Origin of the sequence: Saccharothrix mutabilis subsp. mutabilis (genome assembly GCF_039521145.1) — a bacterium.
Classification (GTDB): domain Bacteria; phylum Actinomycetota; class Actinomycetes; order Mycobacteriales; family Pseudonocardiaceae; genus Actinosynnema; species Actinosynnema mutabilis.
In genome coordinates this window covers 1-89,693 of sequence record NZ_BAAABU010000032.1, presented here as the reverse complement: position 1 = coordinate 89,693, position 89,693 = coordinate 1, and the positions used below count along the sequence as shown (strand labels likewise).

Genomic DNA, 89,693 nt, shown 5'->3' with positions numbered 1-89,693 from the left:
CCGCAGTGGCTGCACACCTACAATCACCACCGCAGCCACACCGCGCTCAAGGGCCTACCACCCGCCAGTCGCGTCCCCAACCTCACGGGGCAGTACAACTAGAGCGTCGGGTACCCGGGGCCGGGGGTTTTCACAACGGCAGGAGCATCCGCCCGCCCAGCAGCAGGCAGCCGATCGTGACCACGGCGAACAGCGCCACCCACACCAGGCCGGGCACCCGCGTGATCCGCGCCAGCATGTCCGCGTCGGAGTTGGGAGCGCGCCCGCGCAGCCGACGACCCTGCAACTCCCCCACCGGCCGCACGCCGCCCAGCAGCAGGAACCAGGTCACGAACAGCGCGAAGGCGGCCTGCCACTGCGCGGTCGCGTACCAGGAGACGACGAACATGATCGTCCCGGTGGCGACCACGGACAGCACGCCGAACAGGTTCCGGATCATGATCAGCATCGCGGCCAGGAGCACGACGGTGGCCCACAGCAGCGGCCGGACGTTGTCGGTGGTCACCAGCAGCGCCGCGCCCAGCCCGAGCAGCGACGGGGTGACGTACCCGGCGAAGTACATGAGCACGACCGCGATCCCGGTCGGCTTGCCCCGGGAGACGGTGACGCCGGAGGTGTCGGCGTTGAGCTTGATGCCTTCCAGACGGCGGCCGGTGAGCAGGGCCACCAGGGCGTGCCCGCCCTCGTGCGCGATGGTGATGGTGTTCCGGCTGATCCGCCACACACCGGGGCCGGCCACCAGGACCAGGGCCAGCACGGCGGGCGCCCACTTCGCGAGTGTCGACATCGCCGTCCAGCATGCCAGGCGGGGGCGCTCCGCGGACCGGGGGTTGACCTGGAGCGCGCTCCAGCACCCAGGCTGTGCGGCATGAAGCGAGTGCGCATCGGATCCCTTGAGGTCAGCGCCCTGTGCCTGGGCACGCTGCCGTTCGGCAAGTACGTCGACGAAGAGACCTCGTTCGCCATCCTCGACCGGTACGTGGAGGCCGGGGGCACGTTCCTGGACACGGCCGACAACTACGTGTTCTGGGACGGCGGCACGGGGGACGAGAGCGAGGAGACCATCGGGCGGTGGCTGGCCGCCCGGGGCAACCGGGACGACCTGGTCGTCGCGACGAAGACGGGCGCCCGGCCCCGGACGCCCGGGGCGGGGCTGGAGGACGCGGAGGGGTTGGCCGGCGAGACCGTGCTCGCCGCCGCCGAGGGCAGCCTGAAGCGGCTGGGCACCGACCGGATCGACCTGTACTACAGCCACGTCGAGGACCGGTCGGTTCCGCTGGAGGACACGCTCGGGGCGTTCGCCTCGCTGGTCGAGCGCGGAGTCGTGCGGGAGATCGGGGCGAGCAACCACGCCACGTGGCGGTTGGAGCGGGCGCGGGCGGTGTCGCGGCGGGAGGGCTGGCCGCTCTACACCGCCGTGCAGCAGCGGCACAGCTACCTCCTGCCGCGGCCCGGGGTGAGGCTGCCCGAGTCGGGGCACGTGCACATGACCGAGGAGTTGTTCGACTACGCGCGGGCCGAAGGGGACGTCGGGCTGGTGGCGTACTCGACGCTGTTGTCCGGGGCTTACCGGGACAAGCCGCTGGGTGAGGCGTACGACCACGTGGGCAACGCCCGGCGGTTGGCCGTTGTCCGGGAGGTCGCCGCCGAGTCGGGGGCGACGGTGAACCAGGTCGTGCTGACCTGGTTGCTGCGCAAGGGGATCGTGCCGCTGGTGGGGGTGTCCTCGGTCGCCCAGCTGGAGGAGTCGTTGGGCGGGGTGGCGTTGGAGCTGGCCGACGAGCAGGTGGGCCGGCTGGATTCGGCGGCGTGACGCGAAACGGGGCACTGTCCGATGTGGACAGTGCCCCGTTCGCCCGAGGTGTGTGCTAGCGGTAGTGCCGCGCCTTGTGCTGCTCGGCCACCGCCGGGTCGATCGGTTGGACCGGCCGCGGGGACACGGTCGGGTCCACGGACTCGATGCGCTTGTCGTGGGGACGGTCGCGCGGTTCTTCGTCGTGGGTCAGGTCGCGGTCGCGCTGGGTCGGCATGTCCCGGTCGCGGACGCTGTCGTCGCGGATGCTGTGGTCGCGCACGGTGGTGTCCACCGGCTCGACCTCCTGCTCCGGCACGACCACCTTGCGCCGCGCCGGCATGACCGCGATCAGCAGGCCGACCAGGGCCAGGCCGAGGTGCAGCCAGTTGTCGTTGGTGTTGAGCGCCAAGGGGTTGCCCAGCCGCTCGACCGGGTTCACCACCAGGCCGGCCAGCATCAGGCCCCAGACCAGCACCACGCCGTAGACCAGGAACACGATCCAGCCGTACAACCGCGCCAGGCCGGAACCCGTGGCCATCAGCAGGCCCAGCACGCCGAACGCCAGGTGGACGACGTTGTGCAGGGGGTTGACCGCGAAGCCGAACAGCATCGCGTGCTGGTCGCCCGCGAAGTCACCGAACCCGGTGCGCACGAACCCCGCCACACCTGCGACGAGGAAGAACAGGCCGAGCAGACCTGCCAGCACCTGGGCGGGCTGGAGGCCCGCGACCTTGACACGACCGACGGTCGAGTGGGTCATCACGCCCTCCCGTGAGGGTCCGCGAGAGCCCGCCTTCCGGGCTCCGGACGATCCCACGGCTACCCCCCGGTCACCCACCGCAAACCCGGGGCCGGGTCGGGAGCGGGCACACGGACCCGCTCCCCGCCGGACAGGAGTCCACCCCGCCGTGTCGGGGTTGTCGTGGAACCCGGCCCACCCCATTGGGACCGGGGCGCCGCACCGCGCGGATGCCGCGCGGCCCACCTCGACAAGAACGACTATGACAAGCCGAAGGGCTTGCGGTCAAAGGAATTAGTGCTGGTGGGAGGTGGTCCCGGCGGCGGGTTTGCGCCACACCAGGGAGTAGCGCCAGTACAGGTGGCGGCGGACGCGCGCGCCGGGAAGGAGGTCCGCCACGCCGGCTTTGACCTCGTCCACGGACATGTGCCAGTCGCGGACCGGAGCGGTGTCTACGGGGTCGTCCTTGACGACCCTGCGGGCGAGGTTGGCGGGGACGGAGGACAGGCTGACCACCCAGTCCCACGCGGTCTTCTCCTTGGCCAGGCCGAGGACGGCCAGCACACCGCCGGGCGCGACGGCGTCCCGCAGGCGGGTGACGGCCGTGGTGAACGGCATGTGGTGCAGGGCGGCGATGCACGAGACGAAGTCGTACGGCCCGCCCAGGTCGTCCACGACGGCGTCGGCCCGGCGGACCTCGACCCCGGGCACGACCGCCTCGACCGCTTTGTCCACCCCGGTCACGCGGAGGCCGCGGGCGGCGAGCGCGCGGGCGAACCCGCCGTTGCCGCAGCCGACGTCGAGGGCGGTGCGCGCGCCCGGCGGGACGTGGGCGAGCAGCAGCGGGTGGTAGTGCGCGTTGTGGTCGAAGTTCCCCATGTGATCGAGGACGCGCGGGGGTGCGCGGAGGTTGACCTCTAGATAACTGGAACTTCTACGGTGGTCGAACCAGACCGAAGAGGGGGACCACCCACATGCGCGCCATCCGCCAGTACGAGTTCGGCTCGCCGGACGTGTTGCGGTACGAGCGAGTCGCCGATCCGACGCCCGGCGAGGGGCAGGTGCTCATCGACGTGGCCGCCGCGGGCGTGCACCTGCTGGACACGTCGATCCGGCGCGGCGAGGCGGGCGGGCCGTGGCCGGTGCCCGAGCTGCCCATGACGCCGGGGCGGGAGGTCGCGGGCACGATCACCCGGATCGGCGCGGAGGTCGACCCGGCGTGGGTGGGCAAGCGGGTCGTCGCGCACCTCGGGCAGACCAGCGGCGGGTACGCGGAGCTGGCCGTGGCGAACGCGGCCTCGCTGCACGAGCTGCCCGAGCACGCGCGGTACGAGGACGTCGTCGCGATGATCGGCACCGGGCGCACGGCGGTCGGCGTGCTGCGGATCGCGGCACTGGAGAAGGACGACGTCGTGCTGGTCACGGCGGCGGCCGGCGGCTTGGGGGCGTTGTTCGTGCAGGAGGCCAAGGCGGTCGGCGCGACCGTCGTGGGGCTCGCGAGCACGGCCAAGCTCGACCTGGTCCGACAGCTGGGGGCGGACCACGTCGTGGACTACACGCAGCCGGACTGGCCGGACGCGGTGCGGGCGGAGGTCGGGGAGGCCACGGTCGCGCTGGACGGCGTCGGCGGTGCGCCGGGGCGGCAGGCGTTGGAGCTGCTCGGGATCGGCGGGCGGACGATCCTGTTCGGCTGGTCGGCGGGCGAGCCGACCCGGATCGAGACGCTCGACCTGTACCAGCGGGGGCTGACGGCGTCGGTCGCGGTCGGGCCGCGGCTGATGAAGGGCACGAACCTGCGCGAGCTGGAGACGCTGTCGTTGCGGGCGTTGGCCGAGGGCCGGTGGACGCCGTTGACCACGGTGTTCCGGTTGGCGGACGCCGCCGACGCGCACGCGGCGCTGGAAGGGCGGCGGACCACGGGCAAGGTCGTGCTCACGCCGTGATCCGGCGGGCCCCGCCCGCGCCCGGGCGGGGCCCGCTCCCCCTTCTCACAGCGGCACGGTGACGAGCTGCTCCCCCTCGAAGGTGCGGACCTCGACGGCCGCCACGTCGTCCGGCGCGATCAGGGCCGACCCGTCGAGGTTCGTGCCCTCCTTCTCGCCCAGCGCCGACACCAGCCAGCTCCCGGCCTCCTGGCGGGACCCGTCCTTGGCGACGACGACCAGCTTGCACCTCTGGTTCTTCGCGATGCCCGCGACGGAGGCGTTCACCCGCACCCAGCCGGCGGCCGGCTTGACCTTGACGGTCATCCGCGCGCCGGTGCCCGGGTCCGTCGCCGTGGCGACCCTGGCGCCCGTGTCGGGGGTGGGCGTCGTGGTCTGGATGGCCTGGTCGGTGGGCGCGGTGCCGCGACCGACCGCGAACCCGCCACCCAGCACGACCGCGACGACCGCCGCGGCGGCCAGTCCGACTCCGACGCGCCGACGCCGGGCGCGCGAGTCCCGCTCGCTGCGGACCTGCCGCAGGGTGCGTTGCAACAGCAGGTCGCCACCGTCGGGGGGACCGTCCAGCAGGGCCTCGGGCGGCACGTCGCCCAGCGCCTCCTCCACCTCGCGCAGTTCGGCCAACTCGGCGCGGCACGTCGGGCAGGCCGCCAGGTGCTCCTCCACCGCGCGCGCCTCCCGCTCTTCCAGGACACCCAGCACGTAGGCGCCCAGCAGGTGTGGGTCGTGGTTCGTGGTCATCCGGCCACCCCCTTCAGCGCGACCTGTTGTCCGGTGAACGTTTCCCTGAGCGCTTTGAGCGCGTAGTGCGATCTCGATTTGACCGTGCCCGGCGGGATGTTGAGGGCTTCCGCCGCCTCGGTCACGCTCCGGCCGCGGAAGTAGATCTCCAGCAGCACGTCGCGGTGGTCCGAGGAGAGTCGGTCCAGGGCCTCCAGCACCACGACCGAGTCCACCACGGAGTCGGCGTGGTCGCGCTGGACGGGTGGCGCGGCGGGTGTCTCCGCCACCTCCTGGGGCCGGGCGGCGCGGGCGCGGATCCGGTCGGTGACGATGTTGCGGGCGACGGTGAGCAGCCAGCCGCGCACCGAGCCCTTGCCGTTGACCAGGGCGTCGGGGTGGCGCCAGGCGCGGACCAGCGTCTCCTGCACGACGTCCTCGGCGGCGGCCCGGTCCCCGGTGAGGCGCGTGGCGTAGGCCAACAACGCCCGCCCGTGCTCCTCGTAGAGGGCGCGGACCAGCGCCTCGTCGGCCGCGGTCTCCCGTCTCCGGGACCACAAAGCCGCCATCCACCCGCTCCTCTCGTCCCCCCGGTCCCGCGGCCGAGTCCCGACGGTCCTCCAGTCCCCAGGGACACGGCCCCGGACCCGGTCCGGTTCAACGAGCCGCCCAACTTCTTTCCCCCACTTCCACCCCTCTCCCCCGCTCGGCACCAAAACTGCTGGTAGACTGCGTTGTAGCGGGCTCCGGCAAGATCACCCGATCGTGTCAGGTCAGAACGGGCCGGTTTTCGCCACCTCGCGCGTCCCGTAGTTGGGAAGGGGTGCGCGGGACGGCGGCCCCAGGTTCCGGTTCCCCGGTCCGCGGTCGTCGGCGCTCCGCTCCTCGGTCGGTGCCCCGCTCCTCAGTCGGCGCCCCGGTCCCCGGTGCTCAGGTCCCCCGGCCCTCAGGGACACTGACGCCCGGCGTTGAGACACCCGGCGACCTCGGCCATCACGTGATCGGGCATGACGTTGATGCCCATGGCGTGATCCGTGCGGGGGTCGCGCTCCTGCTCGGGAAACGAGTCGATCGCATAGGGCCGCCCGGCAGGCACGTCGTAAAACACGTGGATTCGCAGGCGAGGCACCGGAAACGTGCCAGCCGCACACACCCCGTTGGACGCGGGAAACTGCACATGCGCCCGATGAGACGCACTGTCGACGTTCCGCCCATCCCAACAACTGGGAAACTCAAACCCCCGAACCACCCGCCGCCCCTCGCACAACGGATACCGGTCAACCCACCCGGCCACCCCTTCACACCCCCACCGAACCACCCCGGTGACACCCGCCCCCTGCGCGACTCCACCCGCCCCCGCGCCGCCCATCCCGCCAGCGCCCGACCTCCCAACGCCAGCCGCGCCGCCATCCCCCGCGCCGCCATCCCCCGCACCGCCATCCCCCGCACCGCCATCCCCCGCACCGCCGCGCCACCATCGGCCGCCGCCCGGGTCTTCGCTATCCGCCGCGCTGCCGGCCGGGCCGCTGCCAGCCGGGCCGCCGTCCGCCGGGCCACTGCCAGCTGGAGCACTGCTGACCGAGCCGCTGCCAGCCGGGTCGCCGCCGGCCGGGGCGCTGCCAGCCGGGTCGCCACCGGCCGGGCCGCCGTCCGCCGGGTCGCCGCCGGCTGGGGTGGGGGCGGCTGGAGTGGGGGCGGCCGGTGTCGGGGTGGCTGGGGTGGGAGTGGCCGGGGTTGGGGTGGCCGGGGTGGGGGCGGCTGGATCTTTGTCCGCGGGGGTGGCGTCGGCTGGGGGGCCTGCGCCTGAGCCGCCTGGGGCCGCGGTTCGGGCCGTGGCGTCGCCGGTGATCAGGCGGGTGAATCTTGGCAGGGGGACGACTTTGGAGACTGGGCTGCCCGTGTACTGCACCACGACCCTGGCGGGCGGGAGGATTTCGCCGGTGTTGCCGTGCGCTCCGCCGCCCGGTGCGTGGGCGTCGTGGCCTGGACGGTCCAGTAGGCGTAGGGCCGGCCAGTAGTAGGTGGACAGGTCGCCGTTCGTGCAGGTCGTGGTGCCGGCGGCCAGGGTTTCGTTGGTGCTGGTGTGGGTGGTGGTTCGGTTGCCTATGTATTCGTGGGTGTGGTGGGCGCCGTTCGGCTGCCCGGGGGCTATTACGACGTTGTCGGCGTTGAGGTGGCGGCCCTCGTTCCGGCCGCAGTCGACGGTGTAGGTGCCCGGGGACGCGTCTTGCGTTTGCGCGGGTGCGGCGCTGGGTGACGGGATGTCGTCCAGGGCCGCGTAGCGGCCGTCGGTACCGCATGCCGAGAGCACGGTCACCGCGATGGCCAGGGTTGGGAGCAACCGCCTCACCCGCTCAGCTTCCCATCTGGGAGTCGAGTGAGGAATCCGGTGAGCCGGTTAGAGGTGGGCGGTCAGCAAGGGGTGGCCGGATCGGGTGGTGATGGTGATGGTGGCCAGGTCGGTGTGGGTCAGCGAGGCCGCGCCGGTGAGGGTGGTGTGGGAGTCGGTGGCCACCCAACCGCCTGCCTGGTAGGTCTGGCCGGCTCGGTCGGTCAGCAGTAGCAGGCAGGGTTGGGCCGGGGGTAGGCCGGTCACCGTCACCTCGATGCGGATCCACCCGGGTGCCGGGGTGATCTTGGCGTTCAGGTGGACGTTGTTGTCGGTGGCCGCCAGGTGGACGGGCGTGGGAGCGCTTTCTTGGCCTCGGTGGTGGCCGTAGAGGACTGCCGCGGACAGGGCCAGGGCTGTCGCCGTCGCGGTCATGGCGTTGCGACGGTTGCGGGTCTTGGACCGTTCGGCGCGGATCTTGCGCAGGGTGCCTTCGAGTACTGGGTCTTGCATGGCTTGCCTGTTCGGGTTGGGTGTCGGAAGCCGAGCGGGGACGGGTTGCGGTGGATCGGGGTGAGCGGCATCGGGGCTCCTGGCGGCGGCGGGATTCGGCAGAGGTGACACGTAAGGAGGGTTTGGAGGGTTCAAAGGTGTGCGAGCGTCGCCTAGTATCTGAGATATGATGTATGACGGTGGGCCGCCTCGGTCGCGGACCGAATTCGTGGTGAACGCCATCCGGGCCGGGATCGTCAGTGGGGAGTTCGAACCTGGGCGTCCGCTGGTCGAGGCCGAGTTGGCCGCCGGGTTCGGGGTGTCCAAGACTCCGGTTCGGGAAGCGTTGAAGTTGCTGGGCGGGTCCGGGCTGGTGACCATCAGCGACTACAAGGGCGTCTCCGTGCGGGAAGTGGACGTCGAGCTGGTTCGCTCCGTCTACGACGTTCGGGCGCTGCTGGAGCCGGAAGCGCTTCGTCGGGTGGTCGAGAGGGCCGCGAACGAAGACGAAGGGGCGCGACGGGGGCTGGAGCGGGCGCGGCTTGCGTTGGACGAGGCGGCGTCGGCCGACGGGGGTGGCGCGCGGAGCCTGGCCAACCGGGAGTTCCACCGCGCGCTGTACGTGGGGTGCGGGAACCCGCTGCTGGTGGAGGTCCTCGACGGGCTCAGCGACCGCACGGCCCTGATCTCGCGGGTCGGGTGGGACCAGGAGGACACGTGGGCGGCGGAAGCCGAAGAGCACCGGGCGATCCTGGACGCCGCCGAACGCGGACTCGCCATGAGCGCCGCCGGCCTGCTCAAAGAGCACATCGAACGGTTCGCACGGACATTCGAGGAGCGCTGTGGTGGCAGGTGAGGGACTGGCGGGCGTCGTCGCGATCACCGTGACGCCGTTCGGCGAGGACGGGTCGGTCGACGTTCCCGCCTACGAACGGGTGGTCGAACGGCTCGCCGGGGTGCACGCGGTCACCGTCAACGGCAACACCAGCGAGTTCTACACCCTGACGCAGGAAGAGTGCCGGCTTGCCGTCGACGTCGTGGCGGGCGTCCGGCAGATGACGTTGTGCGGGGTCGGGCACGACCTCGACACGGCGGTCGGGTTGGCGAAACACGCTGCGGCGCAAGGACTCGACGGGGTCATGGTGCACCAGCCGGCGCATCCCTACCTCTCGCTGGACGGCTGGGTCGAGTACCACCGGGTGATCGCGGACGCGGTCCCGTCGCTCGCCGTCGTGCCCTACGTGCGGGACCCGCGCGTCGGTGGCGCGCAGATCGGCGCGCTGGCCGGGGCCTGCGACAACGTGGTGGGCGTCAAGTACGCGGTCGCCGACCCGGTCCGGTTCGCCCTGACCGCCCGCGACGCCGGGATCGACCGCCTGGTGTGGGTGGCGGGCCTGGCCGAACTCTCCGCGCCCGGCTACTACGCCTACGGGGCCAGGGGGTTCACCTCCGGCCTGGCCAACGTCGCGCCCGAACTCTCGCTCACCCTGGCCGCGGCACTGGGAGCAGGCGAGGACACCGCCGAGATCTGGGGCGCCGTCCGCAGGTTCGAGGAACTGCGGACCGTCGACGGCGGGGCCAACAACGTCGCCGTGGTCAAGGAAGCCCTCGCCCAGCTCGGCGTCTGCCGCCGGGACGTCCGACCGCCCGGCCACGTCCTGGGCGAGGTCGACCGGGCCGCCGTGCGGGAGGTCCTCGCGTCGTGGGGCTGAGGCCGGAAGACCTGCGCAGCCACCGCTGGTTCGGCGGCGAGGGGCTGCGGGCGTTCAGCCACCGCGCCCGGACCCGCCAGCTGGGCATCGGCGCCGAGGAACACCTGGGCAAGCCGGTCATCGGCGTCCTCAACACGTGGAGCGGCATCAACCCGTGCCACATGCACCTGCGGGAACGGGCGCAGGAGGTCGCGCGCGGCGTGTGGCAGGCCGGCGGGTACCCCGTCGAGTTCCCGGTCTCCACACTGTCGGAGACGTTCCAGAAGCCGACCCCGATGCTGTACCGGAACATGCTGGCGATGGAGGTGGAGGAGATCGTCCGCTCCTACCCCGTCGACGGCGTGGTCCTGATGGGCGGCTGCGACAAGACCACCCCCGCCCTAGTCATGGGAGCGCTCTCCGCCGACGTGCCCGCCGTGTTCGTGCCCGCCGGACCGATGCTGCGCGGCAACTGGCGCGGCCGGACCCTGGGCAGCGGCACGGACATGTGGCGCTACTGGGACGACAAGCGCGCCGGCGTCCTCGGCGACCACGAGTGGGCCGAGTTGGAGAACGGGCTCGCGCGCTCCCCCGGCACCTGCATGACCATGGGCACCGCGTCCACCATGACCGCCGCCGTCGAAGTGCTGGGCCTGTCCCTGCCCGGCGCGTCCTCGGTGCCCGCCGTGGACTCCGCGCACCACCGCATGGCGGCGGCCTCCGGACGACGGGCCGTGGAACTGGTGTGGGAGGACACGTCGGTCCGCCAGATCGCCACCGCCGAGGCCTTCCAGGACGCCGTCACGGTCGTCCTGGCCCTGGGCGGCTCCACCAACGCCGTCATCCACCTGATCGCGATGGCCCGCCGGGCCGGCGTCCCGCTGTCCCTGGACGACTTCGACCGCCTCGCCCGGGACACCCCGGTGCTGGCCGACGTCCAACCCGGCGGTCGGTTCCTGATGGAGGACTTCCACCACGCGGGCGGCCTGCGCGCCCTCACCGCGCGCCTCGCCGACCGCCTGCACCCCGACCGGACCACGGTGGCCGGTCGGTTCGGCGACGGCCTCGGCGAGGTGCACGACCCCGAGGTCATCCGCCCGCTGGACCGCCCGGTCGCCACCGAGGGCGGGCTGGCCGTGCTGCGCGGCAACCTCGCCCCCGCCGGCGCGGTGATCAAGCACGTGGCCGCGGCACCGGAACTGTTGCGGCACACCGGTCCCGCGCTGGTCTTCCACGGCTACCAGGACCTGATGCACCGCATCGACACCGTGGACGCCACACCGGACAGCGTGATCGTCCTCGCCGGCGCCGGCCCCAAGGGCGGCCCCGGGATGCCCGAGTACGGCATGTTGCCGATTCCGAAGAAGCTGCTGGAGCAAGGCGTCCGCGACATGGTGCGCATCTCCGACGCCCGGATGAGCGGCACGTCGTACGGCGCGTGCGTGCTGCACGTCGCGCCGGAGGCCCACGTCGGCGGGCCCCTGGCGCTGGTGCGCGACGGCGACCTGATCACCCTGGACGTCCCCGCGCGCGTGCTGCGGCTGGAGGTGTCCGACGGCGAACTGGCCCGGCGGCGGGCGGAGTGGGTACCGCCCGCGCCGGTGTTCGAACGGGGTTACGGCGCGCTCTACCAGGAGCACGTGACGCAGGCCGACCAGGGCTGCGATTTCGAGTTCCTCGCCCGCGACGGGCGCAACCCCGTGGCCGATCCCGGCTAGTCCTCGTACAGCGCTTCGTACGCCCTGGCGTGGGTGGCGTGCACGACGTTGCGCTTGACCTTCAGCGTCGGCGTCAGCTCGCCGGTGTCCTGGGTCAGGTCGCGGTCCAGGATGGCGAAGCGCTTGATCTGGGACACCCGCGCGAAGTGCGTGTTGGCCTCGTCCACCACGCCCTGGATCAGCTCGCGCACCTCGGGCGCGGTGGCCAACGACGGGATGTCGGTGGGCAGGCCGCGTTCCGCCGCCCACGGCACGATCTCGTCCTGGTCCAACGTGATCAGCGCGACCAGGTACGGCCGCCGGTCGCCGTGGACCACCGCGTGCGACACCCAGCGGGACTGGCGCAGCTGGTTCTCCACGTTGGCGGGCGCGATGTTCTTGCCGCCGGCGGTGATGATGATGTCCTTCTTCCGCCCGGTGATCTTCACGAACCCGTCCTCGTCCACCTCGCCCAGGTCCCCGGTGTGCAGCCAGCCGTCGGTGAGCACGGCGGCCGTCGCGGCGGGGTTGTTCCAGTAGCCCGCGAACACGTGCGGCCCGCGCATCAGGATCTCGCCGTCGTCGGCGATGCGCAGCTCCAGGCCCGAGATGCCGAACGCGCCGACCGTGCCCAGGCGGTGGCGGCCCAGGGTGTTGACCGTGCCGACGCCGGTCGACTCGCTCATCCCGTACCCCTCCAGCACCGGCACGCCCGCCGCGCTGAAGAACTCCAGCACCTCCACCGAGATCGGGGCCGCGCCGGACAGCGCCTGCCGCAGCCGCCCGCCGAAGATCGCCCGCACGCGCGCGAACACGGCGTCCACCTGGTCGAACGCCGCCTGGAGGTCCGCCGGGACCGGTTGCCCGGCCGCGCGCAGCCGACGCACGGTCAGCCCGACGTGGACGGCCTGCTTCAGCTTGTCCTCCGGGATGCCGGCGGTGGCGGCGGTGTAGATCTTCTCGAAGATCCGCGGCACGGACGGCAGGAACGTGGGCCGCACCCGCGCCAGCTCGGGCACGATCCGCGACGCGTCACCGCCGAAGAACGCCAGCGTCGCGCCGACGTACAGGGCGGACAGCTGCACGATCTGCGCGTACACGTGCGCCAGCGGCAGGAACAGGTACACCACGTCGTCGGGCACCACGTACGACAGCTCTTCGGTGAGCCGGCACATGGTGAGCCAGTTGGTGTGCGTCAGCACGCAGCCCTTGGGCGGACCGGTCGTGCCGGACGTGTAGATGATCACCGACGGCGAGTCGGGGTCGATCGCGGCGCGGCGCGCGTCCAGTTCGGCGGGCAGCGGGGCGGTCCGGCCCTCGGAGGCCACGTCCGCCAGGTCCTCGTCGATGACGACGATCTCGCGCAGCGACGGCACTTCCGCCCGGATCGACTCGACCTTCGCGCGCTGCGCGGCGTTCTCGGCGATGAGCAGGACCGAGCCGGAGTCGGAGAGGATCCAGGCGCACTCCTCGGGCGCGCTGGACGGGTAGATCGGCACCACGACCCCGCCGGCGGCCAGCACGGCGAGCCCCGCCGCCGACCACTCGGGCCGCGTCTCGGACAGCACGGCCACCCGGTCGCCGGGCGCGACGCCCCGGTGCACGAGCCCGGAGGCGAGGTCCATCACCCACTCGGCGACCTCGGTGAAGGACCGGTCCACGAACCCGTCCGCGCCCGGACTGCGCCACGCGGTGCGGCCGTCGTGCAGTTGGGCGGCGAGGAACGGCAGGTCGGCGACGACCCGCGCGGAAGCGGCCGTGGTCACAGACATAAAGGCTCCTTGTTGGATGGCCGCGACTCCGTCGCGGCGGCTCGGCCGCCGGGAAGTCGGCTCGTCGGGTCGTGTTTCCCGCCGATCGGAGAAGCTGATCGGCGGGAAACACGACCCGACAAGCCGACGCGGCCTCGCATCAGCTTGCTGGGTGGACGCGGACGTGGGTGCCGTTCAGAACAGCCGTGCCGGACAGCGGGTCGAGGCGGAGGTCGTCGGTCAGCAGGTTGACGTTCACGCCGGCGTGCCGAGAAGCCACGGAGAGCCGGGTTCCCGGCCGGTCGTGGCCCCAGCCGTGGGGCATGGAGACCACGCCCTGGGCCATGTCGGGCGTCACCTCCACCGTCACCGCGACCTTCCCGACCCGGGACGACACCTCCGCCGTGCCGCCGTCGGCCAGCCCGAGCCGGGTGGCGTCGGACGGGTTGACCAGGAGCGTGCACAGCCGGCCCTTCACCAGCGCGGGCACGTTGTGCATCCAGGAGTTGTTGGTGCGCAGGTGCCGCCGCCCGACCAGCACGAGGTCGTCCGACACCTCTCCCAGCGCCGCCCGCACGCGCGGCAGGTCCGCCGCGATCGGGTCCGGGCACAGCTCGATGCGGCCGGACGGCGTGCGCAGGATCTCCGGTATGCGGCTCTGCAACGCCCCGAGGTCCATGCCGTGCGGGTTCGCCAGCAGGTCCTGAATGGACAGTCCGTACGGCCCGGACCGCAGCTTGGCGTCCAGCAGCCGTTCCTCGCGGGTCAGGTCCGAAGGACCGGACAGGCCGACCAACGCGTCGAGGTCGGCGTCCGGACCCAGGCCTGCGAAGATCGCGGTCAGGCGCAGGAAGATCTCGCACTCGTCCAGCAGACCGGGTGAAAGCGGCACGGCGGGTCGCGAGTACTTGACCACGTTCCGCACGGTGAACGACAGGAACGCCAGGTCGTAGTGCGCCCGCTGGCTCGGTGGCGGCGGCGGCAGGATGACGTCGGCGTGCCGGGTCGTCTCGTTCAGGTAGGGGTCGACCGACACCATGAAGTCCAAAGTGGACAGGGCGGCGTCCAGCCGGGCCGAGTTGGGCACGGACAGCGCCGGGTTGCCCGCCACCGTCACCAGCGCCCGCACCTGCCCGGGGCCGGGCGTCTCGATCTCGTCCGCCAGCGTCACCGCCGGGAACTCCCCCGCCACCTCCGGCAGCCCGCGCACCCGGCTGTGCCACCGCCCGGTGGTGAACCCCTTGCCGCGCCCGGAACCGCGCCGGGTGTGCGCGGGCAGCGGGAACATCGCGCCGCCCGGCCGGTCGAGGTTGCCGGTGAGGATGTTGAGCACGTCCACCAGCCAGCTCGCGACCGTGCCGAACTCGACCGTCGTCGTCCCGATCCGCCCGTACACCACGGCCCGCCGCGCGCCGGCGAACCGGTGCGCCAGGTCGCGGATGTCGTCGGCCGCGATCCCGCACCGGGCGGCCACCGCCTCCGGCGCGAACGGCTCGACCAGTGCCCGAACCTCTCCGACGCCGACCACGTGCTCGGCCAGCGACCCGAGGTCCACCAGCCCGGCCGCGAACAGCTCGTGCGCCAGCGCCAGCAGCAGGAACACGTCCGCGCCGGGCCGGATCGCCAGGTGGGTGTCGGCGATCGCGGCGGTCCGGCTGCGCCGCGGATCGACCACGACGAGCGTCCCGCCGCGGGCCCGCAGGTCCTTGAGCCGGGTCGGCACGTCCGGCACGGTCCACAGGCTGCCGTTGGAGGACAACGGGTCCGCGCCCAGCAGCACCAGGAAGTCGGTGCGGTCCACGTCCGGCACGGGGATGGAGAACATGCCGCCGTACAGGTGTCCGGACGACACGTGCTTGGGCATCTGGTCGATGGTGGACGCGGTGAAGATGTTGCGCGACCCCAACGCCTTGCGCAGCGCGCCCGCGTACAGGCCGCCCGCCAGGGAGTGCACGTTGGGGTTGCCCAGGTAGGCCGCGACGGCGTCGCGCCCGTGCTCGGCGACCACGGCGGTGAACCGCTCGTGCACCACGGCGAACGCCTCGTCCCACGACACGGGGACGAACTGCCCGTCCCGTTTGACCAGCGGCGTGCGCAGCCGGTCCGGGTCGGCGTCGAGCGCGCCCAGCGAAGCGCCCTTGGGGCACAGGAACCCGCGGCTGAACGTGTCCTGCCGGTCGCCGCGCACCCGCGTGACCCGGTCGCCCTCGACGGTCAGCTCCAACCCGCACGTGGCCTCGCACAACGGGCAGGTCGTGTACGCGGTGCGCATGGTGCTCCCCTATCGACTCGACTCGCAGGGCCTGAGCCGCCCGGCCGCGGTCAGCCCCATCAGCTCGCTCAACGCCCGCGCGACCATGCCCGGCCGGTCGGCGCAGTCGGCCAGGCGGAACCCGACCACCGCGCGGGACCCGCCGAGCAGCCGCACCGGGTCCACCGCCGGCGGCTCGCCGTAGCAGACGATCCGCCCGAACGGGGCCAGCGCCGCCAGCGACCGCTCGAACACCTCGCCGCCCCGCGCGTCGAGCACGACGTCCACGGGCCCGTGCTCGACCAGCCGCTCGGTCAGCCCGGCCGGTTCGGGCGACACGGCCACGTCCGCGCCGAGCCGCAGCGCCGCCCGCCGCTGCGCCTGGGTGCCGGCGGTGGCCACCACGCGACCGGCCCCGAAGCTCACCGCGAGCTGCACGGCCAGCGCCCCGACCGGGCCGGCGGCGTCGTGGACGACCACCGACTCGCCCGGTTCGAGGTGCGCGCAGGTGCGCAGCAGGTGCCACGCCGTGACCCCGGGCCCGCCCAGGACCACGGCGGCCTCGTCGGAGACCCCGGCGGGCACCGGGAAGACGGCGCCGTCGAACGACAGCGCCCGACGCCCGTCCACCGTGACGACCCGCATGTGAACCACACAACACACCGCGGTCGCGGGTCGGTTAGTGGGGACTCCACGACAACTAAGCGCGCAGCCCCCGGAAGAACGCCCGGACGTCGCCGACCAGCAGGTCGGGGGCTTCCATGGCGGCGAAGTGGCCGCCGCGGTCGAACTCCGACCAGTGCACGATCGTGTGCTCGCGGTCGAGGGTGTGCCGGATGGAGACGTCCAGCGGGAACACCGCGACCCCGGTCGGCACCGGCGACCTCTCCCCCGCCGCCCAGGCGCCCGCGTGGGCGGTCTCGTAGTAGCTGTTCGCGGACGACCCGGCGGTGCCGGTGAGCCAGTACAGGGTGACGTTGGTCAGCAGCAGGTCCCGGTCCACGGCGTCCTCGGGCAGGTCGGCGGCCGGGTCGGTCCACTCCTTGAACTTCTCCGCGATCCACGCCAGTTGGCCCACCGGGGAGTCGTGCAGGCCGTGCGCGAGGGTCTGCGGGCGGCTGATCTGGATCATGGCGTACCCGGACTGCTCGGTGTTCAGGTAGTCCAGGCGCGCCAGGCGCTCGCGCTCGGCGTCGGTCAGCTCGACCGCCGGGTCCACCGGGGTGAACGCGGACAGGCCGTTCGCGTGGACGCCGACGACCTTGTCCGGGTTGAGCCGCCCCAGCCCCGGTGAGATGACCGCGCCCGTGTCGCCGCCCTGCGCGCCGTAGCGGTCGTAGCCGAGGCGGTCCATCAGTTCGGCGAACGCCCGGGTCACGCGGTGGGTGTCCCAGCCGGGTTCGGTGGTGGGGCCGGAGAACCCGCTGCCCGGGATGGACGGGACGACCAGGTGGAAGGCGTCGGCGGGGTCGCCGCCGTGCGCGGCCGGGTCGCTGAGCGGACCGAGGACGTTCAGGAATTCCACGATCGAGCCGGGCCAGCCGTGGGTGAGCAGGAGCGGCAGGGCGTCCGGTTCGGGCGAGCGGACGTGCAGGAAGTGGACGTTCTGGCCGTCGATCTCGGTGGTGAACTGCGGGTGCCGGTTCAGCTCGCGCTCGTGGACGCGCCAGTCGTAGCCGTCGCGCCAGTACTCGGCCAGGCCCTTGAGGTAGCTCGCCGGGACGCCCCGGCTCCAGCCGACGCCGGGCAGGTCGGTGGTCCAGCGGGTGCGGGCGAGGCGTTCGCGCAGGTCGTCCAGGTCAGCTTGGGGGATGTCGATCGTGAAGGGCTTCATGACGACAACGCTAGGAGCGTGTTAGGTCAGCTTCGGTCCTAAGCTGGCGCCCGTGTTGGAAACCTCCGCGCGACTGCTGCGCCTGCTGTCGTTGCTCCAGAACCCGCGTGACTGGTCGGGCGCGGAACTGGCCGAACGGCTGGAGGTCACCCCGCGCACCGTGCGCCGCGACATCGACCGGTTGCGGACCCTCGGCTACCCCGTCCTGGCCACGGCCGGGACGGCGGGCTACCGGTTGGGCGCGGGCGCGGACGTGCCGCCGCTGCTGCTGGACGACGACGAGGCCGTGGCGGTCGCGCTGGGCCTGCGCACCGCCGCCGGCGGGTCGATCACGGGCATCGAGGAGACCTCGGTGCGGGCGTTGGCCAAGCTGGAGCAGGTGCTGCCGTCGCGGCTGCGGCACCGGGTCAACGCGCTGCACGCGGCGACGGTGCCGATGGGCGGCGCGGGCCCCACCGCCGACCCGGGCACGCTCACGGCGATCGCCGCCGCCATCCGCGACTCGCTGAGCCTGCGCTTCGACTACCGCGCCCACGACGGGACCGCGAGCGTGCGCACCGCCGAGCCGCACCGCCTGGTGCACACCGGACGCCGCTGGTACCTGGTCGGCTGGGACGTCGACCGCGGGGACTGGCGCACCTACCGCGTGGACCGCCTCACGCCCCGCACCCCCACCGGTCCCCGCTTCGCGCCGCGCACCCCGCCGGACGCGGACCTCGGCGGCTACACGTCCCGCGCGATCTCCACGTCCGCCTACCGCTACCAGGCCCGGTTCACCCTGCACGTCGACGCCGCGACCGCCGCCGAGCGCATCGCGCCCACCACCGGCGCGCTGGAGCCGGTCGACGAGCACTCGTGCACCCTGCGGGCCGGGTCGAACTCGTTGGACGAACTGGCGATCTACGTGACGACCACCGGTTTCGACTTCCGGGTGCACGAGCCGCCGGAACTGGTCGAGCACGTCAGGATCCTCGCGGCCCGCCTGTCCGCCGCCGCGGGCCGGTCATAGCGTTCGCTGACATCTCATTGCAACGAGCAAGCCTCATGTTGCGTTAACCCCGAGGATCGTTGCAACAATGTTCAAGCTCTTACCTGCGTTAATGCTCCATTGCCGCAACGTGCTTGTTGCTCGACCCGGAAACGCAACGTAGCTTTTGCCTCGTCGGAAACAACGAGAGCAGGAGCGAACGATGCAGACCTTCACCACCCCGGCCCCGATCACCGCCCTCCTCGACATCCCCGCCGGCACCGTCCGCTTCATCGCCGCCGACCGCGCCGACACCCTGGTCGAGGTCTCCCCCGCCGACGCGGCCAAGAGCCGCGACGTGAAGGTGGCCCAGCGGACCACGGTCGAGTTCGCCGACGGCGTCCTGAAGATCGAGGCCACCGCCGCGAACCAGTTCCTCGGGGCGTCCGGCTCGATCGACGTGACGGTCCAACTGCCCGCCGGTTCCCGCGTCGAGGCCAAGGCCGCCGGCGCCGAGGTGCGCGGCGTCGGCCGGTTCGGCGAGGTCGCCTTCGAGGGCGCGCACGGCTCGGTGAAGCTGGACGAGGCCTCCGGCGTGCGCCTGACCACGCAGGCGGGCGACGTCACGATCGGCCGCCTCACCGGCTCCGCCGAGATCAAGACCGGCAAGGGCGACATCACGATCACCGAAGCCGTCCGCGGCACGCTCGTCCTGCGCACCTCCGCCGGGAACGTGTCGGTCGACGCCGCCCCCGGCGTCTCCGCCTCCCTGGACGCCGGCACCTCCCACGGCCGCGTCCACAACTCGCTCAAGAACGCCGACGGCACGCCCGCGCTGGCCATCCACGCCACCACCGACCACGGCGACATCACCGCCCGCGGCCTCTGACCACCCCGATCACCAGAAGTGAGGACGAAGGACATGACGACCACCGAGGACTACCAGGCCGCGGAACTGCTCCTCCGCCGACCCGCCGCCCCCGGCGAACTCGTCGTCGGCGACAAGGTCCGGCCGCGGTGGATCGACGGCGGCGCCCGCTTCTGGTACGCCGTGAACACCGGCGCCGGCAAGGAGTTCGTGCTGGTCGACCCGGCCGCGGGCACCCGTTCCCCCACCGTCGAACCGACCGCGGCCACCCCGCCGGGCAACCCGCTGGAGGTCGTCTCGCCGGACGGGAAGCTCGCGGTGTCCCGGCGCGGCCACGACCTGTGGGCCCGATCGCTGTCCGACGGCCGCGAGTGGGCGCTGACCACCGACGGCGCGCCGCACCACGAGTACGGCACCGGCCCGGACTGCACCGCCAACACCACGCTGCTGAACAAGATCGGCCTGCCGCACCTGCCGCCCGCGGTGGCCTGGTCGCCCGACTCGACCAGGGTGCTGGCGCACCGGACCGACCAGCGCCGGGTCCGCGAGGCCCACCTGGTGCAGGCCCGCCCCGCCGACGGCGGCGCGCCGGTCACCCGCACCCAGCGCTACGCGCACCCCGGCGACGAGCACCTGCCGACGGCCGAACTGGTCGTGCTGGACGTCGCCGCGGGCGCGGTGGTCCGGGCGCAGGCCGACCCGCTGCCCATGCCGCAGATGTCGCCGATCACGACGAAGTGGGCGTGGTGGGCGCAGGACGGTTCGGCGGTGTACTACCTGGACCGCCCGCGCGACCCGCGCACGCTGAGCCTGCGCCGGCTCGACCCGGCGACCGGCGCGGTCACCACCGTGCTCAGCGAGTCCGGGCCCACCCGGGTCGAGCCGAACCAGTGGCTGTACGAGCCGCCGATCGTGCGGGTCCTGGCCGACGAGGTGCTGTGGTACTCGCAGCGCGACGGCTGGGGCCACCTGTACCGGTACGACCTGCGCACGGGCGACCTGCTCGGTCAGGTCACCTCCGGCGAGTGGGCGGTGCGGCAGGTCCTGCACGTCGACGAGGCCGCCCGGGTCGTGTACTTCACCGCCTCCGGCCTGGTCGCCGACGACCCGTACCGGCGCACGGTGTGCCGGGCGAACCTGGACGGCACCGGTTTCGCCAAGCTCACCGACGACGACCTCGACCACGTCGTGACGCTGCCCCCGACCACCGGGTACTTCATCGACTCCGCGTCCACTGTGGACACGCCGCCGGTGACGACGGTGCGCGACTGGTCCGGCCGGGTGCTGGTCGAGCTGGAGCGCGCCGACATCACCAAGCTGCTCGACACCGGCTGGACGCCGCCGGAGCGCTTCCGCGTCAAGGCCGCCGACGGGGTGACCGACGTCTACGGCGTGCTCTACAAGCCGCGCGGGTTCGACCCCGCCCACCGCTACCCCGTGGTGGACAACGTCTACCCCGGCCCGCAGGTCACCCGCGTCGCGCCGAGCTTCGACCCGGGCGGCATGGGCCTGGACGCCGAACCGCTGGCCGCGCTGGGTTTCGCGGTGGTGGCGCTGGACGGGCGCGGCACGCCCGGCCGGAGCAAGGCGTTCCACGACGCCGGCGCGCTGGCCGACGCCGGCGGCCTGGCCGACCACGTGGCGGCGCTGCGGCAGCTCGCCGAGACGCGGCCGTGGCTGGACCCGGACCGGGTGGGCGTGCTCGGCCACTCCGGCGGCGGCTACGCGGCGGCCCGCGCGGTGCTGGACTTCCCCGAGGTCTACCGGGTCGGCGTCGCCCTGTCCGGCTCGCACGACGCGCGCCACTTCAACGCGGGCTTCGTGGAGACCTACGACGGCGCGGACAACCCCGAGGCGTGGGCGCGGGCGTCCAACGTGGAGCTCGCGGACCGCCTGGTGGGCAAGCTGATGCTCGTGCACGGCGAGATGGACGACCAGGTCCACCCGACCCACACGCTGCGCCTGGCCGACCGGCTCGTCGCCGCCGACAAGGACTTCGAGCTGGTGGTCGTGCCGGGGGCGGAGCACACGTTCCTCGACTGCCTGGCCTACGTCCGCAAGCGCTGCTGGGACTTCCTGGTGCGCGAGCTGGCCGGCACGACGCCGCCCGCCCACCGCCCCGCAACCATCGCGATCAACCCGGAGGTGCTCGCCGAGATGTTCGCCTGACCCCTCGACCGCCGGTGGCGTGCCCCCGCACGCCACCGGCGTCACGCGCGTCCGGAGGCTTCCAACAGCACCTCGCCGGCCGCGGTCCGCACGTACAGCACCGACCGCCCGGCCCGCTGCCGCTCCACCAGCCCGGCCTCCCGCAGCACCTTCAGGTGCCGCCCCACCGACCCCAACGCCTGCCCGGTCACCGCGACCAGCTGCGTCGTGCTCATCGGCGTCCCGAGCAGCGCCAGCAACGCCGCCCGCGCGGCCCCGACCAGCGCTGCCAGCCCGGTGGGGACGGCTTCCCGCCCCTCGGCGAGCACCCCGAGGCACGGGTAGACGACGGCGTACCGCTCCCGCCCCTCCCACGACACCCAGCTGGTGCGCGGCGTCACCGGCATGAACAGCAGGTCGGCTCCGGGCGCGATCTCGCGCGGCGGGTACGCGTTCCGGTTGACCTGGAACCGGCTCTCCCCCAGCCACCGGGTGCCGGGCTTGAGCGAGTCCAGCACCGCCGCCCAGCCGCCGCGGTGCACGCGGGCGGTCCGCGCGACCACGTCCGCCTCCAGCACCCGCCGCCGACGCTCCCAGTACGGCTCGACGGTCTCCCGCCACACGAACGTCAACAGCGCGGTGGCCCGTTCGGGCAGGTCGTCCCGATCCAGCACGGCCGGCAGCGGCCCGCGCAGGGACACGCGGAGGTCGTCCCGCGCCTGCTCGGCCCCGGTCGCCCGCACCCGCGCCACGGTCCCCTCGAACCCCTCCCCCACCGACGACGTGGGGCAGAAGAAGTCCGCGATCCACGACGTCCCGATCGCCGCCTCGACCAGCGGCCCGGCCACCGGGTCGGCCTCGCGGTAGGCCCGGTAGGCGGGCAGGTGCGCGCGCAACCAGTCCGCCTCACCCGGGTGGGCGCCGGTCCCCGCCTGCAACAACCGCAGGCTCGCGAAGGTCTCCGCGAACGGCGACAGGACGAACCGGCTGCGCGCGAGCGTGTTCGCGTCGATCTGCCACAACCCCATCCGCACGACCTTTCGCGTGTCGGCGAAACAGTGAACACGGCCCCGGCCCGATCCCGAGAATCCGGTCCATGCGCAGCTACCAGACCCTGTTCGCGACCCCGGAGTACACCCCGTTCCTGGCCGGTTTCGCCGCGTTCGCCGCCGCCCAGACCATCGGCGCGCTGGCCCTGGGCACCCTGGTCTTCCGCGCCACCGGCTCACCGCTGCTGGCCGCGCTCAGCATGTTCGGCCCCCAGCTCGCCCAACTCGTGGGCGGCGCGCTGCTGCTCTCCGCCGCCGACCGCGTGCCGCCGCGCGCGATCCTGTCCGCCCTGTCCCTCGCCTTCGCGGCGGGCGCCGCCGTCCTGGCGCTGCCCGGTCTCCCGATCTGGGCCGTCTTCGCCGTGCTCCTGGGCCAGGGCCTGGTCGCGTCCCTGGGCGGCGGGGTGCGCGGCGGGCTGCTCAACGAGATCCTGACCAAGGACGGCTACGTCCTGGGCCGGTCGGTCTACAACATGACCTGGGGCCTGGTCCAGGTGACGGGCTTCGCCGCCGGCGGCCTGCTCCTGACGGTCCTGACCCCGCGGAACTGCCTGCTCCTGGCGGCAGCCGCGTACGCGCTGTCGGCCGTGATCACCCGACTGGGCCTGACCCGCCGCCCGCCGCGCGCGACCGGCCGCCCGTCGGTGCGGGCGACGTGGCGCACCAACGCCGAGCTGTGGTCCTCCCGCCCCCGCCGCCTGGCCTACCTGGGCCTGTGGATCCCGAACGGCCTGGTCGTGGGCGGCGACTCGCTGTACGTCTCCTACGCGCCGGAAGCCGCCGGGCTCCTGTACGCCTGCGGCGCGCTGGGCATGTTCGCGGGCGACCTCGCGGTGGGCCGCCTGGTTCCCCCGGCGCTGCGGCCCCGCCTGGCCACCCCGCTGCGCCTGCTGCTCGCGGCGCCCTACCTGTTCTTCTTCCTGCACCCGGGAGTCGCGCTGTCGGCCGTGGCGGTGACCGTGGCGTCCGTCGGCTTCGCCGCGAGCCTGGTCCTCCAGGAGCGCCTGATGGCGGTCACCCCGGACCACCTGGCGGGTCAAGCCCTGGGCCTGCACGGCACCGGCATGGTCGCCATGCAGGGCATCGCCGCCGTCCTCGCGGGCACCCTGGCCCAGCTGACCAGCCCGGCCACGGCGATCACGGTCATGGCGGCCGCGTCGGTCACGGTGACCCTGGCGCTGGCCAAGGGGTCAGGACGAGCGGCCGTCCAGGACTCGGGCCAGCTCCAGGCGTGAGGACACGTGCAGCTTGGCGTAGACCCGGGACAGGTACACCTCGACCGTGCGCGGGCTGTAGTGCAGGGCCGCCGCGATGTCCCGGTTGCGCATCCCCTGCTGGACCAGCCGGGCCACGTTCTGCTCGGCCTGGGTCAACAACCCCTGCGTCTTGGCGCGGGCGCGCGGCACCTTGGCCCCCAGCTCCCGCAACCGCGCCCCGGCCTGCCGCCGCAGCCCGTGCGCGCCCAACCGCTGGAACGTCGTGTACGCGTCGAGCAGCTCGGCGACCGCACCGGGGTCCACCAGTCCCAGGGCCAACTGCCCGCGCGCCTTCTCGAACACCAACCCGCCCGCCTCGGCCTCCACCACGGCGGCCCGCAACACCGAGGCGTCCCCCGCCACGACACCCTCGACCCGGCGCACGGCGGTCCGCGTCCACGGCGCCACCCGGTCCGCCGCGAGCACCGCCAACCGCTTCACGGTCTGCCGGGCCTCCTCGACCCGCCCGTGCTCCAGGTCCAACTCCACCAACCGCGCCAACAGCACACAGCTGTAAGCCGTGCTGCCGGAGGCGTCCACGGCCTCCACCAGGGTCGTGCGAGCGCCCTCGACGTCCCCGCGCGCGGCCAGGTAACCCGACATCGCGTACGCGTGCAGCCGCGCCATGTTCGGGGTGGTCGGCGGTTCCAGGGCGGCCAGCCGCGCGGCCACGTCCAGCTCGCCGCGCCAGGTCCGGATCTCCAGCTCGATCGCGCGCAGCCCGTGCAGCATCATCAGCTCCTGCCGCGACTCCAGCTCGGCCGTGGCCCGCCCCAACCGGTCCAGCGACGCGTCCCACCGCCCGCCGAGCCAGTCCAGCGCGACCCGCGTCAACTCCAGCTCGCCCTGGAATGCGAACCCCGCCAACCGCTCCGCCCGCCGCAACCGCCACGTGGCGTCGTGCACCAGCCCCGCCAGCGCGCCGGTCGACGCGGCCACCGCAAGCGCTTGCCGTTCCAGCACCTCCGACCCCCGCGCGGCGGCCAGGGCCCGGTTCGCGTAGTCCACGGTCTTGTCGTGGCGGAACAGCATCGACGCCAGCACCACCAGCCGGTCGAACACCACGACCGCCTCCGCCGACGAGGAGAACTCCATCGCCTCGACCCGCGCCGCCTCCGCCAGGGCCTCGCCGTACCGGCCGGTGAACACCAGCAGCACCGCCCGGGTCGCGTGCAGCGCCGGGGTCGTGTCGCCGGCCGCCACCTCCGCGTCGGCCAGCCGCAGCGCCTCCGCCATCCGCCCCACCAGGAACAGGCTGCTCAGCACCACCACCGCCGCCCGGCTGCGCAGCGGACCCGATGGCAGGTCGGCCAACGCCGCCAAGCCGGGCGGGATCGCGGCGGCCGGCCGGGACGCGTGGGCCAGCGCCCGGCACTGCAACGCCAGCAGCTCGGCCCGTTCCGGCGCGGCCACCGGCAGCAGCTCCAACGCCCGGCCGCACAGCGCCGCCGCCGTCTCCGGCGCGGACGTCCGCGCGGACGTGGCCGCCTCCGCCATCACCCGCACCGCGCGCAGGTCGCCCGGCGCGGCCGACTCGGCCAGGTGCCAGGCCAGCTCCAGCAGGTCCACCGGCAGCCCGCGGTCCCGGTCGTCCAGCAGCCGCGCGCTGATCAGGCTGTGCAGGTGGCGGCGCTGCGCGGGACCGATCTCCTGGTACAGCGCCTCGCCGACCAGGGCGTGCGCGAACCGGTAGCCGCGCTCGTCGTTGCGCACCACGTGCAGCCGCAGCAGCTCGTCGAACGCGGCCACCACGGTCTCCTCCGGCAGCGACGACACCCGCGCCAGCAGCCCGATCTGGTCCAGCCGCACCCGCCGGAAGATCGACACCGCCCGCGCGACGGCCCGGGTGTCCCGGTCCAGCGGCGCGACCCGGCGCAGCACGGCCTCCCGCCGGGTCAACCGGATCGCGTCCGGCCGCACCGCCAGCCGCGCCTGCCCGCCGTCCACCGCGACCAGGTCCAGCTCGCGCAGCGACCGGGCGATCTCCACGGCGAAGAACGGGTTGCCGTCGGCCCGCTGGTGCACCTCGCGCGCCAACTCGTCGTGCACGGCCGTGCCCAGCACGGTCTCCACGATCCGCTTGACCTCGCCGCCCGACAGCGGCGCGAGGTCGAGCCGCACCACCTCGGCGTGCCGCTCCAGCCGGTCCAGCAGCTCGTCCGCCGCCGGGTTGTCGTGCACCGGGCGCACCGCCGTGACCAGCACCAACGGCGCGGCCGACACCCGGCGCAGCACCACGCCGAGCATGGCCAGCGAGTCGTCGTCCACCTGCTCCAGGTCGTCCAGGACCAGCGCGGCGCGGCCGGCCAGCACCCGGGCCACCAGTTCGCACGCCCGGTCGAACCACGACGCGTCCGGCGCGGCCCGCAACGCCTCCAACGCGGCCGTCACGTCCGGTGAGCGCGGCACCGACCGCAACGCGGTGGCGACCGCCGCGTAGGGGATGCGCCGGGCCACGTCGTCGGACTCGGCGGCGGGCACCTCCGGCCCGAGCCGCCGGCGGACCTCGCCGAGCAGGCTGGACTTGCCGATCCCGGGCTCGCCGGACACCACCACGGCGACCAGCCCGGCGGCGGGCGCGCGGTCGAGGGCGTCGGACACCAGCGCCAGTTCCGGTTCGCGACCGAAGAACGGCGACACGGCGGCGGCCTCCCGGGGTGCACGGGCTGGGCTTGCCACCCTACCTATCGCGGAACCCCTACTCACGTGTCGCGGCTCACCCGTGGTCGCATGGTCGCCACCCACCGCCACCACGGGAGGATCAGTGACGGTCCAAGGCTTCTGCGGCCCCGGCTTCGAGGACGTCCGGGCCGAGTTCGAGCGCAACTTCGCCGAGCGCGGCGAGGTCGGCGCGAGCGTGCACGTGACGGTCGACGGCGAATCCGTCGTCGACCTTTGGGGCGGTGACGCGGGTGGCCGCCCCTGGACCGAGGAGACGGTCACGCACGTCTGGTCGTGCACCAAGGGCGCGACCGCGTTGTGCGCCCACATCCTCGCGTCGCGCGGCGAACTCGACCTCGACGCCCCGGTCACCCGGTACTGGCCGGAGTTCGGTCAGAACGGCAAGGAGCACACGCTCGTCCGGCACCTGCTCGGCCACCAGGCCGGGCTCGCCGCCGTCAGGGAGCCGCTCCCGCGCGACGCCATGTACGACTGGGCGCTGATGACCGACGTCCTCGCGCGGCAGGAGCCGTTCTGGGAGCCGGGCACCGCGCACGGCTACCACGCGCTGACGTTCGGCCACCTGGTCGACGAGGTGGTCCGCCGGGTCACCGGCCTCACGCTGGCCGAGTTCTTCGAGAAGGAGGTGTCCGGGCCGCTGGGCCTGGACTTCTGGCTCACCCTGCCGGAGGACCTCGAACCGCTGGTCGCGCCGACCGTCCCGCCCACGCCCGGCGGCACCGCCTCGCCGTTCTCCGTCGCCGCGACGACCCAGCCGCAGTCCATGCAGGCGTTGATGCTCATGAACAACGGCGGCTACCTCATCGCGTCGAACAGCCGCGAAGCGCACGCCGCGCAGTTCGGCGCGGTCGGCGGCATGAGCAACGCGCGCGGCTTGGCGCAGATGTACCGGCCGTTGGCGCTGGGCGGTTCGTACAACGGCGTGGACCTGGTCTCCGAAGAGCAGATCGCCGTCATGTCCGCCGTGACCTCCGCCGGGCACGACCGGATGCTGCTCGCGCCCACCCGGTTCTCCCTGGGCTTCCTCAAGGCCAACAACAGCCCGGCGCAGGAGGGCGACTCCGTGGGCCTGTCCGAGGACGCGTTCGGCCACTCCGGCATGGGCGGGTCCATCGGCTTCGCCGCGCCGGCCGCGCGGATGTCGTTCGGGTACGCCATGAACCGGCAGGGCGCCGGAGTGGGGTTGAACGGGCGCGGACAGTCCCTTGTGGACGCCGTGTACCGGGCGCTGGGATATCGGCGCGCGGGTGGCGGCTGGTTCCGGTAGACCGGCGCACCCGGCACGGCAGCTGGGGCGAGCGGCGCTCGGGGACCGACGTCGAGGTCGTCGAGCACCGCCCTCCGGCATGATCGGGGGATGAGGACCGCCCGGCACCACCAAGTCGCCGCCGCACTCGGCTCCCGCTCCGACGACGACCTGCTCGCCCTGCTGGACTCCGCCACGCCCGGCAGCGTCGGGGTGGGCGGAGGCGCGACCACGGTCGAGGTGGCCGGCGTCCCGGTGTTCGCCAAGCGCGTCCCGCTGACCGACCTCGAACTGGCGCACCCGCACAACACCGCGAACCTGTTCGACCTGCCGGTGCACTGCCAGTACGGCGTCGGCGGCCCGTCCTTCAACGCCTGGCGCGAACTGGCCGCGAACACCGCCGTCACCGAAGCCGTGCTCGACGGCGAGACGACGTCCTTCGCCCTGCTGCACCACTGGCGCGTACTACCCGGCCGCCCGCCCGTGGCCGACGAGCACGCCGACGTGGACCGGGTCGTCGCCCTGATGGGTGGCCACGAGTCCGTGCGGACCCGACTGGAGGCCCTGGCCGCCGCCACCCACAGCCTCGTCCTGTTCAGCGAGTACCTCCCGCACCCGATCGAGACCTGGCTGGCCGAGGACCCGCTCGGCCGCGCGCGGGCCGTGGAGCACCAACTACTGGGAACCGCGGAATTCCTGCGGCGTGGCGAACTCCTCCACATGGACGCTCACTTCGGCAACATGCGCGTCAACGACGACACCATCCACCTGACCGACTTCGGCCTGGTCACGTCACCGTCGTTCGACCTGTCGCCCGCCGAACGCGACTTCGTCCGGCGCAACACCGGCCACGACCTCGACTACGCCAGGATGCGCCTGGTCAACTGGCTGGTGGTCGCGGTGTGCGGGGTGGCGGTCGTCGGGCCTCCCGCGGCCCGCAACGAGTACGTGCGCCGCTGCGCCTCGGGCGACGTCCCGGCCGACGTTCCCCCGGTCGTCGCGGACATCCTGACCCGGCACGCCCCCGCCGCCGCCCGCATGAACGACTTCCTCTGGGCCCTGTTCGACGGCGACGTGACCGCCGAGTACCCCGCCGCCTAACCCGCCCCGTACACCGAGCGCAGCCAGACGAACGCCAGCGTGTCCACCAGCTCACCGTCCCGCTTGGCGGACCTGCGCGCCGGCGAGCGGTTCACGAACGCTTGCTCGTTCATCGACACCAGCACCGCCGCCAACGACCGCGCGTCGGGCCCGTCCGGCGCCACACCCGCCGCGCGTTCCAACGTGATCTGCTCGGCGGTGGCGTCGATGAACCGGCGCGCGACCCCCGTCCAGAACTCCCGCATCCGCTCGTCGGTGTCCCGCGCCCGAACCGCCGCCCGCAGCACCGGTCCGTGCTTGCGCCACAACGCGAGCGTGCTGCCCAGCGCGCGGCGGATCGCGGCCTCCGGCGGCTCGCTGCCCCGGCGCAGCCACGACGAAGCCGCGTCGTAGAGGGCGTCCAGCACGCGCGCGGACAGGGCGTGCAGCACCGCTTCCCGCGAGGAGAAGTGGAAGTAGAAGGTGGACCGCGAGATGCCCGCGCCGGAGGCGAGTTCGTCCACCGCGATGTCCTCCAGCGACCGGTGCTGGAGCAGGCGTTCCGCGGTGTCCAGGATGGCCTGCGAGGTGAGGTCGCCCTTGCTCGGGCGACGCCGGGACCCGACCGAACCGGCCGTCGACCGTGGGGGCATGGCCGACATGCTGTCCCTCCGGGGCACCCGCCCGCAACCCTTCGTGACGACACCGTGGCCGACGCGCACCGAACGTCCCAACGGGGTACACAGGACGGGTGGATCCGTTGTGGGCGTTGCGGCAGGTGGCCTTCCAACTGGAACGGGCCGGCGAACCGACCTACCGGGTGCGCGCGTTCCGCCGCGCGGCCGAGGTCGTGGCGGGCCTGCCACCGGGCGACCTGGAACGCAGGGTGGCGAACGGGACCCTGACCGACTTGAACGGCATCGGCAAGGCCACCGCCGGCGTGATCACCGACGCCGTGCAGGGCCGGGAGCCTGCGTACCTGTCCAAGTTCCGGGACCAGCCGGTGACCGGCGGCCAGGCCCTGCGAGCGAAGCTCAAAGGCGACTGCCACACCCACTCGGACTGGTCCGACGGGGGCAGCCCCATCCGCGAGATGGCCGAGGCGGCAAGGGACCTGGGCCACGAGTGGATGGTCCTCACCGACCACTCCCCGAGGCTGACGGTCGCCAACGGCCTGTCCGCCGACCGCCTGCGCCGGCAGCTGGAGGTCGTGGCGGACCTGAACACGGAGTTGGCCCCGTTCATGGTCCTCACGGGCATCGAGGTGGACATCCTCGACGACGGCTCCCTGGACCAGGACCCGGACCTGTTGGCACAACTGGACATCGTGGTGGCCAGCGTCCACTCGAAGCTGCGCATGGCCGAGCCGGAGATGACCAAGCGGATGATCAAGGCGGTGAGCAACCCGAACGTGGACGTCCTGGGCCACTGCACCGGCCGCCTGGTGGTCGGCAAGGGCAGGCCGGAGTCGACGTTCAACGCGAAGGCGGTCTTCGAGGCCTGCCGGGACAGCGGAACGGCCGTGGAGATCAACTCCCGACCCGAACGCCGAGACCCACCGGGCAGGCTGCTGCGCCTGGCGGTGGACGTGGGCTGCACCTTCTCCATCGACAGCGACGCCCACGCCCCGGGACAACTCGACTGGCTGGGCTTCGGCTGCGAACGCGCCGAGGAACACGGCATAGAACCAGACCGCATCATCAACACCCAAACAGCCAAAACCCTCCTGTCCAACCGCTAGCCACGCAACCTACGGGGGGCGCGCAGCGCCTCACTGGGCCTCGTGAGGTCACACCCCAACCCGGGCTTCTTGCTTGTGTCATCTCCGTATGGCCTGCCCGAAGGGCTACCACACTTTCCCGGGGTTGGGCCAAAAAGTTTTGCGAGGAACGAGCAAAAGTTTTTCGACCAACCCCGGGAAAGTGTGGTCGGCTCCGCCAGGCCATACGGAGATGACACAAGCAAGAAGCCCCCTCTCTTTCTTTTTGTCATCTTTGGCGGCCTGCCCGCCGGCGAGGCTCTTTTGATCTTTTCAAGCTTTTCAAGAACGCGCTGGCGCGCTCTCAAGATCAAAAGCTCAAAAGCAAAAGCGGCTGGGGAGGCCTCCAGTGGGGGGAAGGGCCTGCGTGTTCCCCACCGCATGACCTGGCGGAGCCGACCACAGATTGCCGGGGTCGGTCGAAAAACTTTGCTCGTTCCTCGCAAACTTTTTCGACCGACCCCGGCAATCTGTGGTAGCCCTTCGGGCAGGTCATACGGTGGGGAACACGAAGGCCCCTTGTGGCTGGGAGCCCAGCCGAAAAGCACGCCGCTGCGCGGCGAAAAGCGTGCCGCTGCGCGACGGGGCCGCGCAGCGCGGCGGGAAGGTTCCGGGTCAGCGGCCGGCGGTGGCGGATCTGGGGGTTCGGGAAGCGCGTACCAGGTGGCCGTACCAAGCGATCAGCGGCCCGGTCCGTCCCTCCACCAACCGCTGCCAGGTCGCCCGGCACAATTCCAGCAACGGCCGCCGATCCCACCTCGCCGCCAGTTCCGCCAACGACCTCTCGTACACGTTCCCCAGCCAATACCGCCGATCGAAACCGTACGCCACCGGCACCGCCGCGCCGTTCGACTCGATCACCAACGGCGTCAGCCAACTCCCCAACGGCGCGTCCTCCCCCACCGGAGCCGCCATGAACGCCTCCGGCTTCCGGGTCAACAACGTTCGGGGCACCGCGTCCAACTGCACCGCCAGCCCGTGTTCCTCGGCGATCCGCCCCAACTCCACCGCCGCGTACGCCAACTCCACCGCGTCCGGCCGCTCGCCCGTCATCAACAACCCGGCCGCACCCTCCGGCTCCAACGGGTGCACTTGCAGCAGCAGCGCGCCCGACTGCGCAGCCGCCACCGCCACGTCGCCCAACTGGGTGGCGTTGCCCTGGGTCAAGGTCGTCACCACGCCCACCGGGATGCCGGCCTCCGTCAAGCGCCGGATGCCGGCCAACGCCTTCGTGAAACACCCCTGCTGGTCACGGATCCGGTCATGGGTTGGCTGGTCGCCGTCCAACGACACCGCGACCAGGTCCACCAAGCCCCGCACCAAGCCGATCCGCCGCTGGTTCAGGGCCACCGCGTTCGTGGTCACCGTCGTGCGCATCCCGGCGTCCCGGGCCGCCCGCAGCAAGCCGGGCAGTTCCGGGTACAGGAACGGCTCGCCGCCGGTCACGTTCAGCACGTCGTAGCCCAGGGCCGCCGCGTCCCGGACGACCCGGGACAGCAGCCCGATCGGCACGGACTCCGCCACGTCGGGCCCCGAACTGGAGTAGCAGTGCCGGCACCGGAGGTTGCACAGCCTCGTCGGGTGCACCTGTAGGACCGCCCTGCCGCCAGCAGCCTGCCGCATTTCCACCCTCCTGTGGTGCCTCCTCTCCGTATGGAGCAGACAAGTGCCGCCGTGATACGTCGTTCAGTCACTAATGAGACGGACGGTTCCCTCGAACGTGGGAACCTGGCCGGTTGCTTGAAACGACGCCCGTTAACCGGACGACTTCACGGTCGAGGCGGCGAAGCCCGAGCGGTGAGCACCGGGGGAGGGGACATGCGTCGCGAGTTCGCGTGGTCCACCGACGCGGCCGACGAGGCCCGCCGCCGGGTGCTGCGCGACCTGCACGACGGCTTGGGGCCCTCGCTCGCGGCGATCGCGCTCGGGTTGCGCGCCGCTCGGCAGCTCGTCGGGCAGGACCCCGCTTCGGCCGGGTCGCTGCTCGCGCGGCTGGAAGAGGAGATGTACCACGCCGTGGGCGAGATCCGGCGGCTCGCCGCCGGCGCGTACCCCGTCGAGCTGGCCCGGTTGGGCCTGGTGGGCGCGGTGCGGGCGCATGTGGCGACGTTGGCGGGCCGGCACCCGGTGCGGATGGACGTGCAGGTCCCCGGAACGCTGCCGGAGTTGCCGGTGGCGGTGCAGGTCGCGGCTTACCGGATCGTGTGCGAGGCGGTGACCAACGTCGTGCGGCACGCGGGTGCGCGGCACTGCGTGGTGCGGCTGTGGTGCGCGGGCGGGTTGCACGTCGAGGTCGTGGACGACGGGGTGGGCGCGGGTCCGCGCGGCGGGGGCGGGATCGGGTTGAGTTCCATGCGGGAGCGCGCCCACGAGGTGGGCGGCACCTGGAACATGGAGCACGCCGCCGCCGGGGGCACGCGCGTGGCGGCGGACCTGCCGGTCGCGGGTGGGGTGTGAGCGGGACATGCTGCGGGCGCTGGTCGCGGACGACCACCCGCTGTTCCGCTACGGGCTCGCCGCCGCGCTGACCGCCGCAACCGACGTGGAACTGGTCGGCGAGGCGTCCGGCGGTGAGATGGCCGTCGAACTGGCGTCCACCCTCAAGCCGGACGTGGTGGTGATGGACCTCAACATGCCCGACCTGGGCGGGGTGGAGGCCATCCGGCGGATCGTGGCGCGCGACCCGGGCGTGCGGGTGCTGGTGCTGACGATGTTCGACGACGACGAGTCGGTGTTCGCCGCGATGCGCGCGGGCGCGCTGGGCTACCTGCTCAAGGCCGCGAAGCCGCAGCAGATCGTCCGCGCGGTGCGGGCGGTGGCCGAGGGCGAGGCGATCTTCAGCCCCGGCATCGCGGTGCGGCTGCTCGCCTACTTCGGCACCGACCGCAGGGCCAAGCCGGAGGCGTTCCCGGAGCTGACCACGCGGGAGCGCGAGGTGCTGCGGCTGATGGCCGACGGCCGGGGCAACGCGGCCATCGCGCGGGTCCTGGTGCTCAGCCCGAAGACCGTGCGCAACCACGTGTCGAACATCCTGCGCAAGCTGCACGTGGCCGACCGCGCGCAGGCGGTGTCCCGGGCGAAGGAGGCCGGTCTGGGCGACGACCCGGGACACATCGGGACAACCGGCCCATAGTGCCGGGACGCACCGGGTGGCGACCATGGTCAAGGGACTCGACGCACGAGGCTGGGGAGCCGGGCATGAACGGTGAGCAGATCGCGGTGGTGCTGCACGCGGCGGATTCGATCACGCGGGCCGGGGTGACCGCGGCCCTGCGGTCGCGCCCGGAGATCAGGCTGGTCGAACCCGACGAGCCCGCGCCGGTCGCGTTGGTGGTGCTGGAGAAGCTGGACGGGCCGGCGCAGCAACTCCTGCGCCGGCTCCAGGTGCAGGGCAGTCCGAACATCGTGCTGGTGGCGGGCGACATCGCCGACCCGGAGCTGCTCAACATCGTCAGCTCCGGGGTCTCGGCGGTGATCCGCCGCTCGGACGCCACCCCGGACACGCTGGTGCGCCTGGTGAAGGCCACCGCGGCGGGTCAGGGCGCGCTGCCCGCGGACCTGCTGGGCCGGTTGCTGGACCGGGTGTCCCGGTTGCAGCGCAACGTGCTGAACCCGAACGGCTGGACGATGGCCGGCATGTCCGACCGGGAGACCGAGGTGCTGCGGCTGATCGCGGACGGCTTCGAGACCCGCGAGATCGCCGAGAAGCTGTGCTATTCGCAGCGGACCGTCAAGAGCATCCTGCACGACATCACCAACCGCTTCCAGTTGCGCAACCGCGCCCACGCCGTGGCGTTCGCGTTGCGCGAGGGCTTGATCTGACGACGCCGGAGGCGGCGCGATCCGGCACCGCTCACTCCACCCGGCCGGAGAAGGACACCGAGGGCTTGCAGTTGCCCTTCTCGGCCGGGTTCTGGCAGCTCACGGCGACCACGATCGTCTCGCCCGGCTTGAACCGCAGCGGCTCGACGTAGTGGCGGTCCAGGTCGCGGAAGTTGGCCAGGCCGACCTCCAGGATGCCGCTGCGCGTGCCGCCCGCGTCGCGCAGGACGCGGATGGTGCCGGTGTCGCCGCGCGGGTTCTGCAGCACGATGTCGCTGACCCGCAGGGTCTTGCCGTCCGGCGGGGTGAACACGAATTCGGTGAACTGGTCGGCGTCCGCCACGATCGCCGCGTCCGCCGCGACCCGGAAGTCCGTGGGCTCACCGGCCTGCGCCCCCACGCGCGGGGTGCCGGTGGGCTGCGACCCGGGCGGCGCGCCGGGGTCCAGGCCCACGGCCTCCATCGCCCGGTTGGAGTTGCCCTTGGCCTGCTCGGCCTCCTGCTTGGCCGCGCCGGCGCTCTCCTCGGCGCGTTCGGCGGCGGCCTTGACCTCGGCGGCCTGCTGGGTCGCGGCCTCGCGCGCGGCGGACTTCACGGCGGGCTGGAGCACGGTGAACCACAGGGTGGCCAGCACGAGTGCCAGCGCCAGCAACGCGAGCAGCGCCGGCAGCAACCACTTGGGCAGCAACGACCGCTGCACGAACATGCCGTCCGCGACCAGCGGGCCGCCCGCGTCGGGCAGCACCTCCACCCGGAACGGCTTGGACTGCGGCTGGCCGCGCAGGAACGTGTCGTGCGGCTTCACGAGCAGCTTGACGAACGCGGCCGTGCCGGGCGCGAGCAGCACCTCGCTCCGGTCGAGCTTGAAGTCCAGCTCGCCGTCCTGGTCGCTGGGCGTGAACCGCACGCCGACCGGGTGGTTGCCGACGTTGTCCACGGCCAGCTCGAACTTGCCGCGCCTCCCGGCCTCGACCTTGCCGGGCACCAGTTCCGCGCTCAGGTCGGTGAACGCGCCGACCTCGACCACGCCCTCCTCCACCACGGACCCGTACGGGTCCTCGCGGGAGGTGACGCGGACGCCGAACGGCACCGCCCCGGCCGGCACGCTCGCCGCCCGGGGTGGCGCGAACCGCACGGTCACCGCCTCGGAGGCCTGCGGCACCAGGTTCACCGCCGGCGGTTCGGCCACGGCCCAGCCCGCGGCGTCGCCGACGACGTCGACGGTGAACTGGTCGACCAGCTGGCCGGTGTTGCGCACGACGACCGTGCACGTGACCTCGGAGCCCGGTTCCACGGACAGACCCGTGGCGGACAGCGTCGCGGTAGCGCCCATGTCGCAATCCTGTTCGAGAGGCGGTCGGGGAGGACGAGTCGGAAGGGTGGGGGCCGGTGCTCCGCGCACTGCCCCAAGGGGCAGCCGTTCAGCCGCGGCCCACGAAGTCGGGCGGTTGCAGCGATTTCGGCACGACCAGGAACGGGTTCGACCGCACGAGGGCGAACCCGGGTCCGGCCTCGGCGGTCGCGGCCAGCTCGCGCGGGCCGACCAGGTCGTTGTCGAACACCAGCACCTGGGCCTCGAACGTGCCGTCGTCCCGCACCACCACTGTGCCCGGGGTGGCGGAGATGCCGACGGTCCAGGCCAGCCGCACCGTGCCGCCGGGCGGGAACCCGCTGCCCACCGCGCGCGGCACGAACCCGCCGGGCCCGACGAGCGGGTCCACGGTCACCTTCGGTTGGCGCACCAGGACCCTCGCGACCGCCGTGTTGTCGGCGGCGTTGTTGTCGGGTCCGACGCCCAGCACCGAGCCGCCCGCGATGGTGTCCACGGCGGCCTTGGCGGGCAACGTGATCCGCACGTCGGCTTCCTGGAGTGGTTGCAGGACACCGATCGTGCACACCGACCCGTCGGCGGCACAGCCCGGTGCGACGGTTTTGACCGGGGTCAGTTGCGGCGGCAGGGAAGTCACCACGCGGACGTCCGTCATCGGCTCGCCCGCGCCGTTGCGCACCTTGTAGGACAGCACGATGTCGTCACCGCCGACGAAACCCTCCTGTGGCAGCACGGCGACGGCCATCGACAGCGACCCGGGGTTGGCGGGCGGCTTGATCGGGTCGGCGACGCGGATGATCACCTGCGCCCGGTTGTCGCCGGGGTTGACGTCCTGGCCGGCGTCGGCGGCGACGACCTGGCTGCCCGCCGCCGTCCCGGTCACGGTGACCCGGATCTCGACCCGGCCGCGGGGCGGCACCCGGCCGGGAGTGCAGGTGGTCCCGGCGCACGTGCCCGCGGTGGTGGTGACGGTGTCGACGCGCAGCCCCGGCGGGACGGTCAGGGTCACGGTCGGCGAGGTCGGCGCGAGACCGGTGTTGGTGACGGTGAACCGGGCGGTCGTGGTGCCCTCGAACGGGATCGCCGCGGGCGCGACCGCCGCCGCCACCGCGAGGTCGGGCAGCGGTTGGAACGCGGCGACCCCGACCTGCGCGGCCGGGTCGGCCACCAGCACGGTCGCCGGCCCGCCGGAGGGCGCGACCCGCCAGATGCGGGTGGCGCCGAACTCCCCCGCGCACTGGTCGAACGCGATCAGCGCGCCGTCGGGCGACCACGCGGGCGAGTCCAGGCACAGCTCGGCGGTGAAGATCGGCCGGGCGTTGGCCCCCGACGCGTCGGCCACGCACAGCGCCCGCCCCGCGTGCGCGAACACCAACCGGGCGCCGTCCGGCGACCAGGCGGGTGACGTGTCGTCGCGCGCGCAGTCCTGGGCGAACAGCCGGGACAGGTTGGCCTGCCGGAGCGGTCCGGAGACGTCGGCGAGCCAGATGTCCTCGCTGGGCCGGGTTTCCGGGACGACCACGGCGACCGGCGCACCGGCTCGGTTGCCGCGTCCGTTCTCGCTCGCGGCGCAGGTGACCGTGGTGACGCCGACGGGGAACAGGTCGGTCGGCTCGGCGTCGCAGGTCGGGGTGAGCGGTTCGCCGGTCACCGAGGTGGCGGAGGCGGTGAACGGCACCGCGACCGGGGTCCCGCCGGGGCTGACCGCGGTGTCGCCGTTGACCACGACGGTCGGCAGGCCGGCGGCGGCCTCCGTGACGCGGATGGTCTGCACGTGCGGCTGGCCGGGCTGGACGCCGTTGAACAGGAAGTCCACGGTGCAGGCGTGCCGGTCCCCCACGGCGGCGAGGCGCGGTCCGAGCGGCTCCAGCCGCACGGTCTCCTGGAACCGCACGTCCGTGTTGCCGGGCACGGTCACCGAGGGCGGGGTGAACTCGATCGACACGCCGTCCGGGCAGTTGGCGCGCGGGGTCACGGTGACGGGGATGCGCTCGATGCCCGCCTGGATGCCCGCCACGACCTGGTCGGGCAGGTGGCCTTCGGTGAGCACGCCGCCGGTGGCCGCGGTGAGCCGGCTCGCCTGCTCCCGGCTGTTCAGCTGCTCCGGGTACGGCGGGGTCTCCGGGTCGCCGTCGTCGGGGATCACCACGGGCACGGCGACCAGGTGGATGCCCAGGTCCTTCAACTCCCGCTCGATCCTGGACTCCTCCCAGTACGGGTAGGCGGTCGCGCAGCTGTTGGGGCCGTCGTAGTCGCCGCACTGGTCGGGGTGGTTGTGGCTGGCCGCGTCACCGGCGACGACCGCGATCCGGCTCGTGCCCGGCTCGGTGAAGATCCGGTCCTGCGTGACCCGGTGCAGCGCGTTGAACCAGTCCTCGGGCCCGTCGCCGCCCCAGCCGATCTTGAGCTTCTCCGGGTCGTCAAGGACCTTCTTGACCTCTTCCCGGGTGGTCAGCGCCGTGGCCGGCTGGTAGCGCAGGCTCTCGCCGTCGGAGGCGTCCTGGTAGGCGGCGATGCCGAAGCGCGCCAGCGGTTCCTTCTCGGTGATCCGCCGCATGGCCTCGCCGAGGTTGGTGCGCACGGCGCTGATGGCCGGGCCCATCGAGCCCGTGGTGTCCAGCAGGAACATGATCTCCGGCCGGGCGGGGACGTTCGGGGTGCGCAGCGAGGCGGTGGTGGTGAACGAGCCGCCCAGCGGGGTGGAGCCGCTCACCGAGCGCGGGTGGACCTGCGAGATCTCCACGGCGTCGGTGTCGCGGCTGAACGCGATGGTGCGGCCGTCCGGGGACCACGCGGGGCTGTGGTCCCGGCCGTCGAGGTGGTCGGGGAACGGGATCCGCGCCAGCTCCACCCCGTCGGCCACGCGCAGCACGACGATCTCGCCCCCGTCGGTGACGGCGAGCCGGGTGCCGTCGGGCGACCACGTCGGGTCCTCGCCGCGCAGGGTGCGCTGGTCGGAGCCGTCGGCGTTGGCGACCTTGACCACCCCGCCGTCGGCCTGCTGGGTCCACGCCAGGCGCGTGCCGTCCGGCGAGTACGCGGGGTCGGTGTCGTGCGGCACGCCGCTCGCCGTGGTCGCCCGCGGGTTGCCGCCGCGCGAGTCGGTGCTCCACAGGTCGCCCGCCTCGTCGCCCGCCGCGACCCGGCTGAACCCGATCCGGTAGGGCTTGAGCGGTTCGGGCTGGGCCTGGGCGGCGGGGCGGTCGGCGAGCAGCGCACCGCCGAGCAGCACGCCGGCCAGGGCCACCGCGGTCGTCCTGTTCACCTCTGCCTCATTCCACCGTGAAGAGCTCGATCTCGGAGATGGCGACCTCGGTGCCCTGCAACGACCGGTGCACCGACTCGACGTGCACCTCGACCCACTCGACGCCCTGCGCGCCCTCCAGCTTCACGGCCTTGGGCTCGGGCAGGTCGACCAGGTTGAGGTCCTGGGTCTTGCCGTTCGAATAGACCAGGTGCACCTTGTCCGGGCGGTGCGCGGTCTGGAAGGCGTCCGGGATGCCGACCAGGAACATCGCCTGCGCCAGGTCCACCTTGCGGTCGAACTTCAGCACCAGCGCGGGGGGCGTGGGTTCGAGGGGCGCGGACCAGTAGGTGGCCTTGTTGTTGTCGGCGGCCAGGCCCGCGCCGTGGTCGGGGCTCGCGACGTTGGCGGTGACGTCGTTGGGGCGCACCGGCTTGGCCTCGTTGCTGAACCAGTCCTTGACCGTGTTCACGAGGCCGGTGGCCTGGCTGTTGACCGCGCCGCGGAACTGGCTGTGCAGGCCGTAGAGGCCGAGGCCGGCGAGCAGGGCGACGACGACCGACCAGCGCAGCACGCGGCCGACCGTGCGGCCGACCGACGTCCGGCGACGGCGGCGGGTGCCGGCGGCGGCGGGTTCGCGCCGGGGCAGCAACCGCCGCCACCACTTCTCGGGGACCACCTGGGCGTCGGCGAGCTTCTCGCCGCAGCGGGCGCAGAACCTCCGGGACGGCGGGTTTGCCTCGCCGCACTGGCCGCAGATGAGGTCACCGGGCTGCGGTTGGCGGCGCTCGGTGAACTGCGGGGGCGGGGGCGGCGGGGTGCGGCGCTCGTCGGTGGGTTGCATGGCCCCCGGCTGCCGCGGCTGGGGCTGCGGTGGCTGCCAGTCCGGTCCCGGTTGCGGCGGTCGCGGTGGCTGCCAGTCCGGTCCCGGTTGCGGCGCCGGTCCCGCCTGCGGCTGGTTCGGCACCTGCTGGGCCCCCGCGGGCGCGCGTTCCCACTCCAGGTAGGTGCCGCACGACCCGCAGAACTCCGCACCCCGGGCGTTGCGCTCCCCGCACTGCGCACAGACGATCACAGTCCCCCGACCTCCAATTCCACCACCACGTGCGCGGGCACCGCGGCGGCGATCGCGGCCGACAGGCGGACCCGGTCCACCGCGCCCGGGTCGGCCACCCGCACCCGCACCACCACCCGCGCCGGACCGGTGTCCGGCAGCGGCGCGCCCGGACGGTCCGACGACGTGCACCCGCCGCTGTCCACGACCTCCACCTGGCCGCCGGTCAGCAGCCGCACGTGCGCGATCAGCCCGCGCCGCGTGCCGCGCCACCGGTGCAGCTGCACGGCGTTGGCCACCAGCGCCCGGCGTTGCAGCACCGACCAGCCCTCGCCGACGTCCAGCGCCACCCAGTGCGCGAGCCAGTCCAGGAAGTCCTCCGGCGCGACCTTCGGGTCCAGGTAGCCCGCGAACCCGTCCAGCGCCGTGAACACCGGGGCCAGCACCTCGTCCAGCGCGGCCAGGAAGCGCTGGGTGAACTCGTCCTCCAGGTACACCGCGGGCAGCCGGTCGGCCAGCGGGTGCGGTGTGGGCAGGGTCGGGCCGCCGGTCCTCATCGCGTCACCCGCACCTGGTGCCCGTAGGAGAACGCCAACCCGTTGGGCGGCAGGTCCAGCCTCGGCACGGCGTTGCCGCGCTCGCCGGTGACCGGGTTCGCGCCGAACAGCTTCACGTCCTCGACCAGCTCGACGCCCGGCGCCCGTTGCAGCACCGCGTACACCTCGCCGGACTGCACCGGTCGCCCGAACGGCCAGCCGTCGCCGTCCGGGCCGCCGCTGATCGGGTTGAAGTAGTCGTACAACGCCTGCACCGCGCGGGTGCGCAGGACGTCCTCGGGGGTGCCGGCCCGCGAGCGCAGCTGCGCCACGACCGTGACGCCCTGGTAGTACGGGGGTTCCACGGAGATCCTCGCGCCGATGCAGCGGCGTTCGTCCAGGAACCGCTCGATGCGCTGTCGGACCTCCACGCCCGGTTGCAGCGCGCCGAAGTCGGACTCCTCGTTCGACCCGACGGCGGGCACCACGAGCACCCGCACCGCCGCCGACCCCTGCCCGGCCGGGACGCACCGCACCCGCGCGATCTCCGGCGCGGCCTCGCGGGTCAGCAGCTCGTAGTCCTCGGCGGTCACCGCGCGGTCGCGGGTGCGCAGCACCAGCGGGCCGCGCAGGGCCGCGTCCCGCACGGACTCCCCCGCCACGCCGCCGCTCGCGGGCTCGCGGTTGGTGACCGAGCTGACGAACGGCACCGGGTCGCGCTGCACCTGCAACAACCCGCGCGCCACGTTGCCGCGCAGCCCGCCGCCGGTGCGGTACTCGGGCACCCGGATCGCGGCCGACTTCGCCGGCACCGCGCCGAACAGCCGGACGCTGCCGTCGGGTTGCCGGATGGCCGGACCGAAGATCACCTCGCCGCCGACGCGGTCGAGCACGACGTGCTTGTCACGCGGCCCGGACTCGGCGAAGGACCGGACCTCGGTCCACCGCTCCCAGCCCTCCGCCGTGGCGACCTCGACCACCAGCGCGCCCTCGTCCACCACGACCGGCGTGCGGGTGAGCGCGAACCGTTGCCCCGCGACGCCTTCGGACACGCCGATGGTCTCGTTGCGCACGATGTCGGCGTGCGTGGCGTCGGTGGTGCCGCCGATGGTGGCGGCGGTGACGGCCAGCAGCCTGGGCGGCTTCTGGTAGAACGGCAGCTCCGGCGGCGGTTCCACGGCCCGGCACCGCAGCCAGCCCGCCCGTTGGCGCGCGATGACCGACGCGGTGTGCGTGCGCGGCACGTGCAGGACGACGTCGCCGGGCTTGTTGAACCCGCCCGTGGAGTCGCGGTCGATCTCGCAGGCGGTCCAGCCGGTGCCGTTCCACGCCTCCCACACCCACGGCGGGCGGCGCGGGTCCACGCCCCGGCCCTCGGCGTGCGCCTCGACCCGCAGCAGCACCGCGCAGCCCGGCACGGCGTCGGACAGTCCGAACAGGACGGAGTCGCCGGGCGCGGGCGGGTCGCCGAAGCACTCGGGGGACTTGCCGTCGCGCAGCTCGTCGGTGCGGTCGGCGGGCGGGACGTTCGGGTCGGCGGACGCCGTGACCAGGTGGTTCAGCTCGCACGGCACGATCGACAGCTCGCGGTCGACGGTGAACACGACCGGGTCCTCGATCTCGCTGCGCTCGGTGGCGACCTGCGCGCCCGACGGCACCACCACCGGCACCTCGCGCGGCGCGGACAGCCAGAAGGTCACCTCGGCGCGGGCGGCGGTGGGCGGGAACAGCTTGACCCCGATGAGGTCGAGGAACCTCAGGTAGTGCAGCGCGGGCACGCGGTTGAGCCGGTAGAGCAGCTCGTCCACCATGTGCGCGAACGCCTCGATGAGCGTGACCCCGGGGTCGGAGACGTTGTGGTCCGTCCACTCCGGACAGTGCTGCTGGACGCGGCGCTTGGCTTCGTCCACCAGGTCCTGGAAGCGGCGGTCGTCCAGGTTCGGCGCGGGGATCGACATCAGGCGCCCTCCTCGTCGGCCTCGTGCGGCGGGATGACGTAGAAGGGGAACACCAGGTTGCGCGGGTCGTTGGTGCCGCGCAGGGAGTACCGGATGTCGATGAGCAGCGTCCCCTGGTCGACCTCGTCGAAGCCGACCGACACGTCCGCGAGCGTGATGCGCGGCTCCCAGCGCTCCAGGGAGATCCGGACCTCGTAGGCGATCCGGCCCGCGGTGGCGGCGTCGGCGGGCGCGAACACCAGGTCGTGGATGGCGCAGCCGAACTCCGGGCGCATCGGCCGCTCGCCCGGCGCGGTGGCCAGGATCAGCCGGATGCTCTCGACGACCTCGCGCTCGCCGCCGACCAGCGCGACCGAGCCGGTGGCGTCGGTGTGCACCGGGAAGGCCAGGCCCCGTCCGACGAAGTCCACGTCACCCTCCGATCATGACGGTCGGGCAGCCCACGACGATCGGCGCGCCGCAGGCGGACATGTCGCCCATGCGCGCCGCGGGCCGGCCGCCGATGAGCACGGTCGGGCAGCCCGGTGGGACCAGCACGCTCGGCGGGTGCGGCGGCACGCCGGGGAACGAGCAGATGTGCGGGTTGCCGACGACCGCCGCCGGCATCCCGCCGATGAGCACGGTCGGCACGCCCGGCGGCCCGACGGTCCCCGGGTGCCCGGTGGGGTCGCCCACGCGCGCCGCTGGTGGCATGTCCGCCTCCCCTCTAGTTGATCTTCACGAGACTGCCGCGCACGGTGAGCACGCCGCTGGCCGTGACCTCGGTCTGTCCTTGTCCGGCGACGGAGACGGTCGCGCCCTCGACCTTCGCGCCGGCGGTGCCGTTGAGCTTGAGCTGGGCGCCGGCCTTGACCTCGACGTCGGTCTGGGCCTGCGCGGTGATCTTCTGGCCCTTCAGTTCCAGGGGGCCGGCGCCGGAGTCGATGGTGATCCCGTTGCGCGCCTTGACCGTCACGGCCTTGCCGCTGGTCACCTCGATGACCTGGGCCTTCTGGTCGAGCTTGACGACGAACTTCCCGTCGCCGCTGGAGATGACGATCCCCTCGTCCTCCACGAACTCGACCTTGTGGCCCTTGCGGGACACGAAACCGCGGGTGGTGACCTCGCCGGTGCCGCCGTCCACGGGGTCCTTGGTCAGCTTGGGCGGGGCGTCCTTGCCGTTGTAGAGGCCGCCGAGGACGTAAGGCGCGTCGAAGTCGCCGTGCTCGAAGCCGACCAGGACCTCGTCGTCGACCTCGGGCAGCACCAGCGATCCCCGGTCCGCGCCCGCCCCGGTGTGCACGGTCCGGGCCCACCCGCTGGTGAAGTCCTCGGCCAGCCACGGGAACTTGACCTTGACCCGGCCGAGTTTCGCGGGGTCGCGGATGTCGGTGACCACCGCCGGGACCAGCCCGCCGGGCTTCTGCCCGGCCGGGCCGCTGTTGGCCAGCCCGTACAGGGAGCGCTCCTGGCGGCCGGACACGGTGAACTCCGTGGTGTAGCCGACCTGTTCGGCGAACAGGTGCCGGGTGCTGGTGAGCGTGTACTTGCCGGCGAACGGGTCGCCGATGTTGGTCAGCGCGACCGCCGTGCCGGCCTTGAGCTTGGGGTTGCCGCGCGCGACGCCGGCCAGTTCCGCGCACGCCCCGCCGAGCTGGGTGCCCAGCGCGGCGGCGACCGCGTCCACCTCGCCCTGCCCCCGGTACGGGCCGGTGGCCAGGAACGGGGGCGCGCCGAACTTCCCGGCCAGGTCCTTGGGGTTGACGCCGGTGATCTCCGTGCCGGTCATGTCCGGCGGTCTGGTGGCGGTGACGGCTTTCTTGCTCTCCGGGTCCCAGCCGCGGACGTTGACCTCGGGGACCTGCTCGGCGGCGGTGACCGCGGCCCGCAGGGACAGCAGGTTGCGGTGCATCTCCAGCACCAGCGGGTTGCTCTTGGCCTTGGCGTTGCGCTCCGGCGCGCCGGTGGGCTTGTCGGGCAGCTGGAAGTTCAGCCTGCCCTCCACGATGGCCAGCTGCGCGCCGACCGCGCCGGCGAGCCGGGACAGGAACTCCCAGTCGCTGAGGTTGTCCTGGCTGACCTGGGTGTGGGGCTTGCCGCTGAACCCCTTGACGTCGTCGACCTCGCCGGTCGGGATCTTGGCGCGCTGCGCCACCTTGCGGACGATGTCGGCGACGGTCATGTTCGGGTAGGCGGCGGTGCGGCGGCCCCGGAACAGCCGGTGCGCCAGGTCGTACCCGCGCACCTCGGTGAACGTGCCGCCGCTGTCCAGCTCGACGCCGACGGCCGTGATCTCGCCGCTCATCAGCAGCTGCGGGCCGCCCGGGTCGGAGGTCTGCACCTTCAGCGCGATCTTCGCGCCGATCTTGAACTTCCCCTTCTCCAGCACCACGTGGCCGGGGTCGCGGAAGCGCAGCACGAACACGTCCGGCAGGTTGCGGCTGTCGTCCACGAAGGCGTGCGTCAGCAGCGGTTTGACGTCCTCGGGCAGCGGCGCGGACTCGACCTCGACCACGAGGGAGTTGGCGAAGCTCTCACCGGCCATCGCGGACCTCCTCCAACGCGGGCACCAGCAGCCGGGTGCCCGGCCGCAGCCGCATCGGGTCGTCGATGTCGTTGGCCTCCGCGATCTCCCGCCACAGCTCGGCGTTGCCGTAGGCCTTGTAGGCGAGGGACTGGAGGGTGTCGCTGGCGACCAGGACGTGCGAGTCGCGGGCGGCCAGCGCGCCCGAGGTCGGGTTCTGGCCGCCGTGCTCGCCGGAGATCTCCTCCAGGTTGACCGTGCACACCGCGCGGACGGGCGTGCCGGCCGGGGTGAACAGGGTGTACTTGGCGGTGACGCTCGCGACGTAGGACGGGAAGCCCGTCATGCCGCCCCACTTGAAGATCACCCACGGCGGCGAGCCCTTGCCGTGCTGGCGGCTGTCCTGGGTGGGGACGCAGCACGAGAAGAGCTGCTCGACCTTGCGGACCACGCTGTCGTCCATGCGCTCGGTGGCGTCGAGGAACAGTTCGAGGGCGAGTTTCGACGGGTCGGGACCCTTGAACTCCGGCGGGCCGGACTTGGCGTTGTTGGGTTGGCGGCTGCGCTCCCACTTGGCGTTCTTGGTGAGCGTGAGTTCCTTGGGGTTGAACTGGAAGGTGATGTCGTAGAGGAACCCGCCGGGCTTGGCCGCGCCGCCGGCCTTGGGTGGTTCGTGGACGGCCAGGGTGGCTTTCTGGAGGTTGGTGGGGGCGGCGTAGGAGGTCGCCGTGGTGGTGCCGGCGGAGGTGAACGTGATCGGGGAGGCCATGTCCGGGTCACCTCGCCGAGGTCAGGAAGCCGTGGTGGGCGAGTTCGAGGGTCTCGGTGGCGACCTTCGGCGAGTCGGCGGACAGCTGCGGGCCACTCCACCGCACCGGGACCACGCCGGACAGCGCCCAACTGGCGATCACCGTGCCTTCGAGCGTGCGGGCCTCGATCACGGCGGTCTTGCGCGCGATCCCGGCCGCCATGCCCGCGATCCACTTGATGATCTTGGCGCTGTCCCTGGTGACCGGGCGGGACAGCTTGACGTTGGAGTACTTGATGCGGGTGGGCAGCTGCCAGACCATCCCGTTGTTGCCGCCTTCTTCGCGCTGCTCGACGGTGAACTCGACCCCGAGCCCGTCACAGCTGTTGAACGACCCGAGGCTCTCGTCGTCGATGCGCACGACGAAGCACACGGCAACCGCTTCTTCCACGCCAGCCATCGCGTCTTCCTCTCAGTGCCACCGGTCGGTCAGCAGTCCTCGGCGTTCGCGGTCGAGCCACAGCTCGGCCTTGAGGCGGCGGAGGAGTGGGTCGTAGAGCTTCTTGAGCAACTCCTCCGGCTCCTCCGGCTCCACCGGCGCTTGCTGCGCCGGGGCGGCGGGGGTCGACGTCTGGGTGGCGGAGGTTGACGTCTGCTCGGCGGGGGTTGACGTCTGCTCGACCGGCACCTCGGCCGGCGGCGCCACTTCCTCCGTCCGCTGCACCACGTGTTGTCCGAGGGCGGTCACCGGGCTTCCGGCGACCGGTTGGGGCAACACGCGCAAGGCCGATGCCATCCCCAGCACCGGCCCACCCGCCTCACCGCCGGAGAACGGGGCGCGCTGCACACGCGCCACCGGCGGCGACCCGCTCGACCCCCCGACCCGAGGCAACCCCAACCCCACCCGCGGCCTGGCCCCGCTGACGGGCTCGGCTGCACGGGACGCCGACGCCACCACCAGCAACCCGCCGCCAAGCGTCGGCACGGCCGAAGCCTCCACCGCCCCCGTCCGCTGGACAACCGGCGAGCCGACCACACCCGACGCCCTGACCGCACTGCCCGCGCTGACTGCACTGCCCGCGCTGACTGCACTGCCCGCACTAATCACACTGGCCGCTCTGGCCACGACGGGTGCCGCGGTGGGGGCGGATGCGGTGGGAACGGATGCGGTGGGAACGGATGTGGTGGGGGCGGGGGTGGCAGGGGCGGTTGCGGTGCGCGGGCTGGTGGGGACTGGCGGATCGGCGAGGACTGGCGGGCTGGCGAGGGCGGGTGAGCGAGCGAGCGTGGGCGCGCTGGCCGGCTTCGCCGATGTGGCCGGGTTGGCGGGCGCGGGCGCGGGCGCGCGGGGCGGATCGGCGGGCGCGCTGGCCAGGTTGGGCGAGTTGGGCTGGTTGGGCGGGTTGGGCGGGTTGGCGAGGGTGGGCGCGCTGGCCAGGTCGGGCGGAGTCGGTGCAGGGAGCGGGTCTGCCGCTGTCGGCGCACTCACCGGGGCAGCCAGGGTCGGTGCGCTGAACGGAGCGGGCATGGTCTGCGCGGTGACCGGGGCGGCCAGGGTTGCGGCGTTGGTCGGGGTGACCGGAGTGGGTGCGCTGGGCTGGTCGGCAGGAGTGGGCGGGGTGGTTTGGGCGGGTGCGGATGTCGGGGTGGTCGGGCTCGTCGGGGCTGGGGCGGGTGTGGGCAGCGGGAAGTCCCGGTGGCCGGTGGTGGGCGCGGTGTCGGCTTCCTCCGCCGGTGTCCGTTGGATCGTCGAGGAGTTCTGTGCCGGGACGTCGGTGGGGGTCGGTTTCGGCAGCGGTGAGCCGATTCGGGGTGATCCGATGCGCGACGACCTGGTCCGGGGTGGGTTGGGCGGTGGGGGGACAACCAGCCGGGAGACGGTCGGCGGCGGGTCGGCCGGCAGCGGGGCGGCCGGCAGCGGGGCGGTCGGCGGTGGGGCGGTCGGTGGCGACTTCGGCCGTGGCGCCTCAGCGAGCACCGGGTCCACAGGCACCGAACCGACCAGCGGCGCATCGGCGAGCGGTACTTCGGCTGGCTGCGACCCGATCAGCGGTGCCTCAACGGGTGGAGAGTCGGCGGTGACCGAGGCGACCGGCGGCGGGTCGGCGACGGTCAAGGTGACCGGCGGCGGGTCGGCGGGTGGTGGGTCGGGCGGGCGCATTTCGGGTGGCGGCGGGCCGGCCTTGGGCGGGGTGGCCGGTGTCGCGGTCGGTCGTGGTGGGGTGGCCGTCGACGACTCTGCCCGTTGAGCGGTGATCGCGGGCGCGGCCGGCTGGGATGTGGTCAGCGTGAAATTGGCTGGTGCGGAACTGGCTGGTGCCGGATTGGCTGGTGCGGTTGGTGGTTCGGGTTCGGGTTGCTCGGCGGTTTCGGGCATGGCTGCCGGACCGGTGGGTGCGGGCGGTGTGGTTGGGAGGAAGTTCAGGAGGCGTTGCAGTACCGGGCCGCGGGGTTTGCGCGGCCGTGCGGGGACCAGGGGCATGGGTGGGCCCGCGGTGGGGGTTGCCAAGCCCTCCACGACGCCGGACGGTTCGGTGGGGGCCACGTCGTGCACCAGAGGCGCCAGGTAGGCGGGGGACTGCCACGACGTCAACGTGTCCGAGAAGCGCTGCACGGGGTTGACCAACGGGTGCGCCGGCAGCACCCGCTCGATGGGCGGCAACAAGCGCCACTCGCCCCGCACCACCGGTTCGGCGCGCGCGGGCGCGGTCGGCTCCTTGCGCCACGGCCACTTCACGTCATCACCGCCCCTGACTGATCCTCGTGTTGATCCGCGCGATCTCCGCCACGTACCGCAACCGGTCCGCGTGTTCCATGTCCAAAATGGACTCCCACGACCAGTGGAAGTGGTACGCCACGTACGCGACCTCCTCGTGGAGGCGGTCGGCCGCGTACGTCACGATTCCCCCAGGCGCCCGCCCGCCACGTCCACGCTGAACCCGTGCCCGCACTCCGGGCAGGCCACCGCCGCCCGGGTGTGCCCCTCGCTGTTGATCCGCCGGTACATGTCCTGCAGGAACGCCAGGTCCGACGCGAACAGGTTCTCCACGACCCCCGCGTGCACGTCGGTCACCGCGCCGATCCGCACGATCACCCGGGCCAGCAGCACCACCGTGAGGTAGGCCGCGTTCTCCCGCACCCGGTCGTCCCGCAACGGCACCAGCTCGTCGCGCGCCGTCGCCAGGCGCATCACGCCCGTGCGGTGCACGACACCGGCGTCGTCGACGTACCCGCGGGGCAGTTCGAAGTTGAACTCCGTCCGCATCGGCGCCACCTCGACCGGGGCGTCCGCGGACACGGGAGGGACAGCGGCCATCACCCTGCGCATGGCGTCACTCGATTTCCATCTGCTCGTAGGTGATGACGAGCTTCTCGGTCAGGACGCTGGTGTCGCCGGCCTTCAACGTGCCGATCTCCAACGACTTCGGCCACGCGTTGGTCAGCTTGTACCGCTTGATCGGCTGACCCTCGTAGTCGTAGACGATGATCGCCCCGCCCTTGCGCGCGTTGCCCATCTTGCCGAAGTGCGAGTCCTTGACCCACTTCTCGAAGCTGTTGTCCGCCGTCAGGCCGCGGGTCAGCGTGACCTCGCCCGCCTTCGGCCGGCCCGGCAGCTTCTTGATCATGTACTTGCCGTCGTTGGTGTTCTGCTTGAGCTCGATGACGTCCTGCTCCATCTTCAAGCCGGACACCTCGGAGATCTGCTTGATCGCGACGCCGTCGACTTCCAGCCCGAACGAGTGGCCGACGGACGTGTCGAGGTCGGGAAGGGCCATGACTGGTTACCGCCTTTACTCGTTGACCAGGCTGGTGCCGCCGGAGACCTGCGCCAGGCGGAAGATGACGAACTCGGCGGGCTTCACCGGCGCGATGCCCACCTCGCACACCACCTGGCCGAGGTCGATGCTCTCGGCCGGGTTGGTCTCGCGGTCGCACTTGACGTAGAACGCCTCGTCCGGGGTGAGCCCGAACAGCGCGCCCTTGCGCCACTCCGTGACCAGGAAAGCGCTGATCGTGCGCCGGATCCTGGCCCACAGGGCGTCGTCGTTCGGCTCGAACACGACCCACTGCGTGCCCAGGAGGATCGAGTCCTCCAGGTAGTTGAACAGCCGCCGCACGTTCAGGTACCGCCACGCCGGGTCCGACGACAACGTCCGCGCGCCCCACACCCGGATGCCGCGCCCCGGGAACGACCGGATGCAGTTGACGCCGATCGGGTTCAGCAGCTCCTGCTCGGCCTTGGTCAACTGGGTTTCCAGCGCCACCGCGCCGCGCACGACCTCGTTCGCCGGCGCCTTGTGCACGCCGCGCGTCCCGTCGGTGCGCGCCCACACGCCCGCCATGTGCCCGCTCGGCGGCACGAACACGTGCTCGTCGCTGGCGGGGTCGAACACCTTGACCCACGGGTAGTACAGGGCGGCGTACTTCGAGTCGTAGCCGGCGGCGTTCTGCCGCCAGTCGCGGACCTGCTGCGGGTTCAGGCCGGGCGGCGGGTCGAGGATCGCGACGCGGTTGCCCATCAGCTCGCAGTGGGCGATCATCGCCAACTGCACGGCCTTCACCGACTCCAACGTGATCGCGCCGCGCTGGTAGGAGCTCATCAGGTCGGGCACCGAGACCATGGTGACCTCTTCGAGGGCCTCCAGACCCCCGAAGCCGGTGCGGTCGGCGACGTCGCCCACGTAGTCGTCGGCGGCGACCTTGCGCGGCACGGGCGGCGCGGCGGGCGCGTCCTGCAACGTGACGCTGCCCTTGTCCGGCTTGGCCAACGCGGTCGAGGACGTCTCCTCGATCGTGATCAGGTTCGACTTCTCCTTCACGACCGTGACGACGTTGTCCCTGGTGCGCTTGGTGGACACGTTGTGCGTCTCCACCACCTTGCCGTTCTGCTTGACCAGCAACGTGAACCGGTCGTCCGGCGGGTTCTCGCCGGTCGCGTCGGCCACCTCGACGGTGATGTCCGCCGCGCCCAGCTCCTTCGCGGCCACGCGGTAGCCGCCCAGGGCGGCCTGCGGGCCGGACGGCGCGGAGCCGTTTCCGTTGCCGCGTTCACCGCCGATGCGCACCACGTAGCAGTTGGTGCCGCCGTTGAGGAAGAAGCCGTAGACCGACTGCCCGAGGTAGCTGTCCTCCAGGAAGTCGCCGAAGGTCTGGGTGTACTGGGCCCAGTTGGACACCAGCGTCGGCGTGTTGAACGGGCCGCGCGCGGCGAAGCCCACGAAGGCGGCGACGGCGGTGCCAACGCCCTCGATGGGCCGCGCACCCGCCTCCACCTCCTCGACGTACACCCCCGGAGAGAGATAGGTGGGCATTGCGTCGCCTCCCAAGTCGCGTGTGGAACCGGCTGTGCTGACGATGTTGCTTCCCGTGACCCCGGTCGCGAAACGACCGCCGGGCGGTGCCGGGGGGAGCGGAAAGCTGCCCCAACGGGCAGCCGCTCACTCCTCGTCGGGGAGGTCTTCCTCCTGGCGCTGCACGAACATGCCCTGCACCGGGGCCGCTTCCTCCTCGGGAGCCTCTTCCTCGGCGGGCGCTTCTTCGCGCTGGAGGTGGTCGTGGCCCGCGTGGTCCTCTTCGCGCTGCACGGGCGGTGCGGGAGCGGGAGCGGACATCAGCCGGTCGGCGTTGGCACTGGCCTCGCGCTCGAACCGGTCGGACGGGTCGCTGACCTTGACGCCGCCGCCGGCGTCCGTGCCGTCCACGGGTCCGTTGCGCTGCTGGACGACGTGCGTCAGCTCGTGGGCGAGCATGTGCTTGCCGGCGTCCGAGGACGGGTCGTACTTGCCGTCCTGGAAGACGATGTTGTCGCCCACGGTGTAGGCCTGCGCGTTGACCGAGCGGGCCGACTCGCCGGCCGCGGCGTCGGTGTGCACGCGGACACCGGAGAAGTCGGCGCCGAACCGCGCTTCCATGTCCTCGCGCACGCCCGCGTCCAGGGGCGCGCCGCTGGACCGGAGGACACCGTGCACCGGCGACTCCTCCTCGACCACCGCGCTCGCGCCCGCGTTGCCCACGGCCCGCTGGAGGCCGAGCAGCCCGGCGGGGCCGAGCACGTCGGCCCGTCCGGCCGCCGCCGCCTTGCCCATCAGGTCGTGCTCCTCGCGCTCCGGCCGGTCGCCCCGCGGGCGGAACGCGGCCTCGCCCTCGTGTTCGTGTCCGCGCATGACTTCGCCCCTCACAACCCGGAAGAGGTGTCGAGCATCCACCCGCGCGCACGGTGCCCGGAAGACGCGCAGGGGCCGTCTCGGCTGCCCGAACGGGCAGACCGGTCAGGACGCCGCGAGGTCCAGGTAGGGGCCGAATTCGCGGGCGCCGACCAGGCGGCCCAGCTTGCGGTACTCGCGGGCCACCGCGCCGACCACCTCGGCCATGCCCACCGCCCGCCCGGCCTCGGCGGCCAGGTAGGCGGCGGTGACGGCGGCCGACCGGATGTGACCGCCCGCCAGCTCGAACGCACCCGCCAGGAAGTCCAGATCGACGTCCGTCCGCGGCACGGACGTGCCCAGGCACTTGTCCCACAACGCCCGCCGCAGGTCCTCGTCGGGCACCGGGAAGTCCACCACGACGTCCAGCCGGCGCGTGAAGGCCTCGTCCAGGTTCGCCCGCAGGTTCGTCGCCAGCACGGCGATGCCGTCGAAGGTCTCCATGCGCTGCAACAGGTAAGCGCTCTCGATGTTGGCGTACCGGTCGTGCGCGTCGCGCACCTCCGACCGCTTGCCGAAGATCGCGTCCGCCTCGTCGAACAGCAGCACCCCGTTGACACCGGCCGCCTCGGTGAAGATCCGTTCGAGGTTCTTCTCCGTCTCGCCGACGTACTTGTCCACCACCGTCGCCAGGTTCACCGTGTAGAGGTCCAGCCCCAGCGACGCCGCGATCACCTCGGCCGACATCGTCTTGCCGGTCCCCGAGTCGCCCGCGAACAACCCCGTCACGCCCCGGCCACGCCCGCCGCCGGGCCGCATCCGCCACTCGTCGATCACCCGGCCGCGGTGCTTCGCGCGCGCCGCGAGTTCCTTCAACAGACCCACGACAGCCGCGGGCAGCACCAGGTCGTCCCAGGTCACGGCGGGTTCGATGCGGCGGGCCAGCCGTTGCAGGCCGGCGGCGTTCTGGCCGCGCGCCCCCGCCCGCAGGTGCTCCACGGTGACGACACCGCCGTCCACCAGCGCCGACACCGAGGCGGCCTGGGCCGCCCGCGCGATCTGCCGCGGGCCCAGCACGAAGTGCGCCGTCGCGGACGCCGGGTCCACGCCGGGCGCGAGCCGGTCGGCCAACCGCTCCCGCCACAGCCGCGCCCGCGCGCCGACCGGCAACGCCACCGCGTCGTCCACCAACGGCGGCTCGACGCTCCAGTGTGGATTCCAGATCTCCGGCCCGTACACCAGCAACGGCACCGACGGGTGGGTCAACGCCCGCAGCGGCGGCTCCTCCTCGACCGGTCCGAGCACCACGCCGGCCCCGCGCAGCACCGCTTCCCGCAGGACCGCCCCGATCAGCTCCGCGTGGTCGGGCTCGGCCCGCAACCGCGCGGCGTCGACGTCCACCACCTCGAACCCGGCGTGCCGCAACGCCGCCGCGGCCACCTCCGCCGCACCGCCGCCGGGCCGCTCCCGCAGGTAGGCCAACCGGAGCCCGGCCCGCAGCCCCCGCACCAGCCGCCCGACGTCGGCCAGCACCGCGGGCTCGGCCACGACCCGCGCCACCCCGGTCAACGCCGAATCCGGCCGGTCGTCGCCCAGCAGGTGGTTGACCACCCGGTCGGGCACCCGCAACGACCGCGACAGGAACGGCCGCTCATGGTCCTCCACCACCAGCAACCCGGCGGCCGGCAGCGGCGCGGCCGGGTCCAGCCGGGACCGGCCCGCCGCGGCGGCCTCCGGCAGCCCGCACAGCCGCAGCGCCAGCCCGGCCGTCGCCCGCCGGCGCGTCACGTCGTCGTTGAGGTACCCGTAGAACTGCTCGAACCGGCTGTCCACGTCCGGCGCGAGCGCGACCAACAGCAATTCCACATCCACTGTGGACAAGCCGGCGACCGAGGCCAACGCGCCGAGCCGCCCGGCGGTCGCCGTGGACTGGAATGGCACGAACGGTTCCCGCCGCGAAGCCAACAATGCCTCAATGGCCTCATCGGACAGATAAAGCCCGCGAAACGGGTCGTCCGGATTCGGGTCGGCTTGTCGGCGCGCCGCGACGGCATCCCGAATTCGCCGCTCCAGCGCCGCGAGCCGGGTGAACAGGTGCGGCAGGCTCCCGGCGTTCACGAGTGCCTGCGCGTGATGGCGGGCCGGTGCCGGACGGAGTCGCCGCCCATGTCCAGCCGGACCCCGTCCTCGACCGGCGGGCCGGCGGGGAAGACGCGCCCGGAGTCGACCGGCGCCGACACGACGACGTCCAGCGACGGCTTGAGCTCGCCGCCCAGCGCCGTCCAGACGTCGGCGAACGCCCGGTCCTCGGGCGGGGGCAGGGCGACGGTCATGGGCACCGGGAGCTCCAGCGCGGCCAGGCTGCCGGTGAGCAGGTCCGGCGGGACGGCCTCGTGCCGCAGGAACCCGACCAGCAGCTCCGACAGCAGGCGGTGCTCGTCCTCCGACCGCTGGGTCCAGGCCGTGACCAGGTAGGACAGCTTGATGTGCCGGGGCGGCAGCCGCCGCGCGACGACCTGGCCGTTCTCGTAGTCGTTGAGCAGGCCCCGCTGCCGCCGGCGCAGGTCCTCGCGGATGTCGTACAGGTACACGTTGACCGTGGGCGCGTTGCGCCGGGCGGCCCAGTCCTTGGTGGGCGCGTCGAACGCGACCTCCACGTCGGTGCCGCGCAGGGCGTCGTCCCGGACCATGCGCCGCAGAGCCTCGTCCACCTCGTGGATCACGCCTCCCACTGTGGGCGCGGGCGCCGGCCGGGCGGCACCGACGCCCCGGCGGACCTGCGGGCAGACCTGCCTGCCCACTCGGGCAGCGCGCGCCCGGGCCGCGACCGGGAGTTGATGATCGTTCAACACTCGAAACCGTTGCATTGAGCAGCACCGCAATTCGGCGGATTTGCGCCGGCATTGCGTTTCCCGCGATTGCTGCTAACCTTCCGCACCAATTGAGATCCGTGGTGGGGGCACGGGTCGGTCGCGAGTTCGACTCACGCCTTGACCCGGAGGGCACGCGAGCATGGCCAACGGCCGATTAGTCGGATTGTCCGCCGCCGGAGTGGCGGTCCTGGCGGCGGGCGTGGTGGTGGGCACGCAGCTCGTGCCCGAACCCGCCACCGTGGCGTCGTCGGTGGAGACGTCCTCCAGCCGGACCACCACCACGACCACTACGTACTCCCCCGACCCGAACGCGTTCTGGTTGGCCGACCGCACGCCGGCGGCGAGCACGTCCGTGGACGACCGGTACGACAAGAGCCCGTGGACCTCGGGCACCGCCAACCTGCGCGGCAACACCCGGTACAAGGCCTGGTCGGCCACCGGCGCGTGGTGCGGGACCGCGCAGTTGGAGTTCATGCTCGACGGCCAGTTCGGGCGGCTCAACGCCCAGGTCGGCATCGCGGCGAACTCCGAGGTCACCAAGCCGCTGGACTTCTTCCTGGTGGTCGACGGCAACCGGGTCGCGGAGTACCAGACGGTCGGGAAGGCGCCGCAACCGGTGGACGTGTCGATCGCGGGGGCGCGCACGCTCACCATCGGGGTGGAGCCGCCCGAAGGCGACTCCACCCGGTGCCCCGGTCCCGAGCGGATCGCGGTGTGGGCCGAAGCCCGCCTCGTCCCCGCCCGGTGACCGGGTCGGCCTCACTGGTAGCAGGGCTTCTCGAACTTGTAGTCCTTGGCGGTCTGGCCCACGAAGAAGTCCTCCACCAGGCTGACCCCGGTCGGCGCGGCGTCGTCCGGCTTGTAGATCAGGCTCTCCCGCACCACGCCGTCGTTCGGGCTGCCGGAGAACTTGCCGGCGCCCGACGGCAGCATGCCCTCGTAGTCCACCGAGTCCAGCTGCCGCACGGCGTTGAGCAGGCCCGCCCGGGTCAGGTCCTTGTTCGCCACGGCCTTCTGCAGCGCCGCCTTCAGCGGGTAGGACCAGACCCAGCCGGCCGTGTAGCCGTCGTTCGGGGTCACGCTCGGCAGGGCCTCGCGCAACGCCTTGTGGCCCACCGAGTCCGTCGCCCACGCCTTCCACGGCGCGGACTGGTAGTACAGGGCCTTGATCGCCGGCGCGGCCGGGGACTTGAGCAGACCCGGGTTCCACGTCGGGGACGTGCCGATGAACCTGCCCTTGTAGCCGCGCGCCGCCGTCTGGCCGATGATCACCGCCGCGTCCGTCGGGCCGGTCGTGAGGATCACCAGGTCCGGCTTGCCGGACACGATGGCGTCGATCGCGCCGCCCTGGTTGTCCTGGCCGGTCTGGGTGACCACGGAGGAGAACGTCGCGCCGCGCTTCTCCGCCGCGATCTTCGCGCCCGCCGCCGCGTCGTCGCCGTAGTCACCGGGCAGGTGCACGGCCATGACGCTCTTGGCGCCCAGCTTGTCCACCGCGTAGTCGACCGAGTTCATCGACTCCAGGCAGTAGTTCGTGCCGGACTCCAGCACGACCTCCTCGTGGCCCCACAGCGACGTCCACGACGCGGGCACGCTGACCATCTGCGTGTTCTCCAGGTCGGGCAGGATCGCCGCGGTGGTCGGCGAGCCCAGGGTCTGCGCCAGGGCCAGGATCTTGCCCTTGATCTCCTGGTAGACCTGGTTGTGGATCTGCGGGTTGTACTTGTTGTCCTTGACGTGGGTGGTGACGTCGACGTCGTAGCCGCCGATGCCGCCCTGGTCGTTCACGCGCTTCCAGAACGCCTTCTGCGCGTCGGTGATCGGCACCGCCAACGTCTTGAACGGCCCCTCGGTCAGGTCCGAGATCGACCCGAGGTAGATGCAGCCCCGGTCGCTGTGGCCGGTCTGCGGGCACGGCTCGCTGGTCACGCCGAAGTCGACCTTGACCCCGCCCTTGCCCTCGACCGGCGCCGCGCCGTCACCTCCCCGGCAGGCCACGGCGGTGAGTGCCAACGCCGAGAACAACACGAGCACCGCTCTGTGCCTCCGTGCGGACATCCGTTTCACCCTTTCAGTACGAGAAAGGCCAAGTGCGCCAGTAGTTGCGGACACGCACCCAAATCCCGAACAGGCCGCGTGGCTCGACGATGAGGAAGACCACGATCAGCAGCCCGTACAGGACCGCTTCGACCTGGAACACCGTGATCGCGCCCGTCGCATCGGAGCTGATGAACGGCAGCACCGTGGGCAGTTCCCGGGTGATGCGCGGCAGCAGCGTGATGAACAGGGCGCCCATGACCGCCCCCGAGATGGTGCCCGCACCGCCGATGAGGACCATCGCGATGTACTGCACCGACAACAGCAGGTTGAACGAACCGGGGTCGAAGAACCCGTTGACCACGAACAGCAGCGCGCCCGCGACCCCGGCGTAGAAGGAGGAGATGGCGAACGCCAGCACCTTGTACTTGGTCAGGTCCACGCCGATGACCGCCGCCGCCAGGTCCCGGTCCCGGACCGCGGCGAACGCCCGCCCGATCCGCGACCGCACCAGGTTGCGCGCCAGCACGCCGAAGATCACCAGCAGGACGAACATCAGCAGGTAGAGCTGTTGCGGACCGGTGAAGAACTCGCTGGGCCGGTCCAGCCGAACGCCGAACACCTCGGGCACCGCCGCCGGACGGCCCACGCCGGGACCACCGGTGAGCGAGTCCCACTCCCGGAAGATGTGCTCGCCCAGGAAGACCAGGCCCAGCGTCACGATCGCCAGGTACAGGCCGCGCAACCGGACCGCCAGCGGCGCGACGATCACACCGAACAGCGCCGCGACCAGGCCCGACGCCAACAGCCACACCGGCAGCGAGGTCACGCCGAAGCCCAGCACGCGCCCGTCCGGGTCGCCGGACAGCGCCGCGCCCGTGTACGCGCCGATCGCCAGGAAGAACGCGTGCCCCAACGACACCTGGCCCGCGTAGCCGGTGACGATGTTGAGCCCGATCGCCCCGATCGCCGCGACGAACCCGGTGGCCAGCAACATCAACAGGTCGTCGGTGACGGCGAACGGCATGAGCAGCGCGAACACCACCAGCGCCCCGGTCCACGCCCGCTTCGGGCGCGTGTTGAGGAACGCCATGTCCTGCGCATAAGAGGTGTACAGCTCGGGACGACCCTTCACAGCCGCTCCACCTCCTTGCTGCCGAACAACCCGTAGGGCCGCACGAGGAGCACGACCAGCATCAGCGCGTACGGCGCCACCAGGGCGAAGTTGGGTCCGAGCCAGGGCGCCACGTCTCCTTGGTAGGTGCCGACCAGCGATTCCACGACGCCCACGGCCAACCCGCCGGCGACCGCGCCGCCCAGCGAGTCCAGGCCGCCGAGGATGATGGCGGGCAGCGCTTTCAGCGCGATGATCCACAACTGCTGGTCCACGCCCGCGCCGGTCGCGACGAACACGCCGGCCAGCGCCGCGAGCCCGCCCGCGATCGCCCACGACAGCGCGAACACCGAGCCGACCGAGATGCCCTGCGCCATCGCGACCTCCTGGTCGTAGGCGACCGCGCGCATGGCGAGCCCGACCCGGGAGAACCGGAAGAACGCGAACAGCACGGCCACCACGACCCCGGTGGTCCCGAACATCACCAGGTAGCGCTCCTGCACCTCGACGCCGAGGAAGGAGACGGTGTTCAGGCCCCACGGGTCGCCGACCTGCCGCACGTCCAGGCCGATGAACGCGTTGGTCACCACCCGCACCACCACGTCCACGCCGATGGTGATGATCGCGACCACGAACACCGGCTTGCCGATCATCGGCCGCAGCACGGTCCGCTCGACGCCCAGCGCCAGCACGGCGATCAGCACCGCCGCGATCGGCACGGCCACGAAGAACCCGACGTCGGCGGCCAGGTAGCTGACCAGCACCGCGCCGGCCAGCATGAACGCCGGCTGCGCGAAGCTGATCACCCGCGTGGACTTGTAGATGATCACGAACCCGAGGGCCAGCAACGCGTAGATCGACCCCGTGCCCAGGCCGCGGATCAGGCTCTGGAGGAATTCACTCACCGGGTCCCTCCCGAGTACATGTCGTCCACGAGGTCGCCGAACGCCTTGGCCAGCGCGGACCGCTTGACCTTCTGCGTGGCGGTCAGCTCGCCGTCCTCGTGGTCGAGTTCCTTGGGCAGCATCCGGAACTTCTTGACCTGCTCCACGGACGCGAACTTCTCGTTGACCTTGGTGACGATCCCCTGCACCAGTTCCTTCACCTCCGCCTTCTCCGACAGGTCCCGGTAGGTGGTGTAGGCGATCTTGCGGTCGCGGGCCCAGTGGCCGACCATGTCGTACTCGATGCCGATCAGCGCGACCAGGTACGCGCGCTGGTCGCCGACGACGACGGCTTCCTTGATGAACGGCGAGGTCTTGAGGGCGTTCTCGATCTCCGACGGGGCCACGTTCTTGCCGCCGGCGGTGATGATGATGTCCTTCATCCGGTCGGTGATCCGCACGTGCGTGCCGTCCACCCACTCGCCGACGTCGCCGGTGCGCAGCCAGCCGTCCCCGGTCAGCACGCGCCGGGTGGCGTCCTCGTCGCGCCAGTAGCCCTTGAAGGTGCCCGGGTGGCGGGTCTGGATCTCGCCGTCCTCGGTGATCCGCAGCTCGACCGCGTCGTGCGGCTCGCCGACGGTGCCGACCTTGACCCGGCCGGGCCGGTTCGCGGTGGCGATCGCGGTGTTCTCGGTCATGCCGTAGACCTCGTGCATCGGCACGCCGATGCCCATGAAGAACTTCAGCACCTCGGGCGCGATCGGGGCGGCGCCCGACGCGGCGTAGCGGACCCGGCGCATGCCGATCCGCGTGCGCAGCGCGCGGTAGCAGAACACCCAGCCCACGGCGTACTTCAGCCGCGTGGCCGCGGTGTGCCTGCCGCCGTTGCGCACCAGCTCCTCGCCGATCCGGTCGGCCACGCGCAGCCAGAACCTCGTCGTGACGCGCTTGAGCCAGGTCGCCGAGGACGCGCCGATGGTGACCGCCGCCAGCACCTTCTCCCAGATGCGGGGCACGCCGAACAGGATCGTCGGCTGCACTTCGCGCAGGTTGGGCTGCACGGTCTCGATCGACTCGGCGAAGTGCACCTGGATGCCCGCGGACGCGCTGAACCACGTCGTGAAGATCCGCTCCGCCACGTGGCACAGCGGCAGGTACGACAGGGTGACGTCCTTGGGCGAGGGCGGCGGCGAGGTGAACCCGCCGCCCTCCACCAGGGTCTCGATGGCGAACTCGACGTTGGCCACGGTGAGCATCGCGCCCTTGGGCGGCCCGGTGGTGCCCGAGGTGTAGATCAAGGTCAGCACGTCGTCCGCCTCGACCTGCCGCATCCGCTGCTCGACGGCGTCGGGGTGGGCGGCGCGGTGCTCCGCGCCCAGGGCGAGGAACTCCTCCCACGACACCAGCTTCGGGTTGTCGTAGCGGTGCCGGATGCCGCGCGGCTCCAGGTAGACGATCTTCTCCAGGTCCGGCAGGGCGTCCAGCACGGCCAGCGCCTTGTCCACCTGCTCCTGGTCCTCGGCCACCAGCACCCGCGCGCCGGAGTGGGACAGCAGGTAGGCGACCTCGCCCGCCGGGTTGGTCGGGTACAGGCCCACGGTGACCGCGCGGACGGCGGTGGCGCCGACGTCGGCGTAGAGCCACTCGCGGCGGTTCTCGGAGTGGATCGCGACCCGGTCGCCGGGTTCGACGCCCAGGGCGAGCAGGGCGTGGCCGACCAGCTCGGCGGACGCCCAGTACTCCTGCCAGGTGACTTCCCGCCAGATGCCGAAGTCCTTGGCGCGCAACGCGACCGCGTCCGGGTTGGTGGCGGCGCGGTCCCGCACGCGCCCGGCGACGGTGTTCGTGGCGAGCTGGGTAGCCGTCGTCATGCCGCACCTCCGACCGGCTCGCGGCTGAGAGCTGCCGTCATGCCGCACCTCCCACGGACTCGCGGCTGAGAGCCGTCGTCATGCCGCACCTCCGACCGTCTTGTGCTGCTCGCCCAGGTAGGCGCGGACGACGTCGGGGTCGCGCTGCACCTCCGCGGGCGTGCCGGTGCGGATGGGCTTGCCGAAGTCCACCACCATGACCCGGTCGGCCAGCTCCATCACCAGCCCCATGTCGTGCTCCACCATGACCATCGCGATGCCCAGCTCGTCGCGGACGTCGAGGACGAACCGGGCCATGTCCTCGGTCTCCTCGACGTTCATGCCCGCCACCGGCTCGTCCAGCAGCAGCACCTTCGGCTCCATGGCCAGCGCCCGGCCCAGCTCCACGCGCTTCTGCACGCCGTAGGGCAGCAGGCCCACGGGCAGCCGCCGCCACTGCTCCAGCTCCAGGAAGTCGATCACGTCCTCGACCGCCTGCCGGTTGGCCAGCTCCTCGCGCCGCGCCCGGCCCAGCCACGCGAACGCGGACAGCGCCCCGTAGCGCATGTGGTTGTGCCGGCCCAGCATCAGGTTGTCCACCACGGTCAGGTGGGCGAACAGCTCGATGTTCTGGAACGTCCGCGCCACGCCCAGGGCGGCGATCCGGTGCGGGCGCATCCCGAGGATCTCCTGCCCCTTGAAGCGCACCGAGCCCTGCTGCGGCCGGTACACGCCGGACAGGACGTTGAAGATCGACGTCTTGCCGGCGCCGTTGGGCCCGATGATCGCGAACAGCTCGCCCGCGCCGACGGTGAACGACACGCCGTCGACCGCCTTGACCCCGCTGAAGGAGAGGGCGATGTCCTGGACTTCCAGCACGGCGTCCCCGGTCACGACAACCACCGCTTCCGCCGCTTGTAGTGCTTGACCTCGCGGAACGACGAGGTCGTGCCCTCGGCGCGCAGGCCCAGGTAGAACTCGCGCACGTCCTCGTCGGCCAGCAGCGCGACGGCGGGCTTGTCCATCACGACCTTGCCGGTCTCCAGGACGTAGCCGTGGTCGGCGATGGACAGCGCCATCGTGGCGTTCTGCTCCACCAGCAGCACCGTGGTCCCCTGCTCGTTGATCTTGACGATGAGGTCCCGGATCTGGTGCACCATCAGCGGCGCCAGACCCAGGCTGGGCTCGTCGAGCAGCAGGTAGCGGGGCTCGGACATCAGCGCCCGGCCGATCGACAGCATCTGCTGCTCGCCACCGGACAGGTAGCCCGCGCTCTGCCTGCGCCGCTCCTTGAGCCGCGGGAACAGCGCGTACATCCGCTCCAGGTTCTGCTTGAGCGAGCGGGGTCGCGCGTGGCCGCCGATCCGCAGGTTCTCCTCCACGGTCAACTCGGCCAGGATGCGGCGTCCCTCCAGCGCCTGCTTCACGCCCAGTGCCGCGATCCGGGCCGGTGAGGACCGGTGGATCGGCTTGCCGTCCAACGTGACAGAGCCTCGGGTCACCTTCCCGTCGTGCACGTCGAGCAGGCCCGAGAAGGCCCGCAGCAAGGTGGTCTTCCCGGCGCCGTTGGCGCCGAGCAACGCGACGATCCGCCCTTCGGGGATGCGCAGGCTCACGCCGCGCAACACCAGCATCACGTCGTCGTAGACCACCTCAAGGTTGTTCGCCTCCAGCACCGGCGCCTCCGGGTGGGTGTCGGGGAGGCGAACAGTATGACCCCGGTCACTCATTTCCTACCACTGTTCGCAAACCGTGATGTTCGGGCGGTTCGTCCTTGTTCGGCTTTCACGATTCTGATGCGCAGTCCTGTGTGGACGGGGGTGTAGGCGGGTCACGGCCCGGGTATGCCGCAGCCATGGACAGGGCGGTCGAGCTACGGATGGCGGCGCTACCGGCCAGCCTGTCCACCATCCGCGCGGTCGCGGGCGCCATCGCCCGGTCCACGCCCTCGTTGGCGGTCGACCTCGTGGTGGCGGTGGACGAGGCCTGCTCGACGCTGATCACCCGCGCCCGCGAGCACGCCGTCCTGGCCTGCCGGTTCGTCCGAGACGGTGATTCGGTGCGGTTCCGCGCCCAGGTCCGCTCATCGGCCGTGACCGTGCCCGATCACCGGTCGTTGTACTGGCGGGTCGTCTCCGCTATGGCCGACACGGTGGCCACGTGGGTGGACGGCGACGGCCTGCTGCACGTCGAACTGAGGTGCCGGGCATGAACGCCGTCGACTACCAGCCGCTGTTCGCCGAACTCGCGGCGACGCAGCGTGACGGTTCGCGCTACGCGCAGCTGCGCGACCGGCTGGTGACCGAGCACCTGCCGCTGGCCCGGCACATCGCCGACCGGTTCGCCGAGCGCGGCGAGTTCGTGGAGGACCTGCGGCAGGTCGCGGCGCTGGGGCTGATCCACGCGGTGGACCGGTTCGACGCGTCCCGGGGGATCGACTTCCTGGCCTTCGCCGTGCCGACGATCACCGGCGAGGTCCGCCGGTACCTGCGCGACCAGGGCTGGGCGGTCCGGGTGCCGCGCCGGCTCAAGGAGCTGTGCACGTCGATCGACACCGCGCGGGTCGAACTGGCCCGCCGCACCGGCCGCTCCCCCAAGCCGACCGAGGTCGCGCGCCACCTGGGCATCAGCGTGGACGAGGTCTACGAGGGCCTGCACGCGACCTCCGCCCACCACCTGCTGTCGCTGGACGCGCTGGACGACGAGGAGCTGGACGCCGACCGGTTGGGTTCGGACGACCCGGCCCTGGAGGTCGTGGAGTTGCAGCACGCGCTGGACCCGATGCTGCGCGGCCTGCCCCGGCGCGAGCGGCGGATCGTCGTGCTGCGCTTCTTCCGGAACATGACCCAGAGCCAGATCGCCGACTCGGTCGGGGTGTCGCAGATGCACGTGTCCAGGTTGTTGAGCCGTTCACTGGCCCGGCTGCGCACTCTGCTCGATGATGTGTGACGAGCGAGAGGGGTGGTCGCCGTGGCGAACCTGTCCTGGCCGCAACGGGCCGCGCTGGCTCTGGGCGTCGTGCTCCTCGCGTGGGGCGTGGTCGACCGCGTGGCGGGTCGGACCGCGCTCGGGCTGTTCCACGTGATCACCGGCGCGGCGGTGTCGACCGCCGCGTTCCGGGTGCGCGCGGAGCGTTTCGTGGGCACGTTCCTGGGCTTGGTGTTCCTGGTCGTCTTCGCGGTGGGCGCCGGCACGCCGGGCGGCCCGCTGGACGCGGGCACGATCGGCAACGCGGCGCACCTGGCGCTGGGCTTCGCGTCGGTCGCGCTGGCGGAGAGCTGCGTGTGGTGCGAGCAGAGGGCACGGCAACGGTTGCCCTGAGTCGCCGGCGGGTACCTCGACAGAGTGAGGTCAACCCGCAGGAGGGCCGATGCGCACGACGCACTTCCAGGACGTCGTCGGGGCGGAGGGACCGTTTGTCTCCGTGTGCCTCGACGTGGGTGAACACGTTTCGTTGCGGTGGCGCGCCATGCGCGACCAGTTGGAGGCCGAGGGGGCGTTCGGCGATCTCCTGGACCTGATCGAGTCGGCCCTCGCGGACTCCGGGGGTTCGGTGGGGCGGGGCCTGGTGGCCGGGGACGGCCGGGTGCTGGTGGACGAGCCGTTGCCGATGGCCCCGTCCGGTTATGTGGCGCGGTTCGGCGCGTTGCCGTACGTGTTGCCGATGGTGGACTTGGCTGAGCCGTTGCTGCCGCATGTCGTGGTGCGGGTGGACGAGCACGGCGCGGACCTGCGCGGGGTGGACGCGGGCGGCCGTCCGGTGGCGGTGGCTTCGGTGGGTGCGCGCGAGCGTCGGCTGGACGCGGCGGAGCTGGCGGACGTGGCCCAGGAGGCGACCACCCTCGTGGACCGGCTCTCCGCGCCGCTGCTGGTGCTGGCCGGGTCGTTGCCGGCGCGGCGGTCGGTGCGGGTGGCGCTGCCGGGGAAGTACCACCGGTTGGTGGTCGAGGTGGAGGGCGCGCCGGACCGCGCGGTGCTGCACCTGGCGGGGCGGGCGAACCAGGATGCGCGGCGGGCGGTGGTGCAGCGGTTCCGGGACGAGGTGACCGGGTTGACCGGGCGGGCGGTGCACGGGATCGACGCGGTGGGCGAGGCGTTGGCGGAGGGTCGGGTGGAGACGTTGTTGTTGACCGATCCGCTGGTCGGGTCCCGGCTGGCCGACGGGGGGCGGGCGGACGAGGTGTTGCCTTTGTTGGCTGTCGCCGGTGGGGCTGAGATCGTTCTCGTCGGTGGGGCTTTGCGGTTGCACGAGGATGTCGGCGCTCTTCTTTCTTCGGATGCCCCGCTTTAGGGCTTGAACGCGCTGGCGCGCTCTCAAGAGCGAAAAGCGGCGAGCGGCGAGCGAAGAGCGGCGAGAGAAAAGAGAAGAGCGAAGTGCTAAAAGCGGCGCTCGCCGCGCGGCAGGCCCCCGGGGGTGGAAGGGCGTCGGTTCGTTCCCCGCACGGCCTGCCGGAGGCAACCACCCTTCGCTCCTTCTCGCAACCGGAAAAGCTGGTTGCGAGAAGGAGCGAAGCGCGGTTGGGCTGCGCCCAGGCCGTACGGGGAACGAACCGAGGCCCTTCCTGTGGCTGATAGCCCAATCAAAAGCGCGCCGTCCGCCGTCCGGCTCCGGTTCCGCGCGGCGTCAGCGTTTCTTGCGGCGCGTTTTTTGCGGGGTCAGCAGTTCGATCACTGCCTTTTCGGTCACCTCTCGGTCGTCCGACAGCACCGAGAGGACTGTTCCTTTGTTGAACAATTCTACGACCCTCGGATCCACATACGACTTGCGCGCCACCGCCGGAGTGTTGCCCAGGTTCTCCGACACCTCGCGCATCACCGCCGCCTCGACCCGTTTCCGCCCCCGCACCGACTCCGGTCGCCCCTGCTCCGCGAAAGCCACCGCCGCCAGCACGGTCGCGTGCCACGTCCGCAGGTCCTTGACCGAGTACTCCTCCCCCACCATCTCCTTGAACCGCTCGTTCACGTCCTCCGCCGTCACCCCGCGCCCGTCCGCGTCCACCAGCAGGCGCTCGTCCGGCTCCCGCCCGCGCAGCAGCGACTTCACCGCCCGAGCCAGATCGGCGTCGACCACCTGGGTGCAGAACTCGATGCCGCCCTTGGCCGGATAGCAGAAGTCCACAGTGGACCCGCGCACCTTCACGTGCGAGCACAACAGCGTCGCCACCCCGTGAGTGCCGTTGTCCTCCGCGTAGGACTCCCCGCCCACTCGGAACACGCCGCGGTCCAGCATCGCCAGCGCCACGGCCACCACCCGCGAGGAGTCCCGTCCCCGCCTGAGCAACTCATCCAGCAACCGCGCCCGGAACGCCGGCAACGACGGCGCCAGGTCCAGCACCCGCGAGTGCTTCTCCTCGTCCCGCTCCCGCCGCCACCGCTCGTGGTACAGGTACTGCCGCCGCCCCGCCGAGTCCGTGCCCACCGCCTGGAGGTGGCCGTTCTCGTGGGGGCACACCCACACGTCCCGCCACGCCGGCGGGATGACCAGGGCCTTGATGCGCGCCAACTCGTCCGGGGTGGGGGTCGCGCCGTCCTCGTCCACGTACCGGAAGCCCCGGCCGTGGCGCAGGCGGCGCCAGCCCGGACCGTGGGGGTCGCTTCGGCGCAGTCTCACCCCTGCGAGGTGCCCGGCGGACGGGGAAGTGAAACTCGGATGATTGAGAACCGCGCGGAGTGGGTATGGCACGCCCATGACCGACATCTGGACCGTGGGCGTCGAGCAGGAGTTCCTCCTGGTCGACCCCGAGTCGCGCCATCCCGTGCCCGGCGCGGAGGCGGTCGCGCAGCACGCCGGTGCCCGCCTGGACGTGCAGCGCGAGCTGACGCCGTTCCAGATCGAGGTCGCCACGCCCGTCTGCCACTCCACCGAGGAGCTCGCCGAGCAGGTGCTGCTCGGGCGCACCCACCTGGCCAAGGCCGCGCACGCCGCCGGGTGCCGGCTGCTCGCCTCCGCCTTCCCGCCGGTCGGGACGGTCGGACCGCCGCCGAACACCGACGACCCGCGCTACCGGCTCATGGAGTACTCGCACCGCAAGCTGCTCGGCGGCCAAGGGGTGTGCGGGCTGCACGTCCACGTCGGCGTGCCCGACCCGGACACCGCCGTCCGCGTGTCCAACGCGCTCAGACCCTGGCTGCCGACGCTGCTCGCCCTCAGCGCCAACTCGCCGATCGCCTCCGCCGAGGACAGCGGTTACGCGAGCTGGCGCTCGATCGTGTGGTCGCGGTGGCCGGTCGGCGGGCCGCCGCCGCACCTGGAGTCCGCCGAGCGGTACGACCGCCTCGTGCAGACGCTGGTGCAGACCGAGGTGGTGCTGGACGTGAACATGGTCTACTGGGACGTCCGCCCCTCCTCGCACGTCCCGACGGTCGAGGTGCGGGTGGCCGACATCCCGCAGACCGCGCACGAGACCGTGGTCATCGCCGAACTCATCCGGGCCTTCGCCCGCACCGCCGCCGAGTCGCCGGACGCCGAGCGCGTGGACGACGTGCTCCTGCGCGCCGCCTACTGGCGGGCCGCCCGGGACGGCTACGAGGGGCTGGCGGTGGACCCGCGCACCGGCTCGCTCGTGCAGGCGCGGCAGCTGGCCGCGGAGATGGTGGAGTTCACCGCCGACGCGCTGCGCGACGCGGGCAGCCTGTCCACCGTGGAGGACCACCTGGAGTGGCTGCGCACCAACGGCAGTGGCGCGGCGCGGCAGCGGCGGGCGTTCGGCGCCTCACCCGACGGCCGTGAGCTGGTCGACCAGGTGCTGGCCGCGACGGTCACCGATCTGCGTTCCGGACTACCGTGGAGCACGCACCGCACCGGCGGTGCGCGATGAGAGAGGAGACCGGGGTGCCAGAACCCGGGGCAACGCTGGCGTCCGTGCGGACCGACCGGCCCGCGGACGGGGTGGTGGTGCTGCGCGTGTCCGGCGAGTTGGACACCAGCAGCGCGGACGAGCTGGCCAAGCCGCTGCAGGAGACCCTCGTCGAGGGGCTGCGCGCGGTGGTCGTGGACCTCTTGGAGGTGCGCTTCCTCGGCTCGGCCGGCCTGGAGGCGCTGGTCACCGGCAGCAAGCGGGCGGCCGGGCTGGGCGTGCCGCTGGTGCTGGTGGCCGCCGGTCGGGCCGTGCTGCGGCCGATCGAGGCGACCGGTCTCAGCTCGGTGTTCACCATCGTGGACAGCGAGGAGGAGGCGCTGGCCAAGGTGGGCGGCTAGAAGCGGCGGCGGACGACGCGGATGGCGCAGCGCACGGCCCCTTCCCGGGGCAGTGCGCCCGCCGGCTCCACCACCCAGCGCGACCGCGGGGCGGGGATGCCGCACGGCCCGAGCCAGGTCCGGACCTCCGGCGGGGCGACCCGCGGGTCCGGCTCGGGCCGGGCCAGGAACAGCCAGCGCAGCCGGGGACCGGGGATCGCGAGGATGGGTCCCAGCGGGCCGGCCGCGCGCAGTTCGTGGCTGACCTCCGCCGCCCAGCTCGCGGGCACCTCCACCGCGACCGTGCGCTCGTCCAGGACCAGGGTGCCGTCCACGTGCCACATGCCCGACGATCTTGGGCCGGTCCCGTGTCGGCGGTGTGTCGGCGCGGCGCGTGCCGCGTTAATCCTGGCCGATGTCCTCGTACCACAGCTCGGGCCGCTCGGCGATGAACGCCGTCATCATCTCGGCGCACTCGCGGTCGTCCAGCAGGGTGATCTCGACGCCGTGCTCGGCCAGCCAGTCGTGGCCGCCGTGGAACGTGCGCGCCTCTCCCACCACGACCCGGCCGATGCCGAACTGGCGCACCAGGCCGCTGCAATACCAGCAGGGTGACAGCGTGGTGACCATGATCGTGTCGCGGTAGCTCCGCCGGCGGCCCGCGGCGCGGAACGCGGCGGTCTCGGCGTGCGTCGAGGCGTCGCCGTCCTGCACGCGCCGGTTGTGGCCGCGCCCGAGCAGCGCGCCGTCCCGGTCGAACAGCGCGGCCCCGATGGGGATGCCGCCCTCGGCCAGCCCGGTCCGGGCCTCCTCCACCGCCACCGCGAGCATGTCCCGTGCGTCCACGCCGGGAACGCTACTGGTCCGGCGCACCCCGCCGCACGCCGTCGAGGTGGAGGCGCAGGAACCGCCGCCAGCCCTGCGGGGCGGTGCGGATCACCTGGGACACCGCCGAGGTGAGCACGGCCAGGTCCGCCACGGTGAAGTCCGCGCGCAGCCGACCGGCCTCCCGAGCGCGGGCGATGATCTTGTCGGCGTGCCCGACGCCGCGCGTGCACACGCTCTCCATCGCGCCGGACAGCGGCACGCGGCGCGAGATGGCGTCGTTGAGGCCCCGGTCCTCGGCTTGCAGCGTGAACACGCCCTCCAGGAAGGTCACGAAGCCCCGCCACGGGTCGGGGTCGGCCAGGGCATCGGCGGCGACGCGGTCCAGGGCGGCCAGGCGCTCGGGGAAGATCGCGTCGAACAGGGCGTCCCGGGTCGGGAAGTGGGCGTAGAGGGTGCCGATGCTGACCCCGGCCCGCTTGGCGATGTGCTCCAGCGGCGCGTCCAGGCCGCGGGCGCCGAACACCTCCGCCGCCGCGTCCAGCAGCTTCGCCCGGTTGCGGGCGGCGTCCGCGCGGAGCGGCTTGGGCGGGGCGGGCATGCCGACATCCTACAAAGTCGAGGACACCCTCGGTTTTGTGCTAGCGTCGGAGAAGTCGAGGGTCGCCTCGACTTCAACCGTTTTGGGGGTACGCGGATGTCCGCAGTCGTCGTCCTCGGGGTCGGCCCGGGGCTGGGCATGTCGATCGCGCACCGGTTCGGGCGGGAGGGGCGGAAGGTCGCGCTGGTCTCCCGCACGGCCGACCGCCACGCCGGGTACGTGGCCGCGCTGGCGGCGGAAGGGGTGGCGGCGGAGGCGTTCGCGGTGGACGTCCGCGACCGCGCCGGACTGTTGTCCACAGTGGACGCCATCGCCGAGCGGCTGGGGCCGGTCGAGGTCGTCTACTACGGGCCCGGGGACAAGAACACGGCCCCGAAGCCGATCACGGACACGACGTCCGCCGACGTGGTCGAGGCGATGACGTGGGTGCAGCCGGCGGTGGACGTCGTCGGGCACGTCCTGCCGGGCATGCTCGAACGGGGTCGCGGCGGGCTGCTGTTCGCGGGCGGGCTGAGCGCGGTGGTGCCGATGCCGCCGCTGGGCGCGCTGGCGCTGTCGTCGGCGGCGTTGCGCAACTACGCGCTGACGTTGAACGCCGCCGTGGCCGAGCGGGGCGTGTACGCGGGCAGCCTCACCATCGGCGGGCTCGTCGAGCGCGGCGACATCCACGCGATGATCACCGAGCGGCACGGGCGGCTGACCGGCGTCGGCACGCTGGACCCCGACGAGATCGCCGACACCGCCTGGGACCTCTACGCGAAGCGCGACCGCGCCGAAGCGGTGTTCAACGCGCTGTCGTGAGCGCTGTCGTGACTTAGGCGCCGAAGCACAGGAAGCCGACGCCGGCGGCGAACTCCGCGTCGCCGGCGTCCACGTGCGCCGCCCGCGCGCCGGCCAGGGCGACCGCCGGCGGCTGACCCTGCCCGAGCCGCCGGTGCAGGTCCACCATTAACGGCGTGGTCACCTCGGCGGGCACCGGCACCACGGGCGCGATCAGCGTGCGGGTGCCCAGGCCCAGGAGCGCGGCCGTGAACCCCATCAGCTCGTCGCCCGGCCGCACCGCGGACAGGCCCGAGTCGCACGCCGACAGCACCACCCGCGCGGGCGGGGTGCGCAGGCGTTCCAGGTCGTAGACGGTCAGCGGGCCGTCGGCCAGCTCCAACGCCGAGAACAGCGGGTTGTCCGCGCGGAACGAGCCGTGCGCCGCCACGTGCGCCAGCGGCGCGCCGTCCATCGCCGACGCCACCGCGTCCACCGTCGCGGCCGGCCCCACCAGGACCGAGGCCCCGCGCGCCAACGGCGAGATCGCGGTGATCTCGGCGGGCGCGGCGGGCAGCCGGGGGCCGGCGGCGAGCACCGGCCGGTCGTGCGGGACCCGCGAGGAGCACGCCGCCCGGAACCACACCGTCGCCGACGGGGCCACGGTCACCGACCGGTCCCGGCACCCCGGCAGCGCCGACCACGGCAGACCGCCCAGCGCCCCGGTCGGCGCGAGCACCAGCGGACGCCCCTCGACCCGGCGCGCCAACGGCGCGAGCAGCCGGCGTTCCAGCAGCGCCGCCGCGTGCTCCGCGCCCGCCCGGACGGCCGCGCGGTCCAGGTGCTCGGGCAGCGTCACCAGCCGGTGCAGGGCGAAGCGCAGCAACCGGATCTCGCGCACCGCCCCGTCCACCGGGCCCAGCCGGTGCAGGCTCGCCCGACCGCCCGCGACCACCACGGCCAGCAGCGTGCCCTCGAAGTCCACGTACTCCACCAGCGCCGCGTCGCCCAACGCCCACGCCAGGTCACGCACGGCGGGCGGCCGGTCCACCGCTCCCCCGCCGCTGGTCTGCCGGGTCAGCTCGCGCACCCGCTGCTCGCCGCGCAGCTGCCGCTGCTTCAACGCCGAGGTCGGCCGCCCGGCCAGCAGCGCCAGCTCCAGGTCCGAGGTGACCGCGCGCAGCTCGGCCAGCGCGTCGGCGAGCCCGGAGTCCTCGGGCGGCCGGGCCGGGGTCATCCGCAGCGCGCCCGCCCGCCAGCTCTCCGCCCACGTCAGCACGCGCGCGGCGTGCCCGGACGCCACCGCGGACCGCAGGCCCTCCAGCGCCAGCGCCTTGCCCTGCGCGCCGCTCAACGCCCGCAGCTCCGCCGCGCCCAGCGACACCCGGTACTCGTCGAGCAGCTTCAACCCCTGCCGCAACGCGCTCTGCGCGCCGCGCCGGTTGCCCCACAGGTCGCGCCGCAACGCCTCGGCGTACCAGCCCTGCACGCGGTGCGCCGCCGGACCGCCCCGCCGCGCCGCGCCCGCCGCGGACAGCTCCGCCAACGCCCGCCGCCGGTCGCCCAGGTCGCGGGCGATCAGGGCCGCGTCCACCCGGGCCTCCAGCGCCGCCATCCGCCAGCCCAGGGCGTCCAGCCGGGACGCCACGCGCGCCATCGCCGTGCCCAGCCGCCGCGACCGCTCGCCGCTGAGGTAGGCGGCGCGCAACTCGACGTGCCGGGCGCTGACCGCCCACACCTCGCGCTTCTCCCGCCGGAACCCCTGCCGCGCGGAGGCCGCCATCCGCACGGCCAGCTCCAGGTCGTTCTCCAGCAACGCGATCCGCGCCCGGTAGAACATCGCCTCCGACCGCGCGAGCACCATGCCCTTGCCCAGCTCGGCCAGCGCCCGGTCGGCCGCCGCCCGCGCCTCCTCCAGCAGGGGCACCGAGACCAGCAGCTCCAGCCGGTTGATCAGCAGGTTCGGGCGCGGCACCTCCAGCCGCCGGTACTCCCGCTCGGCCTCGGCGAACATGGTCAGCGCGCGGGGCACGTCACCTGCGCGGGAGGCGGAGATGCCCGCGTTCCACCGCACGTCCGCGACGGCCAGCTCCTGGTCCAGCTCCCGGTACAGCTCGGCGGCGCGGTCGAAGTCCTCGTCGGCCGCCTTCAACCCGCCGGTGTAGGCGCGCAGCAGGCCCCGGTTGTTCAGCGCCCGCGCCTCCACCAGCCGCTCGCCGGACCGGCGCACGACCTCGATGGCGCCGTTGTAGTCGCGCAACGCCTCGTCGTACCGGCACAGGTAGTGCAGCACCAGACCGCGCTGCATCCGCCCGCTGCCCGCGTCCACGCCGTGCAGGTCGGGCAGCGCCCGGTTGATCGTGCGCAACGCCTGCGCGTGCCGGCCGGTGTTGGACAGCACGAACGCGAGGCTCATCCGCGCCAGCGCGGCCAACCGCGCCGACCCGGCGGCTTCCGCGATGCGCACCGACCGCCGCAGGTGCCGCAGCGCGCCGTCGAAGTCGTGCAGTTCCCGCAGGGACAACCCGATCGCGCGCTCGGCCGCGGACGCCTCCTCGGCGTCCCCGGCGGCACGCGCGGCGCGCAACGCCGAGCGGCCCATCGCTATTGCCGCGTGCGGGTCCCGTTGCCGGGCTTCCAGCGCTGCGGCGGCGGAAACCCCGGCCACGAGAGCCACCTTATTACCAAGGTCACTGTGGTAGCTTGATCAGCCTTGATCACGCCGTTGGTTGTGAGGCCGCCGTGTCCGAGCCGTCGAACAGACCCGAGCTGTACCAGCGGGCGTTCCAGGAGTCGATCAGGCAGCACAAGGACTTCCGGGTCCACGCGGAGCGCGGGCGGGAGTTCCTCTTCGTCGCGCGGGAGCTGCTGACGATCCCCGAGGACGTCGCCCGGGTGGTCGAGAAGCTCCAGCGCAGCGGTTTCGCGGTCGAACGCGGTCGCGACTTCGCCGGCATGTCCCGCCTGGTGCTGCCGCGCAACCCCGACGACATCCCGGACGTCGTGCGCCTGCTGCGCGACCCGGAGCAGTGGCCGGGCGAGCGGGTGCCGTTCGTGCAGCCGCACCACGTGCTGGTGGGCCACGGCGGCAACATGCACGGCAACCCCGGCCAGCCCCCGCGCGTGGCGTCGCCGTTGGCGGACCCGGAGAAGGGCAGCGAGGTGCGCGGCAAGGGCGTGGTCGTGGGGGTGGTCGACACGGGCATCTCGTCCACGGCCGCCGCCGACCACCCGCTGTGGCTGGCCAACGCGTTCCTGCCGAAGCCGGAAGAGGTGGACGCCGCTTACGCGCACGACGACGTGTTCGCGCTGGAGGGCGGTCACGGCACTTTCGTGGCGGGCGTGCTGCGGCAGGCGGCGCCCGGGGTGCGCTTCGACCCGGAGAAGGCGCTGGACCCGTCGGGGTTGGGCACGGAGGAGCAGTTCGTCGCGGCGCTGGGGTCGTTCGACGAGCGGGTGCAGATCGTGAACGTGTCGATGGGGTGCTTCACGCAGGACGACGTGGCGTCGGAGCCGGTGCGCCGGGCGATCGCCGAGCTGCCGCCGTCGGTGGTGGTGGTCGCGTCGGCCGGCAACCAGGGCACCAACCGCCCGTCCTGGCCGGCCGCGCTGTGCCGGGTGGTGGCGGTGGCGGCGGTGGCGCAGGAACGGGACGGTTCCCGAGCGCCGGCGTGCTACTCGAACTCCGGCCACTGGGTCGACGCGTGCGCGGTGGGCAACCGGACGAGCACGTACCTGAAGGGCAAGTGGGCCCTCCCGGGCGACCCGACGGTGGACGTCTACGACCGCTTCGCTTACTGGCTGGGCACGTCCTTCGCCGCTCCGCACGTGGCGGGCCGGATCGCGGAGACGATGACCACGGACGGCCTGACCGCGACGGCGGCCCGGGACAAGCTCCTGGCCGGGGCGGAGTTCTTCCCGGGGTACGGCGTCCTGGTCGACTAGCGCCGTGTCGTCCCCGTGCAGCTCCGTGGTGCCCCCGTGCGGCTCCGGGTTGGCGCAGGTCACCCGCGGTTTCGGTCCCGTCACCCGATCGTGTGACATACAGGATCCGTGAGGTTTCGCCGGAACTCGCCTCCCGTGAGGTAAGGAGCGGCGGGCACGGGGAGGGAACGGACAACGGACACGCACCAGTCCCCCACCCCACCCCTCGACCACTGGCCGCTCAGCCACCAGCTCGCTCGGCCACCGGCCCGCTCAGCCACCAGCCCACCCCTCGGGCACCGGACCACCCTCGGCCCCAGGCCCACAGCACGCCCGCGACGACCGGCCAAGGAGCGTGACCCGCCAGGGCGCACGAGCCGCAGGGCCGCGCAGGCCCCCGCCCGCTGGCACACGGGGTCCGGGCGGGCGTGGGACCGAGGCGCGCGGTCGGGTGTGGGCCAGGGGCGTGCGGCTGGGAGGGCTGGTGGGTGGTCGGCGGCGGTGAGGGTGCAAAGCGGGGGGCGGGGGCGGTGCGGGGGCCAGGGCGGCGCGAGGGCGATGTGGGGGCGGCGCGGGCGCGGCGCGGGCGCGGGGGCCGTGCGGGTGCGGGGGCGCGTGGCCGGGTGGGTGGGTCGTCACCGGGTGGTGCTGGGTGCGCCACGATCGGGGGCCATCCGGGGGGCTTCGGGTGGGAGGTATCTGGGGAGGGGTTGCGGGCTCCGTAGTGTGTGGAAGACACGAGGGAAGTCGAGCGCGGGAGGGGACGTGACCCCTGCATCCCCGATCGCCGCGTTGGTGGACGCGGCGGCCGAGGGCGATCAGCGTGCCTGGAACGAGATCGTCGACCGGTACACGCCGCTGGTGTTGTCGGTGATCTACAAGCACCGGTTGCGGCCGGCGGATGCGGCGGACGTCAACCAGACGCTCTGGCTGCGCCTCGTCGAGCAGATCGGCCGGTTGCGCGATCCCGAAGCGCTGCCCGGCTGGATCTCCACGACCACGCGCAACGAGTGCCTGCGGATGTTGCGCATGCAGCAACGCACGCAGCCCTTCGACCCCCTGGCCGACGAGGAGCAGGCCGGCTCGGTGGACGTCGTCGCGGACCTGGACGACGAGATCGAGACCGCCCAGCGCTTCCAGGCCCTGCGGGACGGGTTCCGGTTGCTCTCCGAGCAGTGCCGGGAGCTGCTGGCCAAGCTCATGACCGACCCGCCGCCCAGCTACGCCAAGGTCAGCGAGCAGTTGGCCATGCCGGTCGGCAGCATCGGGCCCACCCGGATCCGGTGCCTGGACAAGCTGCGCAAGACGCCGGCCGTCGTCCGGTTCCTCCAGGCGGAGCCGGACGCGGTGAGCACCGGCGGTGGGTGACGACGGGGAGGTGGGTGCGGTGAGTGACCGGTGGGAGAGCGACGACGTCCTGCTGGCGGAGCTGCGGGCCGCTCTCGCCGAGGCGCGGGACGTCCCGCCGGAGTTCGCCGAAGCGGCTCGGGCGGCCTACACCTGGCGCACGGTCGACGCCGAGCTGATGCTGCTCACCAGCTACGACTCGATCCTCGACGGGCAGCTCGCCGAACGCGCCCGCGCCGCGGTGACCGCCCGGCAGCTGGTGTTCGACGCCGAGGGCGTCTCGGTGCAGGTGGAGGTCACGGAGGCGGGGATCGCCGGGCAGGTGCTGCCCGCGCGCCCCGGACGGGTCGAGCTGCTCACCGCGGCGGGACCCGCGGAGGAGGCGGAACTGGACGAGCTGGGCTGCTTCCTGCTCGGCCCGCCCCCGCCCGGACCGGTGCGGTTCCGCCTGGCCTCCGGCGGCACGACCGTGGTGACCGACTGGGTCTGCGTCTAGCCCCGCCGCGGGACGTCCGCGGCGGGGCAAGCACAAAGTGATCACCACCGACCCCGAACGGGCCGGCGCCGCCACGTCCGGGTGAAACCGGGGGCCGGGGCGGTTCGTCCGAGTGCGGTTCGTCGCTAAGGTGGCCCGGTCTTCGATCTCCTCACGGTGAAAGAGGTGCGCGGTGGGTGACCGGGTGAGCTGGGCGCCGGAGGGCGTGGACGTCGACCTCCCGAGCTCGGCCCGCATCTACGACTACCTGCTGGGCGGCGGGCACAACTTCGCCGCCGACCGGGACACCGCCGAGGCGCTGGTCCGGGTGCTGCCGGTGCGCGACATGGCCCGGCTCAACCGCTCCTACCTGCGCCGCGCCGTGCTGGCCCTGGTCGACGCGGGCATCACGCAGTTCCTCGACCTCGGCTCGGGCATCCCCACCGTGGGCAACGTCCACGAGGTCGCCCAGGACGCGAACCCGGACTGCCGCGTCGTCTACGTCGACATCGAACCGGTCGCCATCAAGCACTCCGAGCTGCTGCTGGCGGCCAACCCGCGGGCCACCGCCGTCCTGGCCGACCTGCGCGAACCCGAAGCGGTGGTCGCCGAGGCGGGGGCGCTGCTGGACTTCGACGCCCCCGTCGGCCTGCTCGCGGTGGGCGTCATGCAGTTCATCCCCGACGAGGACGACCCGTGGGGCGTCCTGGCCCGCTACCGCGACGCGCTCGCGCCGGGCAGCTACCTGGCGCTGTCCCACTTCACGCCCGACCGGATGCCGCGCGAGATGGCGGCGGGCGCGGACATCTTCCAGCACACCGCCGAACCGATCACGCCGCGCACCCGCGAGCAGGTGCTGGCCATGATGGACGGCTTCGACATCGTCGAACCGGGCCTGGTCTTCACCCCCGAGTGGCGGCCCGAGTCCCCCGAGGACGTGCCCGACGACCCGGGACGCGCCAACCTCTACGCGGTCGTCGGCCGCAGACCTTGACGCGGCGCGCCCGCGGTCCGCAAGATGCACCGACCTGATCTTCGCCACCGCCGCAGCGCCCACCCGCCATGACCAACCGCGCACCACACGGGGACGCCCCGGGAGAGCCTCCCGGGGTGGCGTCGACGCTCGCCCGTTGGACGCAGGTCCTGGTGGACAGCGCCTACGCCCCGCTGTCGCGCAAGCAGGTCCGGGCGAACCTGGCCCGCCGGCTCGACGTCCTCACCGGGCCCGACGCGCTCGCCGGCGCCGACGAGGTCGGCGAGTGGCTGGTCGGCGCGCGGTTCACCGGCCCCGACAGCCTGCGCGGCACCGTCGAGGTGCTCGGCGGCGCGCTGCCCGCGTTGACCGGCGCACCGCCGGAGCACGTCGCGAAGGTGCTGGGCGCGGTCGCCGCCGGCTACGCCAACGCCGTGCGGCGGCAGATCTTCGCCGAGCAGGAAGGGGTGCGGACGTCGTTGCTGCTGTCGCTGGAACAGGCGCAACAGGCGCTGCACGACAGCGAGGCGCGGTTCCGCCAGGTGTTCGCCTCCTCCGCGGTGGGCATCGCGATCTTCGACCGGGACGGCGCGGTGGTCGAGGTGAACCCGGCGCTGGTGCGGATGCTGCGGCACGACCCCGACACCGCCGACGAGGCCGTCGGCGCGTCCGGCGCGGACGCCGAGGGGGTGTTCGCGCCCGGTGACCTGGCCGCGCTGCGGGCGGCGTGGGCGGCGGCGGACGAGGTGCGGTTCGAGCAGCAGTTCGCCGGACCGGGCGGCGATCCGATGTGGACGAACGTCGCCCTGTCCATGGTGCACGACGCGGACGGCTGCCCGAAGTACCGGGTCGCCGTGATCGAGGACGTCACCGAGCAGCGCGTGCTGCGCGAGTACCTGCGCCACCAGGCGCTGCACGACGTCCTCACCGGGCTGCCCAACCGCCAGAGCTTCCTGCCCAAGCTGGAGGAGGCGCTGAGCAAGCCCGGCTCGATCACCCTGTGCTACCTCGACGTGGACAGCGTCGCGATCGTCAACGACGGCATCGGCTACGAGGCGGGCGACGAACTGCTCAAGGTCGTCGCCGGGCGGCTCTCGGCCGTGGTGGCGGGCGAAAGGGCGACCGTGGCGCGCATCGGCGGGGACGAATTCGTCGTGCTGATCGAGGATTCCCTCGACACGCCCAGCATTTCCGCGCTGGCGGCGGCGATCGACGAGGCTCTGGCCGAGCCGGTGCACCTGTCCGGGCACGGGGTCGCGGTGTCGGCGGGCATGGGGTTCGTGCGGACCAGCGCGCGCGGCGTGGACGCGATGGCGTTGCTGCGCCAGGCGCACAGCACGTTGCGGCGGGCGGAGAGCGGCGGCAAGGGCCAGTGGGGCATCTACGACGCCGGTGAGGACGCACGCGACCGCAAGCGCCTTTCTCTGCTCGCGACGATGCCAGGTGCGTTGGAATTCGGCGAGATCGCCATCGACTACCGGCCGGTCATGCGGCCCTCGGGCGAGCGCCTCGCCTACGCGGCGCGGCTGCGCTGGGACGAGGCGGAGTTCGGCGTCGTGGGCCACGAGGAGTGCCTGGAGTTCGCCGACGAACTGGGCTTGAGCGGCCACCTGGGCACGTGGCTGCTGGACGAGGCGTGCGCGTTCGCGGCGGTCGAGGAGGTGCCGGTGGTCGTGCGGCTGTCCGCCGACCAGTCCCGCGACCCCGACCTGGCCGCCGCCGTGCGCACCGCGCTTCACCACTCTTCCCTTGCGCCGCAACGGTTGTGGCTCAGCCTGCACGCCCGCGCGGCGGCCGGCGGGCTGGAGGCGGTCGAGGACAACCTGACCACGTTGGCGGACATGGGCGTGCGCCGCCTGCTGCACGGCTTCACGTGCGGGCTGGCCGAGCTGGCCCTGGTGGAGCGGCACGTCCTGCACGGCGTGGAGCTGGCGGAGCCGCCGGACGAGCCGCTGGCGCGGGAGGCGTTGGCGCGGGTCGTGCCGCTGCTGCGGGCGACCGGCGCGCTGGTGCTCAGTGATCAGCCGGGCGCGGACGCGGCCGTGCGACCGTGATGATCTCCTTGCTGGTCGGGGTGTGCGGAGAGCGGTCCCAGGACCCGTAGCGCCGCTCGACCTCGAAGCCGTTCTCGGCCAGCAGAGAATCAATTCGTTCGGCGGAAGCGAACCTCATGGTGGCCTGGTCGACCTGCGGGGAGGGCCAGCGGGAGCCTTCGTAGGTCTCGGTGAGGTGCACCAGGTCGCCGTCCTCCCACACGATGTCGTGCACCACGCGGAACTCCGTGCCGTCGGGCGCGGTGTAGGTGGACGCGTTGCGCGGCACCCAGTTCCGCCAGGGCTTCGGGCCGGGGTTGAGCGACTCGAACGCGAGCCGGCCGTCGGGCCGCAACGCCCGGTGCGCGGCGCTCAGCACCGCCGAGGCCTGCTCGTCGGTGGTGAAGACCTGGAACACGTGACCGGTCATGAACACCAGGTCGAACTCGCCGTCGAACGACACCGAGGACAGGTCGCCCCGGACCCAGTCCACGTCGTCGCGGGTGCGGGCCTGGGCGAGCATGCCGGTGGCCGGGTCGAGGCCGACCAGCCGCCCGCGGTGCCCCCGGTCGCGGGCGGTCTTGAGCAGCAGGCCGGTGCCGCACCCCACGTCCAGCACGGCGTCGGCGCGCAGGACCAGGTCGAGGTAGAAGTCGTCGCCGGGGCCCCACCCGTTGATCGTGTCGTAGAGCGAGGCCAGGTCCGCGTCTTCGTAGGAATCGGGCATGCCCCGCAGTCTCGCTCAGCCCCGCCCGTCCGGTCGCCCCATTAAAGCCGGGAAGGGCCCCACCGCGGCGGTGGAGCCCTTCCCGAAGTCTTGCGCGGAGTGTCAGGCGAAGGTCGGCTGGCGCATGGCGTGCTGCACCAGGGTGATCAGGGTCTGCTTGGTCGACTGCCGGTTGCGGGCGTCGCACGGGACGATCGGGATCGACGGGTCGATGGTGAGCGCCTCGCGGATGTCCTCGATGCGGTGGTGCAGGAGACCGTCGAAGCAGTTCACCCCCACCACGTACGGCAGTTCGCGGTCCTCGAAGAAGTCGATCGAGGCGAACGCGTCGGACAGCCGCCGGGTGTCCACCAGGACCACCGCGCCGATCGCGCCGCGCACGAGGTCGTCCCACATGAACCAGAACCGGTGCTGACCGGGCGTGCCGAACAGGTACAGGATCAGGTCCTGGTCCAGGGACACGCGGCCGAAGTCCATGGCCACCGTGGTGGTCATCTTGTTCGGCGTGTTCGTCAGGTCGTCCACGCCGACGCTCGCCTCGGTCATCACCGCTTCGGTGGTGAGCGGGACGATCTCCGACACCGACCCGACGAACGTCGTCTTCCCGACGCCGAACCCGCCGGCGACCACGATCTTGGTCGACGTGACCGACAGGCTTCGTCCGCCGCTCATGTTGCTTCCACTTTCCCTAGGACCGAAGGAGGACTAACCACGCATGGCGACGTGCAGCTGGGACCGGATCTCCGGGGTGAGCTGGACGCCCACCCGCTCCACCAGCCGGGTCATCGCGTAGCCGATGAGGCCGATGTCGCAGTTGGGGGCGGCCAGCACGGCCAGGCACGAGCCGTCGCTGATCGACATCAGGAACAGGTAGCCCCGCTCCATCTCGACCACGGTCTGCTTGACGTCACCGGCCTCGAAGCAGCGCGCCGCGCCGAGGTTGAGGCTGACCAGGCCGGAGGCGACGGCGGCCAGCTGCTCGGCCCGGTCCAGCGGCAGGCGCTCGGAGGACGCGAGCAGCAGGCCGTCCGCGGAGACCACGATCGCGTGCGCCACGCCCGCGACCCGGTTCACGAAGTCGTCGACCAGCCAACTGAAGTTGTCCAGTTCTTCGGCTGCGGTGGTCACTTCTGCTCCTTGTTGTCTGCGTTGTCGAACGACAAGCCCTCCCAGGGCAGGCCGTTGTCTTCAGCGGACTCGCGGCCCATCTGCACGCCGCGCTGGTAGGTGGCGAACCGCTGCCGCAGGCGGTCGGCGGACCGGCGCGGCGGTGCGGTGGCGACGGCGGTCGCCGTGCCGGCGGGTGCGGCGCCGTTGCCGTTGCCGTTGGCGCCGGGCGCCGGGGTGGTGGCGCGCGACGAGGGGGCGCTGAGCGAGCCGGGCATGAGGCGCGCCTTGGGGGTGCGCTTCGGGAGGCCGGCGCTGGTGGTGTCCTCGACCGCGGACTTGAGCACGTTGCTCGCGGCCGACCAGCCGTCGTCGGCGGGACCCCAGCCGGTGGCCGGGGTGGAGGCGGGCACCGGGGACGGCGCGGGCGCGCGCTTGGGCAGGCCCGCCGCGGTGGGCTGCGGGCTGACCCGCTCCACCTTCTCCGGCTTGTCGTCGCCGACCAGTTCGGCCCGGTCGGCGAACATGGTGCGCTCGGCGGGCGACTCGTCCGAGCCGACCAGGTCGACGCGGTCGGCGAACATGGTCTTCTCGGCCTCGGTCTCCGGCGGCAGCTCACCGCGCACGTGCGCCTCCGACGCCTCGGTGCCCTGGAACCAGCGGGACAGCACGTCCTCGTAGATCGGCAGCCGCTGGGTCGAGGCGTCGTCCTCCTCCACCACCGGCGGCGGGGGTGGCGACGGCGGGCCGGCCGCGCCGGGGTAGGTGTAGTCGGGCGCGCCCGGCTTGGCCGGCAGGGTCTCGACGACCGTGGCGGTGAACAGGTCCGTCGCCGGCGACTGCTCGACCTGGAAGAAGCCGCCGTCCTCGGCGGGCGTGGCCACCGGCTGCGGGAACGGCGCGGGCGTCACCTCGGGCGGGGTGTAGCGCTCGCCCGCGATCTTCTCCGGCCCGAACTGCTCGGGCGTCCACTTGGGCACGCCGGCCAGCACGCCGACGCCGCTGTCCTCGGCGGACGGGTCGGCCTGGCGCGGCGGCAGCGCGGGCCGCGGGGCGGCCGGCTCGGGGCCGCGGTGCAGCAGCGACACCGGCAGGACGACCTGCGCGGTGACACCACCCTCTATGTCGTCGTTGTTGCTCAGCGTCACCCGGATCTCGTGCCGCTTGGCGAGCTGGCCGACCACGTAGAGGCCCATCTCGCGGGCCACCGACACGTCGACCTCGGGCGGGTCGGCGAGCTTGGTGTTGGCCTCGACGATGTCCTGCTCCTGCATGCCGACGCCGCGGTCGTGGATGCGGATGGACACCTCGCCGCGCCGGGTCTCTATGGCCCGCACGGTGACCTTGGTCGAGGGCTTGGAGAACGCGGTCGCGTTGTCCAGCAGCTCGGCGATGAGGTGCGCGAGGTCGTTGACCACGCGGCCCTGCACCTTGAGCTCCGGCGCGGGCGCGATCTGGATGCGGGCGTACTTCTCGACCTCGGACACGGCCGCGCCGAGCACCTCGGAGATCGGGACCGGCCGGGTGACCCGGCGGTTGACCGTGGTGCCGGAGAGCACCAGGAGGTTCTCGCTGTTGCGGCGCATCTGGGTGGCCAGGTGGTCCAGCTCGAACAGCGACGCGAGCTGGTCGGGGTCCTGCTCGTCCTGCTCCAGCCGGTCGATGACGGTGATCTGGCGTTCGACCAGCGCCTGCGAGCGGCGGGACAGGTTGATGAACATGTCGTTGACGTTCGCGCGCAGCGCCACCTGCTCGACGGCGAGGCGGATGGCTTCGCGCTGCACGGCGTCGAACGCCCGCGCGACCTGGCCGACCTCCTCGGTGGTGTGGATCGGCACCGGCACCAGGGCTTCCTCGGCGGCGCGCTCCGGGTCGCGGTGCGAGCGGATGCGCTTGATCGCCTCGGGCAGCCGGTTGCGGGCCACGTCCATCGCGGAGCGGCGCAGCATGCGCAGCGGGGTCAGCATCGAGCGGGCGACGAAGGCCATGAGGGCGAACGCGACGAGCAGGGCCACGGCGACCAGGGCGGCGTCGCGCCAGGCGGAGCCGCGGGCCTCCTCGGTCAGCCGCACGGCCTCCGCGTCGGCCTGCTGCTCGATGTTGAGCGCGACCGTCCGGATCAGACCGGCGGTCTCCTCGCCCACGCGCATGACCTCGGCGTCCGAGATGGACACCTCGCCGGATTCCTGCTGCTGCACCAGGGCGAGCTGCACGAGCCGGTTGCGGGCGTCCACGGCGGCGCCGGACACGACGTCGGAGAACCGCTGCCGGTTCTCCTGGCTCGCGGTGACGGCGAAGTCGGTGAGCGCGGCGTCCAACCGGGACTGGGCGGCGCGCAGGGCGTTGACCTGGCCGGGCGCGAACTCGCCGCGCTTGGCCGTGGACAGCAGGATCGCGTTCTGCTGGAACAGTTGTTCCTTGGCGCTGTAGAGCGCCTGGTTCGCGCCGGCCAGCGGCGTGATGGTCTCGTTGCTCAGGCTGCTCGCGGTCGCGCGGTGGACCTGCGCGAGCGCGCTGAGGACCTGGGTGTAGGCGCTGGCCACCGAGATGTCGGGGTAGCGGGTGGTCAGCGTGGTGTTGCGCAGCGAGGGCAGGCCGTCCAGCGACTGGAGGGACTTGTCGAACGCCTCCCGCACGCTTTCCTCGATGCCCGTGGTGGTCCGGGCGACCTCGCGGTACTTGCTCACCTCGGCGTCCACCTTGGCCGACCGCGTGACCAGCTCGGCGCTGTTGTCGGCCCGGCCGCCCGCGACGAACCACACGGCGGCGTCGCGTTCCAGCTGGAGCGCGTCGGCGACCGCGGCGGCCTGGGCGGACAGTTCCAGTTCGCGCTCGACCTTGCCGAACAGCTCGACGTCGTCGAGCTGGGTGTTGAGCCGCAGGCCCGCGAGGGCGAGCGTGCTCAGCGCGGGCACCAGGAGCACCACGGCGAGCTTGCTGCGCAGCCTCCAGTTGCGCAGGCGCCACCGGGAGATTCCCCGGTCGGCGGACGGCGCGGTGCCTGTGCTCGGACCCGAGTCGGGCGGGCCGGCCTCTGCGGCGCCCTTGTCGAGTTGGATCCGCTCCGGTTCTCTCCCGGAGGCGTGGTCGTCGTGACCGCGCACCGTCAGCACACTCCCCAGCCCCCCAGCCAGTTGACTACACATCCCTACAAACCCGGTGGATCTTGGTGGAAAACCGCCGGGAGTCATACCGCCGTTCGGACGAGGAAGGCGGTGTTTTGCAAATCAACCATTGTCCCGCAGACCCATGCGGGACGGACTAAACGAACGCTAACCCCGGTTCACGGTTTTTTCACCGCACAGACCCGACCGGGAAACACCGGGAGGGGGAGCCTCGTCGCGCGGGCGCGCCCCCTCCCGGTGGCGATCAACTACCCGAGCCCGACGTGACCAGCATCGGCTTGACGTCGAAGTCGTTCTCCAGCAAGCCGTAGGTCTTCATCAGGGTGGCGACCCGCTGCAGGCGCGTGGCGTCCAGCGTGGTCGGGAACTCGCCGAAGTGGACCAGGCTCGCGGTCTCCTTGTCGACCTTGGCGTACTCCACCAGCAGCGGCTCGACGGTCGGCCGGTCGGCCGCGTCGCGCTGGCCCTTCGCCATCGCGCGCTGGAAGGCGGCGACGGTGTTGGGGTTCTCCTTGGCGAACTTGCCCGTGGTGCCGTAGCCCGCGACCGGGATGTTGTCGGTCGGGCCGGACGCGGCGTCCAGGACGGTGATCGCGCCGATGGCGCGCTGGGCCTTGCTGATGAACGGCTCGACCATGAAGGCGGCGTCCACGGTCTTGTTCTGCAGCGCGGCCTGCATGTCCGGGAACGGGAACTCCTTGAAGGTCACCGTCTTGGGGTCGACGTCGTTGGCCTCCAGGGTCGCCTTCGCGGTCAGCTCGGCGATGTTCTTGAACGTGTTGATCGCGATGGTCTTGCCCGCGAGGTCCTTCGGCGACTTGATGGCCGAGTCCGGCCCGGTGAGGATCAGGAACATCTCGGGCTTGGCCTGGTAGCCGTCGTTGATCAGCTTCAGGCCGTCGACCGCCTTGGCCGCGTCCTTGCTCTGCGCGGCGAAGAACGAGACCCAGTTGCCGAAGGTGATGTCGAGGTCACCGCTGATCAGACCGGGGATGGCCGCGGCGCCACCCTGGATCGTGACCGGCTCGACCTCCAGGCCTTCCTCCTTGAAGTAACCCTTCTTCATCGCGACGTGGACCGACGCGACGTCGAGGATCGGGAGCAGACCAAGCTTGATCTTGGTCTTTTCGACCTTGCCCGGTGCGGCGTCGGCGGGTTTCTCCTCGGAACCGCCGAGCAGACCACAGCCGGAGACGACCGCGAGCACCGCAAGCGCGGACAGACCGGCGATGATCCTTCGTGCCGAGAGGCCGACTCTTCGAGTCATGGGGGGCATCTCCTGTTGGAGTGGCGACATTGCGGGGGCAGGATGCACGGGCGACCGTGGTCACTGCGGAACCACTCAAAGTGACTTTGATGGTTCGACAAGACCCCAGTCGACCGACACTCGAAGGCTGATCCACTACCTTCGGTGAGCATCTTTGCACAGGCTGTCCAGAGGTTGGAGTGCTCGGTGAGTGAGCTTGATCGGGAATGGGCCGGACAGAGCAACCCGCGTCCGGTGGGAATCGTGGGCGCCGGGCCGGCCGGCCTGACCTTGGCCAACCTGCTGCGCCAAGGTGGAATCCCCTGCGTGGTGCTGGAAAAAGGCACCCGGGAGCACATCGAAACCCGCCCGCGCGCCGGGGTCATCGAGCACCGCGCGGTGCGCATGCTGGCCGAGCACGGGTTGGCCGACCGGTTGCTCCGAGAGGCGGATCGGCACGGGGCGTGCGAATTCCGCGTCAACGGGCAGGCCCACGAGGTGGACTACTCGTCGCTGTACGACGGGCAGACCCACTACGTCTACCCGCAGCAGGAGGTCGTGAAGGACCTCGTCGGGGCGTTCGTCGACAGCGGCGGGGACGTCCGGTTCTCGGTGACCGACGTCGCGCTGCACGACATCGAGACGGCGGAGCCGTACCTGACCTGGACCTCGGAGTCCGGGGTGGAGGAACGCCTGGACTGCTCGTTCATCGCCGGCGCGGACGGCTTCCACGGCGTGACCCGGCGCAGCATCCCCGAGGGGGCGGTGCAGGAGTTCTCCCACCAGCACGGCATCGAGTGGCTGTCCATCCTGGCCGAGGCGCCGCCGTCGACGCACAAGGTCATCTACGCCCTGCACCCGGACGGTTTCGCGGGGCACATGCTCCGCAGTTCCACGGTTTCGCGCTACTACCTCCAAGTTCCGGTGGACGACACAGTGGACAACTGGCCGGATGAGCGCGTGTGGGCGGAGTTGCACAAGCGGTTGGCGTTGCGCGACTCGGACTGGAAGTTGACGGAAGGTCGCATCATCGAGAAGCGCATCCTGGACATGCGCAGCTACGTGGTCGAACCGATGAACCACGGCAACCTGTACCTCTTGGGCGACGCGGCGCACATCATCACGCCGGTCGGCGCCAAGGGCATGAACCTGGCCCTGCACGACGCGGAGGTCCTGGCGGACGCGCTCATCCGGTACACCCGAACGGGGGACGACACGGGCCTGCGCGCTTACTCCGAGGTGTGCCTGCGACGGGTCTGGCGTGCACAGGAGTTCTCGCAGTGGATGGTCTTCATGATCCACCGTTCGCCGGAACCCTTCCTGAGCCGGTTGGGGCAGGCCAGGCTGGAGCACCTGATCGCGTCGGGCTCGTCGGCGGGCTATTTCGCCCAAAACTACGTCGGCCCGTGATCGGAGCGGGCGTGATTGCCCCGCTGTTGAGCGGGATTCGTCGTACCCCCGTGGGAGAATGACCCCCCGGGGGCGCGACAAGTGGAATGTCGTACCCCTGTGGGACAATGGAAATCGGGGGCCGGCGGCCGGCCCCCGATCAACCGGGAAGCACGGACGACTTCCGATCCGCCCCGCCCAGTCACTCCTGCACCAAACCGCTGACAACGCAATTCCCGCGCCACACCAACGCTTTTCGCGCCACCAGCGCCACACTCACACCCGCCCCGCCACCACGCCCGCACGCGACCCGGCCCCGCGCTATCCGAAACCAGGCTGCGGACCTGAGGGCCACAGAGCCGCCCGACGCGCGCTCCCAGCCGGCCCCCAGCACGCAGCCCGCCGCGACCCGCCTGGCCCGCCCACGCCTGCCTCCCAGCCGCCCACGCCCGCCACCCAGCCGCCCACGCCCAGCCCAGCAGCCGCCCGCGCCCAGCCCACCAGCCCAATCCGGCGAGCGCGCCGGCCACAACCCCACAAAGCACGAACGGGCGACTCCCGAGCGGGACAGCCGGCAGCACCGCGCCACCAGCCCGCACCCCGGGAATCGCCCGTCCGACGATCCAACCCCTACGAACTCACCGCCGATCGGAAGCGTCCACCCGCGACGCCTCCGCCCGCGACGCCTCCGCCCGCGACGCCTCCACCCGAGAAGCCTCAGCCCGCGAAGCCTCCGCCTGCGACGCTTCCACCCGCGACGCCCGCTCCGCCTCGGCCCACCGAGCGGCCTGCTCCTCGTTCGCCGCCCGACGCGCGCGCACCGCCTCCGACGTCTTCCCGACGTTGAGCAGCCGCGCCACCTCCGCCCGCAGCGCCACGAACGCCTCGGACTCGCGCGTCGTGATCTGGTCGCGCACGGCCGGCAGGTCCACCCGCAGGTCCGCCACCACCGAAGCCGGCGACGACGACAGCACCAGGATCCGGTCCCCCAGGTACACGCTCTCGTCGATGTCGTGCGTGACGACCAGCACCGTCGTGTCGTGCTCGGCCTTCACCTTCAGCAGCAGGTCCTCCAGCTCGAACCGGGTCTGCGCGTCCACCGACGCGAACGGCTCGTCCATCAGCAGCAGCGCCGGCCGGTACGCCAGCGCCCGCGCGATCGCCACGCGTTGCTGCATGCCGCCCGACAGCTGCCACGGGTACTTGCGCGTCGCGCCGGTCAGGCCGACCCACTCCAGCGCCTCCGCCGCCCGCGCCCGGCGCTCGGCCCGGCCCAGCGACCGCTTCAGCGGGAACTCCACGTTCTTCTGCACCGACAGCCACGGGAACAGCGAGCGGCTGTAGTCCTGGAACACCACGGCCAGGTCGTCAGGCACGCCGTGGACCTCGTCGCCGTGCAGGCTGATCGCGCCGCGCGAGGGCCGGATCAGGCCGGAGATCGTGCGCAGCAGCGTGGACTTGCCGCAGCCGGACGGGCCGACGACGCACACCAGCTCACCGGCGCCGACGGTGAACGTCAGGTCGTCGATCGCGGTGTGCGCGCCGTCCTTGGCCTGGTAGGTATGGCCCAGTTCGGCCACGGAGAGCATCGCGGTCATGTCATTCCTCCACCGTCGCGGGGGTGCGCCCCTCGGAAGCCTTCGGCTGCCAGGCCAGGGCCCGGTGCTCGAAGGCGAGGAGCACGGTGTTGAGGGCGTAGCCGAGGACTCCCAAGAGGACGATCCCGGCCCACATGTCGGGGAAGTCGAACTCCCGCTGGGCGACGAGGAGTTGCGACCCGATCCCGTTGTCGGTGCCGACCAGTTCGGAGACGACCATGAGCACCAGGGACAGCGACAGGCTGACCCGGAGCCCGGCGAAGATCTTCGGTGCGGCGGCCGGCAGGACGACACCCAGGATCCACTGCGCCTTCGGGATGCGGAACACCGCCGAGGTCTCGTACTTGGTCGCGTCGACGGAGCGGGCGCCGTCGACGCTGTTGAGCAGGATCGGCCACAGCACGCCGAAGACGATCGTGGCGAGCTGCATCTGCGTGCCGACGTTGAACACGAGCAGGAACACCGGCACCAGCGCGGGCGGCGGGATCGAGCGCATGAACGTCAGCAGCGGACCGGCGAACTGCATGGCCGTCGCGGAACGGCCGAGCGCGACACCGAGCGCGATGCCGATCAGGGCGGCGATGCCCCATCCGGCGAGCAGCCTGCCGATGCTCGGGAACACGTGCTCGTACACGGTGTCGGTCAACAACAACGGACCCGAGAACCACAGCGCGTGCGCGGCCTCGGCGATCTCGGTGGGACGCGGGAAGAACGGGTCGTCGGCGAGCCAGGTCGCCAGCTCCCACACCACGACCAGGCCGATGAACACGGCCCACCGCTGGAAGAACCTGGTCATGACCGTCCTCCGGTGACCGTGCTCCAGGAGACCCACCGGCGTTGCGCGCGTTCCAGCCCTTCGTTGAGCAGGAACCCGATCACGCCCGCGACCACGGTGCCGGCGAGCACCAGGTCCATGCGGCCGGAACCGCTGCGCGCCTCCATGATGAACTGCCCGAGCCCACCCGAGCCGCCCGCGAGCAGCTCCACGCTGACCAGCACGACCAGGCTCGTCGTGGCGGCCAACCGGATCCCGGTGAGGACGAACGGCATGGCGCTGGGCAACGCCACGGAGAACAACACCCGCACCCGTCCGGTCCCGAACACGCGCGCGGTCTCCACGAGCAGGGGGTCCAGCTCGTCGAGCGCGTAGATGGTGTTGAACAGGATCGGCCACACCGCCGCGTACACGGCGAGCGTGATCTTCATCTCCGGCCCGATGCCCAGCAGCAGGATCGCCAACGGGATCAACGCCACCGAGGGGATCGGCCGGAGGAACTCGACGACGGCCCGCGTGGCGTGCCGCACGGCCGGGACGCTGCCCAGCACGAGTCCCAGGGGGACGGCGATCGCGATGGACAGTCCCACCGCGATCAGCAGGGCGAGGACGGTGGCGATGACGTCACGCAGGAAACCCTCGTCCCCCAACAACTTGACCAGCTCCACACCGACCACGGACGGCGGTGGGAGGTATTCCGCGGGAACCAGCCGGGACCGGCCGAACAGCTCCCAGACGACGAGGAACCCGGCCACACCGAGCAGTCCCCGGGTGAGCGCACGCACGCGCAACGCCTACTTCCACTTGATCAACCCCAGCCAACCCGGCTCAATCTAGAGACTCCGCCCCCGCCGCGACAATGCGTGCACGAGAAATCACCGTCACGAATCACCCCTGTTCCACGCGGCGCGGCACACCCCCGCCGACCCCTCCGGAACCCGCCCACCCCCCTCCGATCCTGGTGAGGACCACGAAGCAGGGGTGCAGACACGACGAAGCGACGGCACGCAGCAAGGCCACCCGCCCCCACCACACCCGACACGACCGCCGCCCCAACCCAACCAAGCACCCCCCAGTGCGCGGCGAAGCCGCCAAGCGGGCAGTCCACCGGAGGGGACACACCCCAAGCCGGGCTTCTTGCTTGTGTCATCTCCGTATGGCCCGCCCGAAGGGCTACCACATTTTCCCGGGGTTGGGCCAAAAAGTTTTGCGAGGAACG

The 89,693-nt window shown here is 72.4% G+C and carries 82 protein-coding genes and 1 pseudogene; 31 read left to right on the top strand and 52 right to left on the bottom strand.

Features of this window, described 5'->3' with window-relative positions:
• Nucleotides 1-102 (top strand): annotated as a pseudogene (locus ABD126_RS36715) (IS481 family transposase); the annotation flags it as partial.
• A 28-nt stretch (nt 103-130) separates the two neighbouring features.
• Here ABD126_RS36715 and ABD126_RS36710 read toward each other — a convergent pair.
• A complete protein-coding gene (locus ABD126_RS36710) occupies nt 131-787 on the bottom strand; it encodes a M50 family metallopeptidase (RefSeq protein ID WP_343939900.1) in 657 nt (218 codons plus the stop codon).
• Nucleotides 788-868: 81 nt separating this feature from the next.
• On the opposite strand from ABD126_RS36710, the gene ABD126_RS36705 reads away from it, so the two are divergent.
• Nucleotides 869-1,813 (top strand): aldo/keto reductase, encoded by a 945-nt coding sequence (locus ABD126_RS36705; protein WP_343939898.1) that lies wholly within the window; start codon nt 869-871, stop codon nt 1,811-1,813.
• Nucleotides 1,814-1,868: 55 nt separating this feature from the next.
• Here ABD126_RS36705 and ABD126_RS36700 read toward each other — a convergent pair whose 3' ends face one another.
• Both ABD126_RS36700 and ABD126_RS36695 read right to left on the bottom strand, forming a co-directional pair.
• Entirely contained in the window at nt 1,869-2,555 is a 687-nt protein-coding gene (locus ABD126_RS36700; RefSeq protein WP_343939896.1) for a DUF4383 domain-containing protein, read from the bottom strand.
• A 273-nt stretch (nt 2,556-2,828) separates the two neighbouring features.
• Nucleotides 2,829-3,413 carry a class I SAM-dependent methyltransferase gene (locus ABD126_RS36695; protein WP_343939894.1) on the bottom strand — a complete coding sequence of 195 codons (585 nt, stop codon included), beginning with the start codon at nt 3,411-3,413 and terminating at the stop codon, nt 2,829-2,831.
• A gap of 95 nt (nt 3,414-3,508) precedes the next feature.
• On the opposite strand from ABD126_RS36695, the gene ABD126_RS36690 reads away from it, so the two are divergent.
• On the top strand, nt 3,509-4,477 hold the full coding sequence (locus ABD126_RS36690; protein ID WP_343939892.1) for a zinc-binding dehydrogenase: 969 nt from the start codon (nt 3,509-3,511) through the stop codon (nt 4,475-4,477).
• Between the two features lie 45 nt (nt 4,478-4,522).
• Here ABD126_RS36690 and ABD126_RS36685 read toward each other — a convergent pair whose 3' ends face one another.
• From ABD126_RS36685 to ABD126_RS36670, 4 genes are all read right to left on the bottom strand, one after another.
• Complete coding sequence (locus ABD126_RS36685; RefSeq protein ID WP_343939890.1) at nt 4,523-5,218, bottom strand: anti-sigma factor family protein; 696 nt, start codon at nt 5,216-5,218, stop codon at nt 4,523-4,525.
• On the bottom strand, nt 5,215-5,766 hold the full coding sequence (locus ABD126_RS36680) for a sigma-70 family RNA polymerase sigma factor (protein WP_343939888.1): 552 nt from the start codon (nt 5,764-5,766) through the stop codon (nt 5,215-5,217). Before ABD126_RS36680 ends, ABD126_RS36685 begins: the two co-directional genes overlap by 4 nt.
• Nucleotides 5,767-6,143: 377 nt before the next feature.
• On the bottom strand, nt 6,144-6,566 hold the full coding sequence (locus ABD126_RS36675; protein WP_343939906.1) for a DUF1996 domain-containing protein: 423 nt from the start codon (nt 6,564-6,566) through the stop codon (nt 6,144-6,146).
• Nucleotides 6,567-7,595: 1,029 nt separating this feature from the next.
• Nucleotides 7,596-8,039, bottom strand: coding sequence for a hypothetical protein (locus ABD126_RS36670; RefSeq protein WP_343939886.1), 444 nt, complete (start codon nt 8,037-8,039; stop codon nt 7,596-7,598).
• A gap of 166 nt (nt 8,040-8,205) precedes the next feature.
• Between ABD126_RS36670 and ABD126_RS36665 the strand changes: the two genes are divergently transcribed.
• From ABD126_RS36665 to araD, 3 genes are read left to right on the top strand one after another with little or no spacing between them, the layout of a single operon-like run.
• On the top strand, nt 8,206-8,874 hold the full coding sequence (locus tag ABD126_RS36665; protein ID WP_343939884.1) for a GntR family transcriptional regulator: 669 nt from the start codon (nt 8,206-8,208) through the stop codon (nt 8,872-8,874).
• A complete protein-coding gene (locus tag ABD126_RS36660) occupies nt 8,864-9,730 on the top strand; it encodes a dihydrodipicolinate synthase family protein (RefSeq protein ID WP_343939882.1) in 867 nt (288 codons plus the stop codon). Before ABD126_RS36665 ends, ABD126_RS36660 begins: the two co-directional genes overlap by 11 nt.
• The gene (gene araD / locus ABD126_RS36655; RefSeq protein ID WP_425542951.1) at nt 9,721-11,427 is read left to right on the top strand and encodes an L-arabinonate dehydratase; all 1,707 of its coding nucleotides are present in this window, start codon (nt 9,721-9,723) and stop codon (nt 11,425-11,427) included. The genes ABD126_RS36660 and araD overlap by 10 nt, the downstream gene beginning before the upstream one ends.
• On the opposite strand, the gene ABD126_RS36650 is transcribed toward araD, so the two are convergent.
• The 4 genes from ABD126_RS36650 to ABD126_RS36635 all read right to left on the bottom strand — a co-directional run bounded on the left by ABD126_RS36650 (nt 11,424) and on the right by ABD126_RS36635 (nt 17,242).
• Nucleotides 11,424-13,178: an AMP-dependent synthetase/ligase gene (locus tag ABD126_RS36650; protein WP_343939880.1), complete on the bottom strand. Its 1,755-nt coding sequence runs from the start codon at nt 13,176-13,178 to the stop codon at nt 11,424-11,426. The genes araD and ABD126_RS36650 overlap by 4 nt on opposite strands.
• A 139-nt stretch (nt 13,179-13,317) precedes the next feature.
• Complete coding sequence (locus ABD126_RS36645) at nt 13,318-15,429, bottom strand: molybdopterin-dependent oxidoreductase (protein WP_343939878.1); 2,112 nt, start codon at nt 15,427-15,429, stop codon at nt 13,318-13,320.
• Between the two features lie 9 nt (nt 15,430-15,438).
• Nucleotides 15,439-16,053 (bottom strand): quinone oxidoreductase family protein, encoded by a 615-nt coding sequence (locus ABD126_RS36640; RefSeq protein WP_343939876.1) that lies wholly within the window; start codon nt 16,051-16,053, stop codon nt 15,439-15,441.
• A gap of 55 nt (nt 16,054-16,108) precedes the next feature.
• Nucleotides 16,109-17,242, bottom strand: coding sequence for an epoxide hydrolase family protein (locus ABD126_RS36635; RefSeq protein WP_343939874.1), 1,134 nt, complete (start codon nt 17,240-17,242; stop codon nt 16,109-16,111).
• Between the two features lie 52 nt (nt 17,243-17,294).
• On the opposite strand from ABD126_RS36635, the gene ABD126_RS36630 reads away from it, so the two are divergent.
• The 3 genes from ABD126_RS36630 (at nt 17,295) to ABD126_RS36620 (ending at nt 21,246) form a co-directional block, all read left to right on the top strand.
• The gene (locus ABD126_RS36630; RefSeq protein WP_343939872.1) at nt 17,295-18,251 is read left to right on the top strand and encodes a helix-turn-helix transcriptional regulator; all 957 of its coding nucleotides are present in this window, start codon (nt 17,295-17,297) and stop codon (nt 18,249-18,251) included.
• A gap of 181 nt (nt 18,252-18,432) precedes the next feature.
• Nucleotides 18,433-19,098, top strand: coding sequence for a DUF4097 family beta strand repeat-containing protein (locus ABD126_RS36625; RefSeq protein ID WP_343939870.1), 666 nt, complete (start codon nt 18,433-18,435; stop codon nt 19,096-19,098).
• A gap of 33 nt (nt 19,099-19,131) precedes the next feature.
• A complete protein-coding gene (locus ABD126_RS36620) occupies nt 19,132-21,246 on the top strand; it encodes a S9 family peptidase (RefSeq protein ID WP_343939868.1) in 2,115 nt (704 codons plus the stop codon).
• A gap of 41 nt (nt 21,247-21,287) precedes the next feature.
• Here ABD126_RS36620 and ABD126_RS36615 read toward each other — a convergent pair whose 3' ends face one another.
• Nucleotides 21,288-22,253 carry an ArsR/SmtB family transcription factor gene (locus ABD126_RS36615; RefSeq protein ID WP_343939866.1) on the bottom strand — a complete coding sequence of 322 codons (966 nt, stop codon included), beginning with the start codon at nt 22,251-22,253 and terminating at the stop codon, nt 21,288-21,290.
• Nucleotides 22,254-22,321: 68 nt separating this feature from the next.
• Between ABD126_RS36615 and ABD126_RS36610 the strand changes: the two genes are divergently transcribed.
• The gene (locus tag ABD126_RS36610) at nt 22,322-23,509 is read left to right on the top strand and encodes an MFS transporter (protein ID WP_343939864.1); all 1,188 of its coding nucleotides are present in this window, start codon (nt 22,322-22,324) and stop codon (nt 23,507-23,509) included.
• On the opposite strand, the gene ABD126_RS36605 is transcribed toward ABD126_RS36610, so the two are convergent.
• Nucleotides 23,465-26,170, bottom strand: a complete 2,706-nt coding sequence (locus ABD126_RS36605; RefSeq protein WP_343939862.1) for an ATP-binding protein — start codon at nt 26,168-26,170, stop codon at nt 23,465-23,467. The genes ABD126_RS36610 and ABD126_RS36605 overlap by 45 nt on opposite strands.
• A 124-nt stretch (nt 26,171-26,294) precedes the next feature.
• Here ABD126_RS36605 and ABD126_RS36600 point away from each other — a divergent pair, with 124 nt between their 5' ends.
• Complete coding sequence (locus ABD126_RS36600) at nt 26,295-27,479, top strand: serine hydrolase domain-containing protein (RefSeq protein WP_343939860.1); 1,185 nt, start codon at nt 26,295-26,297, stop codon at nt 27,477-27,479.
• Between the two features lie 90 nt (nt 27,480-27,569).
• The gene (locus tag ABD126_RS36595; protein ID WP_343939858.1) at nt 27,570-28,559 is read left to right on the top strand and encodes a serine/threonine protein phosphatase; all 990 of its coding nucleotides are present in this window, start codon (nt 27,570-27,572) and stop codon (nt 28,557-28,559) included.
• On the opposite strand, the gene ABD126_RS36590 is transcribed toward ABD126_RS36595, so the two are convergent.
• On the bottom strand, nt 28,556-29,191 hold the full coding sequence (locus tag ABD126_RS36590; RefSeq protein WP_343939856.1) for a TetR/AcrR family transcriptional regulator: 636 nt from the start codon (nt 29,189-29,191) through the stop codon (nt 28,556-28,558). The genes ABD126_RS36595 and ABD126_RS36590 overlap by 4 nt on opposite strands.
• A gap of 98 nt (nt 29,192-29,289) precedes the next feature.
• Here ABD126_RS36590 and ABD126_RS36585 point away from each other — a divergent pair, with 98 nt between their 5' ends.
• A complete protein-coding gene (locus tag ABD126_RS36585) occupies nt 29,290-30,279 on the top strand; it encodes a PHP domain-containing protein (protein ID WP_343939854.1) in 990 nt (329 codons plus the stop codon).
• 633 nt (nt 30,280-30,912) lie between these two features.
• On the opposite strand, the gene ABD126_RS36580 is transcribed toward ABD126_RS36585, so the two are convergent.
• Nucleotides 30,913-31,920: a radical SAM/SPASM domain-containing protein gene (locus tag ABD126_RS36580; RefSeq protein ID WP_343939852.1), complete on the bottom strand. Its 1,008-nt coding sequence runs from the start codon at nt 31,918-31,920 to the stop codon at nt 30,913-30,915.
• Between the two features lie 195 nt (nt 31,921-32,115).
• Here ABD126_RS36580 and ABD126_RS36575 point away from each other — a divergent pair, with 195 nt between their 5' ends.
• The 3 genes from ABD126_RS36575 (at nt 32,116) to ABD126_RS36565 (ending at nt 34,119) form a co-directional block, all read left to right on the top strand.
• Nucleotides 32,116-32,754, top strand: a complete 639-nt coding sequence (locus tag ABD126_RS36575; RefSeq protein WP_343939850.1) for a sensor histidine kinase — start codon at nt 32,116-32,118, stop codon at nt 32,752-32,754.
• A gap of 7 nt (nt 32,755-32,761) precedes the next feature.
• Nucleotides 32,762-33,430 (top strand): response regulator, encoded by a 669-nt coding sequence (locus ABD126_RS36570; protein WP_343939848.1) that lies wholly within the window; start codon nt 32,762-32,764, stop codon nt 33,428-33,430.
• A gap of 65 nt (nt 33,431-33,495) precedes the next feature.
• Complete coding sequence (locus ABD126_RS36565; protein WP_309115283.1) at nt 33,496-34,119, top strand: helix-turn-helix transcriptional regulator; 624 nt, start codon at nt 33,496-33,498, stop codon at nt 34,117-34,119.
• 31 nt (nt 34,120-34,150) lie between these two features.
• On the opposite strand, the gene ABD126_RS36560 is transcribed toward ABD126_RS36565, so the two are convergent.
• The 11 genes from ABD126_RS36560 to ABD126_RS36510 form a co-directional block, all read right to left on the bottom strand.
• On the bottom strand, nt 34,151-35,452 hold the full coding sequence (locus ABD126_RS36560; protein ID WP_343939844.1) for a COG1470 family protein: 1,302 nt from the start codon (nt 35,450-35,452) through the stop codon (nt 34,151-34,153).
• 88 nt (nt 35,453-35,540) lie between these two features.
• Entirely contained in the window at nt 35,541-38,714 is a 3,174-nt protein-coding gene (locus ABD126_RS36555; RefSeq protein WP_343939842.1) for a translocation protein TolB, read from the bottom strand.
• Nucleotides 38,715-38,721: 7 nt separating this feature from the next.
• Nucleotides 38,722-39,768 carry an NADase-type glycan-binding domain-containing protein gene (locus ABD126_RS36550; RefSeq protein ID WP_343939840.1) on the bottom strand — a complete coding sequence of 349 codons (1,047 nt, stop codon included), beginning with the start codon at nt 39,766-39,768 and terminating at the stop codon, nt 38,722-38,724.
• Nucleotides 39,765-40,304 (bottom strand): phage tail protein, encoded by a 540-nt coding sequence (locus ABD126_RS36545; protein ID WP_343939838.1) that lies wholly within the window; start codon nt 40,302-40,304, stop codon nt 39,765-39,767. The genes ABD126_RS36550 and ABD126_RS36545 overlap by 4 nt, the downstream gene beginning before the upstream one ends.
• Nucleotides 40,301-42,241 carry a putative baseplate assembly protein gene (locus ABD126_RS36540; RefSeq protein WP_343939836.1) on the bottom strand — a complete coding sequence of 647 codons (1,941 nt, stop codon included), beginning with the start codon at nt 42,239-42,241 and terminating at the stop codon, nt 40,301-40,303. The genes ABD126_RS36545 and ABD126_RS36540 overlap by 4 nt, the downstream gene beginning before the upstream one ends.
• On the bottom strand, nt 42,241-42,651 hold the full coding sequence (locus tag ABD126_RS36535) for a GPW/gp25 family protein (RefSeq protein WP_343939834.1): 411 nt from the start codon (nt 42,649-42,651) through the stop codon (nt 42,241-42,243). The genes ABD126_RS36540 and ABD126_RS36535 overlap by 1 nt, the downstream gene beginning before the upstream one ends.
• Nucleotide 42,652: 1 nt before the next feature.
• The gene (locus tag ABD126_RS36530) at nt 42,653-42,934 is read right to left on the bottom strand and encodes a PAAR domain-containing protein (RefSeq protein WP_343939832.1); all 282 of its coding nucleotides are present in this window, start codon (nt 42,932-42,934) and stop codon (nt 42,653-42,655) included.
• Nucleotides 42,935-42,947: 13 nt separating this feature from the next.
• Nucleotides 42,948-44,765 (bottom strand): VgrG-related protein, encoded by a 1,818-nt coding sequence (locus ABD126_RS36525; RefSeq protein WP_343939830.1) that lies wholly within the window; start codon nt 44,763-44,765, stop codon nt 42,948-42,950.
• Entirely contained in the window at nt 44,755-45,513 is a 759-nt protein-coding gene (locus tag ABD126_RS36520) for a CIS tube protein (RefSeq protein ID WP_343939828.1), read from the bottom strand. The genes ABD126_RS36525 and ABD126_RS36520 overlap by 11 nt, the downstream gene beginning before the upstream one ends.
• Before the next feature lie 7 nt (nt 45,514-45,520).
• Nucleotides 45,521-45,952: a phage tail protein gene (locus ABD126_RS36515; protein WP_343939826.1), complete on the bottom strand. Its 432-nt coding sequence runs from the start codon at nt 45,950-45,952 to the stop codon at nt 45,521-45,523.
• 12 nt (nt 45,953-45,964) lie between these two features.
• Nucleotides 45,965-46,240, bottom strand: coding sequence for a hypothetical protein (locus tag ABD126_RS36510; protein ID WP_343939824.1), 276 nt, complete (start codon nt 46,238-46,240; stop codon nt 45,965-45,967).
• Between the two features lie 1,330 nt (nt 46,241-47,570).
• Here ABD126_RS36510 and ABD126_RS36505 point away from each other — a divergent pair.
• Nucleotides 47,571-47,741, top strand: a complete 171-nt coding sequence (locus tag ABD126_RS36505; protein ID WP_343939822.1) for a hypothetical protein — start codon at nt 47,571-47,573, stop codon at nt 47,739-47,741.
• 492 nt (nt 47,742-48,233) lie between these two features.
• On the opposite strand, the gene ABD126_RS36500 is transcribed toward ABD126_RS36505, so the two are convergent.
• The 7 genes from ABD126_RS36500 to ABD126_RS36470 all read right to left on the bottom strand — a co-directional run bounded on the left by ABD126_RS36500 (nt 48,234) and on the right by ABD126_RS36470 (nt 54,358).
• Nucleotides 48,234-48,392, bottom strand: coding sequence for a DUF6760 family protein (locus ABD126_RS36500; RefSeq protein WP_121227457.1), 159 nt, complete (start codon nt 48,390-48,392; stop codon nt 48,234-48,236).
• Complete coding sequence (locus ABD126_RS36495; protein WP_343939818.1) at nt 48,389-48,820, bottom strand: hypothetical protein; 432 nt, start codon at nt 48,818-48,820, stop codon at nt 48,389-48,391. Before ABD126_RS36495 ends, ABD126_RS36500 begins: the two co-directional genes overlap by 4 nt.
• 4 nt (nt 48,821-48,824) lie before the next feature.
• Nucleotides 48,825-49,268 (bottom strand): phage tail protein, encoded by a 444-nt coding sequence (locus ABD126_RS36490; RefSeq protein ID WP_121227453.1) that lies wholly within the window; start codon nt 49,266-49,268, stop codon nt 48,825-48,827.
• A gap of 15 nt (nt 49,269-49,283) precedes the next feature.
• Nucleotides 49,284-50,804: a phage tail sheath family protein gene (locus ABD126_RS36485; protein ID WP_343939816.1), complete on the bottom strand. Its 1,521-nt coding sequence runs from the start codon at nt 50,802-50,804 to the stop codon at nt 49,284-49,286.
• A gap of 126 nt (nt 50,805-50,930) precedes the next feature.
• On the bottom strand, nt 50,931-51,656 hold the full coding sequence (locus ABD126_RS36480) for an eCIS core domain-containing protein (protein WP_343939814.1): 726 nt from the start codon (nt 51,654-51,656) through the stop codon (nt 50,931-50,933).
• Between the two features lie 105 nt (nt 51,657-51,761).
• Nucleotides 51,762-53,753: an ATP-binding protein gene (locus ABD126_RS36475; protein WP_343939812.1), complete on the bottom strand. Its 1,992-nt coding sequence runs from the start codon at nt 53,751-53,753 to the stop codon at nt 51,762-51,764.
• Complete coding sequence (locus ABD126_RS36470; RefSeq protein WP_343939810.1) at nt 53,750-54,358, bottom strand: Pvc16 family protein; 609 nt, start codon at nt 54,356-54,358, stop codon at nt 53,750-53,752. The genes ABD126_RS36475 and ABD126_RS36470 overlap by 4 nt, the downstream gene beginning before the upstream one ends.
• A 313-nt stretch (nt 54,359-54,671) precedes the next feature.
• Here ABD126_RS36470 and ABD126_RS36465 point away from each other — a divergent pair, with 313 nt between their 5' ends.
• Nucleotides 54,672-55,256, top strand: a complete 585-nt coding sequence (locus ABD126_RS36465; RefSeq protein WP_343939808.1) for an NPCBM/NEW2 domain-containing protein — start codon at nt 54,672-54,674, stop codon at nt 55,254-55,256.
• An 11-nt stretch (nt 55,257-55,267) separates the two neighbouring features.
• Here ABD126_RS36465 and ABD126_RS36460 read toward each other — a convergent pair whose 3' ends face one another.
• The 6 genes from ABD126_RS36460 to ABD126_RS36435 form a co-directional block, all read right to left on the bottom strand.
• Nucleotides 55,268-56,566 carry an ABC transporter substrate-binding protein gene (locus tag ABD126_RS36460; protein WP_343939806.1) on the bottom strand — a complete coding sequence of 433 codons (1,299 nt, stop codon included), beginning with the start codon at nt 56,564-56,566 and terminating at the stop codon, nt 55,268-55,270.
• Between the two features lie 13 nt (nt 56,567-56,579).
• A complete protein-coding gene (locus ABD126_RS36455; protein ID WP_343939804.1) occupies nt 56,580-57,680 on the bottom strand; it encodes a branched-chain amino acid ABC transporter permease in 1,101 nt (366 codons plus the stop codon).
• Entirely contained in the window at nt 57,677-58,564 is an 888-nt protein-coding gene (locus ABD126_RS36450; RefSeq protein WP_343939802.1) for a branched-chain amino acid ABC transporter permease, read from the bottom strand. Before ABD126_RS36450 ends, ABD126_RS36455 begins: the two co-directional genes overlap by 4 nt.
• A complete protein-coding gene (locus tag ABD126_RS36445; protein WP_343939800.1) occupies nt 58,561-60,414 on the bottom strand; it encodes an AMP-dependent synthetase/ligase in 1,854 nt (617 codons plus the stop codon). The genes ABD126_RS36450 and ABD126_RS36445 overlap by 4 nt, the downstream gene beginning before the upstream one ends.
• Nucleotides 60,415-60,492: 78 nt before the next feature.
• Entirely contained in the window at nt 60,493-61,287 is a 795-nt protein-coding gene (locus ABD126_RS36440; RefSeq protein ID WP_343939798.1) for an ABC transporter ATP-binding protein, read from the bottom strand.
• On the bottom strand, nt 61,284-62,123 hold the full coding sequence (locus tag ABD126_RS36435) for an ABC transporter ATP-binding protein (protein WP_343939796.1): 840 nt from the start codon (nt 62,121-62,123) through the stop codon (nt 61,284-61,286). Before ABD126_RS36435 ends, ABD126_RS36440 begins: the two co-directional genes overlap by 4 nt.
• Nucleotides 62,124-62,248: 125 nt before the next feature.
• Between ABD126_RS36435 and ABD126_RS36430 the strand changes: the two genes are divergently transcribed.
• Genes ABD126_RS36430 through ABD126_RS36415 form a run of 4 tightly spaced genes read left to right on the top strand, consistent with a single transcriptional unit; the run spans nt 62,249 to nt 64,684 of the window.
• Nucleotides 62,249-62,605 carry an ATP-binding protein gene (locus tag ABD126_RS36430; RefSeq protein WP_343939795.1) on the top strand — a complete coding sequence of 119 codons (357 nt, stop codon included), beginning with the start codon at nt 62,249-62,251 and terminating at the stop codon, nt 62,603-62,605.
• Nucleotides 62,602-63,342 (top strand): SigB/SigF/SigG family RNA polymerase sigma factor, encoded by a 741-nt coding sequence (locus tag ABD126_RS36425; protein WP_343939793.1) that lies wholly within the window; start codon nt 62,602-62,604, stop codon nt 63,340-63,342. The genes ABD126_RS36430 and ABD126_RS36425 overlap by 4 nt, the downstream gene beginning before the upstream one ends.
• Nucleotides 63,343-63,363: 21 nt before the next feature.
• Entirely contained in the window at nt 63,364-63,714 is a 351-nt protein-coding gene (locus tag ABD126_RS36420) for a hypothetical protein (protein ID WP_343939791.1), read from the top strand.
• Between the two features lie 49 nt (nt 63,715-63,763).
• Nucleotides 63,764-64,684 carry a baeRF2 domain-containing protein gene (locus ABD126_RS36415; RefSeq protein WP_343939789.1) on the top strand — a complete coding sequence of 307 codons (921 nt, stop codon included), beginning with the start codon at nt 63,764-63,766 and terminating at the stop codon, nt 64,682-64,684.
• A 333-nt stretch (nt 64,685-65,017) separates the two neighbouring features.
• On the opposite strand, the gene ABD126_RS36410 is transcribed toward ABD126_RS36415, so the two are convergent.
• Nucleotides 65,018-66,004 (bottom strand): DNA topoisomerase IB, encoded by a 987-nt coding sequence (locus tag ABD126_RS36410; protein ID WP_343939787.1) that lies wholly within the window; start codon nt 66,002-66,004, stop codon nt 65,018-65,020.
• A gap of 76 nt (nt 66,005-66,080) precedes the next feature.
• Here ABD126_RS36410 and ABD126_RS36405 point away from each other — a divergent pair, with 76 nt between their 5' ends.
• A complete protein-coding gene (locus ABD126_RS36405; RefSeq protein WP_343939785.1) occupies nt 66,081-67,211 on the top strand; it encodes a carboxylate-amine ligase in 1,131 nt (376 codons plus the stop codon).
• A 14-nt stretch (nt 67,212-67,225) separates the two neighbouring features.
• On the top strand, nt 67,226-67,591 hold the full coding sequence (locus ABD126_RS36400; RefSeq protein ID WP_343939783.1) for an STAS domain-containing protein: 366 nt from the start codon (nt 67,226-67,228) through the stop codon (nt 67,589-67,591).
• Here the strand turns inward: ABD126_RS36400 and ABD126_RS36395 are convergent.
• Genes ABD126_RS36395 through ABD126_RS36385 form a run of 3 tightly spaced genes read right to left on the bottom strand, consistent with a single transcriptional unit; the run spans nt 67,588 to nt 68,996 of the window.
• Entirely contained in the window at nt 67,588-67,914 is a 327-nt protein-coding gene (locus ABD126_RS36395) for a hypothetical protein (protein WP_343939781.1), read from the bottom strand. The two genes, ABD126_RS36400 and ABD126_RS36395, sit on opposite strands and share 4 nt — an antisense overlap.
• Nucleotides 67,915-67,972: 58 nt before the next feature.
• Nucleotides 67,973-68,401 (bottom strand): nucleoside deaminase, encoded by a 429-nt coding sequence (locus ABD126_RS36390; RefSeq protein ID WP_343939902.1) that lies wholly within the window; start codon nt 68,399-68,401, stop codon nt 67,973-67,975.
• Nucleotides 68,402-68,426: 25 nt separating this feature from the next.
• Complete coding sequence (locus ABD126_RS36385) at nt 68,427-68,996, bottom strand: TetR/AcrR family transcriptional regulator (protein ID WP_343939779.1); 570 nt, start codon at nt 68,994-68,996, stop codon at nt 68,427-68,429.
• Between the two features lie 96 nt (nt 68,997-69,092).
• Between ABD126_RS36385 and ABD126_RS36380 the strand changes: the two genes are divergently transcribed.
• Nucleotides 69,093-69,797 (top strand): SDR family NAD(P)-dependent oxidoreductase, encoded by a 705-nt coding sequence (locus tag ABD126_RS36380; RefSeq protein WP_343939777.1) that lies wholly within the window; start codon nt 69,093-69,095, stop codon nt 69,795-69,797.
• A 13-nt stretch (nt 69,798-69,810) separates the two neighbouring features.
• Here ABD126_RS36380 and ABD126_RS36375 read toward each other — a convergent pair whose 3' ends face one another.
• Nucleotides 69,811-72,423: a CHAT domain-containing protein gene (locus ABD126_RS36375; RefSeq protein WP_343939775.1), complete on the bottom strand. Its 2,613-nt coding sequence runs from the start codon at nt 72,421-72,423 to the stop codon at nt 69,811-69,813.
• Between the two features lie 74 nt (nt 72,424-72,497).
• On the opposite strand from ABD126_RS36375, the gene ABD126_RS36370 reads away from it, so the two are divergent.
• The 5 genes from ABD126_RS36370 (at nt 72,498) to ABD126_RS36350 (ending at nt 78,528) form a co-directional block, all read left to right on the top strand.
• Nucleotides 72,498-73,700 (top strand): S8 family peptidase, encoded by a 1,203-nt coding sequence (locus tag ABD126_RS36370; RefSeq protein WP_343939773.1) that lies wholly within the window; start codon nt 72,498-72,500, stop codon nt 73,698-73,700.
• A gap of 744 nt (nt 73,701-74,444) precedes the next feature.
• The gene (locus tag ABD126_RS36365) at nt 74,445-75,047 is read left to right on the top strand and encodes an RNA polymerase sigma factor (protein WP_343939771.1); all 603 of its coding nucleotides are present in this window, start codon (nt 74,445-74,447) and stop codon (nt 75,045-75,047) included.
• Between the two features lie 19 nt (nt 75,048-75,066).
• The gene (locus tag ABD126_RS36360) at nt 75,067-75,522 is read left to right on the top strand and encodes a hypothetical protein (protein ID WP_343939769.1); all 456 of its coding nucleotides are present in this window, start codon (nt 75,067-75,069) and stop codon (nt 75,520-75,522) included.
• A 172-nt stretch (nt 75,523-75,694) separates the two neighbouring features.
• Nucleotides 75,695-76,495, top strand: a complete 801-nt coding sequence (locus ABD126_RS36355; protein ID WP_343939767.1) for an SAM-dependent methyltransferase — start codon at nt 75,695-75,697, stop codon at nt 76,493-76,495.
• A gap of 116 nt (nt 76,496-76,611) precedes the next feature.
• Nucleotides 76,612-78,528 (top strand): diguanylate cyclase domain-containing protein, encoded by a 1,917-nt coding sequence (locus ABD126_RS36350; RefSeq protein WP_343939765.1) that lies wholly within the window; start codon nt 76,612-76,614, stop codon nt 78,526-78,528.
• On the opposite strand, the gene ABD126_RS36345 is transcribed toward ABD126_RS36350, so the two are convergent.
• The 5 genes from ABD126_RS36345 to ABD126_RS36325 form a co-directional block, all read right to left on the bottom strand.
• Entirely contained in the window at nt 78,488-79,234 is a 747-nt protein-coding gene (locus tag ABD126_RS36345) for a class I SAM-dependent methyltransferase (RefSeq protein WP_343939763.1), read from the bottom strand. The genes ABD126_RS36350 and ABD126_RS36345 overlap by 41 nt on opposite strands.
• 102 nt (nt 79,235-79,336) lie before the next feature.
• Nucleotides 79,337-79,906, bottom strand: a complete 570-nt coding sequence (locus ABD126_RS36340; RefSeq protein ID WP_121227400.1) for a GTP-binding protein — start codon at nt 79,904-79,906, stop codon at nt 79,337-79,339.
• A 33-nt stretch (nt 79,907-79,939) separates the two neighbouring features.
• Complete coding sequence (locus tag ABD126_RS36335) at nt 79,940-80,362, bottom strand: roadblock/LC7 domain-containing protein (RefSeq protein WP_121227397.1); 423 nt, start codon at nt 80,360-80,362, stop codon at nt 79,940-79,942.
• Nucleotides 80,359-83,445, bottom strand: coding sequence for a sensor histidine kinase (locus ABD126_RS36330; protein WP_343939760.1), 3,087 nt, complete (start codon nt 83,443-83,445; stop codon nt 80,359-80,361). Before ABD126_RS36330 ends, ABD126_RS36335 begins: the two co-directional genes overlap by 4 nt.
• 265 nt (nt 83,446-83,710) lie before the next feature.
• A complete protein-coding gene (locus ABD126_RS36325; protein WP_343939758.1) occupies nt 83,711-84,733 on the bottom strand; it encodes an ABC transporter substrate-binding protein in 1,023 nt (340 codons plus the stop codon).
• A gap of 234 nt (nt 84,734-84,967) precedes the next feature.
• On the opposite strand from ABD126_RS36325, the gene ABD126_RS36320 reads away from it, so the two are divergent.
• Nucleotides 84,968-86,122: a 4-hydroxybenzoate 3-monooxygenase gene (locus tag ABD126_RS36320; RefSeq protein WP_343939756.1), complete on the top strand. Its 1,155-nt coding sequence runs from the start codon at nt 84,968-84,970 to the stop codon at nt 86,120-86,122.
• Between the two features lie 617 nt (nt 86,123-86,739).
• Here ABD126_RS36320 and ABD126_RS36315 read toward each other — a convergent pair.
• Genes ABD126_RS36315 through ABD126_RS36305 form a run of 3 tightly spaced genes read right to left on the bottom strand, consistent with a single transcriptional unit; the run spans nt 86,740 to nt 89,259 of the window.
• The gene (locus tag ABD126_RS36315) at nt 86,740-87,699 is read right to left on the bottom strand and encodes an ABC transporter ATP-binding protein (protein WP_343939754.1); all 960 of its coding nucleotides are present in this window, start codon (nt 87,697-87,699) and stop codon (nt 86,740-86,742) included.
• A gap of 1 nt (nt 87,700) precedes the next feature.
• Nucleotides 87,701-88,495: an ABC transporter permease gene (locus ABD126_RS36310; protein WP_343939752.1), complete on the bottom strand. Its 795-nt coding sequence runs from the start codon at nt 88,493-88,495 to the stop codon at nt 87,701-87,703.
• Nucleotides 88,492-89,259 carry an ABC transporter permease gene (locus tag ABD126_RS36305; RefSeq protein WP_343939750.1) on the bottom strand — a complete coding sequence of 256 codons (768 nt, stop codon included), beginning with the start codon at nt 89,257-89,259 and terminating at the stop codon, nt 88,492-88,494. Before ABD126_RS36305 ends, ABD126_RS36310 begins: the two co-directional genes overlap by 4 nt.
• Nucleotides 89,260-89,693 lie beyond the last annotated feature (434 nt).

Bases quoted from the DNA above. Each gene is read 5' to 3' on its own strand.
- ABD126_RS36710 (WP_343939900.1), bottom strand. From the start codon at position 787: ATGTCGACACTCGCGAAGTGGGCGCCCGCCGTGCTGGCCCTGGTCCTG.
- ABD126_RS36705 (WP_343939898.1), top strand. From the start codon at position 869: ATGAAGCGAGTGCGCATCGGATCCCTTGAGGTCAGCGCCCTGTGCCTG.
- ABD126_RS36700 (WP_343939896.1), bottom strand. From the start codon at position 2,555: ATGACCCACTCGACCGTCGGTCGTGTCAAGGTCGCGGGCCTCCAGCCC.
- ABD126_RS36695 (WP_343939894.1), bottom strand. From the start codon at position 3,413: ATGGGGAACTTCGACCACAACGCGCACTACCACCCGCTGCTGCTCGCC.
- ABD126_RS36690 (WP_343939892.1), top strand. From the start codon at position 3,509: ATGCGCGCCATCCGCCAGTACGAGTTCGGCTCGCCGGACGTGTTGCGG.
- ABD126_RS36685 (WP_343939890.1), bottom strand. From the start codon at position 5,218: ATGACCACGAACCACGACCCACACCTGCTGGGCGCCTACGTGCTGGGT.
- ABD126_RS36680 (WP_343939888.1), bottom strand. From the start codon at position 5,766: ATGGCGGCTTTGTGGTCCCGGAGACGGGAGACCGCGGCCGACGAGGCG.
- ABD126_RS36675 (WP_343939906.1), bottom strand. From the start codon at position 6,566: ATGGGCGGCGCGGGGGCGGGTGGAGTCGCGCAGGGGGCGGGTGTCACC.
- ABD126_RS36670 (WP_343939886.1), bottom strand. From the start codon at position 8,039: ATGCAAGACCCAGTACTCGAAGGCACCCTGCGCAAGATCCGCGCCGAA.
- ABD126_RS36665 (WP_343939884.1), top strand. From the start codon at position 8,206: ATGATGTATGACGGTGGGCCGCCTCGGTCGCGGACCGAATTCGTGGTG.
- ABD126_RS36650 (WP_343939880.1), bottom strand. From the start codon at position 13,178: ATGTCTGTGACCACGGCCGCTTCCGCGCGGGTCGTCGCCGACCTGCCG.
- ABD126_RS36645 (WP_343939878.1), bottom strand. From the start codon at position 15,429: ATGCGCACCGCGTACACGACCTGCCCGTTGTGCGAGGCCACGTGCGGG.
- ABD126_RS36640 (WP_343939876.1), bottom strand. From the start codon at position 16,053: ATGCGGGTCGTCACGGTGGACGGGCGTCGGGCGCTGTCGTTCGACGGC.
- ABD126_RS36635 (WP_343939874.1), bottom strand. From the start codon at position 17,242: ATGAAGCCCTTCACGATCGACATCCCCCAAGCTGACCTGGACGACCTG.
- ABD126_RS36625 (WP_343939870.1), top strand. From the start codon at position 18,433: ATGCAGACCTTCACCACCCCGGCCCCGATCACCGCCCTCCTCGACATC.
- ABD126_RS36620 (WP_343939868.1), top strand. From the start codon at position 19,132: ATGACGACCACCGAGGACTACCAGGCCGCGGAACTGCTCCTCCGCCGA.
- ABD126_RS36615 (WP_343939866.1), bottom strand. From the start codon at position 22,253: ATGGGGTTGTGGCAGATCGACGCGAACACGCTCGCGCGCAGCCGGTTC.
- ABD126_RS36610 (WP_343939864.1), top strand. From the start codon at position 22,322: ATGCGCAGCTACCAGACCCTGTTCGCGACCCCGGAGTACACCCCGTTC.
- ABD126_RS36595 (WP_343939858.1), top strand. From the start codon at position 27,570: ATGAGGACCGCCCGGCACCACCAAGTCGCCGCCGCACTCGGCTCCCGC.
- ABD126_RS36590 (WP_343939856.1), bottom strand. From the start codon at position 29,191: ATGCCCCCACGGTCGACGGCCGGTTCGGTCGGGTCCCGGCGTCGCCCG.
- ABD126_RS36580 (WP_343939852.1), bottom strand. From the start codon at position 31,920: ATGCGGCAGGCTGCTGGCGGCAGGGCGGTCCTACAGGTGCACCCGACG.
- ABD126_RS36575 (WP_343939850.1), top strand. From the start codon at position 32,116: ATGCGTCGCGAGTTCGCGTGGTCCACCGACGCGGCCGACGAGGCCCGC.
- ABD126_RS36570 (WP_343939848.1), top strand. From the start codon at position 32,762: ATGCTGCGGGCGCTGGTCGCGGACGACCACCCGCTGTTCCGCTACGGG.
- ABD126_RS36565 (WP_309115283.1), top strand. From the start codon at position 33,496: ATGAACGGTGAGCAGATCGCGGTGGTGCTGCACGCGGCGGATTCGATC.
- ABD126_RS36560 (WP_343939844.1), bottom strand. From the start codon at position 35,452: ATGGGCGCTACCGCGACGCTGTCCGCCACGGGTCTGTCCGTGGAACCG.
- ABD126_RS36545 (WP_343939838.1), bottom strand. From the start codon at position 40,304: ATGAGGACCGGCGGCCCGACCCTGCCCACACCGCACCCGCTGGCCGAC.
- ABD126_RS36540 (WP_343939836.1), bottom strand. From the start codon at position 42,241: ATGTCGATCCCCGCGCCGAACCTGGACGACCGCCGCTTCCAGGACCTG.
- ABD126_RS36530 (WP_343939832.1), bottom strand. From the start codon at position 42,934: ATGCCACCAGCGGCGCGCGTGGGCGACCCCACCGGGCACCCGGGGACC.
- ABD126_RS36525 (WP_343939830.1), bottom strand. From the start codon at position 44,765: ATGGCCGGTGAGAGCTTCGCCAACTCCCTCGTGGTCGAGGTCGAGTCC.
- ABD126_RS36520 (WP_343939828.1), bottom strand. From the start codon at position 45,513: ATGGCCTCCCCGATCACGTTCACCTCCGCCGGCACCACCACGGCGACC.
- ABD126_RS36515 (WP_343939826.1), bottom strand. From the start codon at position 45,952: ATGGCTGGCGTGGAAGAAGCGGTTGCCGTGTGCTTCGTCGTGCGCATC.
- ABD126_RS36495 (WP_343939818.1), bottom strand. From the start codon at position 48,820: ATGCGCAGGGTGATGGCCGCTGTCCCTCCCGTGTCCGCGGACGCCCCG.
- ABD126_RS36490 (WP_121227453.1), bottom strand. From the start codon at position 49,268: ATGGCCCTTCCCGACCTCGACACGTCCGTCGGCCACTCGTTCGGGCTG.
- ABD126_RS36485 (WP_343939816.1), bottom strand. From the start codon at position 50,804: ATGCCCACCTATCTCTCTCCGGGGGTGTACGTCGAGGAGGTGGAGGCG.
- ABD126_RS36480 (WP_343939814.1), bottom strand. From the start codon at position 51,656: ATGCGCGGACACGAACACGAGGGCGAGGCCGCGTTCCGCCCGCGGGGC.
- ABD126_RS36460 (WP_343939806.1), bottom strand. From the start codon at position 56,566: ATGTCCGCACGGAGGCACAGAGCGGTGCTCGTGTTGTTCTCGGCGTTG.
- ABD126_RS36445 (WP_343939800.1), bottom strand. From the start codon at position 60,414: ATGACGACGGCTACCCAGCTCGCCACGAACACCGTCGCCGGGCGCGTG.
- ABD126_RS36435 (WP_343939796.1), bottom strand. From the start codon at position 62,123: ATGAGTGACCGGGGTCATACTGTTCGCCTCCCCGACACCCACCCGGAG.
- ABD126_RS36430 (WP_343939795.1), top strand. From the start codon at position 62,249: ATGGACAGGGCGGTCGAGCTACGGATGGCGGCGCTACCGGCCAGCCTG.
- ABD126_RS36425 (WP_343939793.1), top strand. From the start codon at position 62,602: ATGAACGCCGTCGACTACCAGCCGCTGTTCGCCGAACTCGCGGCGACG.
- ABD126_RS36415 (WP_343939789.1), top strand. From the start codon at position 63,764: ATGCGCACGACGCACTTCCAGGACGTCGTCGGGGCGGAGGGACCGTTT.
- ABD126_RS36405 (WP_343939785.1), top strand. From the start codon at position 66,081: ATGACCGACATCTGGACCGTGGGCGTCGAGCAGGAGTTCCTCCTGGTC.
- ABD126_RS36395 (WP_343939781.1), bottom strand. From the start codon at position 67,914: ATGTGGCACGTGGACGGCACCCTGGTCCTGGACGAGCGCACGGTCGCG.
- ABD126_RS36390 (WP_343939902.1), bottom strand. From the start codon at position 68,401: ATGCTCGCGGTGGCGGTGGAGGAGGCCCGGACCGGGCTGGCCGAGGGC.
- ABD126_RS36385 (WP_343939779.1), bottom strand. From the start codon at position 68,996: ATGCCCGCCCCGCCCAAGCCGCTCCGCGCGGACGCCGCCCGCAACCGG.
- ABD126_RS36380 (WP_343939777.1), top strand. From the start codon at position 69,093: ATGTCCGCAGTCGTCGTCCTCGGGGTCGGCCCGGGGCTGGGCATGTCG.
- ABD126_RS36345 (WP_343939763.1), bottom strand. From the start codon at position 79,234: ATGCCCGATTCCTACGAAGACGCGGACCTGGCCTCGCTCTACGACACG.
- ABD126_RS36340 (WP_121227400.1), bottom strand. From the start codon at position 79,906: ATGAGCGGCGGACGAAGCCTGTCGGTCACGTCGACCAAGATCGTGGTC.
- ABD126_RS36325 (WP_343939758.1), bottom strand. From the start codon at position 84,733: ATGACTCGAAGAGTCGGCCTCTCGGCACGAAGGATCATCGCCGGTCTG.
- ABD126_RS36315 (WP_343939754.1), bottom strand. From the start codon at position 87,699: ATGACCGCGATGCTCTCCGTGGCCGAACTGGGCCATACCTACCAGGCC.
- ABD126_RS36310 (WP_343939752.1), bottom strand. From the start codon at position 88,495: ATGACCAGGTTCTTCCAGCGGTGGGCCGTGTTCATCGGCCTGGTCGTG.